Origin of the sequence: Paenibacillus sp. HWE-109 (assembly GCF_022163125.1) — a bacterium.
GTDB lineage: Bacteria > Bacillota > Bacilli > Paenibacillales > NBRC-103111 > Paenibacillus_E.
This window is the reverse complement of sequence record NZ_CP091881.1, coordinates 8,979,687-9,077,284: the sequence shown is the minus strand read 5'-3', so window position 1 is coordinate 9,077,284 and position 97,598 is coordinate 8,979,687. Positions and strand designations below refer to the sequence as shown.

Here is a 97,598-nt window from a genome sequence, read left to right as displayed (position 1 = left end):
TTGGGAAGTTGGGGTTTGTAAAAAGCCGTCTTTTGTCCTTGTGGAAGCCGCCGCGAATGGGAAGGTTGCCTTGGTTGTTAGGTCACAACCAAGGATTCAGTTGCTTTTTCTTCGGAGCCTAGCTAAGAAGTCTTTCTTCAAAGCATACCCCGCAAGGTCTCCCCCCCTATTTTTTGATTTGTAATGCTTCGTAGTTTAAAACTGACAGAATGCACTCATGTTTGCCCTGTTACAACCATGCTTTCAGTATCTTTACTTCGAAGTCCGATCTGGAGAGTATTCTTCAGAGAATAACCCCACAAGATCATCCGCTCTTATTCATTCTCTTTTGAGAATAACTATAAGCAGCCGTCCCCTCCTTTATTGGTTGTCATGCTTCGAAACTGAAAATATCGACAAAATAACCCAATTACACTATTTTTTTGGTATGATATTCTTATACATATGTATCTGGTTCGTAGAAAGTTAGGACAAACAACCAAGAAGATAAGCCAATCTGTGAGGCTAGTTATGTGGGAGATAAGAGAGGTTTCATAAAAAGAATTAGCGACATATCTTGCTTCCCAATTCTAAAAAAAGAAACGGTCTGGATCAGAGCATTGAATCTAAGATTCAAACACTTAACAAAAGGGTGGATACAATATTAGACATTACTTGAAGGCTTTCAATGTAGCATCGACACAGGTGTTTCATGCATCTCTTCCGTGGGTCCATTCGAAAGGTAATAGAAATTAGGTTCTTGGCCACCAAGTCTGATCAGATAATCAAAGGAGCATTAATTAATGAATTCAAACCCAAATATAATCCTAGAAATTAGCATAATTATTTTAACTGCTTTATTAACAGGGGGGGTTACTTACTGGATTACCTTTAATAAGGAACATCAAGAAAAAAGGTATTCTGCCAACAAAGATCTTTTAGAAAAAGTATACGGACCTATAATGAAAATAATAAATCAATCAATATTCTCAGGTGACGGTTATGAAGGGATTAGAGAAAGCGATTTAATAAACTAATAGAACAAAATGCCGATGTAGTCGAGCCGCGGTTAGATGCGTATGCTTGGGGATTTAAAGAAGACATTGTTCATAACGATAGATCTGGTGAGCGGGGGCAGCATGAAATAATATATGACGAAGATAGAAAGTTCTTAAATTATTTAAATTACCGTTATAATTCTATTCGTAAGCTGGCTCATTTACCCTTTGACCCTAGTATTTTACGGAGTTGGTTTGATAGATTGAAAGACGAGTATACGGAAAAGTTCGTAAATACAAAAGAAAAAGATATAACAAAAATAAAAAATAGCGTAGGCGCCATTCTGTTGGGCATCCAATATTAACACTACTCTCAAGCTAAGGTCACTAAAGCTTCATTTGGGGGATGGAAATTAATTTGTACCTAAAATGAATTCAATCGAGGTGATATAGTGAATGTTTTTTATTTAGCAGAAAGGCATAGAACATTAAATATAACAGCTTATAAAGAAGAGTACAGAGGATTGGCGAGATGTGCAAGTTGCCATGTTCCAATTATATACATATCACAAACAAAAAATAGAAAAGCCTATTTTAGAACGTCTCCACTTAACTCACATAGCATTGAATGTGTTAGTGCGTGGACAGGGATTGACAATTTATTTATTGATAAGATAAACAAGAGTTCGTCTATTACTGAAATATGGCATGCTAAAAAAGAAGAATCTCCATTATGGTTTAAAACATATCCAACTTCTATACTACTTGCCATGGAATTAATAAATAAGGGGAAACTTTTATCAGAAATGAACTGGCGAACTTTTGAAGAGTTAGTTGGTCATTTATTAGAAAGTGAAGGATGGAAAGTGAGACTAACTAAAGCAACTCGTGACGGAGGGATTGATGTTATAGCTTGTAAACATCATGAAATTATTGGTGAAATTAAATCTATTTGGCAAGCCAAAAAATATGGTGTCAATAATTATGTCCATCTTAATCAAGTTAGGGAGCTATCAGCAATACGTGAAGATAATAACGCTACTAAGGCTCTTATAGTAACTACAAGTAGACTAACTAAAGATGCGCTGGACTATGTCAAACGCGATACTTATCGGTTAGGCTACAAAGAAAATGAGGATATGAAGCGATGGGTTGAAAATGTGTTTTATAAAGAATATAGAAATAATAATTAATGAACTTGTAATCTATATTATTGAAATAATGGGGATGAAATATGATGTTTGCAACAACACCAAAATCAGTTATTGAACTTGATCTTATGAAAAGATTAAAGAGTTACTTCGATGGTAATGCTTCGTGGAAAGAAACTGTCTTGAGTGATGAAGAGAAGATAAAATGCGGGTATTTATATACTGCCTTAGAAAAACTAATATCTATATCATTTTTACCAATTCTTAATCGTACCAATTCTCAAGAAATGAAATTTTTCACTATGCATGATGAAAACCATGGGTTAAAAGTCGCCCATTTAATGTGGAATCTTATTGCTCCTTCAAGAAGGCAAATGTTGACGCCGCCTGAAATTGCACTAATGACCGCTTCTGCATTTTTCCATGATTTAGGAATGGCTTTGAGCGAAAATGATAGAGCAGCAAGATTAGATAGCAATTCAGATTTGTGGGACAGACTGTCTCCACAAGAACAGAATAATATGGAGATACTTCGTCAAAATATTGGAGATATTAATCTGTCAGAAACAGATCGCAGAATCGCCCAAGAGAAACTTTTAGTGGCGGAAGAAGCACTGCTCTGTTTAGATACACGAGAGCGTCATGGATTAACCGAGAGATATACAGAGCTAATTAATGAACTCCAAAGATTGCATTTGCTTAACGAAGCAAGTTTACCCGACATTAAAACTTCATTAACTTTTGACGGAGTTTCTTTTCTTAATAAGTTAATTGATATTTGTGTAAGTCACAATCAACCTGCAAGCGTTCTTGTTGAACATGAAGAACACAATCCCGGTGTACTTCGATTTTCAGAGATGTATCCAGTTGGATGCGCAAACGTTGATCTTCAATTAGTGGCAGCAGCATTGAGGTTGGCAGATATCATGGATTTTGATCGTGAAAGGACGCCAGCAGTATTATTTCATTACCTATTACCTGAAACCTTATCTATACTGGAAAGTCGCTCTGTGTTCGAATGGAGTAAACATCTTGCTATTTCTAACTGGGAAGTTGGAGATTATTGTACTGTTTACCGTGGGCATTGCAGTAGTCATATCGTCCACCATGGAATTATTCAATTCTGTTCGGATATTCAAAGTGAAATTCTGTTTACGAGACAAACTTTTGAGTCTATGCATCGTCCATGGCCTTTCGCATTACCAGATAAAGTAGAGGCTAAATTAGTTGAGAATGGATATAGTTATGCGCCCTATAATTTTCAATTAGATCAGAACCGCATCTACCAACTACTTATGGGAAAAGGGATTTACAGTAAGCCAATTGTTGCAATAAGAGAGCTTATTCAAAATGCTGTTGATGCGTGTTTGCTACAAGATTCGTATATGGAGCTACACGATAAATACTATAAAAGGGGTAATGCAGGAAAAATTATTATTAGATATGAGGAAGGAACAAAGGATCATCCACTGCCTAGATTAACAGTTTTGGACAAGGGAGTAGGAATGGACAAATATGTACTAGAAAAATGGTTTTTAAATGTGGGGAGCTCATATTACTCATCAAATGAATTTAATGCTCATAGAACTCAATTAAGAAAGCATAACATTGACTTTGCTCCTGTTTCAGAATTCGGAATCGGATTTCTATCAACTTTTCTTTTATCTGAAAGGGTTGAGGTTGAAACCGCAATGTGGGATTCACCTCGCGGCGATCATGTGAAAAGAAATTTGCAAATCGATGGTCCTACTCGTTTAATCCGTTATCTAGAAACAAAAAATGAGGGACATGGTAGATTTAAAGGTACTCGTATAACCATGGTTCTATCTAAAGGAAACCAAGTTAACGAAAATCTGCCTCCTAGGTGGGATCAAATCAAAGATTATTTAGAAGAAGTATGCTTGCAGTTGCCCTATCGTTTAGAAGTGGAATATATTCGCAGTGATGGGCGTGTGACAAACGAGCACATTGATCCAATTTCAATGAAGGTTATCCTTCCTTATTTTTTAGAAGAGCAGTCAATAAGAATTAATGTTGACGATCAAACATCTGGACTGAAGGGTCAAATCGCGATCTTTAATCCTCGACTGGCCGAAAAATTACAAAAACAAATCTTACAAGGAAAACCCGAGATTCTTGTAAAAAATAGAGAAGAAGAATTTTACCATAATTTGGGAGATGGACAAAAATCAATAATGATTCGTGCTGGATTTAAAATAGGACAAGCCATTGGGCTCCCAGGTACATTAGATGGCCCAGCAGCAAGAGCGATACTTTCTTTACCTTGGGAGTCAATGAAGACACTTAGATATCCTATACCAAACTTATCCCGCGAGAGTGTTAATGAGGATAAGTATTTTAAAGAACAAGTTATTAGAATTTGGTTATCGTACATCATTGAAAATTCAGAGCAATTTGATAAAAATTTTATTAAACAGCTTATAATAAAAGACAATACTACTCCTTTTAGTGATGGTTTTATAAAAAGCTATTGGTTAGAAAAGTACAATGCATTTGAAATGTACTCCTTTAGCAAAATAATATTATGTGAAGAGAAATTTGCAACTGAGGATATGATAGAAAAGTGGGAACAACGAATCGGGGATCCTCTTCCATTTAAACAGGGGCTTGTCACTGATTATGTTTGTTACTTTATTATAAGGTTAATCTTACCTCACATATGTGAGGTACTCGTAGGCGAGGAAAATACAAAATTGTTACCTCCTGCTCAAGATTGGAAACGTATATTGAAAAATAATAAGCAGTTTATAACTAAACCTAAAAGATGGGGACTATTTGCTGCTTTTGAAAATGAAATTAATGATTATTTTTACTATAAAGTAGCATTTTCATCAAGTTATTTTAACACCAATTACCGCGAAAGACTTGAAGGTTTTACAGAAGAAGATATTACGGAACTATATAAAATGATTGAAAACATAGACTTTGCCATAAAATATGGTAGGAAAATTGATCTCTCAAAGTTCCAAGAAACTTTGCTCTCAAGAGCAAATAAATTAATTGGTGATTTGGCGTGTGGATCAAAAAAAGATGGTAAATGGCGAATAGGTGATTTATTGAGATAAGCACTCGATATTAGGGTCTTTGGCGATTAGCGCGATGAAGCAATATCAACCTATGTTAAGTAAACTCAAGTATTAGCCAAGTTCAATCTTTTATAGAAGTTTCTTGAAGAACTTGACCTTATTTGTGATACGGTTCACTTTACTCTGGACCTGCTAAACAGGCAAAAATGAACCCATTACAACTATTTATGAAATTCTGTCAGTTTCCAACTGCGAATCATCATAGTAAAACAAAGGGATGACCTTACGGAGTTATTCTCTGAAGAATACTTTCCAGATCGGACTTCGAAGTAAAGATACTGAAAGCATGGTTGTAACAGGGCAAACATGAAGTGCATTCTGTCAGTTTTAAACTACGAAGCATTACAAATCAAAAAATAGGGGGGAAGACCTTGCGGGTTATGCTTTGAAGAAAAAATTCTCTGCCTAAGCTTCGAAGAAAAAGCAACTGAATCTTTGGTTGTGACCGGACAACCAAGATCAACCTTCCCGTTCGTGGCTTCCGCAAGGACGAAGACTGCTTTTTACAAACCCCAACTTCCCAGGCTTCGCTTCTTCCGCTTTGGGGCTGGATACATGTTCATGCCCTGCTGGCTTGCCAATCCTCACCAATCCCTTATTCGTGGCAAACGGTTTCCTCGCCGATCGATTCCCCTTCCTATCCTGATGCCTGTCTGTCCAAGCGTTGTTTGGACAGACACTCGCATCAGGAAGCAGGAGAATCGACCGAGGAAGCCTGTGCAGCCGTGAATAAGGGCCAAGGTGAGGAGCAAGCCAGCAGGAGCATGAGCGTATCCAGCCCCAAAAGGGGGAAGGAGCGAAGCGCTATGGGAAGCGCGTTTGTAAAAAGCCGTCTGTCTTTGGCCGCGGCGCGAACGAGGGTTTTAGCTGCTGGCGGCAACCGAAACGCCTCATGCTGGATCTTATGAGCATAAATGGCTTGCCGCTGTGGATTCCCCCTGTGCAGGACAGCTTGCTTCCAACCGATTCTAACCGCGCCAGCGGGTCTACAGGCGGTTAACAAGCCAGCGTTCCCTGCAAGGGAATCCACTTGGGGCAAGGCACTGATCCGCGGGAGCGACTGTGTAGGCGGCCGGAGGCCTAGGCTTGGATCATTCAAAACTATGGTGATTGAGGGCGGGGAAGCGCCGCGGTACAAAAAAGAAACCTTGCGAGGGTTAGTCGCAAGGTAATAAATCAAGGTTCTTACTTCTTTAGTGTGTAGAAATTTTGAAATGATTCGTTAGTTAATTGGTTCTTTAAACGATCATTTAACACTTTCATCTTACAGATTTCCACTGCACTGATTCAGCAGTTACAAGCAATACAAAAGTGTTTGTAATTATTGAGTAATTACTTTGAACCTCCGATGTTGTAAAGACAATTTTCAAACAGTTGTCTGCTACATCGCTGACGTTGAGTATTGAACCATTTATCTCTTCGGAACAGTTGATCTGGGGTTCAATTTCATATGCTGTAACTTCAGTAAACTCAATGAATCCTGTTACTATTTCGGGGTCATTTTGTTTAAACCAACTCTGATCGTAATTACAAAGATCAATCTCTAACCTTAATCTAAATTGATTTGGTATATAAGTAAGGTTATTTATAACGCTATCATGTAAATTGAACAATTTTGTAAATTCGATTAGTTTCATGTCTTTCTCCTTTGCTTAATTACCACGGTTAACTATCGGTAATATGTGGGAGGCGGAACTTCCCTTAAAAGTAGCTTCTCCATCTCCTGTCAGATAGACATCATTCTTTTTATGTGTTGCAAAAGGATTATAAATATGATAGTGATCTTGAGCTTCAAAACCCGTTGCTCCTTCTCTACCTCCATCGAAAGAAACTTTTAACTTCATTGTCTCACTCCAAAAATCTCTACGATTACTATTCTGAGCCATCCTCGGGTCTGTAACATCTGCAAATCCTCTATCCATTAAATCATTAGGATTTTGAGGTAGGGTTCTAGCAAAGGTTTTATAATCATCTAGTGTTATACCAATGTTCCCAAATGGAACGGAAGACATAACGGTTGGTCCTTGTTGGATGATCGGTTGTTGTATAATTGTCGGCGCTTGATCTTGAAATGGAGTTGTAATTATTGTTGGCGCATTGTTCCCAAAGGTTGTTTGTGTAACAGACATTGTTTGTTGTTCAATAGGTGTAATGTAGACCTGCAACCCATTTGAGTCAACACCTGGTGGTGGATCTTGAACAATTGGCGATGGTACAGTTGAAATGGCAGTACCTACGACGAGAGCTCGATATAGCCAAATTAAAGCACTTACCTCACCGATACAAGCATCTTCAACACAATGCCCGCTCGGATCTGTATGTGTTAACGGATTATTCTCAACATACGTATAAAGGTTCAGCGACAATGGGTTGTTGATCTGCCCCTCATAGCTATCTTTCATTAATAAACCGCCCCATACTCGGGTCATACCATCTCGCACGTAAATATTGCAATCCTGTCGTACTATCCGTCATCTCGCCACTATAACGGAACGGCTGCGACACTGTTTCTTGAGTGGTAAGTGGATTCCCCCACATATCATACGTATAGGTGTTTAGCGTATTTCCGCTGGCATCGGTTAATCCCACAACATCGCCATGCCCATTAACTTGATAATACGCTTTATTACCATTAGCATCAACACGCGTGGCAAGTCCATTACCTCGAATGTAACGTGCTTTCATAGTTGCTGTACCATTCGCCGCTACTATACCTTCGGCAATCAGGTTAGCACCATCGTAATAATAGCGTGTAGTTTGTCCATTCTCGGTACGCTGGTACAGTAGCCCATCTCCATTATACTTGTATGCGACAACTTTACCATCGTCCGTGGTTACTTTCGTTAAGCGATTGCGATCATCGTACTCGTAGCTGGCTCCTGCTAGATTCGGTGTTTGACTACTTTGCAACGTTTGACGGTTTCCGCGATTGTCATACGTATACTTTTCTTGAAATTGGGTCGATGTATCAATCCGATTCAATTTGTCATATGTGTAGGAATTCGCTACGCCATTTTCGGTTTTGCTCGTTTGGTTACTGTTGTTATCGTATCCGTAAGCGAATGTGTTTACGTTTGCTCCACTGTTTTTCTTCTGCACAAGATCCGTAAGCTTAGCGCCATCAAAGGTATAGCTAGTCGAAATACCATTTTTCAGTGTCGTGATGTCGGCAAGTCCATTTTTCTTATACGTGTAGCTGGCTTCCCAGTTGTTCAGTGCTTCACCTACACCACTTAGACGATTCCGGGTATCGTAGCTGTATGCAGTATTCAAACCGAAGGGATCTATCATCGCTACCCGATTTCCTAATCCTTCACTTCCATAGGTGATCTTCATCGTTCGACCATCCGCGTACGTCATGGTGTCGAGTAAGCTTGTTGCCGGAACATAGGTATATACTGTTTTTCCAGTTCCATCTTGCATCCACAATCGTCTACCCGCAGCATCATAATCATAGCCGATGGTCTCATTAAGGGAGATACTCTTGGTCAGATCATCACGTGAGTTATACTGATACTCCAGCGTTTGACCTTTTCTATCGATCTGTTTGACCAAATTGCTATTGCCGTCATAATAATACTTGTCCATCTGACCAGCAGGATCTATTTTCTTAATTAATCGTCCCATTTCGTCGTACTGTTTCTGTACTTTATTGCCATCGGGGTATTGGACTTCTGTCAATTGATTGGCGAGACTATAGGCGTACCCGGTCGTATTCTTGTTGGCATCCTCCACAGAAGTCAGTCTGCCGAGTACGTCATATGCATACTTGGTTAAATGCGCAGGGTCGGCATCGGTCGCTTCCAGTGCATGTCCCACGTAGTCGTATTTTAGGACACTGGAGACGGGGATGATCTGTACGACATTGTTGACAACGTTCAAACGGACGACTTCCGTTGATCTTCCTACAAGATCATAGCTTTCCCGTACGCGATTTTGCTCCCCATCCTTGGCTGTCTTTGTACGGTTAATATCATCGTAATCTACCGATTCTGACGTATCCGGGTAAATAACTTGCTTTACACGACTCCAAGGATCATATTGATATTCAGTCGTATTTCCCCTCGCGTCTTGTGATTTCCACAAGCGACTGTATGCATCGTATTGAAAGCTTTGTTTCCCTGTTCCAGCACCTACAACTTGTGTATAGTCTTTGAGCCCAAATGGGTTCCACTTGGTGACTGTCTTCACCTTGGTTTGATCCGTGGAGGTTATCTGATTGTTAGTATCATTGTATTCATGGGTGATGAATTCAAGGTCCGGGAAGGTAGCTTGAGTCAATCTCCCTAGTTTATCGTACGCGTACCTCATAATCCCTTGCCGGCCATCGGTGTAGCTCGTCATTTGGCCTGTAGCTGCGTTGTAAGTCATGGTTTGGGAAACCGTGGATGACTTTGACTCCGCATCAAGCACGGTTATGGATTGTTTCGTCAGAAATGCTGACTGGTACTGAGGATCAAACTCCCGAGTCATGACGATATTTCGGTTATCATCTTTAATTGTTACGGTTTTTGCGTTGCCGAAGGTGTCATATTGATCATAGTTGACTTGGGCGTATAACTTCCCGCCAGCATTATTCTCTTTGACCGTTTGCTTCGTTACGCTTCCTTTATCATTGCGTTCTATTTCTATGAATTTGGAGCGTGATGGATCCACAGGCTGCTGGATGGACTTTAACCAGTTGGTTTTATCGATATACGTATACGTCGTCACGATACTCTCATTCAGTGGATTCGTTTCCGTCAGCAGGTTGCCGTAATCATCGTACGTTTGTTTGATTTTCACAGGCTGTGAGGTAGAGGTTCCGCTGGTAACTGTCGTTGTAATCTCTTTAGGTACAGCAATCTGCTTTCTGTTTTCGTCAAAGAGTTGTTTGGTCGTGCGTTTATCTGCTCCTGCTCCTGCTTCCTGCGTGATCTCATTATTGTAATAGACTTCTGGTGTGTTATCGTCGATATATTGTTTCGTATACGAATAGGTCGTTTTCTTCAAACCATCCTTCACAATCGTAGAAAAATCAAATGTAAGTTGCTGGTTGGCCCCACCGTCAATTGGATACTCAAAATCAACCCGATTGGACGTTGCAGACGGATTTCCATTCGAATAATCCACCACATCTTCTCTTGCTTTCACTCGATACGCGGTTTCCCATGCCTTATACCCTAACTTTCGATTAAATGATTCATAGGTGTATTCAGAACGTGCCTTGGTTGGGTGAAAGACTTGCTTCAGCAAAGCGACTTGATTCTCACCAATAGGAAATGGAGAATTGACTAAATCAAATGGTGCCGACTCTGTCTTATAAATATACTGCGTTGTTCTACCACCGCTATCCGTCACTGCGGACAATAAATCCATGCGTCCGAATTCGTCTTTCGTCTTCTGATACTTGACGCTGCGGTCACCTGAAGTAAGGACTACTTCATTACGCGTATTGTCATAGTTGATGTTGATTTCATTCCCTAAAACGTCTTTGATCTTGAACAATTGCTCACCGTAACCATTGGTAGCACCGTATTCAAATTGTAATTTATTGTCCACATATGCATCGTTGATCTGAATTAGCCTTCCGTTACTTGCAAAGTACTGCTTCCCACCATCGGCTGTTGTCAATGCATAGGCCGAAGCTACATTATTCACTCGGATAGAAGAATCATTTTGCAGTGTAAGGCCTTTCCATGGATAACCTTTCAGACGCAAATCACTCTCAAGCTCATAGGCGGAACCGCCAAATAGGTGGATAAATTTTTTGTTGTCTTTTTCTTCTATATACGGCAGATCCCATCTCCAGCCAGTTCCTATTGGAAATCTGGCCGCCATACTCGAGGCTACAGCTTTATTGTAGTAGCCTGGTCCTAAGTCTGCTACCCACGAACCTACTTGAAAAACTCGACCTGTAGGAAACAACTCTGCTTCAAAAACGACACCATCAATGGAAAAACGATCGATCAATATGGACTTTCCTTGGTAGTAGAACGCAGCGTACTTTTCTTCCAGTCTCTTTCTCGCCACATCATCTCCATACTCTGTTATGTATTCAGAGAATGGATTATCGTATCTGTACGATATCCCGTGATCCCACCAGATAAAGTAATTGTAGGTAGAATTGAAGGATTGGTTCGTCCCCACCTTTGTCCAGATATCCGGACCCATGCCATTCATGCCATATGCCGTCTTTTGCCACATTTTAATGGATATTTCCATCTCAGGCGCATAGATCACTCTTTTGAAACGCGTGCCCACGGCTTTCTTATCGAAGGAACTGGCAGTCGAGCTATCGTAGATTCGCTTCAATCCGAATGACATGCCGTTTCTTCCCGGAAGCGTCAAATCCACATTCTCTAATTGAAGACCGCCGCTGATGGTTGACACATTCTCATGTCCTGTTGCGATGGAATACGGCGCAATATCCACTTGGGTGTTCAAGCGCTTTACGGCTAATTCGTCATAACTTAAGGGATCATTGATTGAACTGCTCATCAGTTGTCGTTGAATTGGCGAATAAATGGAGTTCGTTACGGTATCATAGGTGGAGTTCGTCACACTACTATAGGTGGCAGCGGTGACAGTTGGCAGCGCTGCATTTGGTTGTTTCGCTAATTTAGCAGCTTTCCGAATAGCCGGATTGAGGCTGTCCAAACGATCTTCCATTGATTGTTCAGACGAATTACCGATCTGTAGCGCTCGATATACTTCCTTTAAGGAATAGCCTTTATTTAATTCGTCGATGATTTGCAGTTCTGTTACGCCGTATTGTTGGCTTAACCAAGGAATCGTTAGGATGTCGTTCTCTTGAAAAGTAGAAATGTCAGTGATCGGATTAACTATTCCATCGTTAGTGTTTGAGCTTGCAGCACTCGTTGTAACGGGAACAAAGAATAAAACAAGTAGGCTAAAAATGAGTGCGTAGACGGTCAGTTTTTTCATATCGGTTCCTTTCAATGCTGAATATTTGAAAACAGGTATTCAAGTTTCTAATGTATAATTTTTTTAATTAAGTTCCCGTTACTGTCATATTGAAATTCAATTGATTTCCCTGAAGGAAAATCCGTTCGTTTCAATTGACCGTTCTGATCGTATGCATTTACACGTTTATCAAGGTTTCCAATCACAAAATTTGTTCCACTCCAAACTGGAGTTTGCACACCGTTTCTCGCTGTGGATCTTATTGAAATCACATGGTTCCCCTCGTTTAAACTTGTCGTATCCAAGCTATAATGAAATCCTGCATAATGATTGTTATACGCTGGATAAGTACTATAAATATCATCACGAGTATCTCCATATATGGCTTGTCCCATCAAGATACCATCCACAATGATATCAACTTTTTCTACTCCGTTATTATCTAGAACCCAACCCGAAACATTTACGATTCCACTCAATTTACTTGTACTGGAGCTACTTGGATAATCTAAGAAGCATAAAGGTAAGTAAGTAGATATAGTTAATGCATTACTCGCAGCAGAAACGTTCCCCGCTGCATCCCTGGCTTTGACAGTAAAAGTGTAAAACGTCCCCGCAATTAAATTTGAAACCATATAGCTAGTTGTTCCAGTTGTAGATCCCACTAAAGTCGAGCCGTTATAAATATCATATCCTGTAACTGCTATGTTGTCTGTCGATGCTATCCAGTTCAAATTGATTGTTGTATTTGTCTTACTTGGAGATGACAAATTAGACGGTGTAGTCGGTGCAATAACTTCGAAATCGGCAGAATTAATTGTATAAATTTTTGTTGTTACATCATTTTTCAAACCATCAAATCCCCCTGTAATGATCACACGTCCATCTGATAAGATACTTTGAGAGTGTCTCTCCCTTGGCGGCATATTGGTTGTTAACATACTCCATGAGTTTTGAATAGGATCATAAAGATATGCTGTTGAATTTATGTTTCCCGAGCCCCCACCGGTCAATAATACTTTTCCGTTACGAAGTGTACTTAATTGATGGCCTCGCAGCCCTGTTGGCATCGGTGCAACTGTTGTCCAATGATTCGTATCAGGATCATACACATACGAAGATGGCTTTGGAGCCGGGAGTGGAGAATTGCTAATATCAATACTGCCCCACATACTAGCTTCAATCCCACCCGTTACTATCACTCTCCCATCATTCAACGTAACCTGAGAATGCATGAACAGCGCTACTGGCAAGGGAGCAACTTGTATCCATGAGTTTGTTGCGGGATTGTAAATTTGACAGTCTTTGCTCACATCTATTCTGTCTGAACTACTAAACGTTTCACCTCCTGTAACCATGACTCTTCCGTCTTTTAAAGTGCTTTGAGCATATGAACCCGATAAGTTATTAGCCATAGAAGCACCGCTTGTCCATGTATCATTTAAGTAATTGTAGAAGGATACCACATTGCCACTTACTTTTCTTCCTGTCACCATTACTCGACCATCAAGCAATGTACTTTGTCCTCGGCTGGATGAGCTTAGTCTCGATTTAGCTGTCCATATGTCAGATTTTACATCATATAAAAATACACTTGCTCCAAACTGATCATCTGTTACTGTGAGTAAAATGTTTCCGTTCGGTAAAAGACTCTGACCACTAGAGTTGGAATAACTAGTTGGAATATTTTTGCCGTTAAAAGTTGAAATATCGCTTGTACTCAGGAGAGCATTTGAAGCTGGTTGCGTCAATGCCGCAACTTCGCCGATTGGCCTTGTAGACTGGCCTAGAGTCTCCAAATTTGCAGTGGCAGCAATCCCCGCGCTGGACAATGCAACTACACCTCCAAACGGTATTAATCCAATTAATAATGAACCTAACACTAAACTACATACTCTCTTTCTCCATTTCCAAGTCATGTTATGACCCCTTTCGATATTTAATCCCAACATGTTCCACTATAGCGCACAAATGTTCCCCATAACAATTGTTAGCTTTGTCGTATAGAGTCGAATTCAATAAAATTTACACTAATTTTTTTCATAAAAAATAACCCTCTTAACTATCAGGAGGGTTACCATCTATACAATGCTATACTACTAAGCATTTCTATATATCCTTACCACGCACTCCACATGTGTTGAGACCGTGAAAGGAATATAATGGTTTCAATTTTATATAAAGATTAGTACAAACTCAAAACAAATAAAAGACTCGTTTTATTACTTAGATAATTTCGCAATATTGCGTTTTTCAAAATCCTTTAGACTAGGAAATTTCTTTCCGTATTTATATAAATAATACTTCCTAACAGCATTTTGATTTGTGCCGCGACGATCATCAGTTTTCAATATTTTTAGTAATACGTATGTTGCAAAGTCATTTGAAACGAACAGATCTAAATTAATATTAAATCTACGCTCAATTCTATTGGCCTTTGAAGTCCTACTGTTTACAGCTTTTTTCTTGCTTGTGATACTTGATTGTTGAATTAGAAAATCTTTATAGCTCTTTTTATCCATATGATACTCAGCTCCTTTGAGAGCATAATATCATAAAATATTGTAGTCGAAAATTGATTATGAAATAGCTAAACACATGCTGCAATTAGTAGCAATGAAAGGCTTGTTTTATTGCTTTTTGTTGTTTGGATTGTTTATCGAATATTTAGAAGTTGGTGCGTCTTTTCTTTTTCTCATCCTTCTGTTTATATTCCATAGATTAACCTTTTGACTGTTGTCACCTTTGAGTAGATCGTGAGCAGTATGATGACAGCTTTCGCACAAGTAAATAAGATCGTTTAGTCGTTCGTTTCCGACTCGCTTATAAGATTTATGGTGCAGATTTAATTTGAATTTGGACTTACATACATTACACTCATTCTTAAATTTTGAAGCCGCGTACCTTCTTCGGACGTCTTTCCAATGCTCACTGGTTAAGTATGCTTTATATGACATGAAAGTTTCACCAGTATCATCGCAAATTATAGGAACTTAATCATAACCATTCGATTCACTCCAGCATTAAAAGAAATTATTTTATCATTCACTATCATCTTTTTTATACTTATCGACGAAATTTTGCAAAGGCTCCAACAATTTCTCTGCCTCATCAACCGGAAGATATGCATTAAATTCCTCATGAATCAATCCATTCTTCTTAGAAACATAAAATGATTCTAAGTTAAAAAGCTCATTTTGATCATGAAAAGCTTCGAATATTTTTCTAAATGATTCAGTATGTTCATCTTCTATAAGCACATAATCCAAGACACCGATTCTCTTTTTTGTAAATTCGTCTATTGGAGTTTTTCTTCTTTCCCCATATTTCTGTTCAATTTTCAACTTCCCATATTCTTCTAATTGCCCAAGGAGAAACCCTAAAGTAGCAATATCAATTTCGATACCACGCTCATCCACAATCTTGGCAACTAAAGTATCTGAGTTGAATTCAATCTTCCAATTTGAATTCTCTAACGCCTCTATCTGCTTTTCGAATAGGGATCTTGAATCATTGTTGTTCATTAATACACATCTCCCACATTAATTTCATTGAAATATATGTTTTATTACGACTTACAGTGATAACTTTCAGTCGGTTGATTTATAATCCATTCCAGCATTTCAATTTGTATTCTGATTTCCTCAGTATCATTTAGCTTCTGTAACTCTCGCAGTTGGATTAATTTGGCCTTTACTTGATTTTCAGTTCTCATGTTGTCTCCTTTGAATTTTTAATAAATAACTCATTTGAGCCATACATACAGCTCTTCTATATTAACGTTATAGTCCATGTCTGAGATAGTATATGATTCACTCTACATCGATTGATTCCACGAATTTGAGTGCATAGAGTTGTTCTAGTGACATGTCGCGGCTATATAATGTTTCTCCATTTGGAGCCATAAACATAACCTTTAACATCAAGACACCTAACTCTCATTTAAATTGTTGTTTTATTGTCTATTAGTTAAATAATATCAATTAAATCTATCTTAATTTTGTAATAATGTGTCGGCCTCATTAAATGACCTAATAATAGCGAATTTTTCTTTGGGTTAAATAAAATACCAAAAATCATTTTCCATCTCAGAAACATTAACTTTTCTGGAATTTCTTTTTCTTTTTGATCCATATTTATTTAACATTATTTTATAAATAGCTTAATTGGTTGTTACTTTAATCGCTTTAATGAAAAATTAACAGGGGATTTTAAACTTAGAATAATTTTTAATATCCTTGATTCCATCCTCAAACATTAGTGAAAGGAATTCAGCTCTATTCTTATTGAAAAGCTTACGAGTCCTTTCTAGTTTATGAACATCAATATCAGATCGCATATTTAAAGTACCAGTAAATCTGTTTATAGATATATAATCATTAAGCTTGAAAAAAATAATTTCCAAAAGAATACTAATTATCAATAGGTATGCAATAACAAAAGATACAAAGATATTAATAAATGCGAAGATTATTGCTAATATGAATAATAGTTTAATGTTTTTTTCAGACCATTGTATGTACTTAGTAAGAATAAATCTGAATGCCCAAAATACTATTTTCATTTTCTATTTTACCCCCCCCTGTTAAAATTTTCTTTTCATTCCAATCTGGGATGAATATCCAATAAATCAACTACACACATGAAATAGGGTTTTCATTTACCACGCCAACAATTTTTTCCTGAGACGAGATCATATAAAACTTCTCTTTTATTCAATAAATATTAATCTTCAACGATTTCTTTAATCAAAAGATCGTTAAAGATTTTTGTGATTTCGGCATACCCAACAATCCTAGACCCTTCTTGGATATTAATTATTTTTCCAACCCATAAACAATGTGGGTATGCTTCAGGAGATATAAATGTAATCGTTCCATAAACAGATTTCCCAAGAACAACTTCTTCCATATCGTAATAATGATGCACACCAGTAGTTAAGTAGTCATCTTTTATTAAATGATTAGGGCGATACCCATTGAAAACATTTCTGCTTCTTCCGCCATCTTTCGATTCTAAAAAGGTTATAATAGCTTCAACATCAGCCACAAATTGCCCCCTGACTTTTAATGAAATCCATGTTTTATTTATTCATCATCTTCATTGTCAAGATAAGGCGATTCAAAAGGCTCTACAAACAATCCTGATGCGACAATTCCTTGAATCAGTCCGCTACAGGGTTGTGAACTTCCAATGTACATGTAGTAATCGTACCCAAAGTGTACATACATTAATGCTTGATACTGATACTTACACCAAATATTTTCTCTTAATATCAATCGAGTAGTTTGTACGATTGAATCCTTTTGTAATAATTCTCCTTCTGTAATTGTGGAAAAAGCATCGACTAATTCCCTTGAATAAATTGATTGATACTTACTGTTGTTACTTCTTTGCTCATAATCGTTTGCATCCTGCATCCAAAGTTCTTTGACTTGTAAATATGGGATATTTAGAAATTCTACAAAGGTGAGAATTGCTCTTACATACAAATCTTCTGTTTCTTTATATTTTTCAATGGTTAATGGCTTATTATCATAAGTGCTTCCAATATCTGAGATTGAAGTCCATTCATCTTTTGAATAATTACCTCTATCATTTCTATGATCTGGATTGTATTTAGTTATTCTCCACCCAAAATCCATATACAAATAACTCCATTCAAATAAAATTGCTCTTTTATCATCTGTTAGGATTATATCCGCCCATTCTTGGTAGTTCTCCCTCAAAATCACAAGCACATACTGCATTTATTTTTATATCCCATAGACTTTCCAATAACAGTGAAACACTTGATATATATTTTCCCTCGTCCAATCCTATATAATCCGTTGGTTGAATATCACAATAGTATTTAAAGAAGAGAAAGCCATCACTTCCATAGTCTTTTTTTAAAGCATCAAAGTCATCATTTTTCATAATATCTATTTCACTTAGGTCTGTAACAACTGTCCGCATAACTTTTCTAAAACCTGATACAATTTGACACACTAAATCAAATAGCGAGTTTATATCAATGTCTGTGTCAATGAATAACTTACAATACAAATTATCATAGTGTGTCATTATATTTCCCCTCTCCACTCTATAGAATCGTGCTTACATTTTAATCCTAAAAATTCTTGACTTTTTCTAATGTATTCGGAATATTAAATTTATTGTCGGGGGCTAAAAGAAATATTCAAAGTTGCTGAAAGTTAAAAATGAAAATAAATTCCTGTTTTCATCTCTATTGCTAAGGAAATTAGCCCTACTAACACTTCTATTTCATAACAATTTGAATTTTCGAATGAATTACTTAGTACTTTGTTCGCTTTAAGTAAGCTTTCAAAATCGATGAGCTCTGTTTCAAAGTCGTCAATTAGTACATCACATTCTCTGTTTAGAACATTGAATATACCTGACTCAAATAATGTATAAAATTGTTTCTCATTAATTTTAAACTCTTGGACGTATTGTGAATTATCTAAGTCATTTTCCATGTCTTTCATTCATTGATCATTAAATGGGACAGATATTATCCTTATTTTCTTCAATTTAGTCCCCCGTTTCTATCAATAAAATCATTCTTTCGTCACCAATTATTATCTAAATATTATGTACTCTAATAAAACTTCGATTTCATTTCAAAGTTTCACTATTGCAACACCCATATATACTCTTGGGCAAACCAACCATTATCATTCAAGTTGGTTAACCAATAAACTAACTTCTTATGTTTTGATTCTTCATCAAAAGATATTGTAACTTTAGCTAAATCATTCTTCCCGCTTGGCGTTTCTTTCCAATCTTTCACAATGTCAACATTTTCAACTTTAACATTTGTTATTTTTGGAAATTCCGTTTCTATTGTTTTTAGAGCTAAATCAACCGCTTCTTGTTTTCGGTCGCCGCATCCAATAAGCAAAATGGCAATCAGCACGATAATTAAAATTACTTTATTCATTTTTAACTCTCCCATAAAACTCTGATTTTGTTGACTATGCAAAATAGACATTAACCTGTTCTAGAGCATCATTTTGTACAGTAACAATAAAATTCTGAGGATATTCTCTGTCAATTGCTTTAAAAGTGCTTAAATCAACTTCTGTTATTTCTACATTGAACTCAAATACAATCCAATCATATCTACTGAACTCGTTTTTATATGCTGACTCAAATATCTCAAGAGCTTTCTCAAAATCTGCATCTAAGATTAAATGATCTACACCATCAGGAACCTGTAAACCGTGTACTTTAACTGTATCAATGACAACTACATTCCTATTTCTCATTTGATCATTAATGATATCCTGCAAAACTACACTCTTTCCTGCCTTGCCTTCGATTACTATCATTGCTCATTCACTCCTTAAAATTAGGTATTGAAAGATTCATTTCAATGCCTTATCTATATCCAAAACCCTCATAGTCATCATTGTCTTCAAAACCATATTTGTTCTTTTCATCGATTTCTTCTACTTTACCATCAATAAGTTTATACATTGTTGAATAGACATCCTCTTCAAAGAACATTTCAAGATGAAGACTTTCTACAGAAATAGCTGGAACTACCCTTCTCATAAATTCAAGAATTGTTTCACTGTTTTTAACACTGCATTGGAATGTCCAGATACCGTTTTCAGTGCTACGACTCCATATAGTGTTGTCTTCCTGCTCCCATTCATCCGGAGCATATGAAAGGCCTCCAAAAGGAATAGAATCCGCTCGATCATATGTACTAAATTCATTAATTTCTTCGCTATTAGTTTCAAGTTCGCTCCAGTCTAAACCCTCCTCCATCAATTCTCTAATAACTGGTAGAAATTCATCTTTCAATTTTAATTTGCAGCGAAAACTAGTGTACAGTCCCATATGTTCATATCTCCTTATATAAACTTTTTTTATTTGATTATTTCCACAAACTTGCTATTTTGCTCCCAAATTTCTTTCTCTGCTGTATACACACTTATTGCCCAATCACAAAAGTCATTGATGCTGCATCGTCCTAGAACATGACCGCCGCGAGGATTTTCTATATATGTAATGGATTTATTTTCAACGTCACTTTTCTTGATTAACTAGACAGTCTTGTTTTCCTTATATCTTTCTCCTTCAGCTAATTCCCATGGCTCCATATATTTTTCACCTCATTCTTATGAAAGGATTGTTTTATTATTTATCATTGATAAATTTTATTCTTTCTATCTCACTCAAAGCCCCAGACATAATTTCAACAGTTGATTTTGCGTGTTCTACTTTAATGTACTGCTGAACTCCTTCTAAGCCTTTTAATAATTTACTCGCATCTACAAGGAGCCTATCTAATTCCAGTTTCTTATTGTTATTCAGAATTTCAAGCCCTTTTGTGATTTCATCAAAATTTGCTATTAACGAATCAATTTGCACTTTTTCTTTAATTCCAATATAATCTCGCATTATAGCACCTCATCTTCTCTCGTTGATAGAATTGATTCATTTTGTATCGCTACTTTCATTTAAATGATCATTAGCTATCCATGAAAGAAAGGATGAGTCTGATCCCCCCAATGCAACTACTTCGTTTTTAAATAGCATTACACCAAAACCGTGCTCTTCATCCCACGAGCAATCAAATTCAAAGCCAAAATAACCAATGCCGTCCTTGATTACATCTAAGATATGAACTCTTGCTAAACTGATTAAGGGCTTTAGATCATTAACACCAGTTAAATCTGGCATAAACTCATCATCTTCATCATCGCAATATTTTGCTTGGAAACCACTATATTCTTCAACTAACTCTTGTAGTATTACATTCTTAATTTCTTCTTGATTGGATACAATAAAATCATAAGTATCTATTAATTCACTGAGTAGAGGTGAATTTATGTCTCCACCAAAATCTACTTCATAAACATCGTTTGAGTCTGAAGTAAATTCATTCCAAACGGGTAGATTTATCATCACTTTATATCCAAATTCATCTAATGTAAGATCTAATATTTGCTTTGTCATCAGTGTCAACTACCTTCATTTTTTTTAAAAATCAGTCAATAGTATTATTTCATGATATCTGCTTAATTTGTGCAATCTCAGAGATTTTTCCGTATACAACTTTTGCTTCAATTTCTCCATCGTCCTCACAGCTTTTCACAAACATTTTATCATATGCTTCCTTTGCCTCCACCTCTGTCTCATATATGTACACTCTACTATCAAATATCCGCTGAATACCTACGAACCAGATATTAATCACCGCAGCTTTCATAATAAAATATTTGTTTTACATCTAAAACTCTACTTGTTTTCGACTTATAAAATGCTCAACCTTCTTCACTTTATTGATATCAATTCTACCAGTAACACCTTGCAGCCAATCTCTAACTCCACTCCAAAGAGGATCTTGGATACGTTCTAATTCAAAAATACGTTCCCAACTCTCCTCCTTTGTAATCTTTAATTTCCCTTCGTAAAAATCATCATATTCTTGCTCATTATCGGCATTAAAACCATTGTTCAAAACAGAATGCCAATCTTCAAAATCTGAAACTAGCACATTTTCTTCTTCCAAATCTATAGTAAGACGAACGCATCTTGTATAACTTTTAAAGTGACTTGCAGACCTCATATCAGGCTTCTTAATCCATAGCCATATAGGGTATTTATCATTGTAATTTTCTAGTCGTTGCTTCATTTGTGCCATCATCCAAATGTACTCTGCTGGATACATCGCATATTCTTGTTTTCCTTCAAGATATCCAATTTTTACTGCTTCATTCCAAACTACTTCCTCTTGGAGAGTCCAATATGTAGCCACAAATTTCTCCAATCAAATTGTTGTTTGATTACTTTAGGAGTTTTTCTGCAATATGACATGCTGTGTGCATCATTTATTCTTGCAGGTAATTGAACTACTTCTCATTACTTTTCCTTAAAACTTCATTTTTACTATCTAGATCTTTCAAAAAAACTTCTACTTTGAACAATTATTTCGTCACTTCATAATCCGTAACAATATAGAGTTCATCCAAGTAAATCCTAGAACTTTTATCTGGTGATCCATTTCCCTTGAAAATTGTTTCATTCTCATCCTAAATTCTTCTGGCAGGATATCATCACTATTATAACTCCTAGCAGCAATTGTTAGATGTTCGAATAAAACGCGATGCTCATTCTTAAGCATAACTTTAGGATTTTCAGTCAAATAATTTTTCATTTTATCAATAGCCGCTTGTGGTATTTTATTTTTAAACTCAGCATAAATCTGAAATCTGTCACTTTCATTCTTGAGAGAAGTTAATGCATCAATTTCAATAGAATCCTTGAGTTTAAAAGCAGCTATAAGAACTAGTTGATATAATGTATACGCGAAAACATAATCCTTTAATATATTAATCAGAACGCTATTATACAGTAATGCACCACTTCCTTCTAAAAACGTTCTGATAGTAGTAGTAGTAGTAGCTATCACCATCTCTAAGAAGTAGAGAAAAAGATGTTTAAGGTATTTTGAATTTGATTTTCCTTTGTAGTTGAGCATTAAACACTCCTCTTATCACAGTTAGAATAGTAAAATTATACCATGTGCCTTGAGAAAGTAGCAGTCGAATGTTGAAAATCAGGGGATCTTGTAGAAGGAAATAATTAAAACGACTTGCCATCCCTTCCCATCAGAGTTAACATACACACACTCGAACAACAGGAAGGGGATATCACTATGGAAGAATGGCCTGAATGGGTTTTAAAGGGATTACACGAGAGGTTTGATGATTTATCGCTCACTGTGGAACAACAGGAACATATTGCCCCATTAATCCAGAAATCATCGAAATTGCTGAAGGATTTGAAAAATCAAGTGGATGGTACTGCTCATGGTATTCTGTTGGAGTGGGAAGATGCCGTTCAGTATCTGCATTCGGCTGAAAAGGAATGGTTTTATCTGAAAGGGGTTAAGGATGGCATGGGGATGATCCGGGAAATGAACCTTTATTTGAAAAATAACCAATTGGAGTTCTGACGACTAACAGCATGGAATCGATCCATGCCATCTGTCAAATCATTTCTATTCTACATACAAGGTTGGAGCTTACCCCTCGAACTCTTCGATAAATCTTGCCGTGCGTTCATGACTTGTACAATTTCGTTTATCTCATACAAAGGCATCCTGCAACTCTAACTCATTTACTGCTTTGGCATCACAAGCTTCTTTCCCTTCGTTGACGTAAGTTCGGCATTGCCATACAACTTTCTTCGATACATTGTTACTATTCCATGTTCGCCTTTTGAAATTAGCTCCGCAGGGGTAAGGAAATCCACAGTGATTGTTTTCTGCTGAAATAAGGCTCCATAGTACTTCTCATTGGTTAATATGATCGTGATGGAAGAATCCCACCATCTATCGCCGCCAGTGACCGTTTTGATTTTATCCTTCATCAATCCAGTAACAATCCCCTGATAACTTTTACCTTCCAGATATTCTTCATATATACGGCTTAGAATTTCACTTCATTAATCATAGCAATTTAACCAAATTAATACATAATTAATAGAAGTGTGAACAAAAATGGAACCTCCTCTAAAGGAAGCCCCTCATTTTAAAATTATTTAATCCTCCCAATATATCACTACCACGCACTCCACATGTGTGGAGTCGGTGAAAGGGATATAATAGTTTTGAATCATAATTTTTGTACAAATCCGTTATAAATGTTATTCTGAATTTCTCGCTTTTCGACGTTCAGTATTATTAATTATTTATACTTCGTCACATTAAATTTAACACTTGAATAATTAGAGAAATCACCAACTCCACCAGCATGTACAACTTTGATTTCGCCTGTAGTTATTGTTTGTTTGTAATCAGAAGAACTAGGCAACTGAGATCCTAATGCTGTTCCAATCAACTTTTCATTTGCATCGTAAAAACTCAGGCTAAAATCTATTTCATGTTCTGTTATTGTGCTCTCCTTTATTTTATCGACTGAAAGTAGTCCATAACTTCCTGTATAACCACCATCTAAATAAAGATCTAACAAACTATAGCGCACATTAGGATAATTACTATCTGTAAGAATTTTCATATTGGATGAAAATTGATTAATTGCTATTTCTTTATTAATTGCATTGTAATCAACAGAAGCACCTAGTTGTTCTGCGATGAAACGAACAGGAACATAAGTGCTGCCGTTATAATTGAGAACTGAATAATCTTTTTCAATAGCTGTATTGCGACCATTAATTGTAAAATACACTTCAAATAAATATGCTTGTACTGAATCAGAAGCAACTACAACTGAAGAAAGAGAGAGTATGCTCCCTACAACTACACCTATAATAAATTTTTTCATTGATAATACCTCCTCATGCATTTACCACTATATACGCCCACTTATGGGAAAAGTTGTATTATGATTATTTAATTATTCATCTGCATCATTTTCAGCCATATACGCTTCCAATAACTCAGGATAGAGCTTACACTTTCCTTTTATGATTCAATAACCAAGTATACAGTTCTGCTTTGTTGTATGTTTCGTACATCACTTTGTGGTTATGTTTTAACCCTGAGTAATAAGTAACTCTGACATTCCCACCGATACTAGTTAAAGCCTTAACCATGTCCTCTGTTCCTGAAACAGGGACAATATCGTCGGCTACACAATGAAAAGCCCAAATAGGTACATCTTTTAGCAGCATAGCCTTATCTGGATTGAACCACCCTGAAATCGGAACTACAGCTGAAAAAAGTTCAGGCGATCTTAAAGCGAAATCCCATGCACCATTTCCACCCATACTAAATCCAGTTATATATATTCTGTCAGAATCAACTCGATAATTCGTTATTATCTCATCAACCAAAGCTATGACCGAATGATACTCTAATATCCAATTAGAATCGGATGGACATTGTGGAGTAACTACAATAAAAGGGAAGTCTTGCTTGCTTTCAGCAATCCAAGTTAGTCCGTAACCATCAAGCACACCAATATCCTCTCCACGTTTTTTTATGCCGTGGAGAAACAAAATTAGTGGATAATTGTTATCCTTTTTTGATTCATAATCGTGTGGTAAAAACAATTGATAATTTACACTTATATTCTGAGTTGTTATTTGGTGAAACGCATAATTATTAACAGGCATTTTTTATCTACTCCTCAACCAAAGCTTAATGAAATCCATGTTTTATCTAGTCAGACCAGAGCCTCTATGTATCTTTCTGGAGCTAAATTGCCATCACAGTGTATAAACTTGCCCCCTATAAGCCTGCCGCCTTATTATATCACCAATTTACAAATTCAGGATAATAGTCTAGCTAGTTTGAATATTGCTGTTAACGCAAAAAAGCCCTCTAAAGGGCTTTTCAACATCTAGCGTTGTTATCGTATCGATACTAATAAAAGTAAGACCTTTCCCAATGACCTTTTCAGCAAAACCCATCCTCATAAATAGAATTCTTGCTCATAAGATATATCATAATTGCAGAATGGATGTGACCTGTTATGGATTCCTATATTGCACAAACGGGTGATACCTTAAGGAGTATCGCCTATAGTTTGCGGCTTGATATACACAAACTACTATCTCTCAATCCACACATTCAAAATCCCGATACTTACATCGCTGGGCAAAAGGTGCTTTTCAAAAGAATGATCCCTATTCCCATCGCTGCCCCTCAGCCTCCCGAAACCGATCTAAAACAGTGGATTCCTTTAACTTCATTAGAGCAAATGTCACAAACAGAATACGATGTGCTTATTATCGGAGCCGGGGCGGGGGGCCCTGCAGTCCTATGGAGATTATGCGAGCAGTGGGGACTAAACGGCAAACGGATTGGTATCGTCGAGAGAGGAGATCTCTTAATTCCCACGCACAGTATGAATATTCCTACGTTGAATGCATCCCGTAAACGGGATTTCTACAAAAATATATCGCATCCGCTAGGAAAATCCCAACCTGAATATCCAGGAGCCTCCCAGGTTTTCGCGTTGGGAGGCAAAACCTTGTTCTGGTCGACGGCTTCGCCTCGTATGCATCCCGTCGACATGAAGGAATGGCCAATCCCTTACGAAGAATTGACCCCCTATTATAATATCGCTGAACGGATTATGAATATTTCGAAAGGATATACGCAAGATTCCACGATTACTACGGTGATGCTCGATATACTTAGAAGAAGCGGTTTCCCTGAGGTTACAGAGCTGCCAACGGCAATTGATCTTTCGGCAACGAAGTTCGGTCAAGTCCATTCCAACGCTTTATTCAGTTCTATTGCCTTTCTGGGTTCGGCCTTAAATCAGCGGCCGTTTGATTTAGCCGTAAATGCGCGCGCTGTTCAGATCTTGTCCGCCAATGGAAGCGCAACAGGTGTACGGGTCATGTCACCAGACAAAAAATCTTACTTCATCAAAGCAAAAACTATTGTCGTGTCCGCGAGTACTTGGGAAACCCCCCGCCTTCTCTTATATTCGGGAATACCAGGAAAAGCCATCGGTCATTATTTAATGAATCACTCCAAAATAGTTGCAACCGTAAAGATTGACCGCAGCTATTTTCCAGACGTGTTAGGGACGCTGTTTATTTGGAAACCTCGAACAGTTGGTGATCCCTATCAAATGATCATCTATGGTCCGGATCTAGAAAGATATTTATGGTATCCGGTTTTTGAAAATAAACAAATCCTCAAAGAATTTGATATCGGAATCGAGACCCTGGGTGTTGTCGAACCGCAGTTTGAGAATTACATCTCTCTAAATCCCAATAGATTGGATACGTACGGGGTACCAGAAATACAGGTTCATTTCTCCTATAGCGAGAAGGATAAGACCATTATTGGGAAAATGCTGTACGCTACAAATAAAATGATCTCCAGTCTACAAGCATCTATCGGCGCAAAGAACCGCCAACCCGACTTATCTTTATTCGTACCGGGAGAAGATTACCATGAAATGGGTCGTTGCCGTATGGGCAACGACCCATCCACTTCTGCCACGAACCCATATGGGCGTATACACGGAATGTCCAACCTATATGTGGCTGACAATAGCGTTATCCCTTACAGCGGGGCCGCCAATCCTACATTGACAACGGTTGCCTTAGCGATCCGCACGGCAGACCATATTATTCATCAATTAAAATAAATATCTAACTACTGAGCTCATTTGTAGACGCTTTTTCCAGCATCCTGATTGTATAGCTCCTTCAATGGTACCATAGATTCTGAGGGAACATAGTATTTAAACGGGTTCTCATCTATAACTCCAAGAAGCTGCTTGCGATAGGGAGAGGCATTTTCCAAAAGCCTGTCTGAAGCCGTTCGATAATCAATAGGTCTCATCCAAATCGGGCTGTAGCCCAGAAACAACTGCCGGCGTGTGAATTCCGAGCGATTAGGCGCCCCGGCATGCCATAGGTTTTGTGGGAAAATGAACACATCCCCCGGCTTGCCGCATATTTGCACTTCACCTGCCACCTGACCATGAACATCCTGGCTTTCTGGATGAAAATGCTTATTATGTGAGCCAGGAACAATTTTCGTATTTCCGCGGTCCGGCTCCGACATGTCGCTCAGAATATAGCAGGTTTTAATATAATAGGTAGAGGTAATGCCGTCCTGCTTAGGAAACTGTGGATGCGGACCGTCTTGATGCCAGTTGATGAAACTATGCGATTCCGTTTTTACATCGTTCGGGTTCGGTTTGCGTATGGTCAAATGTGAGATGTGCAGCTGAATATTATAGCCCAGTAGATTCACCATTAGCGGAAGCAGCGCCGGCTCGTCGATAAGTGAAGCTATTTCATCGTCACGCTCTACACTGTTATAGATGTTGTAGGCCAAGGATTCCGGTTCCTCAGTGACAATTCGGTCAATGGCGGCATTCAGCCGATTGACCTTCTCTTCAGACAGAACACCCGGCAGAATCAGATAACCGTTCTCGTGAAATTGTTGCATCATTGCAGAAATATCCAAAGTTTGTTGTGTCATGATCATACGCTCCTTTTTATTTTACACTGTGTAAATTTGCATCGAAAGAAGAGCGTGAAGCGAATGACGACTTCTCATCCTACAGTATTGCTTACTTCACATACCCAAGTTCTTTGATTCTATTCTCCGCTGCGTCCAACTGATAGATCGATTGGAGTATATTCATAAATCCCATTTTCAGGAATCACAAAAGCTGTAAGCTCATTTCCGTAGCGCAAACCCCCTTGGTTTGAAGGCTTTCCTTGAATGGTCGCTGAAGTCAATCTGCCTTCGCTCCATGTCATGCTCACTTCAAAGCCTCCTCTGGCCTTTAGCCCCGACACCTGCCCGTTGCCCCATTGATCAGGCAATGCCGGGAGCAGCCTGATCTCTCCGGCATAACTGCTTTGCAAAAGCATCTCAGCCACGCCAGCTGTAAATCCAAAGTTGCCGTCAATTTGAAAAGGTGGATGCGTATTGAACAAATTATCATTGGTTCTATCTTTCACAATACTGCTTATAATCTTATAAGCTCGGTTGCCATCCCATAATCGCGCCCAAAGATTGACTTTCCAGGCTCGACTCCATCCCGTCTCCAGATCACCGCGTCTATCCAAAGAAACTTTGGCCGCATCCACAAACTCTGATGCATGGGCAGGCGTTATCGCATGACCTGGATGGACACCATACAGATGGGATAGATGCCGATGCTCCACTTCTGCTTCATCCCAATCGTGATACCACTCTTGAATGTTGCCGTTTCTTCCGATCTTCGTCGGGGCAATCTTGACAACTTCTTTCATCAATAATTCCCGGAATTCCTCATCAATACCTAAAATCCGAGAGGATTCTATACAATTGTTGTACAGTTCTTCCACAATGCGATGATCGATTTCCGTCCCGTCGCTGACCGAATATGAGGCACCCTCCAGCTTAAAATGATGTTCTGGTGAAGTGGTTGGCGAAGAAACCAGGTATCCAACCTCATTCTCAACCAAGAAATCCAGGTAAAACTGTGCGCTTTCTTTCATAATCGGATAGGCTATGTTTCGTAAATATTCCTCATCGCGAGTGAAGCTGTAGTATTCCCACACATCTTGGCACAGCCAGCCGCTTCCTCCCATGAACAAACCGTTCTTCGCTTCGGCGTAGGGCTGCGTAAAGCGCCATAAATCCGATTTCTTTGCGGCAAACCAACCGCCTACGTTAAAATATGCTTTTGCAGAAATTCTTCCGCTTGCTCTCATGCTGTCGATAAACTGAATGAGCGGCATATGGCACTCGCTTAGATTGGTCGTCTGGGCATGCCAATAATTCATATTGAGATTAATGTTAAAGCAGAACATCGACCCCCACACCGGATTGTTGCTGTTATTCCAAATTCCCTGCAAATTTGCGGGAAGTCCGCCTTCCCTTGAACTAGCAATTAATAAATAGCGACCGTATTGAAAGAGCAATGTTTCCAATCCCGCATCTTCCCGGCCATCGCGATAATTGACCAAACGTTCGTCCGTCGGAAGATGCTTATCATCCACACCTGTAATTTGCAGTCTTAATCGGTGAAATAACTGCTGATGGTCTTGAATATGACGAGTCTTTAAAGCTTCATAGCCTTTCTCGAGGGCATGACTAATTAATGTTTTATTGATCGTTGTATAATCTTTGCCCTTAAAATTGGGTTCTACTGGAAAATAATCGGTTGCTGCATTGAAATAAACGACAACTTCATCCGCGCCTTGAACGGATATCGAATCTTCACCGCTCACCAATTTCCCGCCTTTACGCGTAACAAGAAGGCTGGCCTGAAAGTCCAAATAATCCGCTTGTCCCTCCAGAATAAGCTTATTATTATTTTTGACGAAAACCTTTGAGTTCTCTTGACCGCTATTGTACCTGAACGTCATATGCAAGGACTGAGTTTCACTGCACGTGAAACGCAAAACCATAAGATCGTCGGGATAGCTGCTGAAATATTCGCGAAGATACTGCTTGCCGTTGAGTGTGTAAGAAACTCTCGCTATGCCTTCGTCCAATGAAAGCTCACGGATATAGTTAAGCGCATGATCCGGATGATCAAAAATAATGGCGATATCTCCAAAATTTTGATACATGCCAAAATCACTCCTATCGCCGTAAGACGATTTTTCCAAGAATATTTCATTGGCATGATGTTGAGCGGCAGCATAATCTTGTTTAGCCAAATAGTCACGAATCGGTTGAAGCTCTTTATGAGCTTCCAGATTGACTTTGGACGGCTTTCCGGAGAAAAGGGACTCTTCATTGAATTGAATCCGTTCCTCCTGTATACCTCCGAACACCATCCCGCCTAACCTTCCGTTGCCAATCGGCAGAGCTTCGTTTTCCCAATCATTTGCCGGCTTTTTATACCTAAGGTGTAACGGCTGATTCTCCATAACCTGCGTTCTCCTCCGAATAGTTACTGATTTCACTTCACATAGCCGAGCTCTTTCACCCTTTTCTCCGCTGCGTCCAAATATAATTTATAATTCATAGTGCCTTCCAATGTCTTCAAAAAACTGTCATATTCGCTCATCGGACGTTTGCCATAGACGAACTTATATAACTCCTCTTGCATGTACCGATTCGCATCGGCAGCATTATAGCCATTTGGCAAGTCAACGAAACCAGCCAGTCCGTCGATATGCGGCTGCTTACTAGCGAATTCTATAAACTTGGCCTGCTTCGCAAATTTCACCGTCAAATAATTCATTTCCGGGCGGCCTGCAAATTGATACAGCCAGAAATAACCGCCTTCCTTGCCCATTAAATCGGTTGGAACCACTTTATTACCATCAAGGTTATAATGCTTGCCTTTCACCCCGTACTGCACCAACTGTGAGCCATCCTTGGAGGACACGTAATTAAGCAAGTCGAAGACCTTTTGCAGCTTTTCCGGATTTTTCTCAAGCGATTTCGGAACGGCAAACATCGCTGGTGCAACCCCAATGTCATTGGCATAAGCATATTTGCCGCCTGGTCCTTTAATCGCATCGACCTGCACCCATGTGGCATTGGGATTCACAGCTTTAATCTGCTCGACATATTCATCCTTCATGAGACCCGACCAAGCTATATAAATGATACCTGCTTGCCCTTTAATTGCCTTCTGTTGCTCTTGAGGACCCGCATTGGCCAAAAGCTCAGGGTCCACCGATCCGGAAGCAATCATTTTCTGAATGAACGCGAGGGCATCCTTCATCCCAGGATCATACAGCGAATTCACCAATTTATTGTCCTTTACATAAATGGTTGGTGCGCCGAATGTCATTCCTACGCCAAAGGCTCCGAAAACAGTATCAAACGTGGCCAACTTGCCGCCTGTAAGGCCATACGTATCTTTTTTTCCATTCCCGTCCGGGTCTTTCTCCGTAAACGCTTTCGAAACCTCGAGCAGTTCTTCCAGCGTCGTCGGCATTTTCATATTCAGCTTATCCAGCCAATCCTGACGAATCCAGAGCGTATTATAGGGGACTGTAGGCGATTTGGCAATGGCATAGGTTTTACCGTTCAGCATCCCCTTTTTCAGACTGTCAGCCCCAATGAAATCTTGCAGCGGCTTAAGTTTATCCATATAAGGCGTAAAGTCAAGAAGAAGTCCTTGATCTGAAAGCTGTTTTAATTGCTGCCGGTCTACAGTGAACAAGTCCGGGAAATTGCCGGAAGACATGCGCACATTAAGCTGGTTTTTGTAATCCTCGCCAGATGCATACACAGTCTGATTGAGATCTGTATTCAGCGCTTTATCCAACTCCTGCTTAATATTATCCTGATCGGGGGGTGGCAGAGCGCCGCCGCCTTGCAGAATGTCGAGCTTGACAGGCTTGATACTGGTTACCGAGTTGCTGCTTTCCGCAGATTTATCGGCAGCAGATTTATCGGCAGCAGGCGCTCCACCGCAACCGGCAATAAGCGTACCACCAGCGAAGGTCATAGCGAGAAGAATTGGCACGAGCAATTTTTTTTTCATACATTCCCCTTCTTTCTTTTAAAAATGAATGTTATTTCTATTGTCACCGCAACAGGATGAATCAGGCTGCAGTCCTGACACAATCATCCATACGGGGTCAACCCTTGATAGAACCCATTAGCATACCTTTGGTGAAATGCTTTTGAATGAACGGGTAGACAAGAATAATCGGTAAGCAGGCTGTAACAACGGCCGCCATTTGCAACGTTTCGGTAGGAAGAATATTTTCGGCATTTTCAAGCGGCTGCTGAGACATCATAAGAATCTCGCGAATAACGACTTGTAGTGGAAATAGATTACGATCCGTCACGTACATAATCGCCTGGAAAAATTCATTCCAATGACCGACCATGTAGAACAACCCAATCGTGAGCATAGATGGAATAGAGAGCGGCAATACGATTTGCCATAATATCCGGAATTCCTTCGCGCCATCCATCCGGGCCGATTCAAACAACTCTTCAGGGAGGCTTTCAAAAAAACTTTTCATGATCAAAATATTAAAGCTCCAAATCGCATTCGGTAAAATCATGGACCAGACGGAATCCAGAAGCCCTAACGATTTCACAACCAAATAGGTCGGAATGAGTCCCCCGCTGAACAGCATCGTAAAGACGACCATAAGCAGGAAATAGCTTCTGCCAGGGAGATTGCGGCGGCTAAGCGGATAAGCCATCAGCGAAGTCAAAATCAAGTTGACCAGCGTGCCGACCACAGTGATGAAGATCGTCACCCAGAAAGCTTTTGGGATATTGGTTTCGGTGAAAAGCTTGTGGTAAGCGCTAAAGGTGATGGACTTCGGAATCAGGATGAAGCCGCCGTTTTTCAGTACCTCAGAGAAAGGTGTGATGGATACGGCTATCACATACATCAGCGGCACAATGGCCGCTAGCGCAGCAAGCCCGAGAATGAGGACGACAATCGTATTCACGATCCGGTCTTCCCAACCTCTTACCATATGCCCTCACCCCATTTCTTGGATAACTGATTGGAGCCGAGTACCAGAACGAGTCCAATCATCGATTTGAACAATCCAACGGCTGCCCCCAGAGAGAAGTTGAGCTGCTGCAGACCTGTCCGGAACACCCAGGTGTCCAATATGTCGGCAACTTGATAAACTTGGATGTTATACAAAATATAAATTTGATCGAACCCGGCATCCATAATATGGCCCAGCTTTAAGATGAGCAGAAGCACAATCACATTCCGAATGCCTGGCAGGGTAATGTGCCAAATCATCCGCAGGCGGCTTGCGCCGTCCACGCGGGCTGCCTCGTACAAGGTCGGATCGATCGCTGTCATCGCTGCCAAGTAGATGATCGCGCCCCAGCCGAGATCTTTCCAAACTTCCGAACTTACTAGAATGGTCCGGAAGTAATCAATCGATGTCATGAAGCCTATCGATTGTCCGCCGGCATCTTCGATAAAGCGGTTGACAATTCCTGAGTTTTGCGAAAGGAGTGCGACTAAGATACCGTAAATAATGACCCAGGATAAGAAATGCGGCATGTACGTTATCGTCTGCACGACGGTTTTGAACCAGCGCAGCCTGCATTCATTGAGAAGCAGCGCCATAATAATTGGCGGGGCCATGCCGAAGACCAGTTTATAGATGCTAATAATGAAAGTGTTGGCCATGAGCTGTCCGAAATAAGGGGAATTAAAAAACGATTGAAAATGCTTGTACCATGGATTAGCCCAACCACTGCCGAGAATACCATCTAGTATTTGAAAATCCTTAAACGCAATAACCACTCCATACATCGGAATGTAGCGGAAAATAATGAAATAAATAACGCCGGGCAAAAGCATGAGATAAAAAGCTCGAAAAGCCCAAATCTGCTTCGCTGATAATTTAAGTTTTGTTTTCTGCCCGACTGCCATTTGCTGTTCCATGCGGCCACCTCTTTTCCATCTGTTCACTCGCTTACTAACGGGTTGAATTTAGTATAGCAAGCGCTTTCTTTGGAAAATATACAGTGATCCTGCGAAAATGTCCGAATTATTGCAAACGCTTTAATTGGTTTTTTCTACCTGTTCATGTTCCACAGCGGGAAGTTCGATTCGAATCAACGTCCCGCTTTCTGGCCGTGAGAAAATGGACAATCCATATTCCGTTCCGAAATGCAGCCGAATTCGTTCTTGGACATTCATAATTCCGATTCCTGTGAATCTATGTTTACTCGGGGCTCTGTGCCGCTCTTCAAACAGACTGTTCAAGACCTCTGAGTTCATCCCAAGCCCGTTATCCCTGATCGTAATAATCAGTTTATGTTTCACAGACTTCGTCCGAATACGAATCATACCCATGCGCTTGAGCGGTGCAATACCGTGGAAAATAGCATTCTCCACAAGCGGCTGCAAGGTTAGCTTTAAAATGGTTTGGGATAGCGTTGCTTCCGCAGCATCGATCTGCAGCGTCAACTTATCGCCGTATCGTACCTTCTGAATATACGCATACATGCGCAGCCCTTCCAACTCGTCCGCCAAAGTGACGAACTCCGTGCTTTTATCAAAGCTAAACGACAACAAGCCAACAAGCGTCTTGATCGTTTCCCGAACCTCATCGATTTTGTGCTGCTTGGCCAAAGAACTAATACAAGCCAGTGTGTTATACAAAAAGTGGGGGGCGATTTGACTCTGCAGCATTTTCAGCTCGAAATGCTTCTTGCGGCGTTCCGCCTCCTTCGTTTCCTGCAGCAAATGATGGATCCGCTCCATCATGGCATTATAGCTTCGGGCCAATCGGCCGATTTCGTCATTTCCAGTCGCGTGTATGATGTGAAGAACCTCCATATCTCGAACCCGGTCCATCTTCGCAACCAGTGTACGTACAGGCAGCGTAATATACCGGCTTATCATATAGGTGCTGATTAAGACAAGGAATATCCAGAAAACGCCCGCCGTGCTGAAATTTCGGTATAGGCTGCGAATATTTTGATAGAAAAAACTATTCTTATAGAAAGCGATGAAATACCAGCCAAGCTTGTTCATCCCGGACTTCACTGCAACCAAATCGCCTTCGGGGCCTGTGATTTCCGCTGCTCCTTGAGGAAGCTCTGACACCTTGTCGACAAAGCCTGCATCCAGCTCCGGAGGGAACACAGATGTATTATACGGAAGCAGTCGGTAGGAGCTAAGCGGGAGCCCGGCATCAAACGAATGAACAACATTCTTTTTATTGGTGATGATCGTGAATGTTTGATTTTTCGTATTCATGAATTGAGCGATTAAATTCGTTAATTGAACAAGATCAATTTCCACGACAGCAATCCCTTTGAATGACTTCGTCGAAGAAGATTGAATCGGCAGAACGAAGGCTACAGTTTTACCCGACATGGGGGACTGATAGGGCTCAGTAATAAACATCCCGTAGGTTTGCTTGGCTTTCGTGAGCAGTAAAGGAATCTGAGGATTACCAATAATATCGAAAGTGGTTTGAGAGTTGGAAATAACATGACCATCTTCACCGACCAGATAGAGCGACTTATACAGCGTTCTGTTCATATTCGCATACGAACGCAGAACATCCGCTGCCTCCTTCTCTTTGCCTTCGTTCAACAAATCTTCACGGGTCGAGATAAGCATAAGTATATTTTGCACATTATCCAGATAAGCATTCATATACAGATTGGTTCGGTCAATAATAATTTGTGCGTCCGACACGACCTGCCTCCGGAACAATCCTTCCGCTTCGCGCAAGTTGATCCAGCCAAGCCCCCCTAACAGAACGAGTGTTCCCAGTGACAAAAAAAGAAAATGTTTGGCCAGCATGCCCCAACTACCAAACCAGGATATAAGCGCTTTCATATTGTCATCAACCCTTTTTATAATCTGTTGGTGCTACCCCGGTCCAATTTCGGAAAAGCTGCGAAAAATAACGATAGCTGGGAATACCTACCTGCTCGGCCACTTCGTACACTTTAAGCTGCGTATTCTGAAGCAAGTTCACAGCCTTCTCCATGCGTATCCGCGTGACATAATCGTTGAAGGATTCACCCGTTTCTTCCCGGAACAGACGGCTGAGGTAGTACGAGCTCAGCCCAACCTCGTCCGCAACGGAGGTCAGCGTAATCGGATCTCCCAGCTTGCTCACGATAATTTTTTGCGCCAGCTGGACATCTTTTCGAATCTTCCGTTCGTCACTTGTTGCTGACTTTTGGGGGTTGGACAACTCCCGGCGTGTCCGTTCCTGTTCATAATCCCTTAAATCAGTGTCACGTCTAATCGCGGCTCTCGCCTTTTCAATCGCTGTCTTCATGTCCGCTTCATCGAACGATAGCTTCGTAAAATAGTCCAGAGCCCCAAGTTTCAGAGCTTCTTGCGCATAATGAAAGTCGCTATGACAGGTTAACAGCACGAATTGGATGAGTGGAAATCTTTTTTTAACAATGCGAAACAATTCCAATCCATCCATGATGGGCATGGTGATATCCGAGATAACCAGATCAGGCTCCAAGACCTTGCACAGCTCCAAAGCCTCTTCCCCATTCTCCGCTTCTCCGACCAGTTCAGCTCCAAATGAAGGCCATGGCATAGACCGGAGTTCTTGTCTTAGCGGCAATTCATCATCAATGATCAGTACACTTATCGGTGTTATAGACATGTAGACCTCCTCCTTATGAGTAGAATCACCCACACTATTATGACAATAATACCAATAATCTAACCTTTTGTTATAAAGAATGTTGTGAACACACAAAAAGCCCATCTCAAGTTTGGATGGGCTTCTTGTTTTAGCTGGTGATGGCGGCATTGCTGTGGCGTTGGTTAAGGCGCTGGAGGAGCCCAAACTTCAAGTTCCACATAATGGCTGTACGCATTGAGTGTACTTCCATTCACCCACAACCGTACATACCTTGCATTCGTTGTAGCAAACGGAATATCCTTTCCGGTGCTGGTTTCCGCATATTCTGCGTCTGTTCCTATCCCTTGCCCGGCACTATTATCCGTATCATTGTTGAAAACCGTTGTCTTCGTCGCAAATGTAGGGTCATTCGACACTTGTACGACTACATCATGGTACATCCTACCGGCTGTGAGATAGTGCCACAATTTAATATCGTTAATATCATAACTCGCCTCGAGGTCTACCTGAATCCAGTTGGCCGTGTTGGTATACATATCTATGAAATTAGCTGTGTTCTTGTCTCCGTCCGTAAGGCGTGATCGATTCTGGGCATTTGAACTGGCTGTTATTCCTGTCTTATTCAATGCCACATTAGTGGGTCCAGCTGGCGTTGGCGTTGGCGTTGGCGTTGGCGTCGGCGTCGGTGTTGGTGTTGGTGTTGGCGTAACAGGTGCTCCTGTTTTACTCGTAATCGAAACTTTACCAAGTTGCGGATTCCAAGCATTGACCGAATTGTGCAAATAGATGATTTTCAAGAACTTGCTGCCTATCGGCAACGATTCATTATAGCTGACTTTATTCCAGACTCCTGGTACGTTAAGCACTGTTGACCTGATGGGCGTAATTTGAGAATACGTTATATTATCCGGTGATGATAAAAATTGAAAGTCTGTGATCGCCTCACTGGGTAAAAACCAGGTGTCCACATCGAATTTGTCTATATCCATATTCATAAATGACTTATAGACCAAATATTCATTCGTATTTTTAGATCTAACCAATCGAGATGCATCCCCACCCGTCTGAGCAGGATTGCTAGTGTTAAAATAAACATTAGGCGTATGATAGAACATATTCGTATAATTATACACATCATCAACCACAGTTATCGTGGATAGAGGCGCTGCTGAAGGATCGTACTGAATGGACACTTTATGACTGATCCCGTCCTTAGCTTGTGTGTCCACCTCAAACTTTATGGTAGGACTTAATTGCAGGATCGTTACTGTCGAATCCTTTTGAACAACGGAAACACCCGTTTTGGCAATTTCATAGATTAGCTTGCTCTGCTTGTGTGTCGGATCGGAAACAGCTAAATCCAGTACGCCTGCCTGCTCCTTAAGCATCATGGAAGACGGGTTGTAGGATATCACATCTCCAACCATATCTGCAGCCCAGAAATTTGCTCCTGTGATGCCTAGGACTTTATCTTTCACCGCTTGCACATTCGTAGTATTCGAAAGGACTTCTATATCCGGATTGCTGCTGTAAGCTGTCGTTTGCTGCGATGTTTTGTTCGGAAGCAGCACGTAGGAATAATCCTTATTCACCGGGTTGCTGCCATGGTCATACCAGAGCGTCAGATATTTCTTGGTAATTGTGCCAAGGCCCGTGTTGCCAATTGATTGCCAATTGCCTTTTCTCGCTTCTCTCAAACCTTTAATTGAAGCAGGTTGAGGGAAATAGTATCCGCCTGTGCCTTCCAAATAAACGGATGAAACATTCGTCATGTCCTCAGCCCAGCCGAGTCCAGATGGCTTCGTGACGCCATTGACCACAAGCTGTTCATCGCCATTGTATTTGGGAACATTATGATGTACAGGATTTAATACAGCTCCAAGTGAGTTCGGCGCATAGAATTGGATCTCGGAAAGTCGATTTGCCAGATCCATATTATTCCCGTGGAATACAATCTTCATATACCTCGCAGTCGTATCCGGGAAGTCATAGGCCCGAATTTCAGAGGTTAACACACTATTCTGGCCGCTGAATACGGTAGTCCATGTCGTGGCATTTGTCGACGTCTGAATATCAAATGAATAATGATGAGTAAGCCCCTCGAAGAAGCTTAATCCCGCATAACCCACCTGAACATTGCTGCCGAGATCATAGATGAGCGATTGCCCGTCACCCACGGAAGAATAATAAGTCGTAATATCGGAGTCCATTGTTTCCGTATTGTTGGTTGTAGACAACGCATTCAAAGGAGCAACAGCAAGCGGAATAATAACGTTCCCCTGCGAATTGGGCGCATAAATTTGCACCTCTACAATGTGGTTAAATTGATTAGCCGTGTTTCCATGTCCGATAATTTTCACATATCTTGCCTGCACATCAGCAAAATCGTAGACCTTAATATCAGCAGATGTTCCTCCAACAATAGAACTTCCGCTATATACATTGGTCCATACGGAATTATCGTTCGATACCTGAATATCGAATGTAGTTGCTCGGGATGCCTGACTCAGGAAGTTAATGCCCAAATAACCAATGGGCTGCGATTTGCCAAGGTCATACTGGATCCATTGATTGTCGCCCAAGGAAGTCCATCTGGAATCCAAATTATTGTCCAATGTATTCAACGCCACATTGCCGTCGTTGCTGCTGTCAGTTACTGCATACACTTTCTGACGCAGAGGCTCGTTTGCGATTGGCGTTGAAGCAGGAGAATCTATATCGATACTTTTGGAAGTGGTCGCTTTATTCAGCATCCTATTCTCAATGGTCGTTTCAATTTTCCGATTGTCTGTGCTGTTAATACCACTGCCGAGGGCGACGATTTCATCGTCAAACATAAACCAGGATTTTTTTGCTTTAAGCGTGTTGTTCACAGCTTTCAAATCCATGCCCACTGCCGCATATTGATTAAGAAGCTCGCTACCCCCCGTCCATGCATTGGGACTTAAATAATTCGTATTGGAATTATCAGCCCTGGTCATCGTATCCACTGTGGTACCAGGCAAACGGTATAGGTTTACAGTTGGCCAAAAATCTGTGTATTGATTGAGATCATTATTATATAGATAAGTCATTCCCTCGCCTGTATACCATCCCCTTCTGTGATCCCCTAACGGTGAAAGAACGGATTCATAATTCGCAATTCGGCTAGACGACATGCTAACCCCGAAGCCGAAGCCAGGTTTCAGATGGACAGCTCTGTCCATACCCGCATACACTTTCGTTAGAACCTTTTCTCCTCTAGGAATGATATTTGAATCATTGAGCACAGACTTCGCCAGCAGCATCGTATTTAAATCTAGATCTTTGTAGAAACCACTCAAGCTATTCTGCTGCATCCAATACTTCACCATGGCTTTCATTCTCAAGCTATCTGCGGGTGGTGCTGACTGCGACAATCGCAATATACCTCCCATAACTTTATGCCCTGAAACCTGGTCTTGATAATAATTTCTCGCAATTTCCCGGCCTCTGATCATATCCATCAGGGCACCTTTGTAGATAAATGGCTCATACGAGTCGTATACCCATTTATAGACATTGTTTATGCCGCTATAGGTAGGATACCACTCTGAACCTCCTAGTAAATTTAAGATATTCGATACATCCTGGATGAGAGCCGCTCCATAACCTCCATTATAGGCAAAATTACCATGCATCACGAAAGAGCCGTCCTGATAAAATCCATCACCTGTTGTCACATAGTCCATGACTTGTGACAAAGCGTCTCTTGCAGCCGACAGCATCGTATTCGATTTCAGAATAATTCCCTGCACGGCCAGATAGGACGCTTTCCACACGCGGTTGGTTCCTGTATTTTCTGCCCTCGGTACACCCTCATTATGCATCTCTATTTTGGTATTATCGGGTGAGAAATGTTGAATCATATTCATATATTTCGTAATTCTTTCTGGAGTAGCTATCAATTCATCGTACATTAATATAACAGCATCCGAGAGCTGAATAGGAGTTCCTATCTCCAAATCGTACCACAATGCCCATGAGGTTGCCGGATATACCGTTTCGTTGTACCTATTCAAATGCATCCATTCCAAGGCATCAAGGATATCGGTTTTAAGCGTCTGATTACCGTATAAGCTGGAGCCAACGCTTTTGTAAGCGATAGCCATCTCTTTGATTCGAACATAGTTTTGCGTAAGATATAAAGGTTTGCCGATATCGTTGGGATCATAGAGATCAATCCATAAATAAAGTCTGCCTGGTGCTTTGTTCAATGTTCCCCAGCTGGTTTGCCCCAACAAATTGACTTTATACGCGACATCGGGATCCGAGGTGTTATAGCCGGAACCTCCGGTTAAGGTCGCCTGATACTTTACTCTTAAATCGTCATACGCATCGGTCGCACTTGCGCTACGCAATCCTACTTGGCTAAAAATGGATAATAAGAGCGTTACCATCAAGAACACAGCCACTTTCTGCTTATGCCTATTCCACATAACCAAACCACCATCTCTCTCAAGATAAATTTCAAAAAATTTTAAATAGAAGGTAACCGAAATGAGAGTATCACAAAACGGAACAAGTATTATCCAGCCGCAAAATGTAAGAATGCGCTTTCAAAACAAACAATGGACAGCTTCGACATATGATTTCCCCCCTTTCAACATTCCTTCTTGCCTGCATACGCTGGAGAAAAAGAAAGACGGAAGAGCAAATTGGGTATGATACTCACGATCACCCTTACTTCCGCCTTCCGCTTTACCTATACGATTATTGCTCTATTACGCATTATTTTTTCTTACTGTTATAATAGTCGGTTTCATATTTGATATTTTCAGTACCGGCTTGGGCTCTCCATTGCTTGACAAAAGTATCAAAGTAATCTAATGGTTGTTTGCCAAGTAGGATCTGAGCTGCCGCTTCTTGGAAAAGTGTGCCGTTCCATTCCAATTCAGGTTTCGGTGTGGCAGTTGAAGGAGGGATACCGGCAATAATATTCTTAATTCCTTCCGCAGCGGCGACTTTATAAGTTGAATCCATTTTGTCAGCAGCTTCCTTGCTGCCCAATTGAATTTCCATAATATCTTTGTTGGTCGCGACCAAATTAAAGGAGTTAAACCGCCAAAGCACCGTTTTATCATCGGCATCTTTTTTACTGTCATAGTTAATTTTGTCGCCATCCTTCTTGTACGTTACATTCGGTATGCCAAAATTAACAAACTCCTGTCCTTCCTGACTAGCGAGCCAATCGAGCATTTTCACGATCGCAGCCGGATCTTTCGCTGCTTTTGTGATCATAAACGATTTATTAGATGCGCGAATCAGTGTACCTGAGCTCTCTACACCCGGTGCTTTCGGAGTTGGAATTGCAATGACATTCGCTCCCATACCCGGAAGAGATTTGTTCAACTTATCCTGCCAATCCCAGCTAAGCGAAGGTGCATGCACCCAAGCACCTACCAAATTATTCTGGATCTTCTGCTCCCAGACATTCCGTTTATTTGTCAGAAACTCGCTATCAATCAGCTTCTCTTCAACCAATGTCCGCAGAAATCCAAGCGCTTGCTTCATATTAGGGCTAACGAGTCCTGGCACTACCTCGCCATTAACGACTACACGCGCGAAATAATCTGCACCGAACATGGTAATTACATTGTCAACCCAATCGAGCTTTTCACGACCGGAGAACGGCATCTCATCTTTTTTGCCGTTGCCATTCGGATCCTTATCGCGGAATGCCCGCAGCATCGTCAACAATTCATCAGGCGTTTTGGGCGGGGTGGTAATGCCAACCTTATCCATCCAATCTTTACGGACATAAAGAACTTTATTCCCTATCTGTCCTTCTGGAATCGCCAAGATTTTCCCATCAATCGTGACCTCGTCCCATGCGGCTTGCGATATTGCCTTTTTGAGATTGGAGCCGTATTTATTAATGTAATCGTTTAAGGGGATAACTTGATTGTTCTTCAGCAATTCATAATTAATGCCCCATGATTGGACGACATCAGGGATATCGCCACTGGCAAATTTAATTCTAACCTGGTCCCCGAACTGACCATGCGGAAGGAATACCCAATCCAGATCCGTATTCGTTTTTTGCGCCAAATATTTAATCGTGGGGTCATCCATCATCTTACCGCCTGGAACCGGTTGGTTGTTATCTGTTTCGAATACACGAATTTTGACCGGTGCCGCTGGAGTACCCGGCGTGGCTGAAACGCTTGCTTGCGTACTTGTTTGATTCGGAGTTGCGCTTGAGCGGCTGCTCTCATTACCCGATGAACACGCGGACAGGAGCACGATAGCAGACATCGATAGGTAAAGCGTATTGCCCCATTTCTTTTCGAAGCTCATTTTTCTATTCCTCCCTAGGATTCCTTGATTATCTATAAAGACAGAAGTCTAAATATTCAGTTATTCCTTCACAGAACCAAGTAAAGCTCCTTTAACAAAATGCTTCTGCAAAAAGGGATAAATCAGTACAACAGGCACGGTAGCTAGTACAATCGTGGCCATTTGGATGGCGACCGGAGAAAGCTTGATGCCGGATTCTGCAGCTGCACCCGCTGTCGAGTCCGAATCCCCATTTGCAATTAGCGAGTAAAGATACATTTGCAGCGTTTGTTTATTTCGGTCGTTAATAAACAAGAGCGGTCCAAAATAGTTATTCCAATGGCCCACTGCATAAAATAAAAGCAGCGTCATGACAATTGGCATGGACAATGGTACCACTATACGCCATACCATGCTGTATTCGCTCATCCCGTCTACGCGAGCAGCATCGAATAAATCGTCGGGAACCGTACGAAAAAACGTAATACACAAAATCATATTGAAAGCGCTAATGGCACCAGGCAGGACTAAAGCCCATATGGAGTTTAACAGATACAAGTTTTTCACAAGCAAATACGTCGGTATGATCGGGGCTTGAAAAATCATTGTAAAAATGATTAGCAGCATAAAAAACTTTCTTCCTTTTAAATCCATCTTCGATAAGGGATATGCCGTAATCATCGTTAGTACCATATTGATCAAGGTGCCTAGGAATACGATTTGGACTGTCATCCAGCCTGACTTCCAAAATGTGCTATTGTTTACTACAAGTTTGAAATTATCAAAGGTCGCTTCCACCGGCCATAATGTGACTCTATTATGAATAAGGGCGTTCGAGGAACTGAACGAGCCTGCGACAACGTAAAGGATCGGGAGCATTGCTGCAACTGTAATCAGGGTGAGAAAACTGACGTTAGTGAAATCGAACACTTTTTCACCTAATGATTTTCTAATTTTCATATAGGACCACCTAGTATAACCCTTCCCCAGAAACTGCTTTACTAATTCGATTGGCCATGATTAAGAGTGTGAAGCCGATAATCGATTTGAACAGCCCTATCGCGGTTGTGATGCTGTACTGACCCGCTAAGATACCTTGCCGATAAGCATAAGTATCCAACACTTCACCTACCCTGAGCGTAGCTGGGTTTAAGAATAAATAAACTTGCTCGAAGCCAACTTCCAGCACGCTGCCGATTTTGAGCAGCAGCAGAATAACAATTGCAGGCAAAAGTCCCGGAAATGTTACATGCACGAATTGCTTCCATCGCCCTGCCCCATCAATTCTCGCTGCCTCATAGTAGGAAGGACTTATCCCCGCCAAGGCTGCCAAGAAGATAATTGTACTCCACCCCATCTCCTTCCAGATGCCTGAACCGATAAGCAATGTGCGGAAATATTCCGGCATTTGCAGGAAACTGATGGGCTCATGTCCTGACCATGTCAACACATGGTTAACTAAACCTGTCTGGCTGGAGAACATCATATATACTAAGCCGTATACGATCGTCCAGGATAGAAAGTGAGGCAAGTAAAGCAACGTTTGGACCATACGTTTAAGACCGATATTTCTCAACTCATTCAACAAACAAGCCAGCAAAATGGGAGCAGGAAACGCAAATATAATTTGATAAAAGCTTAAAATGATCGTATTCCCGATTAATCGTTTAAATTGTGGAAACGTCACCAACTGCTCGAACCATTGAAATCCAACCCAATCGCTCTGTAGGAATCCTTTGTAAATATTGTAATCCTGGAACGCAATTACACTTCCGAGTAATGGAATGTATTTGAAAATAACAAAATACAAAATTCCCGGCAACAACATAACGTACAACGGATGATTTCTCCTTAGGTACCTTTTATTCAAGCCATTCCACTCCTTTCTCTATCTGTCTGAATTTATTATAAGGGACTGGAAACTTTCCTAATACAGGATAAGCTTTCGTTTATACCTGACGATATTCGGGTGTTTATTTTCCTTATTGCGGTTATCCTATTTGTCTAAGAAAAACGGCTTTGCCGCCCTAAGAGATCAGCCTCTTAGTAGCGACAAAACCTGTTAAGGGAACTAGAGGACGCTATTTTGGCAAATAGCAGGGTTGCGAGGGTCATAACGGAACTACAGGGTCTTATTTCCACAACAAGCGCTGAATTTCCCATGAAACAGCAATATAGCGGACTGTAGTTCCCTCTGGCTCGCGATAAGGTCACTTTTCGCTGGAATAGCGGACTGTAGTTCCCTTACCTTCGCGCGAGGCAGCTGGAGTAACTCCACGTTCACTCCAAAACATATAAAGTCTTATATAAAAAAAGACACACCGTTCGGTGTGTGGGAAAATTATGATTCCATTCGCTTTTTGAAATCAAGCGGATTCAAGCCGAAATGTTTTTTGAATAATTTCGTGAAATAGTCGACGTCCTCGTAGCCAACACGATTTGCGATTTCGTACACTTTTAATGGTGAGTTCAGCAATAAGTCACGCGAATGATTCATCCGTTCCGCAACAATATATTGCCAAACGGTCATGTTCGTTTCCTGCTTGAATAAGGTGCACATATACGTTTTATTGTGCGAAACGATGTCGGCCAAATCCTGCAAATTGATCTTTTCTCCATAATGGATTTGAATATATTGTTTCATCGTATCCACAACCTTACTGGACTGATTGTCACGGATGCCGCGCATGACGGCCATCAGGCAATTGGCCCCTTCTTCCAGTCTCCTGACTGCGCATAGGCGAAAATAACTGCGAATGACAGGAAAGGACAGCAGATTTTCCCCAAGCCCCAAATCCTTGCCCTCATCCAACTCCAGTCGAAGCTTATCCTTCGCCATCTCTTCGATGACGGTTTGCAGCCATAGATTGGAGAGCGCATTCAACAAATAGTAGTTTCCTGCCGCCCATCCTTCCAATAATTCAAGCGTTTCCACAATGAGCAGCGGCATCATTTCAATCCGCAGCGTTTGGATATGTTCGATCCATCGTTCCATCCAAGATCGATTCATAGGCAGTTTGCGCAAAATCAATTGGGCAGCCTCGTGATTTCGTTCCTGTATAATACGATCCGTCGCCGAGCTCAAAGACTCATGAAAGGCTCGCGGATCAATGGGTTTCAGAATATAGTCCAGCGCGTAGAGCTTAATGCTGCGTTGCGCATATTGGAAATCGTCGTAGCTGGAAACGACCATGCACTTCATCCAGGGATATAGCCGATTGATATGTTCGATCAACTCTAATCCATCCATGGCTGGCATTCGGATATCCGTAATGCACAAATCCGCATAATAGTCTTCTAGCCATTCCAACGCCTTAACACCGTTTGAAGCCGTTCCCGAAACGACCGTTGTGTCGTTATACTCCGATACAGATTTAGACAAGCTGCTGCATATTAGCATGGAATCATCTACAATAAGCACTCGAATCATGTTATACCCCCTCTTAGGATCGATACGGGAAACGAATGATAATACGCGCCCCGCCTTCTGGCATTAATCGCTCTACAGAAACGCCTGTTTCCGGCTCCGTATAAAACATTTTCAACCGATAGTGAACGTTCAGCACACCGACTCGGGAAAAACGCATGTAATCTTGCTCCGTCTGCCCCATGCTCAAAGCCTGCTGAATCATATTCAGCCTTTCGTCGGTAAATCCGATCCCGTTATCCTCAATGACGATTTGGACGTATCGTTCCTTCCAGCGTGTCGTCGAAATCCTAATCAATAAACGATCCCCTGTCACTTCATAAGCATGTTTAACACTGTTTTCAACAAATGGTTGAATGATAGCTTTAAGACATTGCGCATCCTGGACGGATACATCTTGTTCAAGACTTAACGATATATTTTCACCGTACAAGATGCGAATGATAAAAAAGTAATTTTTCAAGTGGTCAAACTCATCATTTACGGTAACAATCGTCTGCTGATAATTGGATGTGTACCGCAGCATGTTGGACAATGCGATCGTCGTCTGTTGAATATCTGGTTGTCCGGCCAAATGAGCCATAGAATTGATCGATTCCAGTGCATTATACAAAAAATGGGAATTAATCTGAGATTGTAAGGCAGATAATACAGCATGCTGCTGGACAAGACGGGTCTCAGCGAGCTGAAGAATGGAATTTTCTATTCGATCCAGAAGTAGATTATAGGCTGAAGCAAGCTCGGCCACTTCATCAATACCGCTCACCTGGGCACGGACATCGAATTGATCCAATTTCGTCATTTTGATCGTCCTGCGCAGCTGTTTGAGCCTTCGAGTGATGGAATGAGAAATTAAATAAGCAAAAATCGAAGCAATTAACAGCCCTCCACTTGTAAGCGTTATCGTCAAATGGCGAATATTCGCTATGCTTTTAGCCAAATCTCCGTAGGGTACAATAACAATAACTTTCCAGTCGGTGCCTGTGATTGTTTGATAAACGATCATTTGTTTCGATTTTGCGCTGTAATAGGAGCCCGAGAGGTTGGAGCTGATGTTCATAAAAATGGCTGGATCCAGCTTTGTATTGATTTGCCCAGGGTCGGGGTAGGATACAATCGTTCCAAATTGATCAATAATCATGCCAAGCCCGTTCTCGCCCAGCTGGATTTCATTTAATATTTGCTGTGTAGCCAGAAGGGAAACATCGATCGCCAAATAACCGGTTTGCTCGGCAAAGCGAAACTTCTGTGCATAAGTTAAAATAGGGATTCTCATCGAATTCCCTGCTTTGTCAGTGTACTGATCATTCATCGCATAATAGCGTGAAATCTTCCCCGTCAGATCCATACTTTCCAGCCACGATTCATGCTTCATCGAATAGTAAGGTGCCAGAATGGATTCCCACATATATTCGTTCCGATAGGTGCTCTCGTTCCCATTCTCGTTGTACAACTTGATGGACAAAGTTTCTGGATGATAGGTGGTAAAGGGGGTAATCCATGTCTTTTCTATTTTTTGGTAGCTATCGAAGAGATCATATTTATCATCGAGCCTAGTCTTTAACCAATCCTGGAACTCTCTGCTTCCGCTAATCGTATGAAAGAACTGTTCATTATCCTTTAAATATCGGCCCAAGTTCAGGTTGGCTTGCTTCAGAATCTGGTTACTGAAACGCACCACATCATTATTGATCGCCTCTGAGCTTCTAATGAAGCTGAATGTGCTGATCCCGGTTACCGTCATAAAAATAATGGCAAAGATAATGAGAATGAGCTTCCATTCCAATGAACTCCGGATCGCTTGAATCATGCTCATTTCCTCCCCGAAAAAATGTTTGCGCTTTCAGACTCCCTTGTCAAGATTTAATGTTACCAAATATTTCTTCCCATCACCAGAGTTTAATAGACGGAACCTAGTTAACCAAGTCAGATAACTGTTAAGGCTAAAAAACCTAGCCTGCGGCTAGGTCTTCAAGTCCACACACCTTCGCAAGCCTCCTTACGAACTCAATACCCTTTATTCGGCCAAAATCGCTCATTCTGAAAATCTAATGAATGCCAGATGCGCTATTGCTAGTATTTGATAACTATTCGGCCAATAAAGTACCGGGTAACGCTAATCCAGTTCATTAGATTTCCAAAGCAGCCATTTTCTCGTCGATAAGCATCCTACAGTTCATTAGATGCTTAAAGAAAAAGGCTTCGCCGCCTTGAGAAATCAGCCTCTCATTAGCGACAAAACCTATTAACACTTTGACGGCATTTCACTGGATTATATTCCCTTTCATGGACGATGTCGAATAAAAATGCCGCTACCTGAAACATAGTGGCATCGGTAAGGTGGCTTACACGATCACGGCCGTCCCACTTACGGCGACCATCAGCATGCCATCGCGAATGACTTCGTAATCAATATCGACTCCGACAATCCCATTTGCTCCCATCCCCGCAGCTTGCTGGGTCATCTCAGCCAATGCCGCATCTCTCGCTTCCTGAAGTTTGCCTTCGTAAGCGCGCGAGCGCCCTCCTACGAGATCGGTAATTGAAGCCTTAAAGTCTCTGAATACGTTGGCTCCCATAATGACTTCGTCGGTGACAATACCCAGATATTGTTTGATTGGGGAACCTTCAATAGTTGATGTAGTAGTTATAATCATATATTATCCTCCTCAATTGGCCTTACTATTGGTGATACGCTTGTGCTACTGTCTTTCTACCGTGAAGCCTTCCTTCTCCAGCAATGGAACTATCCCCTGGTTGCCCAGCGTATGCAGCATTCCAACTCTACGCCCAAATAATCAGCAGCTTGGAACGCCTTCTCAATCTCCCGACGCAGCGGGTACATGCCTTCAAGTACGTAATGGATTGAACCAAGCAGATACACCGTGTTGCCTTTATTCTCTACCTTCCACAGAAAGCCGCGGCTTTCACTCAATTGCTGCTTGGCGGTAAGGGTAATCTCGCGCAGAGACTGGTTCCAGGCAAGGTCCGGGGCGCTCCGAATCGTTTTCACATCCCTATCCTACCAGCCCCAATGAAACAGAACCTAAACGGATAGATAAACTTCAGCTTAATTTTGCTCCCTCCGTTTAGGTTCTGTTCATGTGAGTATGCTACTATGGAAATGGAAAAGGGTGAACACGATGACAAGTCTATCTGATATTAAAATCGCAATCGTCGACGACGAGCCCTCGATTGTCACTATGCTGCAAATGGTGCTTCGCAGGGAAGGGTTTCATCAGCTGTACGCGGCTTCTACCTGCGCCGAAGCTCTCAATTTAGCGAAGCGTGAAGCCCCCGATGTCGTCCTGCTCGACATTATGCTTCCCGACGGCAGCGGCCTGGAACTCTGCTCCAAGCTCCGCGAATACGGGAATCCGCATATTTTGTTTCTGACAGCCAAAGCTTCCGATCTTGATGTCCTGCGGGGATTCGCCATGGGCGGGGACGATTATATTACGAAGCCCTTCAATCCCCTAGAGGTGGCCGCGAGAATTCTGGCGCGTATACGCCGTCTGGAGTCGGAAGCTCCCTCAGCCAGTCCCGTGAGGGGGAACGAACCGGGCGTTTACCGATTCGGCCGCTTCACCCTCAACGAGGCGGAGGGCGAACTGATTGTAGCTGGGCAGCCTATTCCTTGCCCAGCGCAGGTCTTCCAGCTGCTGCTGCACTTCTGCAAGTTTCCCGGTATCGTATTCTCCAGAACACAGCTCTACGACAAGGTTTGGGGGATCAACGGACAGGGCGATGACTCGACCGTAATGGTGCATATCCGGCGTATCCGGGAGCGGATCGAGATCGACCCCGGCAACCCGAAGCTGCTGCTTACCGTACGCGGACTCGGCTACAAGCTGGTGAAGGAGCCACAGGAGCGATGAAGATCCAGCGGCGCATGGCCTTCCATTTCACGTATCAATTGATTTTCTACGCCCTGCTGATATTGGCCATTACGCTGGTTGCCTGCATCCTATTTTTCCAGAACATGACGAGTAATGAGATACGCCGGAACTTTCCGGTTGGCGCCCTGCAACAGATCGCTCAAGAAGCTACTTACAAAGGCGGGACGATTCAGATCTCCCCCGAGTGGGAGAAGCTTATCAAGGAGAAAGGAATGTGGCTGCAGGTTGTCAGTGCCGAAGGAGCGGTGATCTACACCGTCAATACAACTCCGCATTATGCGCTACCAGCCTCCTACTCCATCGCTCAACTGCTCGATATTCAGGAGACACGGACGTTTGAGACATTTGCCGTACACACTCAGCTGAATTTTTCTTTTCAGGAGCCGCTTCTATATATGTTGGGCTACCAAAATTCTGACCTTGACCAGCTCGTGGCTTGGTTCGACACTTACGGACAGCATGGAATCGTGCGTAGCGAGGAGGTTCCCCTCTTGGACCAGCGGCTTCGCCAAAGCGGCAGCTATCTGCAGGTGATCAATCCCGAAAGCCAGATCGTACAAAGCATCGGCGATGAAGCATATGTGCAGAAGGCATATCGACCGCTGGATATCCTGGCCATCCAGCAATCTCCCAGCAACTATGACACGAATATTGTCACCCATCGGGACCAACTGAGCAGAATGACCTGGATCCTCTATACAACCCACGCAGCGGGAACCCCTCTTAAGCATCCTGTGATGGAAACGGCAACGCGCGCACTCGTCTGGTTTGCAGGACTTATCCTGCTGTTGGCGCTGCCGATCTCCATCTGGCACGGCTACCGCTACGGTCAGCCGCTGATTCTGTTCGCAGGCTGGTTCGATCGTATGCGCAAGGGACAATACGACCAGGTACTGACCGCCAAGGACGTACGCAAGGTATTCCGCCGCAATGGCACGTTGCGAATCAGCTACAGACTCTATAAGGAAGTGATCGAATCCTTCTACCAGATGACTCATCAATTGACTCAGACCGAGAAGGAACGGGAGCGGCTGGAGAAGGCGCAAGCAGAGTGGATGTCAGGAATCTCTCACGATCTGCGCACGCCCTTGGCCACAATTCAAGGTTATGGGTATATGCTGGAGAGCTTGCCTGAGCAATGGAGCCATGAGGAGATGCGGATCATGGGCGCGACGATTCGGGAGAAAGGGGATTATATGCTCGAGCTGATCTCCGACTTTTCGTTGATTCATCAGCTCAAGCAGGGCGATTCGATCATGAAGGTTCGGGAAATCGACTTGATAGAGCTGGTCCGCTGCTCCGTACTGAAGTACGTCAACGACACCATGATGTCTGAGTATCAGTTTCACTATGTTGGAGAAGAGTGTCCCTTACTGATACAGGCCGATGAAACCTGGCTGCTGCGGCTGATGGACAATTTGCTGTCCAACGCCGTGAAGCATAACCCGCCTGGCGTGATCATCACCATATCTGTCGGCAGGATGAACGACATGGCATGCATACGCGTAATCGATAATGGCAAAGGGATGGACGAAGAAACGCTGCATCATTTGTTCAATCGCTACTACCGGGGAACGAATACCGAGGAATCAACAGAAGGCTCCGGGCTCGGGATGAGCATCGCCAAAACCATCGTGGAAGCGCACGGCGGCGAAATCCAGGTCCAATCCAAAGTGTGGCAAGGCACGAAAATTGAGATCCTGCTGCCCGCATACGCCAAAAATCCCGATGTATCAAGGCTGTGAGCCGCATCGGGGTTCAATGGAATCCCAAAAATCAAGTTAAAGAGGGCTACTCTTCACATCACTGAATGATGGAGGAGTAGCCTTTTAAGTGACACAATTTTCAAAATAGGTGGGCTCAGCCTCTACCGGAAATTTTCTACATACTCATGCAGGAAGGCGCTTAGCGTGCGGGGCGCTCTGCCAAGCAAGCGTTTCACAGTGTCATTAGGACTTTCTGGCACCACCGTAGACATAGTTTGAATTTCCACAACGTGGTTCGCAAGCCAAGTAGGCATATGCCCGTGCTCGATTAGATTGCGGAGCAGTACTGGCGGGTCCATGTTGATGTAGCTTATCGACCGATGAAGCAGAGTGGATAGTTGACTCGCGATCTGCGGATAGCTGAAAATCTCCGAACCGGTAAGTGTATATATTTGGCCTGATACCTCGCGGTTGATCAGAACTTCTGCCGCAACATCTGCGATATCGCGACAGTCAATGAAGTTACAGGGTGAGTGGCCCATGGAGCCGAAGAAAACATTTTGGGTTGTGATCGTTGGTGCAAGGCGCAACAAGTTTTGCATGAACGCATAAGGGCGCAACACGGTGTGAATGAGGCCCGATTCGCTCAGCACTTTCTCGATTTCTTGATGCCAGCCCGCCACTGCCACTGGAGAGCTTATCTCAAAGGCAGGACTGGATATCTTTACGATGTGTTTGATTCCAGCTTCGGCAGCAATCTGAATGATCGAAGTTTCCAATTCGATTTGTCTTGGACTGTTGGACATGGCAAGGAAGAGCTGACTGGCTCCTTTAAACGCACGGCGCAGCGATTCGGGGTCGGAAGCATCAGCCGATGCGACCTCAATAATCGACCGGCCTTTATCTCCGATCTGATCACGCAACTTCTCAGGCTCTCTGCTCAACGCTCTAGCGGGTACACCAAGATCAACCAATCGTTCCAAAAGCGCACTGCCTATCGTACCTGTTGCTCCAATAATAACTATCATTTTTATCTTCTCCTTTTGGATGAAAAATTTGTTGTGGCGGCAAGACGCCACCGCCATATCACTATCGTGCTTGCTATGAAGCCAGACAATGGGAAATCGATCCAGACGCGACCGACCCAGGCTAGGTCATTGCTGGGAATCATAATTTCTAGTAAACCAGATGTTGCCCATGCGGCGAATAGGCCAAACATTGCTCCCGTCAACGCGAACAGCCCAACCACAACCAAGTGAGGTGCACCGATGATCCACCGTTTTTGGCCTCCTCGGCTGCGCAGCCAAAGGCCAAGCATCCAAGCCACCAAGGCCGATGTTCCGCCAATTGTGGTCAATGCCCCTATTTGGAGCCCCTTGTCGGCAGTAACCAATCCCCCAATACCTGCCATGATGGCAGGAGAAACATAGGCCATTAAAATTTCACGCCACAGCACAAAAGTCTTTGCGCCAGAACCAGCAGACTTGATTTCGTAAACACCATCTGTCTGATTCGGGTATTCCATTTTGTTCATTTAGTTGCTCCTTTCTTCTTTTAAATCGTTCAGCGCTTGCTTCAGTTAGATATAATTAGGAACCTAACTATATGAGGGTAAAAATAGGCTAGCTTCACTAGCCCATTCTACTCATTACTGATGTGTTGCTTTGGTTCACTTGGTTCGTCCGTAAGTGCTGAGATGCCTTGTGTAACTCGGCCTAGCAGGTCGAGAAAAACACTGCGCTCCTCGATACTGAGTAAGCCCACCATGGCTTCCAGCCGAGTGAAATGCTCAGGTGCCATTTCACGGAGCTTCTTCGCTCCTTGCTCTGTCAATATAACGGATTTCTGACGGCCATCTTCTGAGCTTGATCGTCGCGATACTAGGCCATCTCGCTCAAGAATGTCGATAAGACCAGTCACTGTAGCACGTGTAACACCTAGATGCTCCGCTAACTGCGAAGGCAACTCTTCTCCTTCGTTATCTTCAAGGTCTGCCAATAAACGATATCGCCCTGTTGATAAACCGAATCTAGAGAAATGAATCTCCGAAGCATGACCAAGCCTGGCTCCCGCTGCCATTAGCCTAGACGCGACGAGTATAGCTTGTGCGTCTATGTCTAGGTTATAGCGATCAATCTGGCGCTTGGATTGTACAAGCGAGGGAATAGCATTCATGTCATTTGTTAGGTTATTGTTGTTGTTCATATATATAGTATGGCACCTAATTATTTTTGTGTCAATACATTTTTTTCCTGTCCTGATCTCCGTCCCCTTTAGAAGATATCCTTGGATCAATAAACACTTAAAATTTTACATACAATTTTGTTCAATAGTTACTTTATCATTACTAATTGTCACCTTTGAATTTCCCGATAGATATTCTGTATAACCACATACAGTCTCTTCTTTGGTAGCTCCTCTTGAATCGGTATATTTAATATATATTGCACCTTCTCCTTTTAAATTTAATATAGGGTTAATTTCCCTGGTTTCACCACTCATAATTTTCTCGGTATAAATATCATTTGAAGCCCCTTTTATTATTCCAGTCTCTATTGAAACAATATCATAGTCTGATTTGTTCTTTATTGTTACTGAAAAATTTTGGAATTGATCTATTATATTTCTCAACCAATTAATTCCTATAAAGACTAGTATCATCAAAAAGAATACTCCAATTAGCATAAATATAGATCGTTTTTTTATTTTCATATTTGCACCTTTTTTCGACAGTCTTATTTATTTCTCATGAGATCCGAAACTACAAACCTAACAAAACTGTAAATATTCAGGATACCAATTATCATGCCCGTTACTTGAATGAACAAAAAGAGCTGCCGCGAAGCAAGCTCCTTCACTATCGGTATTCAATAGCGTAATATAGCTATTTTTCAAGAATTACGAGAGAATGGACCGTATTCCCCTCTCCACCTCCCATTAGAACTTTGACTAACAACTTTCCATCCCTGTGATAGCAATTCGTTGATTCTTCTTGGGGATACGAGTATTAATCTTCTGGCATTTGCCAACCTGTATCCTCATCCCAAATGGCATCCGTATCATCTAGATGCACATGCCAATCCCCATTAGAAATACTTCTTCTAATATCCGTCAAACAGGTCAACCAATAAAACAGCGCATGCAATGTATCTTCAAAATCATCTGAAAAGGGTAACTTTGTTGAACCTGCAAAGATCACTGTTGGTTCATCCTGATCATAGTCATAAACACAAAATGTTTCTCCAATATCCTTCATTTCAAAACCCGCATTGTATTTATCAATGATGGCCGTTATCTCTTGCTCCTCACTGTTGGTAAGGTTATAGTTTCTCAAACAAGTGTAATAAACAGAAACTCCCATGCTACATTTCTCCTTTTCCTCAGTATATCAGAACTAATGTTCCCACATGTAATTAATCGACGATGTTTACTTTTTTGCTCCTGTACTATTCTACTTACATTTCATTGCTAATTAAAGTATCTTAATTCCCAAATTTTAGTCATAGTTGGCCATTTCCTCTTCAGAAATCGAACTTTTACTATCCTCATCCCAGACGACAGAAATTTCAAAAGTTCCCTTTTTTAAAAAAAGTGGTCCTTTAAAATTACTGTAATTGTTAATTCTATAAAAGTATAGATTCTCCTACCTGCCAAAGTAATCTGCCCTTTACTTGAATAGGCTGCCTAATATGCTGGCAGCCTGTTTTTCTAATATCCGACTTCAACGTATCCGTAGGCTCCGAGTAATCGGGATCGATCCAACCTTCCCCCGGATGAAGAACTAGTGAAACTCCTTGCCGCAAGTCCAGGAATTTTGAAATGAACTTACAATAACAGGTCTGTTGTAAATTCCCAAGAATATTCAAATAAGAATAGCGAGATTAACACTTCGATCATTAACACTAAAACAACAATTGTTAATCGCTGTTTCAAGCTAAAATATTTAGTCTTGTTAGTTTCTCGATTTGAATCATAAGTCTCAACTTTTTCTATAGCATCTTTATAGGCTGAATGTCTTGGTAAAAAGATGAATCCAAATGCTAACCAACAAAAAGGAATTAGTGCAAGTGGCAGTAAGATAATAGTAATGATCCCAAACAAAAACAAGTATGTTGTGAATAAGTCGGCTATTCTAAATATGGGAGGAAAGAGAACGGTCAATAATATTTGAAGACAAGTATAATAAAACCATTTTTTAATCCGTCCATTGTACAGTTGACCCACACCAGGATAAATTATTGATAAAACCCCTGCAATTCTGCCGTTTTCCATCTTTCACTCCAATAATTCATAATCACACAAATTTGTACATTAATTACCCTTCAATCTACATTAAACTCAATCTTTTTTGAACTAACGTTCCTCGTTAACTGATATGAATCTTGTTCATTGCCAATCCAATCAAGTGTTTTAAACCGAGGATTTTCTCCAAAACGGTTGATGTGCTCATGAATATCTCTCACGCCTTCCGAACAGAGGGCGAGTAAAATACGTCAGCATGCATATGCTGAATTTTGACCCAGTTGCTGGGATTGGTCGTGTCTGGAGAACGGTTCTCCAGAATGGCCTGATATAGGGCCGTTTTTTGTTCTAAATGCGCAACGTGCCGTTTGGCTTCTTCAAGCTGAACTAGAGCCGCTTCTTTATGCTCCATCATGAGTGCGAAGCGTTGCGGAATGGTCGAATCCCCTTCGAGACAGAGATCGATATACTTTTTAATGAATTCAATCGGCATCCCGGATTGCTTAAGGCATTTGACGCCATGCAGCCAGTTGATCGATTCATCGTCAAACATCCGAATGTTGTTTTGATTTCGCTGTACGCTTGGCACCAGACCTTTATCCGTGTAAAAGCGCACGGCGTGCTCGGTGAGTCCCGTTATCTGGGCGGCTTCTTTGACCGTATGCATGTGAAATCCTCCTAGAAAATTAATTTTAGATGACGGCTTGACTTCGTGTAACACGAAGGTTCTAAGCTTATTGTAATGCAATTCAGCCGTAAGTGGAAACACCGCTGCAGTGCCCAGTTCCCGGGATACGCGCCGTTTGCTGTTATACATTTGAACACTAGGAGGAGTTACAATGCAAAACGTAACATTGAACAACGGAGTGAAAATGCCGATCATCGGCTTCGGTGTCTACCAGGTTCCCGATGCTGAAGAATGCGAGAACGTGGTATATGAAGCGCTGATGGCCGGTTACCGCCTGATCGATACCGCCGCCGGTTATCTGAACGAGGAAGCGGTCGGACGCGCGATCAAGCGCAGCGGCGTCCAACGTGAGGAGCTGTTCATCACGACTAAGCTGTGGGTTCAGGATGCCGGCTACGAGAGTGCCAAGCTGGCGTTTGCCAAATCCTTGAAGAAGCTACAGCTCGACTATCTCGATCTATACCTTATACACCAACCATTCGGTGACTACTACGGCGCATGGCGTGCGATGGAAGACCTGTACCGCGAAGGCAAGATCAAAGCGATCGGTGTCAGCAACTTCCTGCCCGACCGTCTGATGGACCTCATCGTGCATAACGAAATCGTACCCGCCGTCAATCAGATCGAAACGCACCCGTTCTACCAGCAGACTGAGAGCGCCGCTTTTATGAAAGAGCAGGGAGTTCAGCACCAGTCGTGGGCGCCGTTCGCTGAAGGTCTCAACAACATGTTCGGCAACGAAGTGCTGGCCTCGATAGCAGAAAAACACAACAAGTCCGTCGCCCAGGTCGTGCTGCGCTGGCTTGTTCAGCGTGAAGTCGTTGTTATCCCAAAATCGGTGAGAAAAGAGCGGATCGTCGAGAACATCGACATTTTCGATTTTGAGTTGAGCGCAGACGATATGGAACAGATTTCCTCCCTCGATACACGGGAAAGTCTTTTCTTATCCTACCACGATCCGAAATTCGCCAAGATGCTGGGCACATTGAAAGTCGATCTGTAAACCTTGATCAACCGTGAACTCATCATGCTTTTACACTCGTCTATTAAGAAAGGACAGGGCCACCTGTCCTTTCTTTACTTGAAGTGCAAATTCGTTGTTTTCCCGCGATTGAATAATTTCATCATCAAATTGCTCAATCAATAATTAACATTTCCTATTAAATACTTCTATTCGGAGAAATGCTCAACAAACATGCCCGTTAAGCTAAGACGGCTGCCGTTCTATGCTATCGGCAGCCTTCTGCTGATGTCTATTGAGCTATCGTTCACCGATAGTTTAGTCCTCGAATTTTCTAATAAAATTTTTTTGGTCCTTGGTAAACCTATAGCCGCGTCGTTCATAGAACCTGTGAGCATGTATTCGACTTGGGTGAGATAACAGTTTCATCCCAGAAAATCCATTGTCCACTCCCCACTGTTCAAGACGTTCAATCAACATGCTGCCTATACCTTGATTTCTATAACTTGCTTTAACAACAAATCCCAGGACGTTTACTAAAGAGTCGGAAAAAAGCAATTCATACGGGCTTCCATGAATATATCCTATTACCTCGTTGTTTTGTTCGTAAACAAAGATGATATCTTTAGTTTTCTTTATAATAATTTCAATCTTCTCTTTTATTTTCTCTTTGGAAAATACATGCAGATTCGGGTTAAAGTCTTGATTTAACAAATAAATATCGTGATAATCAGTTACCCTAATTTCCCTGACATTGTTTTCTTTCATATTTAAACGCCTCAATTCGTTAGATCATTTTGCAATTGCTATTCCTTTTCTTCGAGCGGCTTCTTCTACATAGAGTTCGGTAATTTCTCCGTGTGGTTCTTCATAACAAAATGAATAAAAACTTTGAGCACAGCCAAAACCAACGATTCTACCACTTATCTCTGCTACTGCAATCAATTCGTTATGATTTATATTTAAGCGTTCAATTATCTTAGTTGGAGGTCTTTTTACACCGCCGTTAAACTCTTGATTTAGCCTAGAAAGTTCTTCAGCATCTGTGAAGGATGCTAGCCTTACAAAAGTAACAGAATTCATTTCTAGTCACCTCGTCCACTAATATATACATATTCTACCATATTAGTACAATAAATTATTGAAAAAAACTTCCCTTTATTAGTTGAGAAAAGGCTGCCGGTTTACTCGGCAGCCTCTGACTTGAAGGTCAATTATGTTATAGTTTTGCGTTAGTTTAAGATCAAGGATATGCTTACTTTAAGTTTTCTGGATCTTCTGCATACCATTCTGCCCAGCCACAATTTGTGCATATAAAAGGATTTATATTGGTTTGTTTTTTGTTACTAAACAATCTATCTCCTTCAGGATTTTTAACCAATAAACCCTTAAATCCATCATCAACATAACATTTAATCATTTGGTTACCACATTTTACACAAATTTTTTCTTGTTGAATGTCCATTTATCTCACCTCATAAATTTGTTAGCTATGGTGAACTATACGGACCGTTCCATCAAAAAGTTCCATAATTAGACATGGACGGATTATTGAACTATCGTTTCCAGTTAGTTTAACAACCCATTATTTCCTTCCCATTATCATGAATCGTTCCGTATTGGTCTTGATTCCCTTCTCCGTTTTATTTGCTTCCATAAACTTTTGAAGTATTTCGAAATTATAATCAGCTTGCCCGAAGGTTGCCTCGATTGCTAGAAACGACGGTTAATCACAGAAGAAACCGACATCCGCCCTCAAATAAAGGGCGCGATGTCGGCTTTAAACTTAATTGATAAACTCCTTATTTATTATTTTATTGTGAGCCGGATCCACTGCCGGGCCTACCGCGTTGATGGCCGTTACCAAAATATGCTTCCCGTCTAGAGATCCGACGGCTCTCGATTCATATCCGAAAGTACCGCCGGCATGCCCCCAGTAGGATTGCCCGTCCGCTGTTTTAAATTCATAAATCCCTAGTCCGACTTTACCCATAGGTCCATCTACTGTTGTGTGCATCTGGTCCATCAACTCTTGAGATAGAAGCCTCCCGCCCAACAGCGCACTGAAGAAGGTAGTCAAATCATTAGTTGTTGAGACTATATCTCCGGCTGCATTTGCCCATGATTGATTCATTTCTGTAAAATCGTACAAATGACCCGATCTGTCCATATTATATCCTGTGGCATGATTACCCGGAATTTCATGACTATTTCCCATCACAAATGTTCCTGTCATCCCAAGCGGTATGATGAACCGTTTCCTGATCTGCTCCGCATACGTTTCTCCTGTTACCATCTGAATAATTTGAGCGGCTATTACAGTATTCAAGTTGGAATAGTTCCAGCCCTTCCCTGGCGCAAATACAGCCGGCTTTGAAAGTCCCATTCCGATAAGTTCATCGACGGAATAGTAACGGAACGGATTTTGAGGCAAAGTAATATCTCGGAAATCCAAATCTGTATAGCTAGCAAGCCCGCTTGTATGATTCAATAACATACGAATCGTAATTTTGTTGGCGTCATACCCTTCACCTTTTATGAGGCCTGGCAGCCATTTTTCGACCGAATCATCCAGATTCAATTTTTTCTCGTCAGCCAATTGCAATACAACGGAGGCGGTGAACGTCTTCGAAATGCTTCCAATACGGAATGAGAAATTGGACTCTACCGGGCGTGGTACTTCGTAACTGGCTGTACCTGCAGCGTAAGACCAGCGTTCCCCGTTCTGTAGCCCGCCAGCTATGTAACTTGGGACTCCTTTGGTGGTTACCACCTCATCAATGGCGCGTTCTACTTCATCCCGATGTTTGTTTTTCTTTGCCTTCTCTGTATCCGATTGTACCGAGCCTTCATTCTGTAACGCGTTTACAGATCCACAAGCAGAAAATACCAGTGTACCCGCCAATATAGCTGTTAATGCAAGTACAGTCCCTTTTTGAATCGTGAATGATTTCATAACTCATCGCTCCTATTATTTTGGAATGTTGTGTTGCTTTACATCATCACCTTACCCCCGAAGTTGTTAAATCGGATAGTGATAAAACCACCAGGCTTTTGTTGACACTCGGACTTGGACCTGTCACATATACCATATGAAAAATGTCAAATGTCTCATGTGACGTGCTTGTTACAGCAAGTTCTAACTGTTTACCCGCTCCTTCGCTTGACGGATCGGAAATTTATGTTGCATGATAGGTCTGAATCATTCGGAAATCGGTTTGCAAAAAAATATAAGTAGGTGTGCGTAATTCGTGTTCTCCATAATGAAAAAAAGGTTCTGGTATGATTGGATACTTGTGGCTATACGAACACTTTGGCTGGTCATTATCGCAAGCTCTGGTTTTGTCGATCCATCATTGATCGTTGTGTCGCTTTGGATTGTACTTTCTCTTGCTTTCGTCGTTTATCTCGTTCCATTAATCATTCTCTATAGGAAAAAAGAGTGGTACCTCACAATCGAAGTCACGGTAACGGGCTTTTTTTATCTTTATTTAGCATACGCAGCCCCGGGATTGCTTTGGTCTTTTGTTTTACTCGTGATAACTATCGGCTTGACGAGCAGTCGAAGAACCTATGTGTGGACAGGTATCCTTAGCGGAATCGTATTCCCTGTATTGAACGGTTGGATTGCTGCTCGTCTCCCGTATGAGTTTGTCGTTAGCTGCAGCCTTGGTTTTGCCATCGGCTTCGCGTTTAATATATTAATTCAGTACCATAAGCAAGCCCGAATTATTCAAGAGCAAAAGCTGTTGCTGGAGCAGCATATTAAGCGGATTGAGGAACTTACGCTGATGGAGGAGCGCAGCCGGCTGTCCCATGAGCTGAATGACACGATTGGCCATACGCTTACCTCGCTCATCGTCGGCGTCGACTCACTGCGATCGTCCGTACCAGATGCGCAAATAGAGAGGATCGATTCGCTTGTGGGAATCGCCCAACTCAGTCTTGTTGATATCCGAAAGCATCTGCATCAGCTCTCTCATACTCCGTTAAACCATTCGTTAAGTGAATCGCTGCGGCAATTAACTGAAGATTTTATAAAGTCAACGGGTATAACGGTCAAATTCCGTGTGATCGGCAGTGAGACTCTCGTTATGCAAAAAGCAAACTTTTGTCTATCTCGTTGCCTTCAAGAGTCTCTAACCAACGCGGTTCGACACGGCAAGGCGAGCTTAATATCCGTTCAGTTGCATTTCAATAGTCAGCAGCTCCGGTTACAGATCGAAGATAACGGCATCGGAAATGAAGAAATCCAGTTTGGATTTGGGATCAATGGAATGAAGGAACGACTTGAGCTATTTCACGGCACGGTGTCCGTGCATTCCGAGTCAGGACAAGGAACTTTCGTCATATGTAATATTCCGTTGCAGACAGAGCCTGTACATGATGCGATCCGCCTTCTGATCGTTGATGACCAGGTGATCATTACCGACAGCTTAAAGCAAATTTTGGATCAGCATGCTGATTTTAACGTCGTTGGTACAACCGGGGACGGCCGTGAAGCATTAGAACATTGTGATCGGTTCCAACCGGATATCGTGCTAATGGATATTCGTATGCAGGGAATGGACGGGATTGACGCTTTACTTGAGATGAAACAACGATGGCCTGATATGAAGGTTGTGTTCATGACAACGTTTGAGGATTCCTTGCAGGCTGCAACTGCATTGGAGCGCGGGGCGGAAGGCTACATGCTGAAGTCGACTAATCCGCAGGAGATGAAGGAAGCCTTGAAACTTATTTATAACGGAGGAACCTGGATCGATCAATCGGTCGCTACGCGAATTTTCGAAGAGATGAAGCGACAACGTGAACAATTGGAGAAGATCAACTCAAGTCTGGAAAACTACCCTTATGGGCTTACGAAACGTGAGATGGAGATTCTGGAGCAACTGTCGAGCGGACTGCGCTACAAATCGATTGCCACCAAGCTATTTTTATCGGAGGGAACGATCCGCAATTACTGCTCGACTCTCTACTCGAAACTCGGCGTCAACAACCGCGAAGAGGCCATAAATATAGCGCGAACGAAAAATATCGTGTAGCTGGAGAATTTCCCGATGGTACTCACGATATAGAACATAAAAGCTGGAGATTCATCAGTCGTGCCGCTGCCCTCAAAGAATAAATTCATTTCGGCTTGTTCCTTATAGAAACCGTTTCAGATAACAGCCCTCGTTGTAACGTCTCATGTTTTCCAAGTCCCTTACAGCCTAGCTTTCCATTCTGAACTTAGGTGCTCCCTCTAAACCTGAGAGACTAATGCCTCCATTTTTCGGAATAACGTATTTTGGGGCTCAGATGGTGTGCCCGTCTGCCCCATTGGTCGCAAGATGCGAAACTGGGGAAGGTGTTCCAACCGTCCGCGTTGTATTAAACGCCAGAAAGTCGATTACAGACTAGAGGCTTCGCGTGGGCGAAGTTCTCGCCATTGGAGCGCTCGTGTCTACTTCATCGCTATGTGCCAACATGCAGACGCTTGGTTGGAAGAAGCCAACAAACTCAAGGGTTTGCTGGCTTTTCTTGTAAAAGTGATTTACAAAATCGCTAATGATTTGTACGACAAGGGTCATATTGACGCTCAGAATTTGAGACCGGTTAGTCGGCTGGCAGGCAACTCCTATGCGAAATTGGGAGATCAGTTTGAGATAGAGCGTCCTATTTGACACTTAGGAAGAGAAGAGCCGTTTGTACCTGTTACATGGCAGGGTGCAGGTGGCTTTTTTCTATTCATTTTATACACGCGAAACCCGATAAATTTAGTATAATTACTAGAATTACGCAGGGCGGAGGTTTGATAGTGAAACGGGAAAATAGGAATAAGCTGCGATGGATTGGCGCAGTTCTTTTGGTTGCCCTCTTGGTTAACTTGTACCAGCCGGCAGCTTATGCACTTACAACAGTAGGGCACGTGATTACAGGCCAGCCCACGTCCATTTATGGCGAGCCGGTGCAGCTTACTTCCGTTGTGACAGATGGTGATTTAGGCGGAGCGACACCAGCTGGGAGCATCACGTTCTACGATGGGGGCACATTGATTGGAGCACCGCAGGAGCTCGTTGCTTCAGAGCCGGAGGTTGTGTATAAGAGCTCAGATCTTGCTCCGGTGCAAGCTGGCAAAAAATTCACTTGCTCGGACTGTCCTGTTATTCAGTGGGGCGGAATGAGTTATTGGGCGTACAGCGATACGGATAATAATTTAATTGTTTATTTGTATGGGTATGATGCGAATAACACTTTGGTAAAATCTTGGCAGCTTTCGGGGAATCGTTACGTTACGGATATAACAGTAAATAACATCGCTAAGACTGTTACGTTTGTAGGACAAAACAATGTGCTAACGACACGTACTTGGGAGCAGCTTGAAAATTTCAATGCTCACGCCTCTATGTCCTTTTCCGGCTTAGGAGTCGGTCCACATACGATAACAGCTAGTTATTCAGGCGGAGACGGTATACATAGTCCACAGTCGTCTACCTTTGAACATACGGTTAATACGATTCAAACCAATACCACTCTTACTTCAAATGCTGGACTCATATACGTTGGCGAGCCGATTACCTTCACGGCGACAGTAGCCAATACGAGTGGCAATCAGGTCATACCGGGAGGAACGGTCACCTTCCGAGAAAGCAGCAATGTACTGGGAACTACGAGTGTTAACGGAAGCGGAGTCGCGACCTTCACGACGTCGTCACTGCCGGTTAGCGGTTATTCCGTCACTGCGACTTATGATGGCGATGGTCAGCATCAAACCAGTACGTCTAGTAGTTTGTCGCAATCTGTCCTAGGTATTCCGACTGTAGTGGCTGTCAGCGTTAGTCCAGGAAGCACGACATACGGGAACTCAGTGACGTTGACGGCAACTGTGACGAATGGCATGGTAAGCATTTTTGGACCGACAGGGACTGTGACGTTCAAGGAGGGCTCGACTGTACTTGGCACCGGGACGTTGAGTTCAGGAACAGCAACATGGACGGCGCCTACTTTAGAAGTGGGAACCCATTCGATTACAGCACATTACAGCGGAAGTCTTACACATGTTGCCAATAGCTCAAGCTCCATTCCCGTGGTCGTCAATCTGATCCCTACGTCATCAACTTTGACGGTTCTTGGAGCGACAAACGCAGCTTCCACCTACGGAACTTCATTAACGTTAAAAGCATCCGTAACAAATGCCATTGGTAGCCCAATTACACCAGATGGTATGGTAACTTTCAAAGATGGTTCAACCACATTAGGGACTGCCATACTTAATTCAGGAACGGCTGAATGGTCAGTGTCCGAAAGTTTATCAACTGGGTCCCACTCTTTTAAAGCGGAGTACGGCGGAGACAGCAAACATGCGGTGAGTCCATCAGCTGCAGTCGGGCATACCGTTAACAAAGCAAGTACATCGACAACCCTATCATCATCGGGTGGGATTTCTGTCGGTGAAACGACGACTTTAACAGTACAGGTAACGAATACATTGAATCCTAGCATCAAGCCTACAGGCACAGTTACTTTTAAAAATAACGGTGTCGACTTGCAAGCACCAGTCCCACTAAATAGCAGTGGCACTGCGGTGCTTGCCACTCATGATCTGCCGGTTGGCGATCTCGTCATTACGGCGGAATATAGCGGTGATGGCAATCATGTCACGAGTGCCTCACAGCCAATTACCCAGCCTGTATCCAAAGCACCGGTTATTGTTCAGCTGTCTGTGGCACCGCAATCAGGGGAAAGCATATACGGACACACAGTTAGCGTAATGGTGCAGGTAGTTAACGCAGGCAGCGGTGTGTCAGTTCCAACGGGGACGGTAACACTTTCAGGTACAGGCGGCTTCAGTAATTGGCCGGGTGCTTTGACGCTGACGAACGGGACAGCGACTTGGGAGACCGAGCAGCTTGCTGTTGGCACGCATACGGTCGTCGCAAGTTACTTAGGGGACGACGAGCACCTGAATGGGGTGTCAACCAGCAGTAGTCTGCAGATTAAACCAATCCCTGTTACTGTCGTAGTTACCGCTTCAGTAACGGAGGCAGTTTATTATGGTACTCCCCTTACATTTACCGCACATGTGACCAATACGAATGGAGAGTCGCAGATTCCTGCTGGCCATATTGTTTTCAGTGGCGGCAACTTACTAAACACTCCAATACATCTTGACTCGGCTGGAACTGCTTTTATCACTTCAGCAGCGCTGCTACCTGGAACTTACCCTATTCAGGTTGCGTACGTTCCTGATCTGCTGCATGAAGCACAGACGTCAACCCCGATCACCCAAGTCATCAAACCGAATACCCAAGGGACTGTACTCATTTTGAATTATCCGAGTGGAACTTTCCAGCTTGGAGAACCTATTCAATTCTCCGTATCCGTAGGTGACTTAATCGGTGACCTGACCCAGCCCGGCTACATTTCGTTGAAAGAGAATGGCACTGAACGGGCGAGGGTAACGACCGATGTGTACGGGAATGCGGATATCAGCTTAACAGGCGTCAGCTCTGGCACGCACCAATATACAGCTCTGTACGAAAGAAGTGGCCTCACAGATGGCACGGAGTCCCAATCGGTGACCGTTGTTGTGAAGCCTGCTTTCGCGCAGCTTGTGCTCACAGGTGATGCCTATAGCAAAGTACTGCCAACATCCACACCGTGGACCGCGGCTGTTGTTCATGGCGCTAACTCAGCATTTACTTTTCGAGCAGCTTCTATGGAAGCCGGTACTAGCACCGAGTTGAAGCGGATGGATCCGCAGAGCGGCCAGCTAGGCGCATCCATCGAGGTGACGAACGGACAGAGTGAACCTGTTACTTTCGTGGAAGGCTTGAACCGATTCCAAGTTAAAGTAGTGAGCTTGGACGGGACAGCTTCGAACGCACATATCGTGTCCCTCTTTTATCAAAAAGAGGAGAAGCTGTGGGACATTACCAATGTTCTCGCGGTAACGCCATTGGGGTATGATATGGATGGAAATAGTACGTTTGATAAAGCGGACATCATTGCATTATTGAAGTTAATTGAGCCGGTTTCCCCGAAATCGCTGCGGCCTTAAACTAAACAGTGTGGGTATGTGAAAAAGGCATTTCCTTTGTAGTTAACTACTACAGGGAATGCCTTTTTTGTCGTTAGCCCTTTGTGTCGGCGGAACTACAGGGCTCCCAGCCAGAGACTTCCATTACATCCGCTGTAGCTCTTTTGTTTTGGGTAATTAAACCTCTTGTTCTCCGTCTAGTTAAGCCCTGCACTCAGTTTGGATATTCTTTCTTCCACTCTTCGATTAGCGGTTTGAAATTTTTATCAGGTTCTATAATAGGGCGCTTTGATTTTATTTCTTTAAAAGCTTTTGTGAAAGAGCCCCTTTTCTCACCTAAAAACCACAGCAGCAACATAACAGAACGAGACCTTCCTTGATGACAAGTAACAAGAATTCGTTTGTTTTGTTCGATTCTATTTTGAAGGACTTCCTTTGCTTTTGGTAAAAACTCTTTCGCTTCCATTAATTCCCCATCACGAAAAGGAAATGCAATATATTCAATTCCTTCTGGTGTATATACATTACGATTTGACGATCTAATGTCTCTCAAATCAATCCAAACATTGATGCTTCATAATACACCTCTAATTCCTTTACTCACATGTTACCATATTTAGGAATTCCCAATCGTTTTTTCTTGAAAATTCTTATACTAATGTTGAACAAATCAGCCCTAATTTACATCATTAAAAAGCCGCCAATATGGCGACTTCTTAATGGTATTTATTCTTGTCCTGTAACAATGTTGGGGAGTTAATCACTTATTATTCAAGCATCAGATACCAATAAATCGCGATTTCATCGCTTTGTTTATCTAAGCCTCTGTAGACGTAGGAATCAAAACCACCGATGACAAAACCGCAGCTTTCGTAGAATTTGCATGCGCGGACATTATTACTTTGCGTCTCCAGCATGATTCCCGGCATACCGCCATCCTTCGTCCAGCGTTTGGCCTGTTCGATTAGTTTGCGGCCAACACCGCGTCCTCTATATTGCTTGTCAACTTTGATATCTTCCACATAGGCATATTTGTTCCAATTTCTTTTCAAAATAACTTGACCCACTACTCGATTATTTACAAGCGCTAAATAGATGATTTGATCAGGATTGCCGATGTAGTTCGAATAATCCTTCTCCGTCTCTTCTTCAAAGAGCAAGTCGTTGTAGCTTTTCTTGCTAAGAGGTTTCTCTTTCACTGTATATCCGATTCGCTGTCCCGTTAGTTGCAAGACAAGGGTAGAATCCACGATAAAGCTATCATCAAGGTTTGTACCCCCGTCATCGTCCCCAGCCGTTAGTTCTCTGATTAAAATATCCATATTCGTCCCCCTAAAGATTTATAAGGTGTGAATAACGATACGGCGGGGGACCACGGACTTAACGGAATACATATTGATCCGTCATTTTCACGACCTCCTAGTATAATTTTAGCCTGTAAGATAGTTATAGAATTAGCGATTGTTTAGAACACATACGAAGCTTTTCCTGATCCTCTAAAAACTTCTTACATGCCTCTGTTACCGTGGGGTGGTTTTTCATCACATACGATTTCCAAACTTCGCCCCGACTTTCAATAAATCTAGACTCTACTGCATCTTTGGATACGGTTAAGAGTATACATTGTGCATTCAGCTTTAATAGACGTTTTTCCAGCATTTCAATTTCTTCGGAATTTATAAAGGCCGCTCGATGATTGACATTGAACCTCTCCAAAAGATAAAAGACACCGTTAGATGGTTTCGTATGCCCAAGTGCATCAATCCATTCGAATTGCTGCTCGAGATAATCAACATGACGATTTAAAAGCTGAATATGTTCAACCTTGTCCATGGATCTTAAAACACCCTGGTATGAATGCAAAACTTGCGAGTAGTGTTCACTTATTGCAATTATCGTCTTTTCACCATTGTGTGTTTGGCTATGTAATCTCTTTATTGCAGAAAATACTGATGTTTTTCCTGAGGTAGACAAACCTTCAATAATTACTCCTCGAATCATATTTCACCTCTTCATCCTGTTTCCGTAGCTCGTTACCATGAAAACGGCAGCAGATCGTAAAGATCAGTCGCTTAAGGGATAATTCATTATTCGGTTAGACCTCATTCTTTTCCTTCATTAGCGTAATCTGCATTTCAAGCATTGTGCAAAAAAAGACCCACAGCAACGGCTGAGGGGCTAATTGATTAATGCCAGATGAATTAAAGAAAATTCTCTACTTTTTGGGCATTCTTCCGCTTGAAATGGTTTTCATCACACTTTACGAACTGCAAACCATAGTTCGATATAATTGAGGTCGTCTTTAGCACCGTACATTTCGAACTCTATTCCGTCCACCTGCTCATATCCTGCGGTCGGGAGCCACTCGGTGTAAAAGCGTTTGTATAGCGTTTCGATCGTCGCGCCGAACTGATCCCATGGATGCGGCTCCGACGGAAAGATCGCCCATGTATGCGAGGGAATACTCACCGTAGTGTACCCGGCCGTGTTACTCCCTTCTCTTTTGAAAGCGCACAGCATGTACGGGAACGTGTCTAATCCGGTCTTCCGGTAGCTGCATACTGCATGTACGGCATGCAAATCCTGGCTAACGAACGCTGGCAAATCGCCTGCACATGTTTCAAGCCTCTTCACGTCGCTATTCGCAATGCTCTGCTCCCACAGCTTCGCCGGTGTCTGCGGCGCCTCCCCGCCCCCGTCTACGCGGAATACACCTTCAATACCGAACACTTCAAAACTTTCCTTCGTTTCGATTCGATAATTCATTGCCATTGCCCCTTTAATTGTGATAAGGAAGGATAGACGGGGATAAGCTTTAAGGGCAATCCCCTCCTGACGGGCCATGGCCGGCGTGATCCCGTGAAGTGAATTGAACGCTCGCGCGAAAGAAATTGGCGACTCATAGCCGTACTTCAGCGCGACATCGATCACCTTCGCCGCCCCACCGTGCTGCAGCTCCAACGCGGCAAGCGTCAGTCGTCTCCGCCGAATATACTCCGCCAACGTCACGTCAGTAATAAACGAGAACATCCGTTGAAACTGATATGACGAACAGCAGGCCATGTGGGCCGCTTCCATCAATTTGATCTCTCCAGTGAGGTTTGCTTCAATATAGTCTATCGCTCGATTCATCCGCTCCAACCACTCCATCTTAGTCCCTCCTCTCGATTTCAATTATAGGCGCGGCGGAAAATAGGTTCGCAACATTTTGTGCCAAAATAAGTTACTTCTCAACATATGTTACGAGGTTTGCTGCCACTTTACTTCAAAGAAAAGCGAACAATCGCCTGCAGCGGCGATCTGCTCCTTGGTTTGTCTAAACTAATGTTTCCCGTAGTTGAATCATTTTTACCCATTGATTACACCCACAAATCTTTCAATTGCAACAGCAACACCATCGTTATCATTTGAGTCGGTTACGTGGGCTGCACAATTTTTCAGTTCAATGATCCCGTTCTCCATTGCGATGGGAAATCCGCACATTTGGAATAGTCCTAAATCGTTAAAGTCATCCCCGAATACCATTACATTTTCTGACTTCACCCCGACATCATTAAGCACCCATTGCACGGCTTCTTCCTTTGATGCTGATTTTTGCATAATTTGAACCAATACCCCTCCATCGGTTGCGATTGCGTTCACATGGTCGCCGAACTGCTCTATTATATCCCTCCATGTGCTCCAACCTTGAACCAATATTTTGGTGGGGGAGAGTGAACTAATAAAATCGTTATCAATAACCTGGGGTTTCGGATCATTCGAACGAAGACCGAATTGAGCACGCTGCGAGTCGGGAACTGGTCTACACGCATACCACGAATCATTAACCTCGTATGAAATTAACGATTGAGGAGCATGTAACTCGATGAATTTGTTAATCTGTTGGCTAATCTCGTTTGGGATGCTAATGTGCCGCTGAGTTTGCTTAGACTTGCATGTTATTAGTGCACCATTGTAATAAACAAAGTAGTCTACAAAAGGAAAATTCTCTACAAAATGATTCGCCGCTCTAGGCGGTCGCGCCGTGGCAACAATAATATGAATTCCAGAGTCATAACATCTTTTAACAGTCTGATAGTTTCTAGGTGATATGCTCTTGTCACTGCCAAGCAATGTTCCGTCCAAGTCTAATACAATTGCCTGTATGTCTGACATCTGTATCTCTCCTTACAAATAATTCCTCCAACTATAACCTAATTTCAGGAGAGATGATAGACTCAATATTGAATTAATCTGCCTATTTCACCCTTTTACCGACCCGACCAGCACACCCTGCGTAAAATGCTTCTGGATGAACGGATAGACCAGCAGAATAGGCAGTGTACTTACCAGAATGACCGTATACTTCAACGATTCCAGCACGATTTTCGTATCTCCAACCGCGGAGCTCACCGTCGTATCGCCAACTTGACCAATCAAGACGATGTTTCGAACAATGACCTGTAGCGGGAACAGATCGGGATTTCGCAAGTAGATAAGTGCAGAGAAGAAATTCCCCCATATGCCCACAGCGTAAAAAAGGGCGATGGTCAATAAGACCGGCTTCGACAGCGGAAGCACAATTCTTAGCAGAATGCCGAGGTCTGATAAGCCGTCGATTTTGCCGGACTCCTCGAGCTCGCGTGGAATGCCCTGGAAAAACGTGCGCATGACGATTAAATACCAGGAGGAGACAAGCCCAGGCAGTACCATCGCCCATATGGTATCGAGCAGACCGTAGCTGCGCACCGTGAGATACGTCGGGATCAAACCGCCCGTGAACAACATCGTGAAGACGACGAGCAGCATGAATGTTTTACCGAATACGAGCCCCCTTCTTGACAAGGCATAAGCACCTATGGTCGTGAATGCCAACGATAATACCGTTCCTAGCACGACATAAATAAGCGTGTTTTTATATCCGATCAGAATCCGTTTGTCTTGCAGGACGGATCTGTAGGCTTCAAAATTAATGCCTTTGGGCCACAGCGCAATTTCATTGCGAATCACATAGTCCGATGCGCTTATGGAAACCGCTGCCATATGGATGAAGGGAAATAGCATCAAGCAAACGAGTATCCCCATAAGAAGAACGTTCATCCAGTCAAAATAACGAATTCGCTTCTGCATATGTTCATTTCTCCCCTACCATAAGCTGGTTTCTCCCAGTTTACGGCTAATCTGATTGCTGGAATAGACGAGCAGGAATCCGATGATCCCCATGAACAAGTCGATGGCCGATGCATAACTGAAATTTCCTTGCAACACCCCCACGCGGTATACGTAAGTCGATATGACGTCCGACGTATCGTAGGTAGCGGGATTGGACAACAAGAATACTTTCTCGAAACCGATTTCCAGCACATGACCAATTTGCAAAATAAACATAATTACAATTGTCGGCGCAATACCGGGCAGCGTGACGTTCCACGTTTGCTTCCATCTGCCGGCTCCGTCCATTTTGGCCGCTTCATACAGCTGCGGATCAATGGTTGTTAAAGCGGCAAGAAAAAGGATGGAACCCCAGCCGATTTGCTGCCAAATTTCTGAGCTGACGTAGATCGTGCGGAACCATTCTTCTTTTTGCAAAAAATTGATGGCCGGCATCCCTAGCGCTTGCAGCGTATGGTTGATCCATCCCGTGCTCGGTGATAGCAGCAACACGATCATACTCGAAACAACCACCCCGGACAGAAAATGCGGCAGGTAGCTGACCGTTTGTACAAATCGTTTGTAGATCGTGCTTCGAAGCTCATTCAGCAGAAGCGCGAGAATAATAGGTGCAGGAAAACCGAAGAAAAGCTTGTAGGCTCCAAGCAAAATCGTATTCTTGATAATGACTAACGCATCCCGGTTGTCGAGGAACAGCTTATAATATTTTAACCCTACCCAAGGACTTCCGGTAAAGCCCTTAAACACGTTATAATCCATGAACGAGACGACGATGCCGAACATCGGAACATACCGGAACATGATGTAATAAACCAATACCGGTGCAAACAGCAAGACAAAGGTTCGATCACGCTTCAACTGCCTGAAGATGGATAGCTTCATTTCCTTACCTCCTCCCGAAAAAATCAAAGGGCCAAGCCTTGGATGCGTTGGCCCTTCGCTTCGACTATCTATTTTTTCGATTTGACCCGATCAAATGCCGTTTGGTACGCATCCAACATTTTCTGCAAGCCAAGCTTGTTCAGCTCGCTGATAAAGGTATCCCACTGCGTCAACGGCGTTTCACCCATAATGAATTTGGTCACAGACGTTTCATAATATTTATTCAATTGCTCTTCGGTTGTCACGATTGCACTTTTTTCATCCGGCTTCAAAGCCGGCAGGACATTAGTAACCGGGAATTGATACTTCGCCGCCTCTGAATAGGAATATTTTTCGTTTTCGTTGCTCATTGACGTAATGGCACTGTAATCGAACTGTCCGTAGGTGCCCGCCGTCATAATGCCCGTTTCTTTGCGGAGATCGTTTGCTTCTTTAATGGTTGGGTTCATTTTCCTTTTACCGTTATCGATTGTGTAGGTCTCCCCTTCTTTCCCCCAACTGAGCATATCCGTTCCTTCTTTGGAATACGCAAAATCAAGATAGCGGAGAACGACGTCAAGGTTTTTCGTTTTGGACGATACGGCAAATCCAAGCGTTTCATAGTTTCCTCTAGGAAGGTATGGTTTGCTGCCCGCTCCGACTGGCGGTGCCATAAATTTCAGATGCTCCCCGTTCTTAAACTCCGTGTTCATTGTTTCGATCTGGCCGATGTATTGAACCGTCATGAACGACTTGTTCGTCGCGATGAATTGCGTCCAAGCCTTATAATCCATTGTTAGCCAATCTGGCGGGATAAGGCCTTCCTTATGGAATTTGCTCAAATATTCGATCATTTTTTTGAAGTTTGGATCCGTCGCCCCGTACTTGAGCTTACCTGTAGCCTGATCTTCATAGATCCCGGGATAAACGCCAAAAGCCGGCCCGAACGTATTGAGCGTACCCAAAGCGTGACGGAAAACAAACGGATAGCTGTCCGGGTACAACTGTTTCAGCTTCTTCGCCGTTTCGTACAGTTCATCCCACGTTTTGGGCTCCTGGAGCGAATTTTTCTTTAGAACATCATCCCGATAAAACCAAACCATCTGATTGCCTGCACCTGCACCGTCGCTGAGCAACTGGTACATCTCTCCTCCGGGCGAAGTCATCCTTTGGGCGACATCCGGATGGGCAGCCAGGAACGTTTTGACGTTCGGCATCTTATCCAAATGCTTGGACAAATCAAGGAATGCACCCTGTGGACCATACTTCTGAGCATCGCCCACATAAATCGCGGACACGTCGGGCATATCCCCCGATGCGATCGAAAGTGCTAACGACTCTGGACCCGTCTGCGTCTCTTGCTTCACCGTAATATTCGTTTTTTCTTTCACCCATTTCCATATGGGCCAATCCGGCTTGGCAGGCCAGCCAGGAGAAAGCTCCGTCAACATGCGAAAGCTTCCCGCTTCAGGCAGTTTGGCCGCAGTTGTACTTGTTGATGCGCTCGGTTTGGGCGAAGTGGATGAACCATTCGTTTCGTTGCCTTTGTCGGAACAACCCGCGATCAAAGCGGATGAAAGGATGACAGCCATAGCCCAGTACTTACCTTTGCTCTTTTGTCTCAATTTAACATACACCGTCCCTTTTTCTTTGTGTATTAAGGATGCGTGAGGACTATTCAAGCTGATGAATCCGCTCTCATTTCCTGAGTTTCATCCGATAACGTTATCATAGGACAACGCCAGTTCACCGGTAAATGAACGGTTCTCATCCGTTTGCAACTACTTTCCGGTTTTCCAAAAATAATATCAACTTTTGTAAAAACGCTTATAACCCGCGTGAAGTCACGCTTGATCAATAAGAAAACGGATCTCGCCATCCTCGTCTGGCGGATCCGTTTACTCAGGAAGACGACTCGTTCCTCTTCCGATACTCGCTTGGCGTGATGCCAGTATATTTCTTGAACATGCGGTTGAACGATGCCATGTTCTGGTATCCGACAGCTTTCGAGACGGCCTGGATCTTCATCTGGTTATCGGCTAAGAGCACCGTCGCTTTGGCAATGCGGGTTTCATTAATATAATCGACGATGTTCTTCCCCGTCTTTGCCTTGAAATACGTCGATAAATAACTGCTGCTCATCTTTAATTTATCTGCGAGCACGTCAAGGTAAATCTCCTCTGCCAAATGCTCGTTGATGTAATCAGTAGCCATTGATGCAATAGGATACTTCTCTTGCTTCTTCTCATGAACCGCATCCGCCGTCTGTGTCACCCATTCGAGCATCAGCCGTTCCAATTCCGTTACTGTGGAACAGCGCTGAATGCGTTCAGCCGCTTTGCCGAGAATCGACTCCAACCTGTCCGGATCGAGATGATTCGGAAGCATCGCGTTCCGGATTTTACCGATCATCGAATCGGCGAACCGCATCATAGCTGCAGCAGGCAGTTCCTTGCCTTTCCATTTGGCGAATACTCGTTCCATAAGCTCAATTAGCTGAGACGTGTTGCCTTCTCTCAGATTGGCCTCGAAAGCTTTGTCTTGATCCGCCGAGAACCCGATTGCTGCTAGTGTGGCACGCTTTTGAATGATTTGCGATTCGTTGCTGAGCAGGCGTTCTCCGACCAGCTCCTGCGCCTCCGCGTACGCTTCCGTCAATTGAGCCGAATCCGAGTAAACCGGCGTAAGCGCCATAGTCACAAGGGCATGCTCCTTGTCGTGATTGAACACGTCTTTGATCTGAACGAGCAGTTCAAGCACTTTCGCTGTTTGTTCGGTGTATACAAGGCTCAAAATTTGGTGGCGCTCAATCTGAAAGGTGAGCGCATCAGCGAATTCAGGCTTGATCAGGCTTTCTATGTATATTTTGCAATAATACAGCCAGTTCTGGAGTAAGGCAGCTTGCGCGCTGTCCAAGTCGCTCGTTTCGTGAATTTGAAAAAGGATGAGCACAAACGGCTTGTCAGCAAATTCCAGCTTCATCGAGTCGGAATTCTGATTTCGAATCGCCTTTACGTGGTTGATGAATGAAAATTGCTTCAAGATCAGTTGATTATCCTGAATTTTATCGCGAATAATATTAAATTCCTTGATGCTTGAACGGAATGGCACATTGTCGTTCATTTTGCGAATCGAATCGATCACTTTCTTCAATGGGTTGTTGATGCGTGCCGCGAACAAGAACGAGAAAAGGATGCTGAGCGTGATCGCAGTCACAATCATGACGATAAGCGTCACATTCAGCCGCGTCTGATTAGCAATCTGGTCAACGGGAACGCGGTCGACGTACGTAAATCCGGTGCCATCTCCCACTGTCTGGAAGTGATATTTCTCATCTTGAATGAAAGCGTCCCCATTTCGCTGCCAATCCTTGAAGTCGTTGAACGACTCCTCCTTGACGCTCTTAAATATTGTGTTGCCGGCGCTATCGTAAATCATAAAATCGTTAATGCCTTGATGGAACGCCTTGAACATTTTGGCGGCATCGAGAAAGACGACCATATAGAAATCCGAATTTTCCTGATTCTTGATTACGATCGGTATGAATTCGCCTAGCAGTTGCGGACGGTCGCGGAAGATATAATTACTTATATTTGCGGCGGGTAAAACCCGACTCGAATCTGGTTCCGTAAATTGCTGCCTCCAAAATTCGAGCGGATACTCGCTGCTTCGGTAGAACACATTGAACATCAGGTTGGCGTTCGTGCTCGTGCTTTTCTCCAAAACAAGCTCATCACGCTTCGAATAAAACAATATATTTTCGATAAAAAGATAGGGATTGGTTGTCCAGGTTGTAATATTTTTCTGAATGAGGGATAAATTGACGTAGTTCGTTTTTTTGGCCATGAGCTGCACTTCTTCGCTGAAAAAAAACAGCACCATCTGCTTGCGGATCAGGTCCAAATGCTTTTCGTAGCTGTCCTTCGCGTTGCTCAGCATAAGCGTATTATATTTGACGACTTCCTGTCTGACGTTTTCTTTGGAAACGGAGATGGCATAGATTGTGAGGGAAACGAGGAGTACAACGATGCATAGGAACCCGGCAATCAGCCGTATAAAAAGAGAATGAGATATGTTTCTGATGAAAAGGATCGGTTGAAAATTGTTCATAACCTCCCCCTCCCTTTTTCTCGCAAATGTCGCTGTTTTGATGGTTTATGGTATTAATTTATCTTAACAAATCGGATGATTCGTGTAAATGACCGTGTTAAATTGTTCCAACAATCGGACTGTCCCAGAATAAGAAAGACTTCGGGGACAGCCCTGGCATCCTGAATTGTCACTTCATGCTAATTGTACAAGGACAAATAATCGATCAAGAATTTACTCGTATATCGGTTCGTGCTGAACCGGAAGGTATCGATCCCCGTCGCGGTTGCGTTATTGTAAAACGGAATTCCGCTGATTTTATAGACGCCAAGCGCTCGATCCATCGTGCCGGGAGCGTCCACCACGCCAACGTAGTTTTTGAAAGCATCGGCCTGCATCGTAATGTCATACGTTTTCGCGATCGTATCGAGATCAATGCGGAGCGTGAGCCACTGATCGCGAGGCACGGTAAAGCCGGAGGACTTCGGAATTTTGAAGGCCGTGAGTGTGCCGTTGACCACCTTCCAATAACCGAATGTACCGTCCGAGAAACTGTTGAACCGCACGACATCTGTCCCGGAGCCGCGCAGTTTGATCTCGAAGTTGCCGATGTCGTGATTCAGCCGGCTAAACATGAATTTGGTTTCGAACGTCACCTTTCCGCTCAACGCCGCATTCGTTCTCGTGATAACCGGGCTCTCCGTATAGTCGTCATCCGTCGGGGCGTAACTATCCGTCACCTGCAGTGCATTGCCGCTTGCATTCGGTGTCGGCACGATCGCTACCGCTGTTCCGCCAGTCGTCGACACGGTCCAGCCGCCTGCCGTCGTCATGTTGCCTGTCGTCCGCTCGTCGAACGACTCATAATACTCACCGCTGCTGCTTGCAGTAGGCAACGTCACCGTCAAGATCGGGCCATCGGCCGATTCGTTGCCTTTGGCATCCGTCGCTCGAATCTGGAACGTATAGGTGCCTCCCGGCTGCAGCCCCGCTACATCGCCATAGGTGTTGCTGCTCACTGTCCCTGCCTTCACGAAAGACGATTGGGTTGCATCCTTCCTGTAGATCGAGTACGAAGCAACAACGCCCGAGTCATCCGTTGCGGAATCCCATTCCAGTTTGGCTGCGCTTGGGAACAAATGAACGGACCGAACAGCACTCGATCCTGCCCACGAAGGAGGTGTCTTATCGACTGTGGTTTCGTACAAGGACACATAGTCTAATAAGAATTTGCTCGTATATCGGTTTGTGCTGAACCGGAAGGTATCGATCCCCGTCGCGGTTGCGTTATTGTAGAACGGAATTCCACTAATCTTATAGACGCCGAGCGCTCGATCCATCGTGCCGGGAGCGTCCACCACGCCAACGTAGTTTTTGAAAGCATCGGCCTGCATCGTAATGTCATACGTTTTCGCGATCGTATCGAGATCAATGCGGAGCGTGAGCCACTGATCGCGAGGCACGGTAAAGCCGGAGGACTTCGGAATTTTGAAGGCCGTGAGTGTGCCGTTCACCACCTTCCAGTAACCAAATGTACCGTCTGAGAAACTGTTGAACCGCACGACATCTGTCCCAGAGCCACGCAGTTTGATCTCGAAGTTGCCGATGTCGTGATTCAGCCGGCTAAACATGAATTTGGTTTCGAACGTCACCTTTCCGCTCAGCGCCGCATTCGTTCTCGTGATAACCGGGCTCTCCGTATAGTCGTCATCCGTCGGGGCGTAACTATCCGTCACCTGCAGCGCATTGCCGCTTGCATTCGGTGTCGGCACGATCGCTACCGCTGTTCCGCCGGTCGCCGACACGGTCCAGTTGCCTGCTGTCGTCATGTTGCCTGTCGTCCGCTCGTCGAACGACTCATAGTACTCGCTGCTAGCCGCAGGCAGCGTTACAGTCAAGCTCGGACCACCAGCTGATTCGTTGCCGTTGGCATCCGTCGCCTGTACTTGGAACGTATAGGTTCCCCCCGCTTGCAGGTTTGTCACATCGTAACTATATGTGCTGCCTGTCACCGTCCCTGCCTTCACGAAAGACGATTGGGTTGAGTCCTTACGGTAAATCGAATAGGAAACAACCATTTCCGAGTTATCCGTTGCGGAATCCCATTCCATTCTTGCTGCGCCTGGGAACAAATGAACGTCCCGGACTGCGCTCGATCCCCCCCATGAAGGAGCTGTATGATCCTCGGTTGTGACTGTCACGCCAGTGGTTGCCACCGAACGATTATCGCTCGTATCCACGGCTCTGGCGGTGATTACGTATATCTTCCCAGGACTAAGTCCTGTAATCGTCGCCGAGAGCGCACCGCCCGGGACCGCCATTTTCTGTACGCCGTTCACATACAGCGCGTACTCTTTCACCCCGACATTGTCGGTCGAAGCGGACCAACTAACCGTTGCGGAAGTTTCCGTACGAGAAACCAACTGCAAATTGCCAGGCACAGTAGGTAGTTCCTCGTCATCCTTCTCCTCGATCAGGCCGATCCAGTCCAAGTTCATTGCGCCGCCAGCATTCCACATCGTAATGTCGACCGGACCTGCCGGCAGTTGCTGTCCTGTTTTGATCCGCAGCCCTTTCCACGCTTCAGGGACCGTCCCCCAATCGACGGTTGTCGGCGCCTCGGCATAATAGGGCTGGTTGCCGATCATCATCTGTCGACCTGTAAGCGTACCCGTCGGCAAATCCCAACCTGCTACGTACTTCAGAACGAGATCATATTTGCCTGCTTTCGGGACTGTGAACGTCCATTTCGCCCACTGCCCTTTCTGATCCCAGTTTCCTAAACCTACCCCACCGGATAAGAACGGCCGGGTCGAATATTTCGTAAAGCCTTTGCCGCCCGAAGAGGTAAAGGCCTCCGCCTCCTGCCATAAGAGGTTCAGGTTCGAGCGCATTTCATCCGGATTGTTCCATGTCACCGTACTCATCAGATTGTCGTTTCCTACCCGCTTCAGCTTCAGCGTCCCGGACGCACCGCGCATAATGACGTTTGCGTTCTCTTCGAGATACAAGCTGTGCAGCCGCCCATGCTTCTCGAACAACAAACCGGGAGGCGCTTCTACGACCTCATAGAGCCCCGCTTCATTGGTCAATTTCCCCCAAGCAACGGACTCGCCTTCCATATCGCTGTGCGCTTGCAGCGTCACCGCCTTCGCAACACCGTCGTCAATGACCGTCTGCAGCGTCACGTCAGCGAGCGCTTGCGGCACAGGTGCATTGTTCAACTTGAAGGCGCGTTGCCCCTTCTCTGCATGAACGGTTAGCCTGCTTCCATCCGTGTCCCATTGCACGCCGCGCGTGCCCATGGCTTGGGCGATAGAGCCGCCGCGAGAGAAGTCCGTACCGCTGCCGGCCTCACGCAAACGGGTGATGCCAGGCGCGTAGATAGAGAATTGCGAATCTGACGGACTCGATACCGACAAGCGGTCACCTCCGTATACGATCGTAGTTGGGAGATCGCTGTCGATCAATGTGACGCCGTTCTTGACGACCTTCGTCCCGTCGACAAGCATCACGGTATCGCCCTTCAAGGCGACAGCCGTTCCCTCGAAGCGAATACTTCCCGTATCAATTTCCCCGCTGGATGTCATCCGGATGTAGACAATCGAACCGTCTGCGAAATTCAGCTTCAGGTAACTGCCGTGATCTTCCGATACAACGTTCTGAGGCGCCGAATCCCGCTTATAAGCTTCCATAGTCGCTACAAATGTCGTAGCATTCGCTTTGGGTGCAATGAATGCTGCATGCATCTGCTGCTCGGAAGCGTACGTCCCGCCAGGTTGCAGATCGGTTCCATTGATGCCAATAAACCGGTCCTCGTATTCTGTGCGCAGATTAGGAGGAGACTGGAACCGAACTTTGAGTCCTGCTTCACCCTTCAGGATCGTCGCACCGGCATGATCAGCATCAAGCTCAAGATTGTCCTCGGCATGCAGTCGCCATTCGAATTCGTTGCCTGCCGGATTCGCCGACTGCAGCTTATCAATGACGACGAACATGTTCGGCCTGACATAAATCACCTGGCGCCCCGCCTTGGTCAAGACCCCCGGATAGGCCGCCGATGCATCGCCGCTGACGGCATCAAAATCGGGATGCGTGACAAAGCCGTATACGCGTCCGTCCGCATCAATATTCCCGACAGGCTGCCCTTGCTTTCCATCAAACGTAATGGCGTTTGAAGATAAGGTTTGCTTCGCATAATTTAAATCATGATCGCTGCCGTAGTAATCGTAATAACCGCTCTCAATGGCAAGCGACTCGCCGAAGGCGTTAAGTACAAAACTGTTCTGATCAGCATGACTATGATTGAAGCTGCCATACGGACTCGATTTGAAGTAGAAGGAGACGCGATCCGGATCATACAGCTTGGAATGCATGGCAACCAGTCCGACATCTTCAAACCATCTGGCATCCGGCAAGTCCATAGGCGGCATGGAAGCTATGCTGCTGTCTCCATAGAAGTAATTATTCAACTGAATATCCGGTCCCGAACCGATCGCTTCTCCTGCCCATTTCAGCCGGGGATCGCCATTCATCTGAGAAAGGCGGTTGTACATAGTAACGCTTGGTCTGCCCGGCGAATATTCGCTATCATCCCCGAAGATCCCCTTAGGGCTGCCATTTGGAAATGCATATAGCGGATACATGCCTTCATTGCGGGTATAGCTCTTGTCATACAAGTTTATGCCCGTAGAAGCAAGGAGAACATCCATGAATTCTTGGCCGATAAAAGCTGACCACTGCCAGTATCCCGTCCCTTGCGCCCAACCGCCATTTTCACCGCCCCAAGGTGGCAAAATATTAATATATGCCGGGACGATCTGACGATACCATTGTTCGGCATCTGCAACATCGTGAAGCATGGCGGTCGCGATAATACCGATGTAGCCAAATGCAGACCACCCGTGCGAATCGTAAGGATTCTTTTGGATAGGATGGGCAACTACAACATCGTTCACCATCGTCGTCGTACGGGTGGTTATCATCGCTTGGACCTGTTGTTTCTCCGCAGGAGACAGCAGTCCGTATAGCCAGTCGTAGGCTATGGCAGAGCTCAGCGCAATGGAGCGGTGCACCTGGTCTTGAATGACGTAACTCGTTGCCCCACTTGGGTTCCAAGAAGCGATATTGAGAAGCCGGTCCTTGGCTTTCTGTCCAAATTGCGGCGAGCCCGTGATCAGATACAGAAAGGCGGTGTCCAGCATTTGACTGACGGCGCCTTCGGAATAGGTTCGCAGCACGCTTTGCGCAGCAACAAAATCCTTATCGCGAGGATGTGAGGCCGGATAAGGGAACGTCGGTTCAGCAGGGAGCGGGTTATTAAGATTAGCGGTCACCGAAGCCAACTTCGTCTCGTAGACCGATTTCCCTACCGTCTGTGAAAGGCCGCGAAAATCCGCAAGTGTCTCCGAAGTTGTCCATATACGCGGATGCTGAGCGGGTAAATTAGCCATAATCTGATCAATCGATGGCACGGCGAACGGAACGTTCTGCTCCTCAATGCGGAACTTTCGAACGTCGCTCCATACCGACCAGCCGTCGGCCGGTTTATGGAACCTTACCCGCCAGTACCAGGTTCCAGCATCGAAGACATGAGGAAAGTTGTAAAAATTATTCGATAACGCCGAATTCTCGTAGACAACATCCGATACCGTCGCACTGCGGCTAACCTGCAAATCATAACTGTCCGCTCCGGGAACCGCAGGCCATTTGAAATCAGGTGGATTCTGCGTCGTCACGAGCGAGTCCGCCGGTCCGAATGGCAAGTTGTAGCCGGTTAATACCGACGCAGGCCAGGTCGTTGCCGCTTCAGCCACGCGGGAACCCATAAGAGGTCCATCAGTAAACAAACTTGCAACCATGACGAAGACCATGCCTATGGCAAGTCTTCTCACCTTCATCCATCCACTCACTTCTCGATCATCCCTTCCATCATGTGCATTTAAAATCGCAGGCCGATTCCTGATGAGTTTGAATCCGCTTTCAATAATCCCCCCCTTTCTCACTACTACAATAGTAGTCAGCAACGAACTTTGCGTATATGAACAATGCTTCCAGCATTCAACTTTTTTTGTTATCTTCAAAAAAAAGTACCAACTTGCAATAAAATGACTAAGAAAACCTTCGCATAGTTCCCCTTTTCTTAAATAGGAAGCATTCTTCCATTTGGTCTTCTTCTCATCCGAAATACATCCCCATCCGCTTGAACTTCAATCTTATCAATAAACCTATGCACCATCTCAGAAGTCAGTTCATCCAACTTCATGAACTTCTTGAGTTCCTTTTTCAATCGAACAATACTTTCCCCTGTGCTACTCCTTGCTATCAGTGGTCGCTCCATGTAGTAAAAAAGGTGCGAACCGTAAATAACAGAGGTCAATACAGTTTTTGGATAAGTTTTCTGAATCTAACGGTCAGGGCAGTGGAAGATTGTGAGCTTTTAATATGAACAGATTTAAGCTATTATTGATTACAAAAATAGAATTTTATTGCATTGTCCTTGTCATAAAAATGAAATAGGAAGTGTTTTTTTTGAATAACAAATTGCAGTCTGACTGTGAAAATTGTTTTGGGCTATGTTGTGTGGCGTTACCGTATGCAAAATCAGCAGATTTCGCTTTTAATAAAGAGGGCGGAGTCCCTTGCCGTAATTTGTGTCAGGATAATCGTTGTAGCATACATGAACATCTAAGAGATAAAGGTTTTAATGGGTGTGTCACTTACGAATGTTTTGGTGCAGGACAACATGTTTCACAAGATATTTTCAAAGGTAATGATTGGAGAGGAAATCCAGAGCTATCAAAGGAAATGTATGCAGTTTTTCCTATTATCCAACAATTGCATGAAATGCTTTACTACTTAAATCAAGCTTTAGATTTAGAAGAAACTCAACCCATCCAGAATGAATTGCATAGCGTATTTGAAATGACTTTGTCTCTAACTAATCTTAGTCCGAAAGATATTCTAAATTTAGATGTACCCGCTCATAGAAACATCGTGAATATTTTATTACTTAAGACAAGTGAATTGGTTCGAAAAGATTACGTTCAAAGTAATAAGAAAAGCATGATACGCAAGGATTTTTTGGGTACGAATTTAAAAGCTGCTAACCTGCGAGGTATGAATTTAAGGGGGGCATTATTGATTGCATCCAATTTGAGGGACGCTGACTTAAGAAATGTGGATTTCATTGGTGCAGACTTAAGAGATGCTGACATATCAGGTGCAAATCTTACAGGATGTATTTTTCTTACTCAAGCTCAAGTTAACTCGGCTAAAGGTAATAAAGATACTAGATTACCTCGTTACTTAAAAGTTCCTGATCATTGGTTGATAAAAAAATAAGCCCTGTTCATTGGGCTTGATAGAATGGAGAATTTTTATATGCAGGGGTAAACAGTTCCTGAAGCTGACTTTGCATTTCCTCTTTGTAGAGTTCAAACACTTCGGAAGGGTGCGGGTCTAAACTTCTTGAAGCTTGTACTTGCAGGTCTCGAAAACGTTCCTTCTGCCGCCGCCCTAAATCATTCCATAATTCAGGCTGTTGTTGTAGTCCTAGTAGCATAAGCCTGTCGGTAGCCTTCATATCAGACGGAAAAGAAGAGGGAAAGGTCATTCCTTCAAATGGGTTAGTGAAGTAATCATCCTCATTCTTAAATCTTGCTCTTTGTGCTTCGATACGCCACCAATGAGGATGATTTTTCGGTAAGTCTTTGCGCTCCTTGTGCCCTTTATCGTAAAAGTTAAATCGGTTACTCCCTGTACCTCCCTTGAAATGATTTTTCAATCTTTTCTCAGTTGTAGAATGACCGACATAATACTTTCCATCTGAAAGCTTAAGAGCGTATACAAATCTAACTGCAAATTTATCTTCTAGTATAGGCATATCGCGTTTTTACCTCATATGAAATTAACCTTTCAATGCTATATTTCTGCCCTAAACCCAATACTGTTAATTCCGTTTATTTTGTTCAAGAACTTGAATAATTTTCTTAGAATTATATGATTTCGCGATATCTATTGGGGATAATCCTCGACTATCCTTTATATCAACATCTGCTCCATTGTCTAGCAGATACTCTATCATGTCCACAGGTTCTTCCCCCTGCTTCCCACCAGTTTGAATTGTTCCATCAATAGATGCGTCTACAGCTTGATGTAAAGGAGTCCATCCGCCAAAACTTTGAAAATTTACATCAGCGCCATGATTAAGCAGGAATTCAACCACTTCTTTTCTTTCATTTTCTACCGCATACATCAGTAAAGTCCAACCCGTTTCACTCACATTATTTATATTCATACCTTTTGATATAGAACTTACTATATATTCGATGTCGCCCACAGCAGCAGCCGTAAAAATATTATTATTCATACCAGTCCTCCTGTATTGCCTTTACTTGAACGAATGCAAGCAATTCTTATACCCCCTAAAGTAGAACCCTGAAAAGACCCCTTCGAATCAATGAATCTTCTCTTTTATTGAACTCCCTCGTTCTCCGTTATTATTAGCATATAAAGACTGGAAGCCTTTTAACTGGTCCATGTGTGAAGTAAACAGAGTCAACACATCTATAAAATAAAAACAGTGAAAAACGCCTAACCACAACTTATTCGTTAGGGCATTCACCTACTCTAGCCGTAATAATCACAGATAGATAATCATGTATCATTTCTCGGGTAACATTCATTTCGATAAGATATAAATCTGCCAGCGTTTTCTTAAATCGCAGAAGTGTTTCTCTATCATCTGCACCTGCTGGAACTGGTGTATATTCCACCAAAAAAACAGTTCTTGCAACATCATATAAAAAATCTCCATGGCACACATTCATGAAGTCTATAACCATCGTATGCCCGTTTAATAGTAATATATTACCCGGATGAAAATCACCATGACAAAGCGTATCTCCATCTTTCAATCTATCCAAGATTTCTAAAACTTTTTCTTGTTCCAATAAATTGGCCGATGACGTGTTTAATATATTGGATTTTAAAAATTCTTTGTAATCCTGTACATTGCTAACTCTGTTCTGAACGATTGTCTTATGCAGCCTCGCCATATGTTCTGCACATCCCTGAAGGTCACCTGTTTTCAAAACCCAATCCAACAGGGATTCTCCCTCCACTCTGTCATAAATAATACCCATTCGCTCTTCATAACAAATAATTTGATATGCCTTTGGTTTTGCAAAGTTCATACCATTGATTGCCTTTGCGTTTTGAAACTCTCTTTCTACCGCATTTTTTGGATATCCCTGATCGAAAAGCTTAAGCACTGTACCTTCTTCCCATTCATATACAGTTGCTGTATTGCCTTCGCCAATTATTTTCCCATATTTCAATTATGTCACCCTGCCTTTCAATGGGGAATATTATTATAACTAATCATTACAACTCTTTATTTTTTACAAATCCAAAAAAAGTTTCTTGCCTGTTTGGATTCAACCCTTTGCATATAACTTCAAATCACAATGACCATAAGGAAAAGCTATATTAGAATCAATATTATATTCATAACAATCATTGTCCACGATGTCCATATTCCACTCTTTTCTGAAAGACAACGTTTTTCCTTGTCTATCCTTGAAAAAAGTGTAATTTCCTTTCACAGACATATCACAGGGGGAAACTTCTATTTTCCCTGCTATAACTTCTTTAAAACTTAGCTTGCCGAACCCTTGAATCTGAACAGCTATATTTTCACTTCTTTCAACAATCTCCCTAAGACGAGTTTCACTTTCAAGACTTACGTACTTATTCCAACTGAATCTCGGCATTAGACTCACACCCCAAACCATGATTTCCAAATTCTTTGGGAGTTTAGTCGTTATGTCAAAGAAAAGAGTCTTTCCATCATAAAAGTCAACAGTATCGTTTTGAAGGGCGACTACTACAGTAAATACAAGTTACATCACCGCATGGGGCTTTCAGCCATGTATTACAATAAGCACAAAATTCATGATCATACTTATCGTAGTTAATAATTGCAGTACCACATTTAACACAATTTTTATTGGGAACAATTGCTCCACCAATTTGAAAAAAGTCATCTACTATTACTTGGCGCTCTTTTTTATTAACTCTTATCTTCATTCATCAACCCCCTTTTATATAAAATCGTGCTTTCATATAGTTATTCCATTCCAAAAGAAATCTAACAGATTACTTAAAACCAAAGTAATGAACTGAACATAGCAAACACGACAAAGGAAAAGATAAGACTTGTAAATATCATGGTGATTGCGAAAACTTTAAAGTGGATTAGTTATTACTGATGCTCCGTCCATGGGTGACCCTGGCTTCGCAACTAATTGAAAAAGTCCATATTTCTCAAATGGTTCTCCTATTGCTAAAACAAGTCCACTAAAGTACGAGAAGAGCGTCCAGACAATGGCAGAAAAAAAGCTAACCATTATAGCCAAAATGACTTGAAAGGATTTTCCGACCAATATCATCCACCACCGTATAATAAAATCATTCATTTATTCACCATTTAACATTACGAAGATCTCAACAATGGCAAATGTGATGTAACTAAAAATGTAATTTGAAATAATGAATGGTTTCTTGGAAAATATTTCTTTCACGCACCTACTACCTATTCCAACACTTAATCCATAAAAAACTGCACCATTAATAAATACATATAAAAACCCGCCGCGTGATAAGGAGGAGGAAGAAAATAATTATTTTGCCTGAATGAATCAAGATTTCATTGATTTCACCATCCACTTTTATAACATAGTCATTCCTATTCGTAATTGTCACTAAATCTCCAGAGAGATTATCACCATTCATTAAATTTATGGAAATCTTATAATCATTTCTAAACAGAATCCGAACTACCGATTCTGCTGCATTTTTTGATGTTTTGTGCAGTTAAGGTTGAGACTGCTTTCGAAGAAGCCGAAAAAAATGATTTATCCAAGTGTGCAACTCCTTGTAAGATTTAACGTACATCGAACCAAAAAATGTTACATTTTGGTAAAGATGTTGCGTTTACCCATCGCATCCTATATGCTTTTTACGTAAGAGAAACTACTAATTTCGTGGAGGGATTACAAATGAAAAATCGTTTGAAGTCATTCGTACTATCTGCTGTAGTTGTTGTTTCGATATTGAGTGTCACCTCTGCAGTTTCAGCACATCCTCTAGTGAATATTCATAACTACAGTAATTATAATTCCTATCTTACCGCTTTAACTCAACAATATTGGATTGATGGAAGCAATGCGCATGATCAATGGGAACTTGACGCACAAAATGCACAGTACGAAGCAGACATTGCTGCTGCAAAAATTTATTTTGGTGTAAATTAATGTAAAGCTAATCCTCTTTAATTAGAAGCTCTTTTACTTTGGGGCTTCTTTTTATTATTCATAATATTTAGTAGCAAGAAACCATTAGATATAAAACCAGTCTTTTATTAGATATCTTTGTTTTGGTCTTTATAACGTTGCAATTCCTCTTGTTCTGACGTATCAATTCGTTACTTACTTTACTTAATTCGCTATCTGGAATATCTCGTTCATTCTCGAATTTCTCTAATCTCTGGATTTTTAATTCAACTAATTTCTTCTTGGCCCAGCATCGATTGCTTCTAGCACCCAATTGCCATCTTCATCTCTATCCTGTAGTTCAGTTCCCAAAAAAACCTCCAATAGGTCATAACCATCAGGAAGTGAGATTACAGGGTTACCTCCAATAACTAATGAATGAATTCAGACTTTCATTTCTAACCCACTTTCAAAATCCATTTCCAATACTCTTCTCCATCAGGGGCTTGAAAAAACTGTTGCTTATATTTTGATTGAATTCCACTACATGAATCATACCAATATTCACCAAATTAACATATGAGCGAGTCGAAAGGTGTAGAACAAAAGAACCTCCTCTTCAGGAAGTTCCTCAATTTATTATTAAATTAGGTCATTGTATGACTTCGCTACGAGAACACGATGTCATAAGATGTTGGCTGCTTTCAAACCCTCATAACTTACTGACTATGATTTATTATATGAGCAATTTCTTTTACTCTCTCCATTGTAATTCCTTCTCTTTGTTCAACTGCAAGTGGATGATCAGTCTGTTCTAGTTCTATTAACGGAACAGCGCCAACTTCTTGTGTATGTACCATTGTTTTCAACGACAGTGTAGTTACTGGATATATTGACAGCTCCGTCGACAACCAACCAAAATAAGGTTGCTCATTCTCCCTTCCTTGTACGTGCAATAATTCATTGGATTTCAAAAAATTCTCTGCACTAAGAGAAACCCAAACACTCCAAATAAATTTCTCATTACAATCAATTATCGGTATTTCAATATGTCCTCTTATATAGAAATATTGTTCATCAATTACACAAAAATCTCTAGTTAACTCAGTTCTTTTCTCTTCTGGTACCGTGTAAAAATAGTACGGAGCTTCAATTCCGTAACATAAAGGAACTTCACTTAATTCATTGTTACATTGAGGGCAATTCATGGTTTCTACTCCTTTATCATTTCTTCCCAATTTTATAATATGTTCTTGTATTCACGAACCGAGATAGGACTAAGCCGTTTTAACTCCGAATCAAAGACTAGCCTTGTAAGGTTAACTTCCTTCTTTCGTATAGCTAATTATTAGTACTATCTTCTAATTTTATATAAAACGAGTTTTATTCTCATTATATTTCAACATTGACCTAATCCTAAAACTCTTCTTGCATACCCTAGTATTAAGTAGGCTGTTCATCATCAACAATTGCAGATATAACAAGAAAAAAAGTACACTATGAGTAGAACGCCAATAACAATAATCATTTTAGCCGCGGCTTTTGTCATATCCTTGAATTTATAGTGAATCAAAAGTTTCATCATCCAATAAAAAACGATTAATATAACGATCAAGGGAAACCATTTATTTATCAAATCCAAGATATTTCCCCTTTCTATAAATCAATTATTTAAATCGTCTATTTATTCATTTGTACAAATTGAAGGTTTCTATTTACTTTGTAATCTCATCCTTATCCAATCATATGCTACTTTATTTTCCTAACTTAAAGAGAAACCAGGCAAAAAAATTCTCGGAAAAATTTGGATAGTTCACTCTCCTTGTAGCTCAGCCCATTCCTTCGACTTTCTCACTAAGTCATTTACAAATTCTTCTTTACCGTCCTGATACAAATGAGTATTATCAGGGAACTGCACGGCAAGTCGCCTTTTTAATTCTCCATATGCTCTTGCTTCATTGGGATGTTCAATCATATATCGTTTAAAAAATAAGTGAGCATTAATCCTTTCGTCACCAGTCTGATGACAATGAACGTGATGTGTTCTTTGCTCTCCACCTTTGATAAAGTAACGTCTATTGGCAATTCCATTTTCCCCCCTTGGAGTGTAACCAATTATCTCCATCTGTTCGTTATATTTATCAATGTTAATGACATTCTTGACTACAACCAAAATATCTATTATTGGCTTTGCAAATCCTATTTGCTTGACGGAAGTGCTTCCAATATGGTGAATTTCTATCACTTCTTTTTCCAGTAATGACGAAATAATACTTGATTCAGCATAATATATTCCATTCCAAGATTCATTCCAAGGTTCTATTTGTGTTTTTCGCATGCTTCACCTTCCTGACCATATATAGAATCCATGTTTTATTGACATAGCAGTCTATTCTAAACAAACTTTCAATGAAATTGCTCTTTTATACTAACAGCTTTACTCGTATAATTGCTTATTAATCACCTTGATACTATTTAAAGCATGTTCATTATCAGGTTCAATCGCCAAAATTTTATTAAGCCACTTTAATGCCTGCCCTTGTTCCATAACGCATCGAAGCACTCTTTATCATAATGATAGGCTAAGTCAAACTCCTTTAATGCCTTCCCTTTATACCCTAAATTCCAATACACTATTCCCAAATTCAAATGTGTTTCAGCTTGTTCATGATCGATTTCCAACGACTTCTGATAGTATTGTTTAGCAATTTCGTATTCAGCAGTCTTTTCGTAATACACGCCAAGATAATAATAAGCATCTTGATTATTGGGGTTCGCCATAATTGCTCTGTTAAAAAATGCAAGAGCTTCTATGTGATTACCCAACTTCAAGTAAGCGCGCCCCTTATTAAAAAGCAATCTTTCCCACGTAGGGCTTATTTTTAGTGCTTTATCCAATAACTCTAGAGCCTGTTTAGAATTACCTAAATGTATTTGGCAACACGCCATATAATTGAGGCAATCAGCTTTGTTTTCTTCCTCATTAACATAAGCTATTTCAAATTTTTCATATGCATCTTGGTAAAATCCACTGGCGTACAGTTCATCGCCTTGTTCGAATAGGTTCAATTATCTTCCACCTTTATACAAAATCGTGCTTTTAATTGCATTGTTCTATCCTCTTTCTCAATTTTATGATTCCTTTTGTGAGTTCTTCACGATTCTTCCCGCTTTTAATCCAATTAGGAAGCCTGCTTGCCAAACTCTGATTTTTATTTGGAATTGCTTCACGCAAAGAAGAATTAATATATCCGTCCATAAAATCTAAATGTTGTTCATTATAAGCCCACAGTAATTCTCCACAACAATTCGTCCGTAACCAAAGATTCAAACCCATAAAAGTTCCGTTCCCCCATGTCCCAACTATTGGATCAGTCAAAACTCCACAACGTTTACATTGCATAATATAACTGAATTTCCCATCCACTCTTTTTAATCCTTTGGCACATTTCATACAATGAGGACACTCTATGAGAATGTCGTATTTGAATAGAAAGTCATATATTCTTTCACCTGTATCTCTAAATCTTGAATTAGTCATTATTTAAATTCCTTCATAATTACTTGATATAATCATTCTTTCAAAGCCAATAATCACTACCGCCCTCATCTTAGTATATCAGAGCTAACAAACACACACTTGAACAACAGGAACATATTGCCCCATTAATCCAGAAATCATCGAAATTGCTGACGGATTTGAAAATCAAGTGGATGGTTTACCATGATTCATTACAATATCGACCAACCTCATGTAAAGGGCGAATTACTATAAGGTGCTTAACCATTAGCCCCTTTCAATTTAAGTAACACTGTACACTCCACATATGTGGAGTTATGACCCAAATAACTTAGCAAATTCAATTTGATTTAGATTATGTATTTCCCTCAGTCTTTTTACATTTCCTCCTTTGAATTTCAAAGAAACCCCTCCAAAATGTTCATTTAAAAATTCAACTTATCAAAAAACGAAAAATCCCGATGTCTCAAGGCCTTGAGCCACATCGGGACTGTCTTAGTTTGTGAGTTGTAAGTCACTTTGTCATTGAAAACACCCCTAAGAGGGGTGTTTTGTAAAGTACATTTGGCACTCGTTAGAATGACTTTTGGCATAAAGTGAGTAATTATGTAATATCTTTTGTCATTAATCGCGGCACTTCTATTTTGTTCTTTTATTCTTCTAGATATTAGTGAAATTACTTATTATGAAAGGTTCTGTAGACTCTTTTTTCATCAATACAATTTAAGAAATTCAGTTCTTTTATCTCCTCAATTGGCCTAGAAGCTCTGAAGACTGTATTTTCGCTCCACGAAACTAGATGTTTCCCATCAGAATTATTTTTCATCATGTAATTCGCAATATATTTATCATTAACAATTTCAACTGCATCACTAAATTCACCCTTAAGATCAACTAAATGGTTTCTAATAAATGTGAACACTGCTTCCGAATATTTAATAACCTCATCATAAGACGGGAATTTACCTTTATGTATTACATCGTTTCTAAATTTAGTTAGTTTGTCATCAAACATTTCAGGTTGTTTCCCTATAAGTTCATATTTACTATAATGATTTAGATATAAAATTAGGTAAGCTCCTAACTGTCTTTCTGATTGGTTTCTAAGGTTTTTCCATGTTTGCTCAAACGCACTCCCATATACTCCACTATTACGTAAAAATACCTCAATACTAAATTCATAAAACCTCTCTAGAGAAGCAGCAAAATTCGATACCGCTTCCCTTGTATATCCATCAGATAATGCAAGGACGCCCATTTCAAATAGTATTTCATATTTATGATGATTAAGAACTATTGTTGATTCATGTCCATTAAAACAAGTAACACTATAAATTCCGTCGTCACGTATTTCAAGGCGAAGGTCTTGTTCATCTCTATGCGCTTTTTCCCTAATACACTCAATACAGCTCGTTCGAATTTTCATGAGTAGTGACTGTCCCCCCTTTGACTTAGTAAGTATAAAGATTTCCTCTTATGTCAGTAAATCTAGAATTCATAATTGTTTATGCGGCAACTTGGGTCGGAAAATAATCAAAACAAAATTTTTCCACTAATTTCTTTTGAAAATTTTCAAGCACAAAATTGCATAAGATATCAATAAAATAAATAATATAATTCCACGATACCACGGTCCGTAAGCAAACAAAATACAGGAAGAACCTATAAAAATTGCAGAAATTACTAACCCTGAAACAGTAGCTTTTCTTCGCTTTTTAACAATCTCCATTAAAACTGTTTCAAGTATTAATGCATAAAACAAAATATTAAATATTATTGAAATATTTAGAGTGTTATCATACATATCACCTGAAAATGCGATCAATACAATGATGCCGAGAAATATAACCATAAGGACATTCAAAAGAGTATGTAATAGCGGAATATAGAATGGTCCGACTATTCCTTTTAAAAAATTCATCAGAGGTAGTGATACCCCTTCTTCGTTCCGAGAATCATATTTGTTATCCTGTTTGAGAATTAAGTACTTTATTTCCACATTCAAGTTATTAACTATCTTCTGAAAGGAATTTTCATCAACACCTTTGCTATCTATCCATTCATTCATGATAAATCTTAACGGATATGGAAAAGTGGAAATATTAGGACTAAATTTTTCATTTAGTGTGTAGAAATCTATCAATCCATCCTGATATTTCATCAAATCTATTTTGTACTGCATGTAAACATTAAGTGTTTGAGTAAGCAAAGTAGCGTTTTCTTTCTTATTCTCTGTGTAAGTTTTTCGAATCTCTTTGTATATCCATAAAACTATTAGTAAAAAAACTATATACCACCCAAAATTTGGATCGTTATTAAAATAAGACTTAAACCATTCGAACAATTCTTTAAGTGGCATAAATTTTAAGTTGGCACTCCTTCACAATTTCGTATATCTTGTTCTTTATTTGTCTAGATAAATCAGTCGGATAGGTGCTGTCATGCCAAATCATTAGTTACATAGATTTGTCGTTTGTACCGTTCCTCGATCAAGCTTGCCTAGCTAAATATCAGGTACAATTGCTCTCAAAATGAAACTATATGCCTCAATGTGATTCTTGAATTTCAAAGTAGAATCTTTTTGGAAAAGTGCCGGGGAAACTTGATGTTTCAATTGAAATGGGGAAGGTTCTTCATCCCTCCCCAGTAAGAAGTGTTTTTGTAATGACTATTTGTCGTTTTCTATAATGAAAACTAATTAAAATCTATTTGTCATTGGCTATGAATTTTGATTCGATCTGTTTTATCTCTGAGTCTGTCAAACTCTCTTCATTCCAGAAGATATTAGACATAAATTTATTTTTTGTTTCATTAATTCTATAAATCAACCCAGGCGCGTATTCTTGCCAAACTTTTTCTACCAGCATTATAAAAGCTTTAGATTCTCTGTATTTTTCTCTATCAAACATTATTTCTGAAATCCATAAATAAGCATATCCAATGTTAGTGATTTGAAAATACGATGTTTTCTCGATCAATAATTTTAACGAGTCACGAATATTAGATTCAGCCTCAATATAATTATTTAATTTCGAGTAGCACCGAGCACAGTTCCCTTTGTATATCGCTTCGTTAGTCGTGCTTTTGTATCCACTATTATAGTATTCATGAAATAAGGTTAGCGCTTGTTCAACTTTACCTGAATCACGAAGTGCAAGTGCATAATGATGTTTTACCGCTGCAGATCCATAGGTTGTTTCGAGCTTAGTAGAGAGTTCTACATGTGACTCACAAATTGTAATGCATTCATTGTTCCTTCCCTCGTTCCATGCTACTCCACAAGCCAATTTAAGGTAATTTAAATATGCAAGGGTTCCACTTTCCACCAAGCTTTCGTATTTTTTTAGATAGTAGTTACTGCGATATTGTTCACCTTTGTAACACAAATGTGTAATTATTGATTCTAAAAATTCACTATGCTTAGTTATTAAACCATGGCTTTCCCAATGTATAGAATCAAGAACACGGCAAGCCAATGATTGATATTTATGATGATATCCGCTGTTATAAAGTAATTCATTATATTTAGCAAGCAGATTTAGAGCTTTTTCAGCATTTCTTGAGCTCAGACATGTTTCGATTGAATCCATTAAAGCTGCCGGTGACATGACAATTGAATCATCGACTTCTATGTCCGTTTTAAATAGAAAGTCTATAACACGTTTTGGTAAAAAGACGTATAATACTCGTTGTACACATCTTTCCTGTGCCGAGGTTGAATATGACTCGTGAACAAATTCACGAATAAGTGGGTGTACTTGATAAGTAATAAATTGTCCATCCGTACTAATACTTTCATGTGGCTCCACCAGGCCTAATCGAGAAAGCCTTCTTAATTCTTTTTTTAATTTATCTGGACCATTATCATGTACTACAATTCCGATTTCATCTTCAGTTAATGGTCTGTGCGCCTCTACTAAATACCTTAAGATATTCTGTCTCTCTTTATTAAGTTGTGACCAAATATCTTTGAAATATTCATATATTGGACCAATTGAGGTAACTCCACCAACGCTAAATTTATTCACGCAACGCTTTAAGGAATCTTGTTTTGTATTAACTTGGCCTGCAATTAATCCCAACCACCAAGGATGTCCTTTCGTAAGGCTAACGATTTCTACACAATAATGTTCTGCATTATCGCCTGAAAGCTGAACACCTCGTTTTCTAAAAAAATCAACTGCATCATATTTAGTTAATCCACTTAACTGAAAATGATGGAATGAGCCACTTGAATGAATTAACGGTGGCCTACAAGTAAAAATTGCTAAGCTTGAGTGGGCATTATTACATAAAGCTTCAAATAAAGGCTTTAGCTCTTCAACTGGACCCTCGGTATCGGCCTTAACATAGGCATCAATGTTATCAAATACAATTAAAATCTTATTACTAGTCAAATGTTTAATGAATCTCTTAACAGTATCTTCCATTTTTTCATCACGATAAAGAGCAATACTCTCTACTCCTCTTGTAAGACGATCAAGAGTTTCGATTAATTTAAAATGCAAGGAATCGGGTAATTCACGACAGTCTACCCAAACTCCATAATCATATGTGGGATTTTCAACACGTGTATATCGCTTTAAAAGCTCAGATGCAAGCCCAGTCTTCCCTTGCCCACCTACACCAGTTATTGCAATTGCTGATAATTTTCTTCGTTGTAAGATTGATATTTCTTCTTCTCTTCCAACAAACTCTTGGATTCGAGGAACAGAATCAACTTCAATTGGTGTTTCAATAACATAATTGCTATTTTTTTTCCAACGCACTACCTTGTTCTATTAAACTAAGTTTTAGTTTATATGGGATAGTGAAGCTACCGGTCTCTTTACCGAGATCGTATAGTAATGTATCTGCTGCAAATGAGCCATTTTCATTTGAAACTCTGAGTTGAACCGTGAGCATTCCACTGTCAGCATCAAAATTATAGATTGCATAACGACAGTTAGAAACCTTAAATTGGTCTATTCCACGATTACTTTTATCAGGATATCCTACTCCGCTAACCAGACTAAGTAGTCCTCTATCTGGATTTAACGTATAATCTAACCTGCCAGTGTGAATATGTCCATGTAGAATTGCATCTAAATTAATACCATGTGGTTGTGTAAGATTTTCTACCACTAACTTCTGATCAGCAATATTTAACCAATCAATTGGATGATGCATTAGTCCAAGTACTAAATTAGCAGGAGGTAATTTTCTATTCAAATTAATTAACTCATCTAATTGCCATTTTCCGACAAAAAGATTACTGAAATCTCTTTCGCCTGTACATGCCCATGAAGAATTAAGTAGAACGAAACGTATTAAACCATTATCGGTTTGAATTGTCCTAATTGATCCACCATATTCAGTGTTCTCAAGATCATTTACTCCAGTTACATTACACACCATCTTTTGAAAAGATTTTTGACGAGCCTGAAAGGTCTCCCAGTGCTCGGTAAATAAAGTCTTGTTGTAAAAATCGTCAGTTGATGTATTTTCCAATAACACTTGGATTGCAGTTCTTCGAGGATAATCGTGATTTCCAGGCACGAATAGGACATTCTCTTTCTCTATATTTAAGGCATGAATCAATTGTTTATAATATTCTTCAGCAATTTGAAAAGCTCCTACAGACCCCCCTCTATCGACAGAATCACCAGTTACAGCAATAGCATCGATTTTAAGTGATTGTGACTGTGTTCTGTCAACTAAGTCCCTAATTAGGGCATTTCTTAAATTACTAGTTTTTCCATCTTCTCTATCACTTATGTGAAGATCAGATAGATGCACAATACAAAAAGATTTCATAGTTACCCCCGAGTTTATTGTATA

83 protein-coding genes and 2 pseudogenes are annotated in these 97,598 nt (G+C 41.9%); 14 read left to right on the top strand and 71 right to left on the bottom strand.

The features are described 5' to 3' along the window. The first annotated feature begins 782 nt into the window (after positions 1 to 782). From LOZ80_RS39095 to LOZ80_RS39085, 3 genes are all read left to right on the top strand, one after another. Positions 783 to 1,016: a hypothetical protein gene (locus LOZ80_RS39095; RefSeq protein ID WP_238169517.1), complete on the top strand. Its 234-nt coding sequence runs from the start codon at positions 783 to 785 to the stop codon at positions 1,014 to 1,016. Between the two features lie 413 nt (positions 1,017 to 1,429). Further along, positions 1,430 to 2,170 (top strand): restriction endonuclease, encoded by a 741-nt coding sequence (locus LOZ80_RS39090; RefSeq protein WP_238169516.1) that lies wholly within the window; start codon positions 1,430 to 1,432, stop codon positions 2,168 to 2,170. Between the two features lie 41 nt (positions 2,171 to 2,211). Beyond that, positions 2,212 to 5,214 carry an HD domain-containing protein gene (locus LOZ80_RS39085; protein ID WP_238169515.1) on the top strand — a complete coding sequence of 1,001 codons (3,003 nt, stop codon included), beginning with the start codon at positions 2,212 to 2,214 and terminating at the stop codon, positions 5,212 to 5,214. A 706-nt stretch (positions 5,215 to 5,920) separates the two neighbouring features. Here LOZ80_RS39085 and LOZ80_RS39080 read toward each other — a convergent pair. The 17 genes from LOZ80_RS39080 to LOZ80_RS39000 all read right to left on the bottom strand — a co-directional run bounded on the left by LOZ80_RS39080 (position 5,921) and on the right by LOZ80_RS39000 (position 22,642). Then, positions 5,921 to 6,415 (bottom strand): hypothetical protein, encoded by a 495-nt coding sequence (locus tag LOZ80_RS39080; RefSeq protein WP_238169514.1) that lies wholly within the window; start codon positions 6,413 to 6,415, stop codon positions 5,921 to 5,923. Between the two features lie 79 nt (positions 6,416 to 6,494). Beyond that, the gene (locus tag LOZ80_RS39075; RefSeq protein ID WP_238169513.1) at positions 6,495 to 6,872 is read right to left on the bottom strand and encodes a hypothetical protein; all 378 of its coding nucleotides are present in this window, start codon (positions 6,870 to 6,872) and stop codon (positions 6,495 to 6,497) included. A gap of 15 nt (positions 6,873 to 6,887) precedes the next feature. Beyond that, positions 6,888 to 7,637 (bottom strand): RHS repeat-associated core domain-containing protein, encoded by a 750-nt coding sequence (locus tag LOZ80_RS39070; protein WP_238169512.1) that lies wholly within the window; start codon positions 7,635 to 7,637, stop codon positions 6,888 to 6,890. Then, the gene (locus LOZ80_RS39065) at positions 7,627 to 12,162 is read right to left on the bottom strand and encodes an RHS repeat-associated core domain-containing protein (protein WP_238169511.1); all 4,536 of its coding nucleotides are present in this window, start codon (positions 12,160 to 12,162) and stop codon (positions 7,627 to 7,629) included. Before LOZ80_RS39065 ends, LOZ80_RS39070 begins: the two co-directional genes overlap by 11 nt. 47 nt (positions 12,163 to 12,209) lie before the next feature. Beyond that, positions 12,210 to 14,060, bottom strand: coding sequence for a Kelch repeat-containing protein (locus tag LOZ80_RS39060; RefSeq protein ID WP_238169510.1), 1,851 nt, complete (start codon positions 14,058 to 14,060; stop codon positions 12,210 to 12,212). A gap of 303 nt (positions 14,061 to 14,363) precedes the next feature. Continuing rightward, on the bottom strand, positions 14,364 to 14,663 hold the full coding sequence (locus LOZ80_RS39055) for a hypothetical protein (RefSeq protein ID WP_238169509.1): 300 nt from the start codon (positions 14,661 to 14,663) through the stop codon (positions 14,364 to 14,366). A gap of 519 nt (positions 14,664 to 15,182) precedes the next feature. Next, positions 15,183 to 15,665 (bottom strand): hypothetical protein, encoded by a 483-nt coding sequence (locus LOZ80_RS39050; protein ID WP_238169508.1) that lies wholly within the window; start codon positions 15,663 to 15,665, stop codon positions 15,183 to 15,185. Positions 15,666 to 16,866: 1,201 nt separating this feature from the next. Next, positions 16,867 to 17,190, bottom strand: a complete 324-nt coding sequence (locus tag LOZ80_RS39045) for a hypothetical protein (RefSeq protein ID WP_238169507.1) — start codon at positions 17,188 to 17,190, stop codon at positions 16,867 to 16,869. Positions 17,191 to 17,228: 38 nt separating this feature from the next. Next, entirely contained in the window at positions 17,229 to 17,891 is a 663-nt protein-coding gene (locus LOZ80_RS39040) for a hypothetical protein (protein WP_238169506.1), read from the bottom strand. Beyond that, positions 17,824 to 18,207, bottom strand: a complete 384-nt coding sequence (locus tag LOZ80_RS39035; RefSeq protein ID WP_238169505.1) for a 1,4-dihydroxy-6-naphthoate synthase — start codon at positions 18,205 to 18,207, stop codon at positions 17,824 to 17,826. Before LOZ80_RS39035 ends, LOZ80_RS39040 begins: the two co-directional genes overlap by 68 nt. A 571-nt stretch (positions 18,208 to 18,778) precedes the next feature. Further along, positions 18,779 to 19,087, bottom strand: coding sequence for a hypothetical protein (locus LOZ80_RS39030; RefSeq protein WP_238169504.1), 309 nt, complete (start codon positions 19,085 to 19,087; stop codon positions 18,779 to 18,781). Positions 19,088 to 19,121: 34 nt separating this feature from the next. Further along, positions 19,122 to 19,478 carry a hypothetical protein gene (locus LOZ80_RS39025; protein ID WP_238169503.1) on the bottom strand — a complete coding sequence of 119 codons (357 nt, stop codon included), beginning with the start codon at positions 19,476 to 19,478 and terminating at the stop codon, positions 19,122 to 19,124. A gap of 49 nt (positions 19,479 to 19,527) precedes the next feature. Beyond that, a complete protein-coding gene (locus LOZ80_RS39020; RefSeq protein WP_238169502.1) occupies positions 19,528 to 19,995 on the bottom strand; it encodes a hypothetical protein in 468 nt (155 codons plus the stop codon). A gap of 300 nt (positions 19,996 to 20,295) precedes the next feature. Next, entirely contained in the window at positions 20,296 to 20,559 is a 264-nt protein-coding gene (locus LOZ80_RS39015) for a hypothetical protein (protein ID WP_238169501.1), read from the bottom strand. A 36-nt stretch (positions 20,560 to 20,595) separates the two neighbouring features. Then, positions 20,596 to 21,117, bottom strand: a complete 522-nt coding sequence (locus tag LOZ80_RS39010; protein ID WP_238169500.1) for a DUF6985 domain-containing protein — start codon at positions 21,115 to 21,117, stop codon at positions 20,596 to 20,598. A gap of 274 nt (positions 21,118 to 21,391) precedes the next feature. Continuing rightward, positions 21,392 to 21,919 (bottom strand): DUF3841 domain-containing protein, encoded by a 528-nt coding sequence (locus LOZ80_RS39005; RefSeq protein WP_238169499.1) that lies wholly within the window; start codon positions 21,917 to 21,919, stop codon positions 21,392 to 21,394. A 177-nt stretch (positions 21,920 to 22,096) separates the two neighbouring features. Next, positions 22,097 to 22,642: a hypothetical protein gene (locus tag LOZ80_RS39000; RefSeq protein ID WP_238169498.1), complete on the bottom strand. Its 546-nt coding sequence runs from the start codon at positions 22,640 to 22,642 to the stop codon at positions 22,097 to 22,099. Positions 22,643 to 22,819: 177 nt separating this feature from the next. Here LOZ80_RS39000 and LOZ80_RS38995 point away from each other — a divergent pair, with 177 nt between their 5' ends. After that, positions 22,820 to 23,119 (top strand): hypothetical protein, encoded by a 300-nt coding sequence (locus LOZ80_RS38995; protein WP_238169497.1) that lies wholly within the window; start codon positions 22,820 to 22,822, stop codon positions 23,117 to 23,119. Positions 23,120 to 23,251: 132 nt separating this feature from the next. Here the strand turns inward: LOZ80_RS38995 and LOZ80_RS38990 are convergent, their stop codons facing one another. The 4 genes and pseudogenes from LOZ80_RS38990 to LOZ80_RS38975 form a co-directional block, all read right to left on the bottom strand. After that, complete coding sequence (locus LOZ80_RS38990; protein ID WP_238173233.1) at positions 23,252 to 23,440, bottom strand: recombinase zinc beta ribbon domain-containing protein; 189 nt, start codon at positions 23,438 to 23,440, stop codon at positions 23,252 to 23,254. Between the two features lie 41 nt (positions 23,441 to 23,481). Beyond that, a pseudogene (locus tag LOZ80_RS38985) lies at positions 23,482 to 23,550 on the bottom strand (hypothetical protein); the annotation flags it as partial. A 302-nt stretch (positions 23,551 to 23,852) separates the two neighbouring features. After that, entirely contained in the window at positions 23,853 to 24,449 is a 597-nt protein-coding gene (locus LOZ80_RS38980; protein ID WP_238169496.1) for a stalk domain-containing protein, read from the bottom strand. 127 nt (positions 24,450 to 24,576) lie between these two features. Continuing rightward, positions 24,577 to 25,242: a carboxylesterase family protein gene (locus tag LOZ80_RS38975; RefSeq protein ID WP_238169495.1), complete on the bottom strand. Its 666-nt coding sequence runs from the start codon at positions 25,240 to 25,242 to the stop codon at positions 24,577 to 24,579. Positions 25,243 to 25,601: 359 nt separating this feature from the next. Between LOZ80_RS38975 and LOZ80_RS38970 the strand changes: the two genes are divergently transcribed. Then, positions 25,602 to 27,239: a GMC oxidoreductase gene (locus LOZ80_RS38970; RefSeq protein ID WP_238169494.1), complete on the top strand. Its 1,638-nt coding sequence runs from the start codon at positions 25,602 to 25,604 to the stop codon at positions 27,237 to 27,239. A gap of 17 nt (positions 27,240 to 27,256) precedes the next feature. On the opposite strand, the gene LOZ80_RS38965 is transcribed toward LOZ80_RS38970, so the two are convergent. The 8 genes from LOZ80_RS38965 to LOZ80_RS38930 form a co-directional block, all read right to left on the bottom strand. Beyond that, positions 27,257 to 28,084 carry a phytanoyl-CoA dioxygenase family protein gene (locus LOZ80_RS38965; protein WP_238169493.1) on the bottom strand — a complete coding sequence of 276 codons (828 nt, stop codon included), beginning with the start codon at positions 28,082 to 28,084 and terminating at the stop codon, positions 27,257 to 27,259. Between the two features lie 119 nt (positions 28,085 to 28,203). After that, positions 28,204 to 30,477: a glycoside hydrolase family 95 protein gene (locus LOZ80_RS38960; protein ID WP_238169492.1), complete on the bottom strand. Its 2,274-nt coding sequence runs from the start codon at positions 30,475 to 30,477 to the stop codon at positions 28,204 to 28,206. A 32-nt stretch (positions 30,478 to 30,509) separates the two neighbouring features. Further along, entirely contained in the window at positions 30,510 to 32,051 is a 1,542-nt protein-coding gene (locus LOZ80_RS38955; RefSeq protein ID WP_238169491.1) for an extracellular solute-binding protein, read from the bottom strand. Between the two features lie 97 nt (positions 32,052 to 32,148). Next, on the bottom strand, positions 32,149 to 33,009 hold the full coding sequence (locus tag LOZ80_RS38950; protein WP_238169490.1) for a carbohydrate ABC transporter permease: 861 nt from the start codon (positions 33,007 to 33,009) through the stop codon (positions 32,149 to 32,151). Further along, positions 33,003 to 33,947 (bottom strand): ABC transporter permease, encoded by a 945-nt coding sequence (locus tag LOZ80_RS38945; RefSeq protein WP_238169489.1) that lies wholly within the window; start codon positions 33,945 to 33,947, stop codon positions 33,003 to 33,005. The genes LOZ80_RS38950 and LOZ80_RS38945 overlap by 7 nt, the downstream gene beginning before the upstream one ends. Before the next feature lie 120 nt (positions 33,948 to 34,067). Then, the gene (locus LOZ80_RS38940; RefSeq protein ID WP_238169488.1) at positions 34,068 to 35,861 is read right to left on the bottom strand and encodes a cache domain-containing sensor histidine kinase; all 1,794 of its coding nucleotides are present in this window, start codon (positions 35,859 to 35,861) and stop codon (positions 34,068 to 34,070) included. Between the two features lie 7 nt (positions 35,862 to 35,868). Continuing rightward, positions 35,869 to 36,657 carry a response regulator transcription factor gene (locus tag LOZ80_RS38935; protein WP_238169487.1) on the bottom strand — a complete coding sequence of 263 codons (789 nt, stop codon included), beginning with the start codon at positions 36,655 to 36,657 and terminating at the stop codon, positions 35,869 to 35,871. A gap of 164 nt (positions 36,658 to 36,821) precedes the next feature. Then, complete coding sequence (locus LOZ80_RS38930; RefSeq protein ID WP_238169486.1) at positions 36,822 to 41,096, bottom strand: polysaccharide lyase family 8 super-sandwich domain-containing protein; 4,275 nt, start codon at positions 41,094 to 41,096, stop codon at positions 36,822 to 36,824. 61 nt (positions 41,097 to 41,157) lie between these two features. Here LOZ80_RS38930 and LOZ80_RS38925 point away from each other — a divergent pair, with 61 nt between their 5' ends. After that, positions 41,158 to 41,325 carry a hypothetical protein gene (locus LOZ80_RS38925; protein WP_238169485.1) on the top strand — a complete coding sequence of 56 codons (168 nt, stop codon included), beginning with the start codon at positions 41,158 to 41,160 and terminating at the stop codon, positions 41,323 to 41,325. 63 nt (positions 41,326 to 41,388) lie between these two features. On the opposite strand, the gene LOZ80_RS38920 is transcribed toward LOZ80_RS38925, so the two are convergent. The 7 genes from LOZ80_RS38920 to LOZ80_RS38890 form a co-directional block, all read right to left on the bottom strand. Continuing rightward, positions 41,389 to 42,957, bottom strand: coding sequence for an extracellular solute-binding protein (locus tag LOZ80_RS38920; protein WP_238169484.1), 1,569 nt, complete (start codon positions 42,955 to 42,957; stop codon positions 41,389 to 41,391). Between the two features lie 60 nt (positions 42,958 to 43,017). Continuing rightward, on the bottom strand, positions 43,018 to 43,896 hold the full coding sequence (locus tag LOZ80_RS38915) for a carbohydrate ABC transporter permease (RefSeq protein ID WP_238169483.1): 879 nt from the start codon (positions 43,894 to 43,896) through the stop codon (positions 43,018 to 43,020). 10 nt (positions 43,897 to 43,906) lie between these two features. Further along, positions 43,907 to 44,764 carry an ABC transporter permease gene (locus tag LOZ80_RS38910; RefSeq protein WP_238173232.1) on the bottom strand — a complete coding sequence of 286 codons (858 nt, stop codon included), beginning with the start codon at positions 44,762 to 44,764 and terminating at the stop codon, positions 43,907 to 43,909. A 513-nt stretch (positions 44,765 to 45,277) separates the two neighbouring features. Beyond that, positions 45,278 to 46,366, bottom strand: a complete 1,089-nt coding sequence (locus LOZ80_RS38905) for a response regulator (protein WP_238169482.1) — start codon at positions 46,364 to 46,366, stop codon at positions 45,278 to 45,280. A 13-nt stretch (positions 46,367 to 46,379) separates the two neighbouring features. Further along, entirely contained in the window at positions 46,380 to 48,173 is a 1,794-nt protein-coding gene (locus LOZ80_RS38900; protein ID WP_238169481.1) for a cache domain-containing sensor histidine kinase, read from the bottom strand. Positions 48,174 to 48,708: 535 nt separating this feature from the next. Beyond that, complete coding sequence (locus LOZ80_RS38895; protein ID WP_238169480.1) at positions 48,709 to 49,020, bottom strand: YbjQ family protein; 312 nt, start codon at positions 49,018 to 49,020, stop codon at positions 48,709 to 48,711. 89 nt (positions 49,021 to 49,109) lie between these two features. After that, positions 49,110 to 49,376, bottom strand: coding sequence for a TraB/GumN family protein (locus LOZ80_RS38890; RefSeq protein ID WP_238169479.1), 267 nt, complete (start codon positions 49,374 to 49,376; stop codon positions 49,110 to 49,112). 130 nt (positions 49,377 to 49,506) lie between these two features. Between LOZ80_RS38890 and LOZ80_RS38885 the strand changes: the two genes are divergently transcribed. Together LOZ80_RS38885 and LOZ80_RS38880 are read left to right on the top strand one after the other, a co-directional pair. Further along, positions 49,507 to 50,241: a response regulator transcription factor gene (locus LOZ80_RS38885; RefSeq protein WP_238169478.1), complete on the top strand. Its 735-nt coding sequence runs from the start codon at positions 49,507 to 49,509 to the stop codon at positions 50,239 to 50,241. Then, positions 50,238 to 52,007, top strand: a complete 1,770-nt coding sequence (locus tag LOZ80_RS38880) for a sensor histidine kinase (protein WP_238169477.1) — start codon at positions 50,238 to 50,240, stop codon at positions 52,005 to 52,007. Before LOZ80_RS38885 ends, LOZ80_RS38880 begins: the two co-directional genes overlap by 4 nt. Positions 52,008 to 52,129: 122 nt before the next feature. Here the strand turns inward: LOZ80_RS38880 and LOZ80_RS38875 are convergent, their stop codons facing one another. The 7 genes from LOZ80_RS38875 to LOZ80_RS38845 all read right to left on the bottom strand — a co-directional run bounded on the left by LOZ80_RS38875 (position 52,130) and on the right by LOZ80_RS38845 (position 56,877). Next, the gene (locus LOZ80_RS38875) at positions 52,130 to 52,996 is read right to left on the bottom strand and encodes an SDR family oxidoreductase (RefSeq protein WP_238169476.1); all 867 of its coding nucleotides are present in this window, start codon (positions 52,994 to 52,996) and stop codon (positions 52,130 to 52,132) included. Between the two features lie 2 nt (positions 52,997 to 52,998). After that, positions 52,999 to 53,502 (bottom strand): hypothetical protein, encoded by a 504-nt coding sequence (locus LOZ80_RS38870; protein ID WP_238169475.1) that lies wholly within the window; start codon positions 53,500 to 53,502, stop codon positions 52,999 to 53,001. Positions 53,503 to 53,609: 107 nt separating this feature from the next. Continuing rightward, complete coding sequence (locus LOZ80_RS38865; RefSeq protein WP_238169474.1) at positions 53,610 to 54,173, bottom strand: MarR family winged helix-turn-helix transcriptional regulator; 564 nt, start codon at positions 54,171 to 54,173, stop codon at positions 53,610 to 53,612. Between the two features lie 105 nt (positions 54,174 to 54,278). Continuing rightward, positions 54,279 to 54,680, bottom strand: a complete 402-nt coding sequence (locus tag LOZ80_RS38860; RefSeq protein WP_238169473.1) for a hypothetical protein — start codon at positions 54,678 to 54,680, stop codon at positions 54,279 to 54,281. A gap of 295 nt (positions 54,681 to 54,975) precedes the next feature. Further along, positions 54,976 to 55,329, bottom strand: coding sequence for a hypothetical protein (locus LOZ80_RS38855; protein ID WP_238169472.1), 354 nt, complete (start codon positions 55,327 to 55,329; stop codon positions 54,976 to 54,978). A gap of 464 nt (positions 55,330 to 55,793) precedes the next feature. After that, positions 55,794 to 56,240, bottom strand: a complete 447-nt coding sequence (locus LOZ80_RS38850; RefSeq protein ID WP_238169471.1) for a hypothetical protein — start codon at positions 56,238 to 56,240, stop codon at positions 55,794 to 55,796. A 187-nt stretch (positions 56,241 to 56,427) separates the two neighbouring features. Further along, a complete protein-coding gene (locus LOZ80_RS38845; protein WP_238169470.1) occupies positions 56,428 to 56,877 on the bottom strand; it encodes a MerR family transcriptional regulator in 450 nt (149 codons plus the stop codon). 172 nt (positions 56,878 to 57,049) lie between these two features. Between LOZ80_RS38845 and LOZ80_RS38840 the strand changes: the two genes are divergently transcribed. Further along, positions 57,050 to 57,901, top strand: coding sequence for an aldo/keto reductase (locus LOZ80_RS38840; RefSeq protein ID WP_238169469.1), 852 nt, complete (start codon positions 57,050 to 57,052; stop codon positions 57,899 to 57,901). A gap of 276 nt (positions 57,902 to 58,177) precedes the next feature. Here the strand turns inward: LOZ80_RS38840 and LOZ80_RS38835 are convergent, their stop codons facing one another. The 4 genes from LOZ80_RS38835 to LOZ80_RS38820 all read right to left on the bottom strand — a co-directional run bounded on the left by LOZ80_RS38835 (position 58,178) and on the right by LOZ80_RS38820 (position 60,815). Continuing rightward, positions 58,178 to 58,627: a GNAT family N-acetyltransferase gene (locus LOZ80_RS38835; protein ID WP_238169468.1), complete on the bottom strand. Its 450-nt coding sequence runs from the start codon at positions 58,625 to 58,627 to the stop codon at positions 58,178 to 58,180. Positions 58,628 to 58,651: 24 nt separating this feature from the next. Beyond that, positions 58,652 to 58,942, bottom strand: coding sequence for a GNAT family N-acetyltransferase (locus LOZ80_RS38830; RefSeq protein WP_238169467.1), 291 nt, complete (start codon positions 58,940 to 58,942; stop codon positions 58,652 to 58,654). 172 nt (positions 58,943 to 59,114) lie between these two features. Then, positions 59,115 to 59,324: a hypothetical protein gene (locus tag LOZ80_RS38825; protein ID WP_238169466.1), complete on the bottom strand. Its 210-nt coding sequence runs from the start codon at positions 59,322 to 59,324 to the stop codon at positions 59,115 to 59,117. 321 nt (positions 59,325 to 59,645) lie between these two features. After that, on the bottom strand, positions 59,646 to 60,815 hold the full coding sequence (locus LOZ80_RS38820; RefSeq protein ID WP_238169465.1) for a serine hydrolase domain-containing protein: 1,170 nt from the start codon (positions 60,813 to 60,815) through the stop codon (positions 59,646 to 59,648). Between the two features lie 295 nt (positions 60,816 to 61,110). Here LOZ80_RS38820 and LOZ80_RS38815 point away from each other — a divergent pair, with 295 nt between their 5' ends. The 3 genes and pseudogenes from LOZ80_RS38815 to LOZ80_RS38805 all read left to right on the top strand — a co-directional run bounded on the left by LOZ80_RS38815 (position 61,111) and on the right by LOZ80_RS38805 (position 66,902). Next, the gene (locus LOZ80_RS38815) at positions 61,111 to 62,904 is read left to right on the top strand and encodes a helix-turn-helix transcriptional regulator (protein WP_238169464.1); all 1,794 of its coding nucleotides are present in this window, start codon (positions 61,111 to 61,113) and stop codon (positions 62,902 to 62,904) included. A gap of 501 nt (positions 62,905 to 63,405) precedes the next feature. After that, a pseudogene (locus LOZ80_RS39655) lies at positions 63,406 to 63,525 on the top strand (flavin reductase family protein); the annotation flags it as partial. Between the two features lie 134 nt (positions 63,526 to 63,659). Next, positions 63,660 to 66,902 carry an Ig-like domain-containing protein gene (locus tag LOZ80_RS38805; protein ID WP_238169462.1) on the top strand — a complete coding sequence of 1,081 codons (3,243 nt, stop codon included), beginning with the start codon at positions 63,660 to 63,662 and terminating at the stop codon, positions 66,900 to 66,902. A 193-nt stretch (positions 66,903 to 67,095) separates the two neighbouring features. On the opposite strand, the gene LOZ80_RS38800 is transcribed toward LOZ80_RS38805, so the two are convergent. The 11 genes from LOZ80_RS38800 to LOZ80_RS39650 form a co-directional block, all read right to left on the bottom strand. Further along, positions 67,096 to 67,434 (bottom strand): dual specificity protein phosphatase family protein, encoded by a 339-nt coding sequence (locus LOZ80_RS38800; protein WP_238169461.1) that lies wholly within the window; start codon positions 67,432 to 67,434, stop codon positions 67,096 to 67,098. Between the two features lie 214 nt (positions 67,435 to 67,648). Further along, on the bottom strand, positions 67,649 to 68,203 hold the full coding sequence (locus tag LOZ80_RS38795; RefSeq protein ID WP_238169460.1) for a GNAT family N-acetyltransferase: 555 nt from the start codon (positions 68,201 to 68,203) through the stop codon (positions 67,649 to 67,651). A 124-nt stretch (positions 68,204 to 68,327) separates the two neighbouring features. Further along, positions 68,328 to 68,882 (bottom strand): hypothetical protein, encoded by a 555-nt coding sequence (locus tag LOZ80_RS38790; protein WP_238169459.1) that lies wholly within the window; start codon positions 68,880 to 68,882, stop codon positions 68,328 to 68,330. A 252-nt stretch (positions 68,883 to 69,134) separates the two neighbouring features. Further along, on the bottom strand, positions 69,135 to 70,031 hold the full coding sequence (locus tag LOZ80_RS38785) for an AraC family transcriptional regulator (protein WP_238173231.1): 897 nt from the start codon (positions 70,029 to 70,031) through the stop codon (positions 69,135 to 69,137). A gap of 198 nt (positions 70,032 to 70,229) precedes the next feature. Continuing rightward, positions 70,230 to 71,036: a Cof-type HAD-IIB family hydrolase gene (locus LOZ80_RS38780; RefSeq protein ID WP_238169458.1), complete on the bottom strand. Its 807-nt coding sequence runs from the start codon at positions 71,034 to 71,036 to the stop codon at positions 70,230 to 70,232. 87 nt (positions 71,037 to 71,123) lie between these two features. Then, positions 71,124 to 71,990, bottom strand: a complete 867-nt coding sequence (locus LOZ80_RS38775) for a carbohydrate ABC transporter permease (protein ID WP_238169457.1) — start codon at positions 71,988 to 71,990, stop codon at positions 71,124 to 71,126. A gap of 15 nt (positions 71,991 to 72,005) precedes the next feature. Beyond that, the gene (locus LOZ80_RS38770; protein ID WP_238169456.1) at positions 72,006 to 72,914 is read right to left on the bottom strand and encodes an ABC transporter permease; all 909 of its coding nucleotides are present in this window, start codon (positions 72,912 to 72,914) and stop codon (positions 72,006 to 72,008) included. Positions 72,915 to 72,982: 68 nt separating this feature from the next. After that, positions 72,983 to 74,518 carry an extracellular solute-binding protein gene (locus tag LOZ80_RS38765; RefSeq protein ID WP_238169455.1) on the bottom strand — a complete coding sequence of 512 codons (1,536 nt, stop codon included), beginning with the start codon at positions 74,516 to 74,518 and terminating at the stop codon, positions 72,983 to 72,985. A 277-nt stretch (positions 74,519 to 74,795) separates the two neighbouring features. Continuing rightward, positions 74,796 to 77,003, bottom strand: a complete 2,208-nt coding sequence (locus LOZ80_RS38760; RefSeq protein WP_238169454.1) for a helix-turn-helix domain-containing protein — start codon at positions 77,001 to 77,003, stop codon at positions 74,796 to 74,798. Positions 77,004 to 77,182: 179 nt separating this feature from the next. Further along, positions 77,183 to 82,894 (bottom strand): DUF4962 domain-containing protein, encoded by a 5,712-nt coding sequence (locus tag LOZ80_RS38755; protein ID WP_238169453.1) that lies wholly within the window; start codon positions 82,892 to 82,894, stop codon positions 77,183 to 77,185. 230 nt (positions 82,895 to 83,124) lie between these two features. Beyond that, positions 83,125 to 83,322: a DUF4368 domain-containing protein gene (locus LOZ80_RS39650; RefSeq protein WP_443147002.1), complete on the bottom strand. Its 198-nt coding sequence runs from the start codon at positions 83,320 to 83,322 to the stop codon at positions 83,125 to 83,127. A 191-nt stretch (positions 83,323 to 83,513) separates the two neighbouring features. On the opposite strand from LOZ80_RS39650, the gene LOZ80_RS38750 reads away from it, so the two are divergent. Further along, positions 83,514 to 84,326: a pentapeptide repeat-containing protein gene (locus LOZ80_RS38750; RefSeq protein WP_238169452.1), complete on the top strand. Its 813-nt coding sequence runs from the start codon at positions 83,514 to 83,516 to the stop codon at positions 84,324 to 84,326. 7 nt (positions 84,327 to 84,333) lie between these two features. On the opposite strand, the gene LOZ80_RS38745 is transcribed toward LOZ80_RS38750, so the two are convergent. The 5 genes from LOZ80_RS38745 to LOZ80_RS38725 all read right to left on the bottom strand — a co-directional run bounded on the left by LOZ80_RS38745 (position 84,334) and on the right by LOZ80_RS38725 (position 87,074). Then, positions 84,334 to 84,867, bottom strand: coding sequence for a GIY-YIG nuclease family protein (locus LOZ80_RS38745; protein ID WP_238169451.1), 534 nt, complete (start codon positions 84,865 to 84,867; stop codon positions 84,334 to 84,336). Between the two features lie 66 nt (positions 84,868 to 84,933). Continuing rightward, positions 84,934 to 85,353 (bottom strand): ankyrin repeat domain-containing protein, encoded by a 420-nt coding sequence (locus tag LOZ80_RS38740; protein ID WP_238169450.1) that lies wholly within the window; start codon positions 85,351 to 85,353, stop codon positions 84,934 to 84,936. A 235-nt stretch (positions 85,354 to 85,588) separates the two neighbouring features. Beyond that, positions 85,589 to 86,323, bottom strand: a complete 735-nt coding sequence (locus LOZ80_RS38735; protein ID WP_238169449.1) for an aminoglycoside phosphotransferase family protein — start codon at positions 86,321 to 86,323, stop codon at positions 85,589 to 85,591. Positions 86,324 to 86,422: 99 nt separating this feature from the next. Beyond that, entirely contained in the window at positions 86,423 to 86,758 is a 336-nt protein-coding gene (locus tag LOZ80_RS38730) for a hypothetical protein (RefSeq protein WP_238169448.1), read from the bottom strand. Between the two features lie 85 nt (positions 86,759 to 86,843). Beyond that, a complete protein-coding gene (locus LOZ80_RS38725) occupies positions 86,844 to 87,074 on the bottom strand; it encodes a hypothetical protein (RefSeq protein WP_238169447.1) in 231 nt (76 codons plus the stop codon). Between the two features lie 971 nt (positions 87,075 to 88,045). On the opposite strand from LOZ80_RS38725, the gene LOZ80_RS38720 reads away from it, so the two are divergent. Then, the gene (locus LOZ80_RS38720) at positions 88,046 to 88,300 is read left to right on the top strand and encodes a hypothetical protein (protein WP_189021072.1); all 255 of its coding nucleotides are present in this window, start codon (positions 88,046 to 88,048) and stop codon (positions 88,298 to 88,300) included. 677 nt (positions 88,301 to 88,977) lie between these two features. Here the strand turns inward: LOZ80_RS38720 and LOZ80_RS38715 are convergent. From LOZ80_RS38715 to LOZ80_RS38680, 8 genes are all read right to left on the bottom strand, one after another. Next, entirely contained in the window at positions 88,978 to 89,466 is a 489-nt protein-coding gene (locus LOZ80_RS38715) for a DUF2199 domain-containing protein (protein ID WP_238169446.1), read from the bottom strand. A 605-nt stretch (positions 89,467 to 90,071) separates the two neighbouring features. Continuing rightward, positions 90,072 to 90,596 (bottom strand): GrpB family protein, encoded by a 525-nt coding sequence (locus LOZ80_RS38710; protein ID WP_238169445.1) that lies wholly within the window; start codon positions 90,594 to 90,596, stop codon positions 90,072 to 90,074. 188 nt (positions 90,597 to 90,784) lie between these two features. Next, on the bottom strand, positions 90,785 to 91,327 hold the full coding sequence (locus LOZ80_RS38705) for a tetratricopeptide repeat protein (RefSeq protein ID WP_238169444.1): 543 nt from the start codon (positions 91,325 to 91,327) through the stop codon (positions 90,785 to 90,787). A 31-nt stretch (positions 91,328 to 91,358) separates the two neighbouring features. Then, positions 91,359 to 91,799 (bottom strand): hypothetical protein, encoded by a 441-nt coding sequence (locus LOZ80_RS38700; protein WP_238169443.1) that lies wholly within the window; start codon positions 91,797 to 91,799, stop codon positions 91,359 to 91,361. Between the two features lie 655 nt (positions 91,800 to 92,454). Beyond that, positions 92,455 to 93,204, bottom strand: a complete 750-nt coding sequence (locus LOZ80_RS38695) for a hypothetical protein (RefSeq protein WP_238169442.1) — start codon at positions 93,202 to 93,204, stop codon at positions 92,455 to 92,457. Between the two features lie 126 nt (positions 93,205 to 93,330). Then, on the bottom strand, positions 93,331 to 94,137 hold the full coding sequence (locus tag LOZ80_RS38690; RefSeq protein WP_238169441.1) for a hypothetical protein: 807 nt from the start codon (positions 94,135 to 94,137) through the stop codon (positions 93,331 to 93,333). 346 nt (positions 94,138 to 94,483) lie between these two features. Beyond that, positions 94,484 to 96,547: a tetratricopeptide repeat protein gene (locus tag LOZ80_RS38685; protein ID WP_238169440.1), complete on the bottom strand. Its 2,064-nt coding sequence runs from the start codon at positions 96,545 to 96,547 to the stop codon at positions 94,484 to 94,486. Further along, the gene (locus LOZ80_RS38680; RefSeq protein WP_238169439.1) at positions 96,528 to 97,574 is read right to left on the bottom strand and encodes a metallophosphoesterase family protein; all 1,047 of its coding nucleotides are present in this window, start codon (positions 97,572 to 97,574) and stop codon (positions 96,528 to 96,530) included. The genes LOZ80_RS38685 and LOZ80_RS38680 overlap by 20 nt, the downstream gene beginning before the upstream one ends. Positions 97,575 to 97,598: the final 24 nt, after the last annotated feature.

Bases quoted from the DNA above. Each gene is read 5' to 3' on its own strand.
- LOZ80_RS39095 (WP_238169517.1), top strand. From the start codon at position 783: ATGAATTCAAACCCAAATATAATCCTAGAAATTAGCATAATTATTTTA.
- LOZ80_RS39085 (WP_238169515.1), top strand. From the start codon at position 2,212: ATGATGTTTGCAACAACACCAAAATCAGTTATTGAACTTGATCTTATG.
- LOZ80_RS39075 (WP_238169513.1), bottom strand. From the start codon at position 6,872: ATGAAACTAATCGAATTTACAAAATTGTTCAATTTACATGATAGCGTT.
- LOZ80_RS39070 (WP_238169512.1), bottom strand. From the start codon at position 7,637: ATGAAAGATAGCTATGAGGGGCAGATCAACAACCCATTGTCGCTGAAC.
- LOZ80_RS39065 (WP_238169511.1), bottom strand. From the start codon at position 12,162: ATGAAAAAACTGACCGTCTACGCACTCATTTTTAGCCTACTTGTTTTA.
- LOZ80_RS39060 (WP_238169510.1), bottom strand. From the start codon at position 14,060: ATGACTTGGAAATGGAGAAAGAGAGTATGTAGTTTAGTGTTAGGTTCA.
- LOZ80_RS39055 (WP_238169509.1), bottom strand. From the start codon at position 14,663: ATGGATAAAAAGAGCTATAAAGATTTTCTAATTCAACAATCAAGTATC.
- LOZ80_RS39050 (WP_238169508.1), bottom strand. From the start codon at position 15,665: ATGAACAACAATGATTCAAGATCCCTATTCGAAAAGCAGATAGAGGCG.
- LOZ80_RS39040 (WP_238169506.1), bottom strand. From the start codon at position 17,891: ATGCAGTATGTGCTTGTGATTTTGAGGGAGAACTACCAAGAATGGGCG.
- LOZ80_RS39035 (WP_238169505.1), bottom strand. From the start codon at position 18,207: ATGACACACTATGATAATTTGTATTGTAAGTTATTCATTGACACAGAC.
- LOZ80_RS39030 (WP_238169504.1), bottom strand. From the start codon at position 19,087: ATGAATAAAGTAATTTTAATTATCGTGCTGATTGCCATTTTGCTTATT.
- LOZ80_RS39025 (WP_238169503.1), bottom strand. From the start codon at position 19,478: ATGATAGTAATCGAAGGCAAGGCAGGAAAGAGTGTAGTTTTGCAGGAT.
- LOZ80_RS39020 (WP_238169502.1), bottom strand. From the start codon at position 19,995: ATGGGACTGTACACTAGTTTTCGCTGCAAATTAAAATTGAAAGATGAA.
- LOZ80_RS39015 (WP_238169501.1), bottom strand. From the start codon at position 20,559: ATGCGAGATTATATTGGAATTAAAGAAAAAGTGCAAATTGATTCGTTA.
- LOZ80_RS39010 (WP_238169500.1), bottom strand. From the start codon at position 21,117: ATGACAAAGCAAATATTAGATCTTACATTAGATGAATTTGGATATAAA.
- LOZ80_RS39000 (WP_238169498.1), bottom strand. From the start codon at position 22,642: ATGCTCAACTACAAAGGAAAATCAAATTCAAAATACCTTAAACATCTT.
- LOZ80_RS38995 (WP_238169497.1), top strand. From the start codon at position 22,820: ATGGAAGAATGGCCTGAATGGGTTTTAAAGGGATTACACGAGAGGTTT.
- LOZ80_RS38980 (WP_238169496.1), bottom strand. From the start codon at position 24,449: ATGAAAAAATTTATTATAGGTGTAGTTGTAGGGAGCATACTCTCTCTT.
- LOZ80_RS38975 (WP_238169495.1), bottom strand. From the start codon at position 25,242: ATGCCTGTTAATAATTATGCGTTTCACCAAATAACAACTCAGAATATA.
- LOZ80_RS38970 (WP_238169494.1), top strand. From the start codon at position 25,602: ATGGATTCCTATATTGCACAAACGGGTGATACCTTAAGGAGTATCGCC.
- LOZ80_RS38965 (WP_238169493.1), bottom strand. From the start codon at position 28,084: ATGACACAACAAACTTTGGATATTTCTGCAATGATGCAACAATTTCAC.
- LOZ80_RS38960 (WP_238169492.1), bottom strand. From the start codon at position 30,477: ATGGAGAATCAGCCGTTACACCTTAGGTATAAAAAGCCGGCAAATGAT.
- LOZ80_RS38955 (WP_238169491.1), bottom strand. From the start codon at position 32,051: ATGAAAAAAAAATTGCTCGTGCCAATTCTTCTCGCTATGACCTTCGCT.
- LOZ80_RS38950 (WP_238169490.1), bottom strand. From the start codon at position 33,009: ATGGTAAGAGGTTGGGAAGACCGGATCGTGAATACGATTGTCGTCCTC.
- LOZ80_RS38945 (WP_238169489.1), bottom strand. From the start codon at position 33,947: ATGGAACAGCAAATGGCAGTCGGGCAGAAAACAAAACTTAAATTATCA.
- LOZ80_RS38940 (WP_238169488.1), bottom strand. From the start codon at position 35,861: ATGAAAGCGCTTATATCCTGGTTTGGTAGTTGGGGCATGCTGGCCAAA.
- LOZ80_RS38935 (WP_238169487.1), bottom strand. From the start codon at position 36,657: ATGTCTATAACACCGATAAGTGTACTGATCATTGATGATGAATTGCCG.
- LOZ80_RS38930 (WP_238169486.1), bottom strand. From the start codon at position 41,096: ATGTGGAATAGGCATAAGCAGAAAGTGGCTGTGTTCTTGATGGTAACG.
- LOZ80_RS38925 (WP_238169485.1), top strand. From the start codon at position 41,158: ATGAGAGTATCACAAAACGGAACAAGTATTATCCAGCCGCAAAATGTA.
- LOZ80_RS38920 (WP_238169484.1), bottom strand. From the start codon at position 42,957: ATGAGCTTCGAAAAGAAATGGGGCAATACGCTTTACCTATCGATGTCT.
- LOZ80_RS38915 (WP_238169483.1), bottom strand. From the start codon at position 43,896: ATGAAAATTAGAAAATCATTAGGTGAAAAAGTGTTCGATTTCACTAAC.
- LOZ80_RS38910 (WP_238173232.1), bottom strand. From the start codon at position 44,764: ATGTTGTTGCCGGGAATTTTGTATTTTGTTATTTTCAAATACATTCCA.
- LOZ80_RS38905 (WP_238169482.1), bottom strand. From the start codon at position 46,366: ATGATTCGAGTGCTTATTGTAGATGATTCCATGCTAATATGCAGCAGC.
- LOZ80_RS38900 (WP_238169481.1), bottom strand. From the start codon at position 48,173: ATGATTCAAGCGATCCGGAGTTCATTGGAATGGAAGCTCATTCTCATT.
- LOZ80_RS38895 (WP_238169480.1), bottom strand. From the start codon at position 49,020: ATGATTATAACTACTACATCAACTATTGAAGGTTCCCCAATCAAACAA.
- LOZ80_RS38885 (WP_238169478.1), top strand. From the start codon at position 49,507: ATGACAAGTCTATCTGATATTAAAATCGCAATCGTCGACGACGAGCCC.
- LOZ80_RS38880 (WP_238169477.1), top strand. From the start codon at position 50,238: ATGAAGATCCAGCGGCGCATGGCCTTCCATTTCACGTATCAATTGATT.
- LOZ80_RS38875 (WP_238169476.1), bottom strand. From the start codon at position 52,996: ATGATAGTTATTATTGGAGCAACAGGTACGATAGGCAGTGCGCTTTTG.
- LOZ80_RS38870 (WP_238169475.1), bottom strand. From the start codon at position 53,502: ATGAACAAAATGGAATACCCGAATCAGACAGATGGTGTTTACGAAATC.
- LOZ80_RS38865 (WP_238169474.1), bottom strand. From the start codon at position 54,173: ATGAACAACAACAATAACCTAACAAATGACATGAATGCTATTCCCTCG.
- LOZ80_RS38860 (WP_238169473.1), bottom strand. From the start codon at position 54,680: ATGAAAATAAAAAAACGATCTATATTTATGCTAATTGGAGTATTCTTT.
- LOZ80_RS38855 (WP_238169472.1), bottom strand. From the start codon at position 55,329: ATGGGAGTTTCTGTTTATTACACTTGTTTGAGAAACTATAACCTTACC.
- LOZ80_RS38850 (WP_238169471.1), bottom strand. From the start codon at position 56,240: ATGGAAAACGGCAGAATTGCAGGGGTTTTATCAATAATTTATCCTGGT.
- LOZ80_RS38845 (WP_238169470.1), bottom strand. From the start codon at position 56,877: ATGCATACGGTCAAAGAAGCCGCCCAGATAACGGGACTCACCGAGCAC.
- LOZ80_RS38840 (WP_238169469.1), top strand. From the start codon at position 57,050: ATGCAAAACGTAACATTGAACAACGGAGTGAAAATGCCGATCATCGGC.
- LOZ80_RS38835 (WP_238169468.1), bottom strand. From the start codon at position 58,627: ATGAAAGAAAACAATGTCAGGGAAATTAGGGTAACTGATTATCACGAT.
- LOZ80_RS38830 (WP_238169467.1), bottom strand. From the start codon at position 58,942: ATGAATTCTGTTACTTTTGTAAGGCTAGCATCCTTCACAGATGCTGAA.
- LOZ80_RS38825 (WP_238169466.1), bottom strand. From the start codon at position 59,324: ATGGACATTCAACAAGAAAAAATTTGTGTAAAATGTGGTAACCAAATG.
- LOZ80_RS38820 (WP_238169465.1), bottom strand. From the start codon at position 60,815: ATGAAATCATTCACGATTCAAAAAGGGACTGTACTTGCATTAACAGCT.
- LOZ80_RS38795 (WP_238169460.1), bottom strand. From the start codon at position 68,203: ATGGATATTTTAATCAGAGAACTAACGGCTGGGGACGATGACGGGGGT.
- LOZ80_RS38790 (WP_238169459.1), bottom strand. From the start codon at position 68,882: ATGATTCGAGGAGTAATTATTGAAGGTTTGTCTACCTCAGGAAAAACA.
- LOZ80_RS38785 (WP_238173231.1), bottom strand. From the start codon at position 70,031: ATGGAGTGGTTGGAGCGGATGAATCGAGCGATAGACTATATTGAAGCA.
- LOZ80_RS38780 (WP_238169458.1), bottom strand. From the start codon at position 71,036: ATGTCAGACATACAGGCAATTGTATTAGACTTGGACGGAACATTGCTT.
- LOZ80_RS38775 (WP_238169457.1), bottom strand. From the start codon at position 71,990: ATGCAGAAGCGAATTCGTTATTTTGACTGGATGAACGTTCTTCTTATG.
- LOZ80_RS38770 (WP_238169456.1), bottom strand. From the start codon at position 72,914: ATGAAGCTATCCATCTTCAGGCAGTTGAAGCGTGATCGAACCTTTGTC.
- LOZ80_RS38760 (WP_238169454.1), bottom strand. From the start codon at position 77,003: ATGAACAATTTTCAACCGATCCTTTTCATCAGAAACATATCTCATTCT.
- LOZ80_RS39650 (WP_443147002.1), bottom strand. From the start codon at position 83,322: ATGGAGCGACCACTGATAGCAAGGAGTAGCACAGGGGAAAGTATTGTT.
- LOZ80_RS38745 (WP_238169451.1), bottom strand. From the start codon at position 84,867: ATGCCTATACTAGAAGATAAATTTGCAGTTAGATTTGTATACGCTCTT.
- LOZ80_RS38740 (WP_238169450.1), bottom strand. From the start codon at position 85,353: ATGAATAATAATATTTTTACGGCTGCTGCTGTGGGCGACATCGAATAT.
- LOZ80_RS38730 (WP_238169448.1), bottom strand. From the start codon at position 86,758: ATGCCGAGATTCAGTTGGAATAAGTACGTAAGTCTTGAAAGTGAAACT.
- LOZ80_RS38725 (WP_238169447.1), bottom strand. From the start codon at position 87,074: ATGAAGATAAGAGTTAATAAAAAAGAGCGCCAAGTAATAGTAGATGAC.
- LOZ80_RS38720 (WP_189021072.1), top strand. From the start codon at position 88,046: ATGAAAAATCGTTTGAAGTCATTCGTACTATCTGCTGTAGTTGTTGTT.
- LOZ80_RS38715 (WP_238169446.1), bottom strand. From the start codon at position 89,466: ATGAATTGCCCTCAATGTAACAATGAATTAAGTGAAGTTCCTTTATGT.
- LOZ80_RS38710 (WP_238169445.1), bottom strand. From the start codon at position 90,596: ATGCGAAAAACACAAATAGAACCTTGGAATGAATCTTGGAATGGAATA.
- LOZ80_RS38700 (WP_238169443.1), bottom strand. From the start codon at position 91,799: ATGACTAATTCAAGATTTAGAGATACAGGTGAAAGAATATATGACTTT.
- LOZ80_RS38695 (WP_238169442.1), bottom strand. From the start codon at position 93,204: ATGAAAATTCGAACGAGCTGTATTGAGTGTATTAGGGAAAAAGCGCAT.
- LOZ80_RS38690 (WP_238169441.1), bottom strand. From the start codon at position 94,137: ATGCCACTTAAAGAATTGTTCGAATGGTTTAAGTCTTATTTTAATAAC.
- LOZ80_RS38680 (WP_238169439.1), bottom strand. From the start codon at position 97,574: ATGAAATCTTTTTGTATTGTGCATCTATCTGATCTTCACATAAGTGAT.